The 115,343-nt window shown below is 26.5% G+C and carries 91 protein-coding genes and 2 tRNA genes (1 of these 93 only partly in view); 47 read left to right on the forward strand and 46 right to left on the reverse strand.

What is annotated here, in order from left to right:
- Positions 1-239 precede the first annotated feature (239 nt).
- Positions 240-2,855: a homocysteine S-methyltransferase family protein gene (locus T324_RS0100085; protein ID WP_028328403.1), complete on the forward strand. Its 2,616-nt coding sequence runs from the start codon at positions 240-242 to the stop codon at positions 2,853-2,855.
- 233 nt (positions 2,856-3,088) lie between these two features.
- Entirely contained in the window at positions 3,089-3,901 is an 813-nt protein-coding gene (locus T324_RS0100090) for a vitamin B12 dependent-methionine synthase activation domain-containing protein (protein ID WP_028328404.1), read from the forward strand.
- Here the strand turns inward: T324_RS0100090 and T324_RS0100095 are convergent.
- Complete coding sequence (locus T324_RS0100095; RefSeq protein WP_028328405.1) at positions 3,898-4,824, reverse strand: methylenetetrahydrofolate reductase; 927 nt, start codon at positions 4,822-4,824, stop codon at positions 3,898-3,900. The two genes, T324_RS0100090 and T324_RS0100095, sit on opposite strands and share 4 nt — an antisense overlap.
- Before the next feature lie 144 nt (positions 4,825-4,968).
- Between T324_RS0100095 and T324_RS0100100 the strand changes: the two genes are divergently transcribed.
- The 6 genes from T324_RS0100100 (at position 4,969) to T324_RS0100125 (ending at position 11,679) form a co-directional block, all read left to right on the forward strand.
- Positions 4,969-6,357 (forward strand): MATE family efflux transporter, encoded by a 1,389-nt coding sequence (locus T324_RS0100100; RefSeq protein WP_028328406.1) that lies wholly within the window; start codon positions 4,969-4,971, stop codon positions 6,355-6,357.
- A 115-nt stretch (positions 6,358-6,472) separates the two neighbouring features.
- Positions 6,473-6,976, forward strand: a complete 504-nt coding sequence (locus tag T324_RS0100105; RefSeq protein WP_028328407.1) for a hypothetical protein — start codon at positions 6,473-6,475, stop codon at positions 6,974-6,976.
- A gap of 33 nt (positions 6,977-7,009) precedes the next feature.
- Positions 7,010-8,545 carry an NTP transferase domain-containing protein gene (locus tag T324_RS0100110; RefSeq protein WP_028328408.1) on the forward strand — a complete coding sequence of 512 codons (1,536 nt, stop codon included), beginning with the start codon at positions 7,010-7,012 and terminating at the stop codon, positions 8,543-8,545.
- Positions 8,520-9,656 (forward strand): hypothetical protein, encoded by a 1,137-nt coding sequence (locus T324_RS0100115; protein WP_028328409.1) that lies wholly within the window; start codon positions 8,520-8,522, stop codon positions 9,654-9,656. The genes T324_RS0100110 and T324_RS0100115 overlap by 26 nt, the downstream gene beginning before the upstream one ends.
- 71 nt (positions 9,657-9,727) lie before the next feature.
- Positions 9,728-10,609: a DUF2225 domain-containing protein gene (locus tag T324_RS0100120; protein WP_028328410.1), complete on the forward strand. Its 882-nt coding sequence runs from the start codon at positions 9,728-9,730 to the stop codon at positions 10,607-10,609.
- Positions 10,609-11,679 (forward strand): LptF/LptG family permease, encoded by a 1,071-nt coding sequence (locus T324_RS0100125; RefSeq protein WP_028328411.1) that lies wholly within the window; start codon positions 10,609-10,611, stop codon positions 11,677-11,679. The genes T324_RS0100120 and T324_RS0100125 overlap by 1 nt, the downstream gene beginning before the upstream one ends.
- Here T324_RS0100125 and T324_RS0100130 read toward each other — a convergent pair.
- The 6 genes from T324_RS0100130 to dxr form a co-directional block, all read right to left on the reverse strand.
- Complete coding sequence (locus T324_RS0100130; RefSeq protein ID WP_028328412.1) at positions 11,663-12,121, reverse strand: GNAT family N-acetyltransferase; 459 nt, start codon at positions 12,119-12,121, stop codon at positions 11,663-11,665. The two genes, T324_RS0100125 and T324_RS0100130, sit on opposite strands and share 17 nt — an antisense overlap.
- 65 nt (positions 12,122-12,186) lie before the next feature.
- Complete coding sequence (locus T324_RS0100135) at positions 12,187-13,923, reverse strand: proline--tRNA ligase (protein WP_028328413.1); 1,737 nt, start codon at positions 13,921-13,923, stop codon at positions 12,187-12,189.
- A 124-nt stretch (positions 13,924-14,047) separates the two neighbouring features.
- Positions 14,048-16,105 carry a CocE/NonD family hydrolase gene (locus T324_RS0100140; RefSeq protein WP_028328414.1) on the reverse strand — a complete coding sequence of 686 codons (2,058 nt, stop codon included), beginning with the start codon at positions 16,103-16,105 and terminating at the stop codon, positions 14,048-14,050.
- Between the two features lie 23 nt (positions 16,106-16,128).
- Entirely contained in the window at positions 16,129-17,295 is a 1,167-nt protein-coding gene (locus tag T324_RS0100145; RefSeq protein ID WP_038374905.1) for a DUF819 family protein, read from the reverse strand.
- Positions 17,296-17,318: 23 nt separating this feature from the next.
- Entirely contained in the window at positions 17,319-18,386 is a 1,068-nt protein-coding gene (locus T324_RS0100150) for a mandelate racemase/muconate lactonizing enzyme family protein (RefSeq protein ID WP_028328416.1), read from the reverse strand.
- 117 nt (positions 18,387-18,503) lie between these two features.
- On the reverse strand, positions 18,504-19,652 hold the full coding sequence (gene dxr / locus T324_RS0100155; protein ID WP_028328417.1) for a 1-deoxy-D-xylulose-5-phosphate reductoisomerase: 1,149 nt from the start codon (positions 19,650-19,652) through the stop codon (positions 18,504-18,506).
- Between the two features lie 340 nt (positions 19,653-19,992).
- Between dxr and T324_RS0100160 the strand changes: the two genes are divergently transcribed.
- The 3 genes from T324_RS0100160 to T324_RS0100170 all read left to right on the forward strand — a co-directional run bounded on the left by T324_RS0100160 (position 19,993) and on the right by T324_RS0100170 (position 26,058).
- The gene (locus tag T324_RS0100160; protein ID WP_051436756.1) at positions 19,993-22,983 is read left to right on the forward strand and encodes a YidC/Oxa1 family membrane protein insertase; all 2,991 of its coding nucleotides are present in this window, start codon (positions 19,993-19,995) and stop codon (positions 22,981-22,983) included.
- 127 nt (positions 22,984-23,110) lie between these two features.
- Complete coding sequence (locus T324_RS0100165) at positions 23,111-24,739, forward strand: GldG family protein (RefSeq protein ID WP_028328419.1); 1,629 nt, start codon at positions 23,111-23,113, stop codon at positions 24,737-24,739.
- A 35-nt stretch (positions 24,740-24,774) separates the two neighbouring features.
- A complete protein-coding gene (locus tag T324_RS0100170; RefSeq protein ID WP_028328420.1) occupies positions 24,775-26,058 on the forward strand; it encodes a polysaccharide biosynthesis protein in 1,284 nt (427 codons plus the stop codon).
- Positions 26,059-26,095: 37 nt separating this feature from the next.
- On the opposite strand, the gene T324_RS0100175 is transcribed toward T324_RS0100170, so the two are convergent.
- The 5 genes from T324_RS0100175 to T324_RS0100195 all read right to left on the reverse strand — a co-directional run bounded on the left by T324_RS0100175 (position 26,096) and on the right by T324_RS0100195 (position 30,455).
- A complete protein-coding gene (locus tag T324_RS0100175) occupies positions 26,096-26,899 on the reverse strand; it encodes an ankyrin repeat domain-containing protein (RefSeq protein WP_028328421.1) in 804 nt (267 codons plus the stop codon).
- Positions 26,900-27,110: 211 nt separating this feature from the next.
- On the reverse strand, positions 27,111-27,809 hold the full coding sequence (locus T324_RS0100180; protein ID WP_028328422.1) for an ankyrin repeat domain-containing protein: 699 nt from the start codon (positions 27,807-27,809) through the stop codon (positions 27,111-27,113).
- A gap of 290 nt (positions 27,810-28,099) precedes the next feature.
- Positions 28,100-28,735: a Crp/Fnr family transcriptional regulator gene (locus tag T324_RS0100185; protein WP_028328423.1), complete on the reverse strand. Its 636-nt coding sequence runs from the start codon at positions 28,733-28,735 to the stop codon at positions 28,100-28,102.
- 21 nt (positions 28,736-28,756) lie between these two features.
- Positions 28,757-29,752 (reverse strand): cyclic nucleotide-binding domain-containing protein, encoded by a 996-nt coding sequence (locus T324_RS0100190; protein WP_028328424.1) that lies wholly within the window; start codon positions 29,750-29,752, stop codon positions 28,757-28,759.
- Between the two features lie 115 nt (positions 29,753-29,867).
- Entirely contained in the window at positions 29,868-30,455 is a 588-nt protein-coding gene (locus T324_RS0100195; protein ID WP_028328425.1) for a pyridoxamine 5'-phosphate oxidase family protein, read from the reverse strand.
- 132 nt (positions 30,456-30,587) lie between these two features.
- On the opposite strand from T324_RS0100195, the gene nadE reads away from it, so the two are divergent.
- The 11 genes from nadE (at position 30,588) to T324_RS0100250 (ending at position 43,690) form a co-directional block, all read left to right on the forward strand.
- On the forward strand, positions 30,588-32,486 hold the full coding sequence (gene nadE, locus T324_RS0100200; protein ID WP_028328426.1) for an NAD(+) synthase: 1,899 nt from the start codon (positions 30,588-30,590) through the stop codon (positions 32,484-32,486).
- A gap of 127 nt (positions 32,487-32,613) precedes the next feature.
- Positions 32,614-34,545 carry a hypothetical protein gene (locus T324_RS0100205; protein ID WP_028328427.1) on the forward strand — a complete coding sequence of 644 codons (1,932 nt, stop codon included), beginning with the start codon at positions 32,614-32,616 and terminating at the stop codon, positions 34,543-34,545.
- Between the two features lie 24 nt (positions 34,546-34,569).
- Positions 34,570-34,833 (forward strand): hypothetical protein, encoded by a 264-nt coding sequence (locus T324_RS0100210; RefSeq protein ID WP_028328428.1) that lies wholly within the window; start codon positions 34,570-34,572, stop codon positions 34,831-34,833.
- Positions 34,834-34,853: 20 nt separating this feature from the next.
- A complete protein-coding gene (locus T324_RS0100215; RefSeq protein WP_028328429.1) occupies positions 34,854-35,222 on the forward strand; it encodes a response regulator in 369 nt (122 codons plus the stop codon).
- 71 nt (positions 35,223-35,293) lie between these two features.
- Positions 35,294-37,471 (forward strand): chemotaxis protein CheA, encoded by a 2,178-nt coding sequence (locus T324_RS0100220; protein WP_028328430.1) that lies wholly within the window; start codon positions 35,294-35,296, stop codon positions 37,469-37,471.
- An 11-nt stretch (positions 37,472-37,482) separates the two neighbouring features.
- Positions 37,483-38,013: a chemotaxis protein CheW gene (locus tag T324_RS0100225; protein WP_028328431.1), complete on the forward strand. Its 531-nt coding sequence runs from the start codon at positions 37,483-37,485 to the stop codon at positions 38,011-38,013.
- Positions 38,014-38,032: 19 nt separating this feature from the next.
- Positions 38,033-38,884, forward strand: a complete 852-nt coding sequence (locus tag T324_RS0100230; RefSeq protein WP_028328432.1) for a CheR family methyltransferase — start codon at positions 38,033-38,035, stop codon at positions 38,882-38,884.
- A gap of 18 nt (positions 38,885-38,902) precedes the next feature.
- A complete protein-coding gene (locus T324_RS0100235; protein WP_028328433.1) occupies positions 38,903-39,496 on the forward strand; it encodes a chemotaxis protein CheD in 594 nt (197 codons plus the stop codon).
- Positions 39,497-39,522: 26 nt separating this feature from the next.
- Positions 39,523-40,659 (forward strand): protein-glutamate methylesterase/protein-glutamine glutaminase, encoded by a 1,137-nt coding sequence (locus T324_RS0100240; RefSeq protein ID WP_028328434.1) that lies wholly within the window; start codon positions 39,523-39,525, stop codon positions 40,657-40,659.
- A gap of 6 nt (positions 40,660-40,665) precedes the next feature.
- A complete protein-coding gene (locus tag T324_RS0100245) occupies positions 40,666-41,484 on the forward strand; it encodes a nucleotidyltransferase-like protein (RefSeq protein WP_028328435.1) in 819 nt (272 codons plus the stop codon).
- 118 nt (positions 41,485-41,602) lie between these two features.
- Positions 41,603-43,690 carry a glutamine synthetase III family protein gene (locus T324_RS0100250; protein WP_028328436.1) on the forward strand — a complete coding sequence of 696 codons (2,088 nt, stop codon included), beginning with the start codon at positions 41,603-41,605 and terminating at the stop codon, positions 43,688-43,690.
- A 41-nt stretch (positions 43,691-43,731) separates the two neighbouring features.
- Here the strand turns inward: T324_RS0100250 and T324_RS0100255 are convergent, their stop codons facing one another.
- The 3 genes from T324_RS0100255 to T324_RS0100265 are packed head-to-tail and all read right to left on the reverse strand — an operon-like array spanning position 43,732 to position 46,926.
- Positions 43,732-44,751: a WYL domain-containing protein gene (locus T324_RS0100255; protein ID WP_028328437.1), complete on the reverse strand. Its 1,020-nt coding sequence runs from the start codon at positions 44,749-44,751 to the stop codon at positions 43,732-43,734.
- 10 nt (positions 44,752-44,761) lie between these two features.
- Positions 44,762-45,889: a hypothetical protein gene (locus T324_RS0100260; RefSeq protein ID WP_028328438.1), complete on the reverse strand. Its 1,128-nt coding sequence runs from the start codon at positions 45,887-45,889 to the stop codon at positions 44,762-44,764.
- On the reverse strand, positions 45,880-46,926 hold the full coding sequence (locus T324_RS0100265; RefSeq protein WP_028328439.1) for a DUF1385 domain-containing protein: 1,047 nt from the start codon (positions 46,924-46,926) through the stop codon (positions 45,880-45,882). Before T324_RS0100265 ends, T324_RS0100260 begins: the two co-directional genes overlap by 10 nt.
- Before the next feature lie 126 nt (positions 46,927-47,052).
- Between T324_RS0100265 and T324_RS0100270 the strand changes: the two genes are divergently transcribed.
- Positions 47,053-47,463 (forward strand): hypothetical protein, encoded by a 411-nt coding sequence (locus tag T324_RS0100270; protein WP_028328440.1) that lies wholly within the window; start codon positions 47,053-47,055, stop codon positions 47,461-47,463.
- Between the two features lie 2 nt (positions 47,464-47,465).
- On the opposite strand, the gene T324_RS0100275 is transcribed toward T324_RS0100270, so the two are convergent.
- A complete protein-coding gene (locus T324_RS0100275; RefSeq protein ID WP_028328441.1) occupies positions 47,466-48,467 on the reverse strand; it encodes an NAD(P)H-dependent glycerol-3-phosphate dehydrogenase in 1,002 nt (333 codons plus the stop codon).
- Between the two features lie 107 nt (positions 48,468-48,574).
- Positions 48,575-49,135 carry a TetR/AcrR family transcriptional regulator gene (locus T324_RS0100280; protein WP_028328442.1) on the reverse strand — a complete coding sequence of 187 codons (561 nt, stop codon included), beginning with the start codon at positions 49,133-49,135 and terminating at the stop codon, positions 48,575-48,577.
- Between the two features lie 140 nt (positions 49,136-49,275).
- On the opposite strand from T324_RS0100280, the gene T324_RS0100285 reads away from it, so the two are divergent.
- The 4 genes from T324_RS0100285 to T324_RS0100300 all read left to right on the forward strand — a co-directional run bounded on the left by T324_RS0100285 (position 49,276) and on the right by T324_RS0100300 (position 55,455).
- The gene (locus tag T324_RS0100285) at positions 49,276-49,611 is read left to right on the forward strand and encodes a PadR family transcriptional regulator (RefSeq protein WP_245580590.1); all 336 of its coding nucleotides are present in this window, start codon (positions 49,276-49,278) and stop codon (positions 49,609-49,611) included.
- 16 nt (positions 49,612-49,627) lie between these two features.
- Positions 49,628-50,602 carry a hypothetical protein gene (locus T324_RS0100290; RefSeq protein ID WP_156920126.1) on the forward strand — a complete coding sequence of 325 codons (975 nt, stop codon included), beginning with the start codon at positions 49,628-49,630 and terminating at the stop codon, positions 50,600-50,602.
- Between the two features lie 139 nt (positions 50,603-50,741).
- Positions 50,742-52,253 carry a TolC family protein gene (locus T324_RS0100295; RefSeq protein ID WP_051436757.1) on the forward strand — a complete coding sequence of 504 codons (1,512 nt, stop codon included), beginning with the start codon at positions 50,742-50,744 and terminating at the stop codon, positions 52,251-52,253.
- Between the two features lie 28 nt (positions 52,254-52,281).
- Positions 52,282-55,455 (forward strand): efflux RND transporter permease subunit, encoded by a 3,174-nt coding sequence (locus T324_RS0100300; RefSeq protein ID WP_028328446.1) that lies wholly within the window; start codon positions 52,282-52,284, stop codon positions 55,453-55,455.
- Positions 55,456-55,473: 18 nt separating this feature from the next.
- Here the strand turns inward: T324_RS0100300 and T324_RS0100305 are convergent, their stop codons facing one another.
- Together T324_RS0100305 and T324_RS0100310 are read right to left on the reverse strand one after the other, a co-directional pair.
- Positions 55,474-56,433, reverse strand: a complete 960-nt coding sequence (locus T324_RS0100305; protein ID WP_028328447.1) for a DUF2156 domain-containing protein — start codon at positions 56,431-56,433, stop codon at positions 55,474-55,476.
- An 87-nt stretch (positions 56,434-56,520) separates the two neighbouring features.
- Positions 56,521-57,075, reverse strand: coding sequence for a flavodoxin family protein (locus T324_RS0100310; protein WP_028328448.1), 555 nt, complete (start codon positions 57,073-57,075; stop codon positions 56,521-56,523).
- 124 nt (positions 57,076-57,199) lie between these two features.
- Here T324_RS0100310 and T324_RS0100315 point away from each other — a divergent pair, with 124 nt between their 5' ends.
- Positions 57,200-57,532, forward strand: a complete 333-nt coding sequence (locus tag T324_RS0100315) for a winged helix-turn-helix transcriptional regulator (RefSeq protein WP_028328449.1) — start codon at positions 57,200-57,202, stop codon at positions 57,530-57,532.
- A gap of 33 nt (positions 57,533-57,565) precedes the next feature.
- Here T324_RS0100315 and T324_RS0100320 read toward each other — a convergent pair whose 3' ends face one another.
- Together T324_RS0100320 and T324_RS0100325 are read right to left on the reverse strand one after the other, a co-directional pair.
- Positions 57,566-58,096 (reverse strand): SRPBCC family protein, encoded by a 531-nt coding sequence (locus T324_RS0100320; protein WP_028328450.1) that lies wholly within the window; start codon positions 58,094-58,096, stop codon positions 57,566-57,568.
- A 2-nt stretch (positions 58,097-58,098) separates the two neighbouring features.
- Entirely contained in the window at positions 58,099-59,418 is a 1,320-nt protein-coding gene (locus T324_RS0100325) for an AI-2E family transporter (protein WP_028328451.1), read from the reverse strand.
- 169 nt (positions 59,419-59,587) lie between these two features.
- On the opposite strand from T324_RS0100325, the gene T324_RS0100330 reads away from it, so the two are divergent.
- The 3 genes from T324_RS0100330 to T324_RS0100340 all read left to right on the forward strand — a co-directional run bounded on the left by T324_RS0100330 (position 59,588) and on the right by T324_RS0100340 (position 60,184).
- Positions 59,588-59,661, forward strand: a tRNA-Ile gene (locus tag T324_RS0100330).
- Between the two features lie 28 nt (positions 59,662-59,689).
- Positions 59,690-59,763, forward strand: a tRNA-Ala gene (locus tag T324_RS0100335).
- Positions 59,764-59,839: 76 nt separating this feature from the next.
- Positions 59,840-60,184 carry an ankyrin repeat domain-containing protein gene (locus T324_RS0100340; protein WP_028328452.1) on the forward strand — a complete coding sequence of 115 codons (345 nt, stop codon included), beginning with the start codon at positions 59,840-59,842 and terminating at the stop codon, positions 60,182-60,184.
- Positions 60,185-60,188: 4 nt separating this feature from the next.
- Here the strand turns inward: T324_RS0100340 and T324_RS18335 are convergent, their stop codons facing one another.
- The 9 genes from T324_RS18335 to T324_RS0100380 all read right to left on the reverse strand — a co-directional run bounded on the left by T324_RS18335 (position 60,189) and on the right by T324_RS0100380 (position 70,971).
- Positions 60,189-60,374 carry a hypothetical protein gene (locus T324_RS18335; RefSeq protein ID WP_425387414.1) on the reverse strand — a complete coding sequence of 62 codons (186 nt, stop codon included), beginning with the start codon at positions 60,372-60,374 and terminating at the stop codon, positions 60,189-60,191.
- A gap of 23 nt (positions 60,375-60,397) precedes the next feature.
- Positions 60,398-61,945 (reverse strand): potassium channel family protein, encoded by a 1,548-nt coding sequence (locus T324_RS16370; RefSeq protein ID WP_245580593.1) that lies wholly within the window; start codon positions 61,943-61,945, stop codon positions 60,398-60,400.
- 15 nt (positions 61,946-61,960) lie between these two features.
- The gene (locus tag T324_RS18340; protein ID WP_245580594.1) at positions 61,961-62,932 is read right to left on the reverse strand and encodes a CASTOR/POLLUX-related putative ion channel; all 972 of its coding nucleotides are present in this window, start codon (positions 62,930-62,932) and stop codon (positions 61,961-61,963) included.
- A complete protein-coding gene (locus tag T324_RS18345; protein ID WP_245580595.1) occupies positions 62,916-63,710 on the reverse strand; it encodes a potassium channel family protein in 795 nt (264 codons plus the stop codon). The genes T324_RS18340 and T324_RS18345 overlap by 17 nt, the downstream gene beginning before the upstream one ends.
- Positions 63,700-65,469 carry a CASTOR/POLLUX-related putative ion channel gene (locus T324_RS0100355; RefSeq protein ID WP_028328453.1) on the reverse strand — a complete coding sequence of 590 codons (1,770 nt, stop codon included), beginning with the start codon at positions 65,467-65,469 and terminating at the stop codon, positions 63,700-63,702. Before T324_RS0100355 ends, T324_RS18345 begins: the two co-directional genes overlap by 11 nt.
- Before the next feature lie 44 nt (positions 65,470-65,513).
- Positions 65,514-67,025, reverse strand: coding sequence for an ArnT family glycosyltransferase (locus T324_RS0100360; RefSeq protein WP_038374908.1), 1,512 nt, complete (start codon positions 67,023-67,025; stop codon positions 65,514-65,516).
- Between the two features lie 449 nt (positions 67,026-67,474).
- Entirely contained in the window at positions 67,475-68,851 is a 1,377-nt protein-coding gene (locus T324_RS0100370; RefSeq protein ID WP_028328455.1) for a sodium ion-translocating decarboxylase subunit beta, read from the reverse strand.
- A gap of 30 nt (positions 68,852-68,881) precedes the next feature.
- Positions 68,882-70,684, reverse strand: coding sequence for a biotin/lipoyl-containing protein (locus T324_RS0100375; RefSeq protein ID WP_028328456.1), 1,803 nt, complete (start codon positions 70,682-70,684; stop codon positions 68,882-68,884).
- A gap of 35 nt (positions 70,685-70,719) precedes the next feature.
- Entirely contained in the window at positions 70,720-70,971 is a 252-nt protein-coding gene (locus tag T324_RS0100380; protein ID WP_028328457.1) for an OadG family protein, read from the reverse strand.
- A gap of 206 nt (positions 70,972-71,177) precedes the next feature.
- On the opposite strand from T324_RS0100380, the gene murI reads away from it, so the two are divergent.
- On the forward strand, positions 71,178-72,005 hold the full coding sequence (murI, locus tag T324_RS0100385) for a glutamate racemase (RefSeq protein ID WP_028328458.1): 828 nt from the start codon (positions 71,178-71,180) through the stop codon (positions 72,003-72,005).
- Between the two features lie 42 nt (positions 72,006-72,047).
- Here murI and T324_RS0100390 read toward each other — a convergent pair whose 3' ends face one another.
- Together T324_RS0100390 and T324_RS0100395 are read right to left on the reverse strand one after the other, a co-directional pair.
- Positions 72,048-73,460 (reverse strand): VWA domain-containing protein, encoded by a 1,413-nt coding sequence (locus T324_RS0100390; RefSeq protein WP_028328459.1) that lies wholly within the window; start codon positions 73,458-73,460, stop codon positions 72,048-72,050.
- A complete protein-coding gene (locus T324_RS0100395) occupies positions 73,447-75,033 on the reverse strand; it encodes an AAA family ATPase (protein ID WP_028328460.1) in 1,587 nt (528 codons plus the stop codon). Before T324_RS0100395 ends, T324_RS0100390 begins: the two co-directional genes overlap by 14 nt.
- A gap of 123 nt (positions 75,034-75,156) precedes the next feature.
- On the opposite strand from T324_RS0100395, the gene T324_RS0100400 reads away from it, so the two are divergent.
- Positions 75,157-75,771: an HAD family hydrolase gene (locus T324_RS0100400; protein ID WP_028328461.1), complete on the forward strand. Its 615-nt coding sequence runs from the start codon at positions 75,157-75,159 to the stop codon at positions 75,769-75,771.
- A gap of 62 nt (positions 75,772-75,833) precedes the next feature.
- On the opposite strand, the gene T324_RS0100405 is transcribed toward T324_RS0100400, so the two are convergent.
- Together T324_RS0100405 and T324_RS0100410 are read right to left on the reverse strand one after the other, a co-directional pair.
- A complete protein-coding gene (locus T324_RS0100405; protein ID WP_028328462.1) occupies positions 75,834-76,760 on the reverse strand; it encodes a hypothetical protein in 927 nt (308 codons plus the stop codon).
- 336 nt (positions 76,761-77,096) lie between these two features.
- On the reverse strand, positions 77,097-78,041 hold the full coding sequence (locus tag T324_RS0100410; protein WP_028328463.1) for an alpha/beta hydrolase: 945 nt from the start codon (positions 78,039-78,041) through the stop codon (positions 77,097-77,099).
- A gap of 103 nt (positions 78,042-78,144) precedes the next feature.
- Here T324_RS0100410 and T324_RS0100415 point away from each other — a divergent pair, with 103 nt between their 5' ends.
- The 5 genes from T324_RS0100415 to T324_RS0100435 all read left to right on the forward strand — a co-directional run bounded on the left by T324_RS0100415 (position 78,145) and on the right by T324_RS0100435 (position 83,316).
- Positions 78,145-79,290, forward strand: coding sequence for a glycosyltransferase family 4 protein (locus tag T324_RS0100415; RefSeq protein ID WP_028328464.1), 1,146 nt, complete (start codon positions 78,145-78,147; stop codon positions 79,288-79,290).
- 67 nt (positions 79,291-79,357) lie between these two features.
- Positions 79,358-81,229, forward strand: coding sequence for an AMP-dependent synthetase/ligase (locus T324_RS0100420; RefSeq protein ID WP_028328465.1), 1,872 nt, complete (start codon positions 79,358-79,360; stop codon positions 81,227-81,229).
- 20 nt (positions 81,230-81,249) lie between these two features.
- On the forward strand, positions 81,250-81,960 hold the full coding sequence (rlmB, locus tag T324_RS0100425) for a 23S rRNA (guanosine(2251)-2'-O)-methyltransferase RlmB (protein ID WP_028328466.1): 711 nt from the start codon (positions 81,250-81,252) through the stop codon (positions 81,958-81,960).
- Positions 81,961-82,110: 150 nt separating this feature from the next.
- Positions 82,111-82,482, forward strand: a complete 372-nt coding sequence (locus tag T324_RS0100430; RefSeq protein ID WP_028328467.1) for a hypothetical protein — start codon at positions 82,111-82,113, stop codon at positions 82,480-82,482.
- A gap of 21 nt (positions 82,483-82,503) precedes the next feature.
- Complete coding sequence (locus tag T324_RS0100435) at positions 82,504-83,316, forward strand: hypothetical protein (RefSeq protein ID WP_028328468.1); 813 nt, start codon at positions 82,504-82,506, stop codon at positions 83,314-83,316.
- A 57-nt stretch (positions 83,317-83,373) separates the two neighbouring features.
- On the opposite strand, the gene T324_RS0100440 is transcribed toward T324_RS0100435, so the two are convergent.
- Positions 83,374-84,579 carry a dicarboxylate/amino acid:cation symporter gene (locus tag T324_RS0100440; protein ID WP_028328469.1) on the reverse strand — a complete coding sequence of 402 codons (1,206 nt, stop codon included), beginning with the start codon at positions 84,577-84,579 and terminating at the stop codon, positions 83,374-83,376.
- A 329-nt stretch (positions 84,580-84,908) separates the two neighbouring features.
- Between T324_RS0100440 and T324_RS0100445 the strand changes: the two genes are divergently transcribed.
- Positions 84,909-86,531: a M20/M25/M40 family metallo-hydrolase gene (locus tag T324_RS0100445; protein ID WP_028328470.1), complete on the forward strand. Its 1,623-nt coding sequence runs from the start codon at positions 84,909-84,911 to the stop codon at positions 86,529-86,531.
- A gap of 4 nt (positions 86,532-86,535) precedes the next feature.
- On the opposite strand, the gene mscL is transcribed toward T324_RS0100445, so the two are convergent.
- Together mscL and T324_RS0100455 are read right to left on the reverse strand one after the other, a co-directional pair.
- Positions 86,536-86,997 (reverse strand): large conductance mechanosensitive channel protein MscL, encoded by a 462-nt coding sequence (mscL, locus tag T324_RS0100450; RefSeq protein ID WP_028328471.1) that lies wholly within the window; start codon positions 86,995-86,997, stop codon positions 86,536-86,538.
- 111 nt (positions 86,998-87,108) lie between these two features.
- On the reverse strand, positions 87,109-87,585 hold the full coding sequence (locus T324_RS0100455; protein WP_028328472.1) for a Spy/CpxP family protein refolding chaperone: 477 nt from the start codon (positions 87,583-87,585) through the stop codon (positions 87,109-87,111).
- A 174-nt stretch (positions 87,586-87,759) separates the two neighbouring features.
- Here T324_RS0100455 and T324_RS0100460 point away from each other — a divergent pair, with 174 nt between their 5' ends.
- The 3 genes from T324_RS0100460 (at position 87,760) to T324_RS0100470 (ending at position 92,918) form a co-directional block, all read left to right on the forward strand.
- Positions 87,760-90,015, forward strand: coding sequence for an aconitate hydratase (locus tag T324_RS0100460; protein WP_028328473.1), 2,256 nt, complete (start codon positions 87,760-87,762; stop codon positions 90,013-90,015).
- 239 nt (positions 90,016-90,254) lie between these two features.
- The gene (gene icd / locus T324_RS0100465) at positions 90,255-91,514 is read left to right on the forward strand and encodes an NADP-dependent isocitrate dehydrogenase (protein ID WP_028328474.1); all 1,260 of its coding nucleotides are present in this window, start codon (positions 90,255-90,257) and stop codon (positions 91,512-91,514) included.
- 60 nt (positions 91,515-91,574) lie between these two features.
- A complete protein-coding gene (locus tag T324_RS0100470) occupies positions 91,575-92,918 on the forward strand; it encodes a citrate/2-methylcitrate synthase (RefSeq protein WP_028328475.1) in 1,344 nt (447 codons plus the stop codon).
- Between the two features lie 84 nt (positions 92,919-93,002).
- Here T324_RS0100470 and T324_RS0100475 read toward each other — a convergent pair whose 3' ends face one another.
- Together T324_RS0100475 and T324_RS0100480 are read right to left on the reverse strand one after the other, a co-directional pair.
- Positions 93,003-93,428 carry a PepSY-like domain-containing protein gene (locus tag T324_RS0100475; protein ID WP_028328476.1) on the reverse strand — a complete coding sequence of 142 codons (426 nt, stop codon included), beginning with the start codon at positions 93,426-93,428 and terminating at the stop codon, positions 93,003-93,005.
- A gap of 163 nt (positions 93,429-93,591) precedes the next feature.
- Positions 93,592-96,156: a YfhO family protein gene (locus T324_RS0100480; protein ID WP_028328477.1), complete on the reverse strand. Its 2,565-nt coding sequence runs from the start codon at positions 96,154-96,156 to the stop codon at positions 93,592-93,594.
- Positions 96,157-96,419: 263 nt separating this feature from the next.
- Between T324_RS0100480 and T324_RS0100485 the strand changes: the two genes are divergently transcribed.
- The 3 genes from T324_RS0100485 to serB all read left to right on the forward strand — a co-directional run bounded on the left by T324_RS0100485 (position 96,420) and on the right by serB (position 100,053).
- Positions 96,420-97,565, forward strand: coding sequence for a pyridoxal-phosphate-dependent aminotransferase family protein (locus T324_RS0100485; RefSeq protein WP_028328478.1), 1,146 nt, complete (start codon positions 96,420-96,422; stop codon positions 97,563-97,565).
- A 245-nt stretch (positions 97,566-97,810) separates the two neighbouring features.
- Positions 97,811-99,415 carry a phosphoglycerate dehydrogenase gene (serA, locus tag T324_RS0100490; protein WP_028328479.1) on the forward strand — a complete coding sequence of 535 codons (1,605 nt, stop codon included), beginning with the start codon at positions 97,811-97,813 and terminating at the stop codon, positions 99,413-99,415.
- A gap of 17 nt (positions 99,416-99,432) precedes the next feature.
- Positions 99,433-100,053 carry a phosphoserine phosphatase SerB gene (gene serB, locus T324_RS0100495; protein ID WP_028328480.1) on the forward strand — a complete coding sequence of 207 codons (621 nt, stop codon included), beginning with the start codon at positions 99,433-99,435 and terminating at the stop codon, positions 100,051-100,053.
- Between the two features lie 13 nt (positions 100,054-100,066).
- Here the strand turns inward: serB and T324_RS0100500 are convergent, their stop codons facing one another.
- Complete coding sequence (locus T324_RS0100500; protein ID WP_028328481.1) at positions 100,067-102,328, reverse strand: lytic transglycosylase domain-containing protein; 2,262 nt, start codon at positions 102,326-102,328, stop codon at positions 100,067-100,069.
- A 121-nt stretch (positions 102,329-102,449) separates the two neighbouring features.
- Complete coding sequence (locus T324_RS0100505) at positions 102,450-104,711, reverse strand: lytic transglycosylase domain-containing protein (RefSeq protein WP_028328482.1); 2,262 nt, start codon at positions 104,709-104,711, stop codon at positions 102,450-102,452.
- Between the two features lie 159 nt (positions 104,712-104,870).
- Here T324_RS0100505 and T324_RS0100510 point away from each other — a divergent pair, with 159 nt between their 5' ends.
- Positions 104,871-106,241, forward strand: a complete 1,371-nt coding sequence (locus T324_RS0100510; RefSeq protein WP_028328483.1) for an aldehyde dehydrogenase family protein — start codon at positions 104,871-104,873, stop codon at positions 106,239-106,241.
- Positions 106,242-106,316: 75 nt separating this feature from the next.
- Here the strand turns inward: T324_RS0100510 and T324_RS0100515 are convergent, their stop codons facing one another.
- Both T324_RS0100515 and T324_RS0100520 read right to left on the reverse strand, forming a co-directional pair.
- On the reverse strand, positions 106,317-107,468 hold the full coding sequence (locus T324_RS0100515; protein WP_028328484.1) for a SpoIID/LytB domain-containing protein: 1,152 nt from the start codon (positions 107,466-107,468) through the stop codon (positions 106,317-106,319).
- A gap of 71 nt (positions 107,469-107,539) precedes the next feature.
- A complete protein-coding gene (locus T324_RS0100520) occupies positions 107,540-110,524 on the reverse strand; it encodes a YidC/Oxa1 family membrane protein insertase (RefSeq protein WP_051436758.1) in 2,985 nt (994 codons plus the stop codon).
- Positions 110,525-110,931: 407 nt separating this feature from the next.
- Here T324_RS0100520 and T324_RS0100530 point away from each other — a divergent pair, with 407 nt between their 5' ends.
- Positions 110,932-112,197, forward strand: coding sequence for an MFS transporter (locus tag T324_RS0100530; RefSeq protein ID WP_028328486.1), 1,266 nt, complete (start codon positions 110,932-110,934; stop codon positions 112,195-112,197).
- Here T324_RS0100530 and T324_RS0100535 read toward each other — a convergent pair.
- The 3 genes in view from T324_RS0100535 to aepX are tightly spaced (at most 18 nt apart) and all read right to left on the reverse strand, a layout consistent with a single transcriptional unit that may run on beyond the window.
- Positions 112,194-112,928, reverse strand: a complete 735-nt coding sequence (locus tag T324_RS0100535) for a sugar phosphate nucleotidyltransferase (protein WP_028328487.1) — start codon at positions 112,926-112,928, stop codon at positions 112,194-112,196. The genes T324_RS0100530 and T324_RS0100535 overlap by 4 nt on opposite strands.
- 14 nt (positions 112,929-112,942) lie before the next feature.
- A complete protein-coding gene (locus tag T324_RS0100540; protein ID WP_028328488.1) occupies positions 112,943-114,043 on the reverse strand; it encodes a 2-aminoethylphosphonate aminotransferase in 1,101 nt (366 codons plus the stop codon).
- A gap of 18 nt (positions 114,044-114,061) precedes the next feature.
- On the reverse strand, positions 114,062-115,343 hold the 3' portion of the coding sequence (gene aepX / locus T324_RS0100545; protein WP_211232571.1) for a phosphoenolpyruvate mutase. Its footprint extends 560 nt past the window's final position; only the last 1,282 of its 1,842 coding nucleotides appear in the window; its start codon lies beyond the right edge, outside the window — the gene reads right to left on this strand; it ends in the stop codon at positions 114,062-114,064.

The raw sequence follows: 115,343 nt of genomic DNA on the forward strand, positions 1-115,343 counted from the left end.
ATAGTCGATAGTCGATAGTCGATAGTCGATAGTCGATAGTTAGATTTATTACGCATGTTAATAGTATACTATAGTTAGTTTTTTTGTCAATATAAATATTTTGTTTGTATTTAATTTTTTAATATTATTATCACTATTTTTTCTGATGGATATAGATTAATAGATAAACTTGTTATATTTATGTTTTTATATTAGAATAGTAAAAATGCAGTTTTATATAAAAAATTGGAGCTTAAATAATGAACAATACTAAAGAAAAATTGAAAGAACTTATAAAAAAACAGTATTTAATAATAGATGGTGCCACAGGTACAGAACTTCAAAAGAAAGAAATAAAAAAAGAGTCTTGGATTATTAATGGAAATAATATAGAAGGCTGTAATGAAATACTTAATATAACCGCTCCAAATATAATGAAAGAAATACATATAGATTATTTAAATGCTAATGCTAATATAACAAAGACTAATAGTTTCGGTGCAATACCTTGGGTTTTGAGTGAATATGATATCGCAGATAAAACTTATGAACTAGCAAAAAGTGCAGCATTAATAGCCAATGAAGCAAGGGAAGAATATTTAAAAAATACTGATTCAAAAGGAGGTTTAAATAGAGATATATTTATTGCTGGAAGTTTAGGTCCTGGGGTAAAACTTCCAAGTTTGGGTCAAATTAGTTTTGATGAAATGTATAATGGGTATACAGAAGCTGCAAAAGGTTTAATAGATGGAGGAGTTGACATAATACTTCTTGAAACTGCTCAGGATGTTTTGCAATTAAAGGCAGCAATATTAGCCGTTAATGATACATCTAAAAAATTAAATAAAGAAATTCCAATAATGGTTTCTGTAACTATAGAAAAAGAAGGTACAATGCTTTTAGGTACAGATATAAAAACTGCCTATACAATACTTTCTAATTTAGATATATTTTCTATAGGTATGAATTGCGGTACAGGACCTGATATGGCAATGCGTCATATAAAAAAACTTTCAGAAATATCATGCCTTCCAATATCAATACATAGTAATGCTGGACTTCCAGAAAATAGAGGCGGAAAAGCATATTACAGTATGACGCCTGAAGAATTTGCTAATATTAATAGTGAGTTTTTTAATTTAGATGGACTTGCTTTTATAGGAGGATGCTGCGGCACTACCCCTCTTCATATAGAGGCGTTATCAAAAAAAGTTAAAGGAGTTATGCCTAAAAAAACTGCATTAGAAAAACCAAGACCTTATATAGCAAGTCTTTTTAATGTAGTTAGCATTAAACAAGAACCTGCCCCTTTAATGATCGGTGAAAGAAGTAATGCTACAGGAAGTAAGATATTTAGAGAGCTTATGATTGCTGGCGATATGGATGGCATGCTTGATGTTGGTATAAAACAGGTAAAAGCAGGAAGTCATGCGATAGATGTTAATGCTGCTTGGGCTGGACGTGATGAAATAGAAGATATTACAAAAATTATTGCTGCTTATGTTAAGCAAATTTCTTTACCTTTAGTTATTGATGCTATAAAACCAAATGTTATAGAGGCAGCTTTAAAAATATACGGAGGAAAACCAGTAATAAATTCTGCTAATATGGAACAAGGAGAAGAAAAATTCGATGCTATATGTTCTTTAGCTAAAAAATATGGTGCTTCTGTAATGCTTTTAACAATAGATGAAAAATCAATGGCATTAACTTGCGAAGATAAATTAAGAATGGCTGAAAGAATGTATGAAAGAGCTGTGAATACTCATAAAATACTTCCGCATGATATAATATTCGACCCTCTTACATTTACACTTGCAAGCGGAGATGAAAATAGTTTTATGGCAGGTGTTGAAACTTTAAATGCTATAAAAGAACTATCAAAAAGATATCCTGAAGCCTCTATAAGTTTAGGTGTATCAAATATATCTTTCGGACTTAAAGAAGAAGCAAGAAAAATAATGAATTCTGTATTCTTATATGAAGCTATTAACCATGGTCTTACTACTGCTATTGTTAATGTAGCTCAGATACTTCCTCTTTCAAAGATAGATGAAAAAGAAATAGAGTTAGCAAGAGAATTAATATATAACAAAAACAATACTAAAGAACCTCTTATAAATTATATAAATCATTTCTCTGACAAGAAAGAAAAAAAAGAATTAAGTAATGAAGAAAATATTAAAAAGCCTATAAGAGAAGCTATAAGGGATGCTATGATTGATGGCGAGTGGAAAGATATGCAAAAACTTCTAAATGAGGTAAAAGAAAATAGTGAAGAATTCGGCGGAGAAAAGAAATTTGCACAGGCTATAATTGATGAAATACTTCTTCCAACAATGGCGGATATTGGAGTGAAATTTGGAGAAGGTACAATACAGCTTCCTTTTGTTTTAGGTTCTGCTGAAGTAATGAAAAAGAGCGTTGATTTTTTATCTGAATTTTTAGAGAAAAAGAAACAGGAAAAAACTGCTAAAATAATACTTGGTACAGTTGCTGGCGATGTACATGATGTTGGTAAGAATTTAGTTGAAATTATAATAAAAAATAACGGATTTGAAACGGTTAATATTGGTACTAAAGTGCCTATAGAAAAATTTTTAGAAGCATATCATGAACATAATGCAGACTGTATAGGAATGTCAGGACTTTTGGTAAAGTCTACTGAGGTTATGAAAGAAAATCTAGCTTATATTAGAGATAAAGGATTAAAGATACCTATTCTTTTGGGAGGAGCTGCTTTAACAAAAGAATTTGTAGAAAATGATTGTAAAAAAGTTTATGGAGATAGTGGTAAAATTTTTTACTGTAAAGACGGATTCGATGATATTTTAGCAATAAAAGAAATAATAGCTGATAGAGATAAAGAAAAATAATAATTCTTATTAGCTAAACAAATTGCAGACTTATGCAAGCGAATAGTCACACTTATGCGTAACGTATCAATAAATAAAAGCTAGAACGAGATTTTAAGTAAATTTGTTTGCTTGAAACTATTTGGAGAGAATAACAATAATTAAAAAAGTGAACCGACCAAGTAGGTAGCAGCTAGTGAGTTTATTAGATAGCTTATTTTAGCCTGAAGCAACATAATAATAAAGGAATGAATATGCCGGAGATAAATCATAAAAATCATGAACATTATATAAATAAACCTCCATTCTATGGAAGGAAAGTTTTTGAGTTTAATAAGCAAATAGAAAAAGAAGCTTTTGATATGATTGACAAGGTTAGACTTTTCAGAGTTGGATTTGGTTATTCTACAAAGAATCAAGATATGGAAAAATATAATGAAATGATTAAAACTAAAGTTGAGCCTAAATACGAAGAAATGAAAAATAATATTATAGAAAATAATTTAATGGAACCTGTAATGATTTACGGATTTTATAAAACTATTACAGAAAATGATAAATTATATATATATGATGTTGATTTTAATACCAATGAATTAAAAGATGAAAAAATAGAACTTCCTTTAGAGCGTATGGAAAATGAACCTTATAATTCTATAGCTGATTTTTTTGATAAAGAAGAAGATACTATAGGCTTCACTCTTGTAAGTCTTGGAGTAAAATTTGCTGACTTTTTGAAAACTTTATATGATAATGATGATTATAAAGATTATTATTTCTATAATGCCATAGGAATACATATTATAGAAAATTATGTTGATATACTTCAAAGTCATATGGATAATTTACTAAAATTAAAAAATAATGGTAAAAGAAAGCATGTTGGATGCAGATATTCTTTTGGTTATAAAGCGCTTAAAAATATGTATGGAAATAGAATCATATTTGACAAATTAAAACCTGAAGAATTTAATGTTACGCTTACAGAAAGCTATATGATGTATCCTGAACTTAGTACTTGTGCGATAGTTTCATTCTGTGAGGATGCATATTATTTTGCCAATTAATTTATATTTTTTAATAAATTAACAACAAAGTCATAATTGTTCATACTCATTATATGCATCTTTTTATGAACTTTGATCATATCATTAAATAGATTAATAGATAATTCTTCGGCAATCTTTTTTTCTTCTTCTGGAGATTTATCGCTAGCCTCTTTTAATTTATTAAGCCATGTTTCCGGTATATAAGCTCCTGGTAATTTATAGTATATGAAATAAGCTGTTTTATAAGTTAGTATTGGGAAAAATCCTGGTATTAACATAGGTTTTTCTTTTAATGGAAGCTCATCTATCCATTTTAATAAAATCTCTAATCTTTCAACTTCATATATAGGCTGAGTAAATATAGCTTTAACTCCTGAATTTGCTTTTTTGGCTAGTCTTACTTTTAAACTTTCATTATTTTTTGCATAACTATTAATAACACAAAACGGATATATAGGTTTCAATGGTTCTTTAAAAGTGAAATCTCCTAAACTTTTTGAATTATTTAAATTATTAATTATTTTTATCAATAGTTCTGAATTTCCTTCAAATACACCTTTTGCTTGTTTTTGATTTCCATTGGCAACAGCATCTCCTGTAACAGCAAGCACCATTCTTATATCAAAATAATTTGCTCCTATTAAATCATTTTGTATAGCTATTGAATTTTTATCTCTCATAGTTTGTGTTGTTATAAAAGGTTTTACATTATTCAATCTTTGCTGTAGTTGCAATGCTGCAAGTATTGATGATATTTTTAAATTTGCAAATGGAGAATCAGTTACAACAAAAGCATTAATATATTCATCGATTTTTGATTGATTTATTTTGTCTTCAATATATCCTAAATCATATTTTGCCTGAGGAGATATTTCTAATGTAAAAGTATATTCATCTTTATTTAATAAAGTAGAAATAAAATTTTCTATGCTGTTATTCATTATTTTACCCGTATATTATTATGTTTACTTATATCGTACTAGAAAAATAAAAAAAGTCAAATAAAAAATAATATTGAAGTTATATAAAAAAGTTATATACTTTATATATCGCTTGGAATATATTTTTATTGATTGGTGTTTGATATGGGAGATGAAATAATTAATAATGATTCTAAAAGACAAGAATTGAAATATAAAGAATTAACAGAAAAACCAGTAGAGAAACTTGTAGCTAAAATGGCAGTTCCAACAATAATAAGTATGCTTACAACTTCATTTTATAATATGGCAGATACTTTTTTTGTGAGTAAAATAAATACTCAATCAACAGCAGCTGTAGGTATAGTATTTTCTATGATGGCAATAATACAGGCTGTAGGATTTTTCTTTGGACATGGTTCCGGAACATATATTTCTATAAAATTAGGTTCTAAGGATACTTCGGAAGCATCTAAAATGGCGGCCACAGGTTTTGTATCATCTATTATGATGGGTTTTCTTATACTAGTATTTGGGATAATATTTATAAAACCTCTTGCTTATATTCTAGGTTCAACGGAAACTATATTGCCCTATTCTATAGAGTATATGAAATATATTTTAATTGGGGCCCCGTATATGACAGCATCTTTAGTATTAAATAATCAATTGAGACTGCAGGGTAATGCTATTTTTGCTATGGTTGGACTTATAACAGGAGCCATAACCAATATAATATTAGATCCTATACTTATATTCACTTTTTCAATGGGTATAAAAGGAGCCGCAATAGGAACTATAATAAGCCAATTTATAGGTTTTTGCATACTTTTAGTTGGTACTAATGTTTGGGGTACTCTTCCTATAAAAATAAAAGATTTCTCCCCTAGTTTTCAAAAATATAAAGCTATTATAGCAGGAGGTCTTCCAAGTCTTTGCAGGCAGGGAATTGCAAGTGTATCAACTATGCTTTTAAATATAGCTGCCGGACCTTTTGGAGATGCTGCTATTGCGGCAATATCAATAGTTAACAGAGTTGCTATGTTTACAAATTCTGCTGTTATAGGTTTTGGTCAGGGATTTCAACCTGTATGTGGTTTTAATTATGGTGCTAAAAAGTATGATAGAGTAATTAGAGCATATTATTTCTGTATAAGAATATCAACGATTATACTTTTGATATTTTCTACTATCATATTTATAAATGCTTTTAACATATCTATGTCTTTTAATGAAAAAGATCCTGTACTTGTAGATATAGCAGAAAGAGCATTAAGATATCAAGCATTAACTATTCCATTATGGGGAGTGATAACATTATCAAGTATGATACTTCAAACAACAAGAAAAACATTTAGAGCTTCTTTACTTGCTATATCTAAACAAGGGTTGTTTTTAATCCCTGTAATATTTTTACTTCCTAAATTTTTTGGATTAACTGGCATAGAAACTGCACAGCCTGTTGCAGATATTCTTACTTTTTTGCTATCAATACCTCTTGGATATAGCATAATAAAAGAAATGAAATCAGACACTAAAAACTATATTAAATAGTTTAACATAATATATTATAAATTGTTATATTTATTGATATAGTTTGTTTTTTATTTAGGTCAATACTTTAAATTAATGCTTGAACTTTAATATTATAAGTATATAATAGAGAAATATGGAAATAAAAGATTCTACAAGAAGTGCTTTGATTAGAAAAGGAAATGAGCTTTTTAATCAAAAAGATATAGATGGAGCTTACCGTTGTTATTTGACAGCTTCATATTTTGGAGGTATCGAAAAGATAGCTGACTATTATAATTTTGAAAAGAAAAATGTTATAAAAGCCATGCAATTATATAAATTTATTCTAAAAGAAGACTCAAACTTAGGAGGTAATGTAAGAGCTAAACAAAAATTAGATAAATTATCAGAATCTGTAGTTAAAGTTTTGAGGAAGTGGCTAAAAGAAGATGAAACTTTTGAAGAAAAGAAGAGTGATAAATTAGAATTAGACAGTAAAAATGCGATACTTCCTGTTAATTATGAAAAAAATAGTTTAGAGGATATTTTAAAGGCAAAAGATAAAATAGAAGAAAAAACTGAAGAATATTATAAGGCACCCAATATTAAAAAACCTGTTTTTGAACAAATATACAAAAATAAACAAAATAAAAAATAAAAACTATTAAACACAAAATTAGGAGTTCTCTTTATGGAAAAAAATGTAGTAGAAATTGAAAATGCTCTCGCTTCATTATCATCAAAATTTTCAAAAAATGATACTTTGGTTATTATATTGGCTGCTGGTCATGGTAAAAGAATAAGAAGTTCCACTTCAAAGATGCTCCATACTATTTGGGGAGTACCTAGTATAGAAAGAGTTAGACTTGCAGTTAGAAATGGTATGCCTAAAAGTAATATTACTATAGTTGTTGGAATAAAAGCCTTAGATGTTGCAAATGCAGTTGGAAAACAAGCAAATACAAATTTTGCTTATCAGGAAGAGCAAAGAGGTACAGGACATGCTGTTAAAGTTGGGCTTGAAAAGAGTGATTTAAAAAATATTAAATATTGTTATGTAATATATGCTGATATGGGACTTATAGATTCTGAAACTATGAAAGAATTTCATGAAGAGTTTATTAAATCAAAAACTGATATGATAGTTATGACTGCTTTGTATGACGGACCTAAAGGAAGCAATTATTATGGAAGGATACTTAGAAGCAGAGGATTAACTTATGATCGTAAAGTAAGTAAATATAAGCAAAAATCTCAAGGCAATGTATTGGGAGTTATAGAATATAAAGATATACTTGCTATGAAAGATGATGAGAAATTATATAAAACTTATAAAGATGAGAAGTTCTCTTATGAAAAAGATGAACTTTTAGATAATTTTAATGAATATGTGGCAGGTATATATGGTTTCAAAATGAAGCCTTTAGAAGAGTTGATACAAACATTACAGGCAAATAATGCCCAAAATGAATTATATTTAACTGATTTAATAGAAATTTTCTTTAATAATAATTTATCAATTTCTACATATATGCCTAAAGACAGCAGAGTTGTTTTAGGATTTAATGATAAAACAGTTCTTAAAGAAATGGAATCTATTGCTAGATCTAATGTTTATGATAAATTGAAGAATATTATTACTATATATGATGGAGAAGATTTCTTTATAGATGACAGTGTTGTTGATCAAATATTAGAAATAGATAAAGATGAAAAACCATTAGATATATATGTTGGAAAAGGTGCATATATTGGTAAAGGTGTAAAAATAAATTATGGTGTTACTATATCGCATGGAGCTAAGTTAGAAGGAAATGTTTATCTTGGAGAGCATACCTATATAGGAGATAATGCACTTCTTTCATGTTTAGATAATCAAAAGCTTATAATTGATGATAATGTTCAAATATATTCTGGAAATCAGATTAAAGGAAATGTGTATATAGGTAAGAATACAATACTAGAAAGAGGCGTAAATGTTACAGGAAGTGATAATCACCCTGTAAATATAGGAAGTAATGTACTTATTAAAGGTGTTAGTTATTTATATGGTTCTATAGTTGATGATAATGCATATATAGAGCATTGTATATTCTATTATTCGCATATAAAGGCATTGCTTGATGATAAAGGAAATGTAATTAAATGCAGATTTATAAGACCTAAAGAGGAAGGTTTAGAATCTGTAAGTAAAATAGATGATGGTAAAAAAGCTAAGAAAAAATAGTATATTATTGATAATAGCAGTATTAATTATTTTTTTATGTGCTAGTTTAACTGCTCAGTATCAAAAAGATTTAAGAAACGATGCTCCTCCTATTACAGAGCATTATATTAGAATGAGCGGAGTTGAAACGCTTTTAACATGGTCTATTGCTTCTTTAAGGGAAGATCCTTATATTACTGATTTATATGTTGATGCTAAAAATAGCATACACTTTGCATATTATGATAACATATTAAATACTGCTGTTTATGTTACAGGAAAAGATGGAAAATTCAGCAGAACTTTGCTTGATGATAATAGAGATATAGGCGGATTTATTAGCCTAGCAACCAATGAGAATAATATTCATACAGCATATAACAGAGGTAATAGATTATTATACGCTAATAATAATGGCGGTTCTTTTAATAATTATGCTATGGATTTAACAGAAAATAAAAAAATAATAGATTTGAAATTGGTTATATCAGCATTCTATTATCCTACATTATTTTTTATAAATAGTAAAGGAGTTTTATCTGTATCAAGATTCTACAGAGATAATTTTTTTACTGATTTTGTATATACAAATAATATAGTTGATAGTGTTTATCCTGTAGCAGAAAAAGATGGATATGCTTTATTTATACGAGATTATCAAACAGGAAATATATTTTATGGTTCAAGGAAAACTAATACAGCCTTTAGATTCTTTGATGATAAAGCAATAGTAACTAATTCTGATATTTATAGTGTAATTCATGAAGAGCATAATAGATTTAATGTACTTTATACAACAAAAGATAATAAAAATACAATACGTTATATGAGATTCTATCATGGAAGTTTTAGTAATGGTATTCTAGTAGAAGATGATAAAAATATTATTTCTTTAGATGCCAAATTAAATTATGGTTTTGAGGTAACTGCTTTATATCTTAAAGAGGATGGAAATAAAAGTTTATTTATGGATGGCAGAATAATAGATTTATCGGTATTAGGAACTAGTAAAGGGAATGTAAAAGTTGCTGCGGCACAGTATCCTTATTTTTATCTTTTATATTATAATGATATATTTCAAGAATTGAGGGTAACTAAGATAAATATAAGTGATGTTGAAAAATTAAAATAAACCGATAATTTATTTGACGTTTTTATATTTAAAATGTTTAATTAAATAATTGTAAAAAATAGGATGTTTTTATGAGTGATGAACAACCAAAAGTGTCTTTTATAGAAAAAAATCCAAGAACATGTCCGGTATGCAAAGGAGAATTTTATCATGAGATGCTTCTTAGTGGCGGCGGAAGATTAATAGCAGGAAAATTAAGAGATGATTTAAGAAGGACTTATGAAAAGAGTAAGAGATATGGAACAGTATATCCATTAATATATGTGGTTGTAGTTTGTCCAAATTGCTTATATGCCGCTTTTCAGGAAGATTTTCAATTGATAGATCCTAAGAAAAAAAATATAGCATCTGATTCAGCTGCTCAAAGAGCTAGATATATGAAAGAGTTTTTTGGAGATGATGTAGATTTTACAAGAAATAGAACATTATTAGAGGGTGCGGCAAGTTATTTTTTAGCATTGGATGGTTATCATTATCATGGTAAGGATACAGCCCCTACTTTAAAAAAGGCATTATGTTCTTTAAGATTAAGCTGGACATTAGAAGATTTAGCTACAGCTTATCCTAATGAAAATTATGATAGACTTATACCATTTTTCCAATATAAAGCAAGTGAGTTATATTCTGCTTCTATAGAATGTATGCAAAATGGAAAAGAGAATTTTGAGAAATTAAAGTCTTTCGGACCTGATATAGATAATAATTTTGGCTATGAAGGTATGCTTTATATGGGGGCATTGCTTGGTATGGATGCTTCTAAATTTATACCGGATCCTAAAGTTAAAGCAGAAACTTTAGTTCAAGCTAAAAGAAAGATAAGTAAAGTATTCGGTTCTGGTAAAACAAGCAAATCTAAACCATCAGCATTGCTTGAAAAAATAAAAGAATTGCATAATAATATAACTGAAGAATTGAATCATCTTAATGAAGAATATGGTATAGATGTGAGTTAATGAAGAAGTTAAATCTGTATTTATTAAAAGAGTTCCTTTCTTTTTTCTTTGGATCATTATTTTTATTTGTTATTTTAGTTACAATAGCAGAAATAAGTGCAAGATTATCTCATTATACTCAGCATATAGAGTTGATGAAATATTTTATTACTTATCACACCTTTAGAATACCGCATAATATATATTATATTTTCCCTGTAGCATTGATGTTTTCTTCCACATATGTGTTAGGAACTTTTGTAAAAAATAAAGAAATGATTGCAGTAGAAAATTCGGGTATAAGTTTATTTCAATTTTCAAGCCCAATATTTGTAATAGTTATTTTTCTATGTTTATTTCTTGTATTTTTTTGGCAATTTGTGGCAGCCCCATTTAATAAAAAAGCTTTTATAGCCAATGATACAATAAATGGTTATGGACAGGCTACTGAAAGTGGACCTTGGCAATTGTTTGGAGGAAATAATTATATTTATTTTATAGATACTTATTTTTATGAAGAACAATATATGACAAATACAATAGTATTAAAATTGAATGATGATGGTTCTATAAAAATGAGAATATCAAGTCCTTATATTCAATGGAATAATAATGATAGAAAATGGTATGTATCCAGCGGTATATTAACTACATTTAGTGATAGTAAAGAAATAACTGTTCAAGAGATAACAAATTATAAATTGGACGTTTTAGAAAGGCCGGAACATTTTTACGGACGTCCTTTATTAGATTCTATGAGTCTAACTGAGGAAGTACGTATTATAAGATTACAAAAAGAAGTAAATATGAATACATCAAAATTAGAAACGGATTTGCATTATAGAATATCATACTGTTTTTCTGGATTTATTATAGTTTTATTAGCGTCTTTGTTTTCTAAATTTTCTACACAAAGTGTATTAGTTGTAAGTTTGGTATTAGTTATATTAGTTGCATTATTCTATTATTCTATTGTTATGATATTCAGATCTATGGGTGAAGCAGGAAATATGAATGCTTTTATTGCTGCTTGGATGCCTAATATAATATTTGGTATACTATGTATATTGGCTTTTAAGAAATTCCATTAATATTATCAATGCGTTTTTCCATTATAATAGCGTCAAATTGATTGTTATAATATTTGTTTCTAATTGATATTTTTTTAAAACCATTTTTTATATAGAAGTTTTTAGCAACAGTATTATTTTCATGCAAATCTAACTTTATGCTATTAATATTATTTTTTGCAGCGTCATCAAATAAATATGATAATAATTGTTTTCCGTATCCTTTATTATTAGGATATGAAGCTATAAATATTATATCTATTTCAGGAGATAATAAAAAATATATCAGAAATCCAACAATTTGTTCTTGAACTTTGATTATAATGACATTATGGAATTTATCTTCTATATAATGTTTTATATAATCTTTAGATAAAATTGTATATTCACTTTTAGAAGCTATAGAATAAATAGAATCTATTATATCGCTATTATAACTATTGATGATTTCTATATTTTTCATAATTGAAAATGTTAAAAATAAAAATGAATAAGAAAGATAAACTTCCCTATTCATTTTTTTATATATTATAATTTGCTGTTTATTGCAGCAAATAATTCCTGTTTTTTATTTTTTATAAAATCTACTATTTCTTCAACTTTTACTTCTATACTCTCAGATGAATTTCTTAGTTTAAATTCTACTACACCTCTTTGAAGAGATTTTTTTCCAACCATTATTCTCATAGGTATTCCTATTAAATCACAGTCATTAAGTTTTACTCCAAGTCTCTCTTCTCTATCATCAAAAATAGTTTCAATTCCAAGACTATTAAGAGACTTATATATTTCTTCAGCTTTTTTGAATGAGTCTTCAGTTTTTTTATCAATAGCAACTACAATAGCTTCATAAGGAGCTACACTTATAGGAAATATAATTCCTTTATCATCATAGTTTTGTTCTATAACAGAAGCAAAAGCCCTAGTAACTCCGATACCATAGCATCCCATTATAGGTATTATTTCTTTATTATTTTCATCTAAAACCTTAAAATTAAATGCTTCAGTATACTTATCTCCAAGTTTAAAAATATGTCCTAATTCTAATCCTTTCTTTTGATAAAGAACTTCACCGCATTCAGGACATCTATCCCCTTCTTTTGCTGCTCTAAAATCTCCCCAAACATCAATATTAAAATCTCTGTTTATATTAACATTTTTTATATGCGTATCATCTTTATTTCCACCTACTATAGCATCTGATACAGATTTTATTGTATGATCAGCAAAAATTCTAATTTTCTTTTTTAATCCTATTGGAGAAGCAAAACCTACTCTAGCTCCTGTAACTTCTTTTACAATATTTTCATCAGCAAGTTCTATTTCTAGTCCGCCTAAAGCATTGCATAGTTTAGTTTCATTAATTTCTAAATCACCTCTAATTACAACAAGTATAACTTCTCCCTCTTCTGTTTTGTATATTATACTTTTTATGAAATGATCGGCAGTTGTATTGAAAAACTTTTCCAAATCATTAATAGTTCTTATATCTGGAGTATGTATTTCTTCTAATGGTTTATCTGTGTATGTATTTGCAGGTTCTTCATTTTTTACATTTGCCTTTTCTACATTCGCTCTATAACTGCATTTAGAACAGAAAATTATTGTTTCCTCACCTACTTCGCTTAAAACCATAAACTCTTCACTGCCTTCTCCGCCCATGGCACCGCTGTCTGCTTTTACGCTTACAGTATCAAGTCCCATTCTTTTAAAGATTTTTGTATATACTCTGCTCATATCATTATAAGTTTTATCTAAACATTCTTTTGTTATGTGAAATGAATAAGCATCTTTCATTATAAACTCTTTTGAGCGTATAACTCCGAATCTTGGACGTATTTCATCTCTAAATTTTGTATGTATTTGATATAAAGTAAGCGGAAAATCTTTATATGATTGTATCTCATTTTGTGCTGTTATGGTGAAAGCCTCTTCATGTGTAGGTCCCATAGCCATATCAACATTATTTCTGTCTTTTAATCTGAATAGTTCTTTTTTAAATCTTTCCCATCTTCCTGACGGAGTTAATAATTCTTTTGAAACAAGTATCGGCATTATGCATTCATTTGAATCTATAGCATCCATTTCTTCACGTATTATATTTGATATTTTATTTAATACTCTAACACCAAGCGGCAAGTATGAATAAAGTCCATTAGATATTTTTCTTGCAAGTCCTGCTCTCAACATTAATTTATTTGAAGCTATTATAGCATCGCTAGGTGCTTCTTTTAATGTTGGAATAAACATTTTTGATAAACGCATAATATTTCCTTATAAAGATTTAAAATTTTATATAAATGATATACTATAAAAGTAAAATTATCAACTATATAAAAAAGACTTACTATATTTATTTTATATAGTAAGTCTTTTTTGTAATAATTAATTAAAAAGTATATAGTTCTACAAATGAAGGATATTCTTTAGAACTTATAATTGTTTGTTCAGCATTTATAAATTCTGTATCTTCAAAGATATTGTTTCCTGTATTTTGATTTGGGAATATATAATTTTTAGCTCCTGACATTACCTGCAATCTTAGTTTTGTTCCTTTTAAGAAAGTATTTGCTATTTTCGTGGTTACTATTTCGTATTTATATATTTTTCCAGGTTCTAAGAGAGATATTTTATCTACACCTTCTCTGAATTTTGCTCTTATGAAACCGTCACATAATCTCATAGATCTTCCTTTAGAATCTACTTCTGTTAATCTAACGACGAAATCTGTATCTTTAGCAGAACTTTTTGCATAAAATGTTATTTTAGCACTTCCAACTATTGTGGTTTCTTTTTCAAACTCTTCTGTTGTAAATATTATAACATCATCTCTTTTTTCTATTTCCTGATAATCTGCAGGAACACATATTTCATTTTGGGATATATCTATTAAATGTTCCGGAGCATCTTTAGGATTGAATATATATTTTTCTTCAACGTCAGTTTCAGGTACATTTAATGATAATTTGTTATTTGCTGATAGATAATAGTTTACAGGTTTTGAATATTCAGGATACCATTTATTTGCTTGTTTCCATTCATTTTTACCAACAGCATAATATTCAACATTAGGTCTATTTTCTATATCATTATTAATATTTTTTAGTTTCTTATCGAACCATTTTAAAAATATTAAATCTATATCATATCTTAATGCATTTGTTCCTAATTGCAAAGAATTTATATTTCTTGTAGAATTACCATCATGCATCCAAGCACCTAATATTATTTTTTTATCGCTGTCATTTTTATATTTACTTACTACATCAATAGCTAAACTTGTAGCATCTCCATTGTCATCATACCATCCGGATACTATTAATGCAGGAGTTTTTATATTATCTCTTTTTTCATACCAGTTACAATGAGCCCAAAATTCATCATATACTTCATGACTGCACCATTTATCCCAAAAACCTATATTATGTCCTAATGCTTTAATAGGTATGTCTTTAATAGGTCTTATATTTATTACTTCATCCCAATCCGTTCTTTGCATATTGTTTTTATCATGAACTTTATCTTTAACAGAAAAAGCCCAAGCTAATACTCCGGATGAAAAGGTACCATTTTTTCTAGGTAAATCTACAAATGGGTTTCCTGATGTAACTATACTTATTAATGCTTTTAAATGTTCATTGCCGCTTCCTGCAGCTGACCATTGTACACATCCCAAATATGAGCCGCCTATCATACCAACTGAACCATTACACCATTGTTCATTAGCTATAAAATTGATAGTATCATCACCGTCATCAACTTCATGATATTTTGGTATCCATTCTCCGTCAGAATCCCCTCTTCCTCTTACATCCTGAACGCATACTGCATATCCTCTTAAAACATATCTATAATAAGTTTCTATTTTATTTAATCTGTTATAAGGAGTTCTAACGAGTATAGTAGGTACTTTTTCTTTTACATTTGGAATTAAAACCTCTGTTGCAAGTTTTACTCCATCTCTCATTGGTATATAAACTGTTTTTTGCTCTTTTATACTGTTTAGTTTTTCATTAGGAATTTGTTTTTTCCATTCTTTTATAAAAGTATTATCTTCATAACCTTCTTCTATAAAAATAGAATTACTATCCCTAGATGCTATTATGAAACCTTTTACAGAATTTTCTGCAACAATTATATCAAGAGGATTTTTACCGCTCATAGCTGCATATATATTATTAAAGTCTGAATGTTTTTTATATAATATATTATTAATATTTATCTCATCTTTAGAAAAATCATTATCTTTAATATTCAAAATTTTATCAGCTAATTCCAAATCCATATAATATAGAAATATATATCTTTTTATGTCTTCTTTGTTTATTTCTCTTTTTTCTTTGAAAGATAAATTAAAAAAATCCAGCTCTTCTAAATATTTAAATGAATTATCAAAATGAAATTTAGATATTAATATGCCGGATTGATATAAATTAAATATTCTCATAATAATATTCTCCAGAATTTATATTAGTATTTAAATATAAATTTAATTAAATATGCCATGCCTATTCCAACGTAATTTCCTACAGCTCCGCCTAAAACACCAAGTATAACAGCTACACTTATTAAGCTTTCCCATCCAGCAGAAGCCGCCAATACTGTTGAGCTTGAAGATGAACCTATAGCTGATTGCACAGCAACTAATACATATTGATATTTTATTTTGAACAGTCTGCATAATATAGCATGTACTGTTAAAGTTATAAACATTACTGAAGCACAGAATAAACTTGATAATATAGCAGATTTTAAGAATTCCATTATATTTATTGTTAAACCTATTCTAGCTAAAAAGAATAATGATAAAAATAAACCTATATCCATAGTACCTTTTAAATCCTGTACTTTTTTAAATTGTGCAACAATTATAGATATAGTAGTTAATATAATAATTTTCATTGTGCTTTGTAATGAACTTGGAAATAAACCGGATATAAATCCGCTAGCAGCAACTATACAATACCCTAAAGTTAATATCCATGCTATATCATGTATACTCCATTCTTTTGGTTTTAAGAATGTGCTTCCGCCTTTTAAAAGCAATTCATCTTCTTCAAGTCTGTATGGCCATATTTTTTCAAACCATTTAAATCTTCTAAGATTTGAAGCTAAATACATTACTAAAACTATATAAAATGGATAAGCAGCATAGTCAGCAGCATTTGCAGCGGCTATTAAATCTTCAGATGCATTCAATCCAACAGCTATAGCATTTAAATTTGGACTTCCTCCTGTATATGTACCAACTAACATACCAGCTAATTTCCAACCTTCTGGAATTATAGGTACAAATATAAATGATAAAGCAAATACAACTACACATACAGTAATTACTGCTAATGCCATAGCCACAAGAGGTTCTTTAGATAATTTTATTAAACCTTTTAAATCAACGTTTAACAACATAACAGCAATACCTAACATGATTACTTCTCCAGATATATATGAATATACCGGTGAAGAAAAAGGCATAACACGTATATTTGATAATAATAAACCTGCTAATATACATATTAATGCCGGTCCTAAAGATTTAAAAAATCTGAATTTAATTAGATATAAACTCATTGTGGCAATTAAGATTATACCTGCGGTAACACCTGGGACAGATGTTATTAGAGATGTTTTTTCCATTACTTTCCCCCAAATTATTAAAATTAAAATTCTATATCTAAACCAAGTCCTGGTTTATCTAAAAGTGTTATAAGACCATTTTCTGCTGTAAAACCTCCGCTTACAAATGGCAATTCTTTTGTTAGAACATATCCGTCTAAATCAGCATCTAATATATTTGCTTTGCTTGCAGCAAAATGAGCACCAGCTGTTATTGCTACTCTGCTTTCAACCATACATCCAACCATACAATGTATGCCTGCAGCTTCGCATACAGCATTTATTTTTTCTGCTTTAAATATTCCTGAAGATTTTGTAAGTTTTATATTAACTTTATCACAAGCTCCTGCTCTGATAAATTTCATTGCATCATGATGATCTTTTACAGATTCATCAGCAACTATTTCCATAGATGTTTTTTTTCTTACTTCTGCCATATTATTTATATCCCAGTATGGAACCGGTTGCTCTATACCGTGAACATCATATTTCAATAGTTCATTGAAAACATTAACAGCTTCTGCAACTGTATAACCTTGATTGGCATCTGCTTTGATGATGATATCATTTCCAACGGCTTCTCTTATCATTTTTATAGTTTCTATATCTTTTTTTGGTTCAAGTCCTATTTTTACTTTTAATATTCTGAAACCTGCTTTTACATATTTAATAGCTGATTCAACCATTTCTTCTTTCTTATTTATAGACAATGTTACATCTGATTCTATTTGATTTGAGAAACCTCCTAGAACTTTGTATAATGGCTGATTCATTAATTTGCCTTTTATATCGTATAATGCTATATCAATACCTGCTTTTGCTCCATTATTTCCAACTATAAATTTATCCATAGTTCTATGTATTCTTTCAATATCTAAAGGGTTTTCACCTTTTATTTTATTTTCAATTTCTTTTATTATGATTTCTATAGAATCAGGTGATTCTCCAACTATATGTCTAGTTGGTACACTTTCACCGTATCCAATTATTCCTTCATCTGTTTCTATCTTTACTAATATAGTAGGCTGACTAGTTCTTGATAAAGCAGCTGTTACAAATGGTTCTTTTAATTCCAATTCTACTTTTTTAGTTTTAATGGATGTTATTTTCATGATACTGATCCTTATATTGAATTATAATTTTCATACAACAAATTCTACCATTATAAATATTTTTTATTATTTTTCAATATGTAGAAATTATATTGTGACAATAAATTAATATAATATTTAAATATTATTAATTATCCAAGCTGTTTCTTTTCTTATTTCGCTATCCATATTAATAATATTATCTATAGTTAATGGAATATTGATATTTCTATCACATATTTTTGATACTATATCAAATATATTTGTGAATTTTATTCTTTTTTCTAAAAATGAATAGACACATATTTCATTAGCGGCATTCAATACACAAGGATAAAGTCCTCCTTTCATACCGCATTCATATGCTAATCTAAGCATTATGAATTTATCTAAATCCATTTTGTAGAAATTTATTTCAGGATGTTCATATAATTTTAATTTTTCAAAAGGAGTACTTCTAATTTCTGGATAAGTTAAAGCATGCTGTATAGGAAGACGCATGTCATTTTTACCAATCTGTGCATAAATCTCTCCGTCATTCATTTCAATCATAGAGTGTATTAAACTTTGAGGGTGAATTATCGTTTCTATTTTATCATAATCCAAATTAAATAAATGATGTGCTTCTATAACTTCAAAGCCTTTATTCATCATAGTTGCACTATCTATTGTTATTTTGCTTCCCATAGACCAAGTAGGATGTTTCAATGCCATTTCTACTGTAACATTTTTTAATTCTTCTTTAGGTGTTCTAAAAAATGGTCCTCCTGATGCTGTTATTATAACTTTATGTAATGAAGTTTTTGGAAAATGCCTTAGCATTTGAAATATTGCAGAATGTTCACTATCTATAGGTATTAAGCTCGCATTATGTTCTTTTAATAATTGATTTATTATATCTCCGCCTACAACTAATGTCTCCTTATTTGCTAATGCGATGGTTTTTCCTTTTTTTATTGCCTCTATTGTAGGTAGAAATCCCGCATAACCCGTAAGGGCATTAACTAATATATCAAAGTCTGTATGCTTTACAAAATCTGCAATAGTTCCTTCATAAATATTTATATCTTTAGCGCAATCATAGTCTTTAAAAATATTCTCTGCATTCTTATCAGATATATTAACAATTCTAGGTTTGAACTCTGTACATAAAGTATTTAGTATATCTATTTTGCTATTTGTTGACATACCAACAATTTCAAAGTCATTATTAAACTCTCTTACAACAGAGCATGTATTTGTGCCTATAGAACCTGTAGCACCTAATAGAAGAATTCTTTTTTTCATGTTACAACTCAATAAAAAAATATTTGCTAAATGATAGATTTATTTTTAAATTATTTCAACATAAAAAATAATTATGGTTTATATAAATTTCAATAAATATAAATTTCACTAATTGCAATATTTATTAATTATTGTTATAATTTTTACGATAATTGATAGCTTAAGGGAACTCATGGTCAACAGTCAACAGTCAACAGTCAACAGTCAACAGTCAACAGTCAACAGTCAACAGTCAACAGTCAACAGTCCATAACTTTTATATTTTACTATATAGAAAAAACATATCATTTGTTTATCAAAAAAATCATAAACTCAAAGAATCTAATTTCTTGGGAGTATTATGATGTTTTTTGATATTCTCTATAATATTACAATATACCCAATAGAATTTATTATAGAAACATTGTTTTATTTATTTAATGTTGTATTTAAATCAAGTTATGGTGTAAGCTTATTTTTTCTTAGTTTATGTATAAATTTTTTATCTCTTCCATTATACAATATAGCTGAATCTTGGCAGGCTAAAGAAAGAGCTATTCAAGATAAAATGAAGCCGATGATAGATAATATAAAATCGGTATATAAAGGTGATCAAAGATATTTATTAATTAGAACTTGCCAGAGAATTAATGGTTACAAAACAATATATGCTTTTAGAGGTACTTTAGGTCTTTTGATACAGATACCATTTTTTATGGCAGCATATAATTTTGTTCATAATTTGTCAGGATTAAGCGGTGTTTCTTTTTTTATTATTAAGGATTTATCTAAACCAGATGCTTTAATTCATATTGGTAGTTTTAGTATAAATTTACTTCCATTTTTGATGACTTTATTTAGTTTATTAGCTGGTTTTGTTTATGCTAGAAAATTAAAATTTAAAGAGAGTTTGCCATTATATATAGTTTCATTAATATTTTTATTGATATTATATAATTCACCATCCGGACTTTTATTCTATTGGACTATTAATTGCTTATTTTCATTAATTAAAAACATTATAATAGAGTATAAACTTTATAATATATTTATTATAAATAAACATAAGCTATTAAAAATTTACAATATAGTTTTTATGGTTATTGCGGTATTATTTGTATTAATTATATTTTTATCAAATATAGAAAGAAAATGTTATTTGGATGATTTTAAATTATCTTATAAAGATGGTGAAGTATATGTATATGATGCTACTATAAAATATTATAGTAAAATATTTAAAAGTAGTGATATATTTGAAATAAAATTGAATACAGATATTTTTTTGTCAGATAGTATAAAGGGTTTATTATTCGTTGACAGTGGTATAAACACTAAATATGTAAAAATATCATTCGATAAAACTATAGAAAATATTGATGAAACTATAAATGTATATTATAGATTGTATTTAAAAGATTATGCTATAAATATTTTTTACTTGATATTAATTTTATTTATACTATTAAATATTGGAAAAATATTTAATTTAATTTTTAATAATAATACAGCATTGAATTTTTATTTGAAAAATAGATATAAATTGATGTTAATTAGCTGTTTTGTTATTACGATATTATCAGGAGCTTTTATACCTAGCTCATTAATAGGAGCATCTCCTCATGAATTTAAATATCCGTTTTATTTGATATTTAATGATTTATCAATGAGTATTGGGTTGTTTTTAATATATCCTCTTTTTATATATTTAATACTTCCTGAAAATATCAAAAACTATATTACATTGATATTTATTTTTCTTGTTTCTATAATATTAGTAAATACTTTTATTATGAAAGGTAGTTATTTAAATATAAATTCTGATTTTGTGTTTGATAATACTGATTTACTTAAAGCTTCATCTAAAGAAATAGTTATAAGTATAGTATTATTTTTATTGGTTATATTAATTCTAATTTTATTTTTTAGGAAAAATAAAATGAATTTAATAATAAATGTATATTTTGTAATAATTATTACTCTATTCTCTATTTCTATTTTCAATATTGTTAATATAGTTAAAGAGCATAATAAATTAATTAGTATATCTAGGAACAATGACCATAATAATATAAAAATATTTAATTTATCAAAAAAAGGTGATAATATTTTTGTTATTGTATTAGATAAAGCTTTGGGTTTATATTGGTTAGATGCCTTTGAGAGATTTCCTGAGTATAAAGAAAAATTAGATGGTTTTGTGTTTTTTAAAAATAATTCTTCTTTTGGTGTTAATACTATGACCATATCTTCTTTGTATGGTGGATATGAATATTTACCTTATGAATTAAGTATAAATGGTAACTATAATATAAAGGATAAACATAATGAATCTATACTAATGCTTCCTATGTCACTAGAAAAATATGGGTATAAATCTTCTATTTTTGAACCAGTTTATGTAAATTTAAAATCTTATACTGATTTAAGTATTTTTGAAGAATATACTAATATATCAGTATATGATTCCAGTCAATTATATATTTATTCTTTACAAAAATATCTTGGTGTTACAAATACAAATATAGATGATTATTCTTTGGAGTATCAAAAGAATAAAATGGTTAGATTTTCTATGTTTAGAATGATGCCGATAAATTTTAGATATAATTTTTATGATAATAAAAATTGGTTTATTTATTCTATTGCTGGAGTTAATTCTACAATTTATAATTATGCTATATTATCAAATTTAAAATATTTTATTAATATAAATGATAGTGATGATAATTACTATAATTTGTTTTATAACGGTACTACTCATGAACCATATTTTTTTAATTCTGATTATACTGCAGGTTATGAGGCTAAAGAAGTTGATAAAAGAGATTTAGATATATATAAAAGTGATTATTCGACAAGATTCTTTTATGCAAATGCAATATCTTTAAGAGAACTTACTCATTTTATAGAATTCTTAAAAGAAAATGAAATATATGATAATACTAAAATTATATTAGTATCTGATCATGGAGTTGAAATACAGTCTACATATCTTTACAAAAATTTAGATGGTATTGGGCAAATATCTCCATTTAATGCATTATTAATGTATAAAGATTTTAGTTCCAGAGGCAAATTAGAAATTAATACGAATCTTTCTACAATAGCAGATATGCCTTATTTAGCTACAAAGCATATTACAAATATTCAAAATTATTTTACGGGTAATTTGATAAGCAATAATTATACTAATGTAGTACATGCTATAGATATAAGAGATTTTATTAGAAATGATAATAGATATGGTTTTGATATATTTTATACAATACAAAATGATATATTTGATATAAATAATTGGAAAAAATTTGAAATTGATTGGAATACTAAGAATGCCCGAGAAATAAAATAAATAAAGTAAGTATATAAACTGTCGATAATTTGTGATAAATAAGTATAACTAAACATAACTATTGAAATTTATATTGGTTTATATATAATATTTATTCAAATTAATTTATAAAATGGATTATTAACTGATGTCAAATAAAAAATTTAATTTAAAAATTGCTACAATAGCATCTTGGGTATTATTATTTTTCGCTTGGATTTTCTTTTACGCTGTAACTCAAACACGTACCCCCGTTTTTTGGGTGGTACTTGCATTATCTTCTATTTTAACTATTACAACATTGATAATAGATAGAAAAAATATTATATCTCTATTAAAAATGAGATTTGTACATAAAGCATTTTTTGGAATATTATCTCTTGTTATAATATTAGCTATACTTGTAGGGCTTTATATAATAAGTATAAACTTCCCTATAAGATTCGATTTGACTCAAAATAAATCATATACTGTATCGCAGCAAACTATGGATGTACTTTCAAGAATAGATAGCCCTCTTTCTATAGTAGTATTAAGATCTCCTAGTACAGATCCTACTTCAGCAGACTGGAAAGCTGATTTGTTGTTAGAACAGTATGAAAGAATAAATAAACATATAACTGTTGAATATATAAACCCTATAGAAAAACCTTCTGCTAAAAGTAAATATCAAATGACTCAGGTTGGTGAAATAGTATTTACTTATGGACAAGGAAAACAAGTTAGAGTATATAGAAAAGATTTAACTACTCAATCTAAAGTAACTTCTGATCCTTTATTTGTTGGAGAAGAAAAATTTACTCAATCTATATATACATTACTTGATTCAGAATCTTATACTATATATTTCACAGTAGGACATGGTGAAAGACAAATACAAGACAGAGGCGGAGAAGGTTTATCTTATGTTAAAACTTATTTGGAAAATGAAAATTATAAAGTAAAAGAATTAAATATTATACTTGAAAATATACCTACTGATGCATCATTAATAGTAATAGCAGCTCCAGTTGAAACATTCAGTGATTTTGAAATAGATAAATTAAATAATTATGTAAAAACAGGCGGAAAACTTCTTGTTCTATATGATAGTTTCTTAGATAGAAGTAAATTTAATACTAATTTAGGTGATTTCTTATCAGCTTGGGGATTTAAAACTAAAAATGACTATATAATAGATACAGCTTCAAGTGTTGTTATACCAGTTAATATAGTTCCTCAATATACTTCTCATCCTATAACACAAACTCTTAAAGAAGGAAATGTATTTGCTTGTTTAGTTGTTGCAAGAAGTATATTAAGCGGAGAAAATCAATATAATGGCAGCTTTGAAAATATAATCACTACTACTCCTCAAGGATATGGAAAAGAAGAAGCTACTTTTGATTTGTCAAGAGCTAGATTTAATCCTAAAACAGATATTTCAGGTCCAGTGCCTCTAGCTATAAGCGGTACTTATGAAATAGAAGGAAGAAAAGAACCAGCAAGAATAGTAGTATTTGGAGATGCTACATTTGCTTTGAATGCATATATTAATCCAGAACAAGGTCAGTCTGTTGATATTGCTTTTGCTGGAAATAAAGATTTATTTATGAATACAGTTGCTTATCTTTTGGAAGCAAGACAAAAAATTACTATAAGACCAAAAGAAGCAAGCATTAAAAATCTTACTCTTACTACAACACAAACTAATTTTATTAGATATGTTGCTCAAATTGGATTGCCTTGTTTATTTGGTATATTAGGTATACTAATTTGGTTCTTAAGAAGAAGATAATATTACTATAATGAAGGTTATTAAGTTAATATAATATGAATAATATTAAAGAATTATATAAAAAATATTCATATTATATTAACTATGCTTCATTAGTATTTATCAATGGTATAGCAAGTGTATTAAATTATGTATCTTCTATTTATACTAATAGAAGTTTATCAATATCTGATTTTGCTCATTATAATGGTATAATTAATATATATTCCATAATAGTTTTAACAGTTTCTAGTTTTAGTTATTATATAATGCATCACTATAAAGATGATGAAGATGCAAAAGCTTATTGGGCTTATGGATATATAATTGCAATTATAATATTTATAGCATATATCTTATCAATACCGCTCATGGATATATTATTCAATATTAAAAGTTACAGTTCGCTTTTTATAATGTCCATTGGAATATTTGCTTCAATTTTGGTTATAGTTTCACAGTCTATATTAAAGATTAATAATTATATAGCTTATGATTATATGGCAAGTCTGACAGCAATATTCATAGCTAAAATATTACTCTTGGCATATTTTATTATAACAGGATTGACATTAGAAAAATCAATTATATCAGTATCATTATTTTGCGTTTTATATCTTATTATAAATTTGATAGAATTAAAGAAAGTTAATCTACCCTATTATACATCTTTTAAAAATATAAAAAAATATTTTACCTCTCCAAATTTATCTGTACTATTAAGATATATAATTAATATAGTTGTTATAAACTTTATATTTAATTGGATATCATTAAGCGATGTTTTAATGGCAAACAGATATTTGGATAAAACAAGTGCAGGCTACTACTCTACTATATCATTGATAATAAAAATGTTTTTCTATATTGGCACTCCTATAGCTTCAGTAATGTTTTCTTATATATTAATAGCTATGAGAGAAAATAATAAAAGCAAAGAAAAAAAGGTAGTTTATTATTCTATAGCTCTTTTGGTATTAGCTTCACTTTTTCTATCAATATTTTTAATTGTATTTGCTAAGCAGATAGTATTAATACAATTTACAAGCAGATATGAGGCTATCATCCCATTAATTCCGCAGGCTGTAATATTTGGTTTTTCTCTAGCTTTTACAGTACTTACATTTAATTATGGGCTTGCTTATAAACTATTTGCTCCATTTTACGGATACTTGATTATATTTGCTTATGTATATTTCTCATTAAGAAACGGACTTAGAAGCTTTGAAAATTTTATGTTCATAATGAAAATATTTTTTATAGCATTACTTATATATAATATTTTAATTATATTAATACATAGAATAATATTAAAAACTAATGAAAAACTAAAGTTATAATTTTTTAATATTATAAAGCTAGTTATAAAAATTACTTTTAGAATCTACCTCCTTTTTCAGAAATTAGCTTCGTTATTTTCCTATTATTTCTAGTAAATGCATAGTATAATGCTGTGTTTCCATCTTTATCTTTAGCATTAAGATCAGCTCCAGCTTCTATCAATAACTCAGCTAATTCTGTATTATAATCAAAAATTACCCACATTAAAGGAGTAATATTTTCTAATTGTATATCTCTTGAATCATCTTTTATAGATAATCTAGTATTAATTTTAGCTCCATGCTCTATTAATAATTTTGCTACTTCTTTATCTACATTAAATGTCAAAGGAGTAAAATCTTTTAAATATAATCCATCTGTCTTGAATGTGATTTTTGTATTTACATTAGCTTTTCTTTTTATAAGCATTTTTGATATGTCTGTTTTCTCACGTTGTATAGCATGTACTAAAGCTGTAAATCCTGCCTTATCTTTTATATTAACATTAGCCCCTTTTTCTATTAGAATTTTTGTTATTTCATATCGCTCATAGATAATAGATAAGATTAAAGGTGTAGCACCGCTTTCTTTCTCTTTTTTATTAAGATCAGCACCTTTTTCTATTAGAATCTTTGCTATTTCATCTTGCTTATAAATAATAGATAAGATTAAAGGGGTAATACCATCCATGAAATTTACATTTATATCAGCTTTTTTATTATTTAAATAATCCAAAACCTCTTCTTTATCACCATTCGCTATATACGATGCAAATTCTTTTTCATCTTTACTAGGCTCTGGATACAAAGCTTGAAAACTAAATAAAGCACACAATACTGCCATTAATACAATTTTTTTCATATAAACCTCTTCTTAAATATTCTATACAAAATATATACTGATTATATTGTTTTGTCAATTATGTACTTCATTAGAGTATACAATTTTATGATGTTCACATTTAATTACTTATGCTATTTTATGTATATTCGTAATATTTGCATATTTAACTTTTTATAGTTATTATAATTTTAAATATATAAACAATTAACTGAAAACTTTATATTTTTTATTATTTAGCACCTTTTGATATAAGCAGCTGTTCTATTTTAGTATTGTTTTTTTCTTTCGCATAATCTAATGCTGTTTTTCCGATTTTATCTTTAGTATTGATATCAGCTCCTGATTCTATTAATAACTGAGCTATTTCAGTATTATCATTCAAAATAAACCACATTAAAGGTGTAGCATTTTCTAATTTTATATTTCGTCCAGGATATTTTGCAGTAAATTTTATATTAATTTTAGCACCAGCATTTATTAATGATTGCGCTACTTCTTTATTTTCATTAACTATTAAAGGAGTAAAATTTTTTATATGTACTCCATTTTCATTTAATGATACTTTTGTATTTACATCAGCTTTTTTTTCTATAAGTAGTTTTGATACTTCTGTTCTATTATACATTATAGAATGTATTAAAGCTGTTAATCCTGCTTTGTCTTTTCTATTAAGATTTGCACCTTTTTCTATAAGCATTTTTGCTATTTCATCTTGCTTAAAAATAATAGAAAATATTAATGGGGTTGCACTATCTTCTATTATAGCATTTATATTAATTTTCTTATTATCTATAAAATTTGAAACTTCTTCAATATCACCAGATGCTATATACGATAAGAATAGTGCTTCATTTTCAGCTTTTTCTGGATACAGTGCATTAAAACTAAATAAAGTATACAATACTGCCATTAATACAATTTTTTTCATATAAACCTCTTTTTAAAAATATTTTACAAAAAAGATATATTAATTATATTATTTTGTCAATATGAATATTTTATTATCAACAATAAAATTCTGTATTATATATATTAATATTCTAATATTATGAATTATCATGTTATTAATATGTGTTTTTAAGTGAATATAGTTGAATAATTAATGAAAAATAAATATTTTTTACATGATTATAATGTTGTTAATAAAATAAAAGCTGATAACCGAAATAATCAGTCATCAGCTTTTTTATCAAGTTTATAGAAAGAAATAATTTTTTATTATGATTTCTTTCTTTTTAAGTCAATTTGTCTTTGAATTTCTTTTAAATTTTTTACATAAATTGTATTAGTTTTAATATCAATTTTACCTGTTTTTACCAAGTTATTTAATACTTTTTGAACATCAACTACTTTAACACCGCACCAGTTGGCAATATCATTTATAGTAGCATTTAATTCCTGAGGTTCATAATAATGATCTCTAGGAATGTTTTGAAGTTCAGCAAGTAAAAGCAAACAGTCATAAATTCTTAAATCTGTTTCATTTAACTGTAATATTAAAAGTCTTCTTTTGGCATCGAATATTCTTTTAGCAAACATTTTTGAAAGTTTAAGAGCCATTGCTGTATTATTTGCTAATATATTTTGGAAATTTTCCTTTCTTAATTCTAATAAAACAGTAGGTTCATTAGCTATTGCAGATGCACTTCTAGTAGTGTCTTCAAGTATGGCCATTTCACCAAAAAAATCACCTGGATAAACTATGTCTAATAATTTTTCAACATCTTTAATAACTTTAGTAATCTTTACAGAACCGCTTTGAACCATGTAGAATTTATCGCCTTTTTCATATTCCAAGAATATAACATCATCAGTATTGTATTTTTTTGTATGAGAAGATAAATTATTATCCATATCAATTTTCCTTAATTAAAATTATAACCTAGAAGCATTAGCATAAGCCTCTTTAGAGAAATTATCCATAGGAGGTATAGAAATAACTTTTTGATAATATGCTTTGGCTTTAGTTTTATCACCTTTAGCTTCACAAGTTTTAGCTAAAAAGAGTATAGCTTCTTTTACATTTGAAGATTTAGGATATTTCTTTATAGCAGAAAGAAGCACTGTAGAAGCATTATCATATTTATTTATATTGTAATAACATTTTCCCATATAGAAAATAGCATTCTCAGCTACAATAGCATTTGTACTCTTTAATAAACTATTAAATATTTTGATAGAATTAATATAATCATTATTATTATATAAATCTACTGCTTTATTGTAATTTGGATCATTAATAGTAACATTCTGAGATTTTGCATCAGGTTTAGCACTTGATGAAATAGGCGCAGAAGTAGGAGGAGCTATATCACTGTCATCAGTTATATCTAATTCTTCCTTACATTCTTCTATCTTTTCTTTAGCAGTATTATAGAATGATGAGTCTTCATCAGCATATTGTATGTATCTTTTATAGGCATATAAAGCATTTCTATATTTTTTATTTTTGAAATAAAACTCTCCAATACCATACAAACCTTCTAAAGTATCAATAGTATCTTCACTTGTATCGTTTTCAACTAATTCTCTAACTCTCTTATTTATCCTTCTAAGCTGGGTAGAAAAAACTTTTAACATTTTTATAATGATAGGTTTATTTTTTTCAATCAGACTTTCAAATTCTTCATAAGTAATAATAATAACAACACAATCTGTCAAACATTGAACAGTATCTTCTTGCGGATATGTTCCCAGTATACTTTTTACGCCAAAAAACTCACCAATATTTATAAGTTCTCTAGTTTCATAGCCTGTTTCTTCTGACAAAAATATGCTTTGAGCCTGACCTTGTTTTAATATGTAAACTCTATCAGAAGTATCCCCAGTAAAGTATACTATAGAGCCTGCTTTATATACTCTTGTTTGCATTTAATTTGTCCTCAATTAATATTTATTCTAATTAATATATTTTAGAATAAAAGAGATGGTTTTTTACCTTAACTTTTATTCTATCACTTATAATACTTTTTTCAAGTTATTTTTTCTATTTTCTTGTTTTATTTATCATGTCTACTGTTTCTATATCAAGTTTTGTTCCTCTTGTTTTTAGGTCATTAATTATAATTTTTATTTCATCATCAAACATATTTTGACCAAATTTAGCTTTTGCTGTGATGTTTTTTATATTTATAATACCTATTAACATGTTATTTTGAGCATAATTAAACATTTTATCGTCTATTGATAAATTATTATTATTGGGTTCATATTTTTTTACCAATTCGTACAAAATACTTCTTCTTTCTTCTGTATCTTGTATAGTTTCAAATTGACCTTCAATAAACACAGAAAAGAAAAATTGAGTAGGTATCATTTTATTGTTCATAAATGTAGATGGTATATATGAATATACTTTTGAAGCTGTGAAAGAAATATTAGGATTATTTTTTAAAATTTCGTATTTTCTTCCAGACTTAGCACCATGAAAATATATTTTATTATCTTTGTAACAAAAACTAATTGGTACAGCATAAGGTATAGTATCTGGTAAAGCCATAACGCCAAATTCTATATTATTTAGCATGGTTTCTATTTCATTCATATTTTCAAATATAAAATCTTTCCTTCTCATTCCATTTCCCTATTTATATTTGACATACAGTAATAAAAAATAATATATATTATATAACGGTTTATTGTGTTTTTTCTTTAATTATATTATTATAGTTATTGATTGTAATAAAACATATTTGGAGATTTTATTGTGAAAATAGCTATTGCTCAAATTGAAATAATACCATCAATACCTTGTGATAATACAGTTAGAATTATAAGTGCTATAAGTTCTGCTAAAAAAAATAATGCTGATATAGTAATATTTCCTGAATTAGCTGTATCTGGATATATGCTTGGAGATATGTGGGAAAGTGAAGGATTTATAAGAGAATGCGAGGAACTTGGTGAAGAAATTGTCAAGACTTCTAATGGTATATATGTTATTTTTGGAAATGTAGCATCAGATAGAACTAAGAAAAACTTTGATGGAAGAATAAGAAAATATAATGCCTTATTCGTAGCAAAAGATGGAAAGTTAATACATAATAATTCCACTTCCTACCCTTTTATAATAAAATCTTTACTTCCTAATTATAAGGAATTTGAAGATCCAAGGCATTTTTTCAGTTTAAAGGATTTGGCTTTTGAAAATAATGCTGATATAAAAGAATATTTGAAGCCATTAGAAATAGAATGCAATGGCGATAAAATTAAACTTGGTTTGACAATATGTGAAGATGCTTGGAGCAGTAACTATTCATTTTCTCCTATGGATATAATAAATAGCAATAAAGATGTTGATCTATTTGTTAATATATCAAGTTCTCCATATACTTTGGTAAAAGACACTAAGCGTCATAAAATGTATGGAGATATAGCAAGTAAACATAATATTCCTTTAATATACGTTAATAATGTAGGAATTCAAAATAATGGAAAAACAGTTTATACTTTTGATGGCGGAAGTTCTGTTTATAACAATAATGGCGAATTATTAATAAGTGCTGATAGATATGAAGATAATTTGTATTATGTAGATATAGATGTAAAAAATAAAATATTCCCAAATCCTATAGAAATAAAAGAGGAAAATGAATATAAATTAATATACGATACAGTTATTTATGGTATAAGAAAATTCATGAAGTCTATAGGGATCAGTAAAGTAGTTATAGGTGTATCAGGGGGGATTGATTCTGCATTATCATCAGCTATGTATGTAAATGCTATTGGTAAAGATAATGTTCTTTTGGTAAATATGCCAAGTAAATTTAATTCTAATACTACAAAAAATCTTGCCAAAACATTAGCTGATAATTTAGGCTGTGCATATATGGTAGCTCCTATACAGGAATCGGTAGATTATACGGTAAAACAATTAGAAACTTCCCCTATTATAAAAGACGGAAAAGAAAGTAATTTAACAGTATCATCTTTTGTTATAGAAAACATACAAGCAAGGGATAGATCTTCAAGAGTTTTAGCTTCTATTGCTGCAAGTTTTGGAGGTGTATTTACATGCAACGCTAATAAGACAGAAACTATGGTAGGATATTCTACTATGTATGGTGATGGAGCTGGATTCTTTGCATGTCTTGCTGATTTATGGAAGTATCAAATATACGGACTTTCTAATTATGTTAACAAAGAAGTATTTAAAAAGGAAATTATTCCTGAAGGTACTATAAATATTGTTCCAAGTGCAGAACTTTCAACTGCTCAGGCTGTAGATGAAGGTAAAGGTGATCCTATAAAGTATGATTATCATGATTATTTGTTTAAAACTTTAATTGAATCTTGGAACAGACCTATATTAGAGGATGTTTTAGGATGGTATATTGAAGGTGTTTTAGAAGAAAAAATCGGATGCAAAAAAGGTATAATAAAAGAATATTTTAAAACTGATATAGATTTTATAGATGATTTGGAGAAATGGTGGTGTCAATATATGGGTATGGCTATTTCAAAAAGAATACAGTCTCCTCCAATACTTGCTGTAAGTAGAAGAAGTTTCGGATTTGGAAACAGAGAGGCACAAAACAGAGTTTATTATACTTCAAATTATTTATATTTAAAAAGTGAAATACTGAACGGAAAACAAAAGTAATATTTATGTAAAAATTTATTATAAAACTACAAACTAATCAAATATTTTACTTGCAAAAAGCAATAATAAATGTTATATTTAGTTTGTAATTTATTTAAATACAATAAAATGTTAGGATAATATATAAGTGGGAATATCTACTGTTATAGATAACAACATACATCAAGACATACTTGATTATTCGGCAATACTTGAAACAACCGTAAAAGATATACATTCTTTTTTGGATGAGGTTGGAAGAGTATATAGCTTTATAGGTGAGAAGTTTCCTATTATTGAACAGGAAATGAAAAACGAAAATGAAAAAGCAAATGGTTTGTTGTCGTATTTTACAGATAAAGAAAAAGGTAATAAGAATTTCTCAAATGATTTAGAAGAAAATCAGGAAGACTTTTTTAGATCATTTGAAAGAATGCAAGGGTTTATTAATCAGGATAATGAACTTTCAGATTCTTTAGTAGAAGACGTTGGTAAAACAAGTAATATAATGGATTCCATTGAGCAAATAAGGATGCTTGCGGATCAAATTAAAGTTTATTCATTAAATGCTATCATTATATCTTCTAAATATGGTGCAGGCGGTAAGGCTTTCGGAGAAATATCTAAGAACATTATTAAAATGTCTGAGACTTCTAACGAACAGGCAGACCAAATGAATAGAATTGGTAAAGAGTTGTTTGTAAGATTTGAGTCATTTAAAACAGAAATCCTTAAGGCAAATGAACTTCAAAGACAGAATTTTACCATAATGAGAGAACAGCTTGATAAAGAGCATAACAATATGGTTAATTCTTTTGCTGTGTTTTCAAATATTATATCAGATATAATATCAAGAGTTGATAATACTTATGATTATATATTTGAAATAATGATGGTTCTTCCTAGAGAGGATATTGTAAGACAACAGACAGAACATATTATAGAATCTATTAATTCTATAGTTTATGAAAATAGAAACTTTATTAATTCTTATGGCAAAGAAGTTGATAATATGAATGCTGAAGATTTGGAAAAATCTGAAAATGAAAATTTGGAACATAAACTATTAGATTTATTAACATTTGATGATCTTGTTCTAACTCTTATTATTGAGAATTTTAAATCTATACATGAAGAAATTAGTTTAACAAATTCTGATATATATAAAAGTTTAAAGGGTTTGAAAGATGCACTATTTGATATTGCTTCTGATAGAACAACTATTGTAGAATATATGATAGGTGGTGAAAGCGGTAAATCAGAATTTCCATTTACTGTATCAGAATCTTTATTTAAAGAATATATGGGATTTATTAAACTTTATTTAGAGAATTTTAAATTATTTTTAACAAATAAATATAGAATATCAGATAGTAACATTGCTATAATTGACTCTATTGAAGAACTAGAAAGTATGTTTTTAGAGACAAAAAATATAGCTAAGACATTTAACTCAATTAACTTTTTGGCTAAAATAGAACTAGAGAAAAATAGTAATATATTTAATAATTCTCAGACTTTTTCTATTGAAAGTGTAGAAGCTATAGCTACAAATATTACTGATACAGTTGATGGATGTTTGGAGCAATTCCATAATATTAAATCTGCTATATTTAGTTCTATTAATAAATTTAAGTCAAATATTAATCATCAGTCAAGTGAACATACTTTTATAGAATCTATGACTGATAGTGTAAGTAAACGTTTAGATGAATCAAAATTTATTATTAATAACAACATAAAAAGATTAGAAAGTTATGCCAAGGAATTATTTGGACTTATAGATAAAACTTTAATAGATTTGAGTTCTTTGAGTACATTGCTTACAAAAATTAATGAGATTATAGAAATCTTTAACAGTATGAGAAATGTTATAAGAGATAAAAAGAATGAATATTATAGTTCATTAGGTATTGATAATTGGAAAATAGAAAGTAATAAATATTTAGAAATAGTTAATTCTTATACTATAAAGAAAGAAAGAGCTATTGCTAATAGTATTTTATCCGGCGAGGAAGCGCCAAATGTCGATATAAGTATAGATGTAGGTGCTGATAGCGGAGATTTTACTATGTTTTAATAAAAGTAATGGAGGTGTTATAGCATGGCAGTTTTAGAAATTAATGATAATCTTAATATAAGAACTATGAGTAAGTATTTTAAGAATGTCATAAAAAGTGCTGATTATAATGAGGATATGACAATCAAATTTAATACTGAAGGTGATGCACATGTTGATTTGGCAGGTTTACAAATTTTATATGCTATAAAAAAAGAGCTTGCTAAAAATCAAAAAAACCTTATAGTAGAAGGTATGGATAACTTGTTTGTAGAATATTTAAAAATAATTAATGATAAAAATAATTAATGATATAAGAGGTTAAATGTATGGCTAAAACAATACTAATTGTAGACGATTCAAATACAGCTAGAGCATCTGTTGAATATACCTTGAAGAAGGGCAGTTATAGTGTAGTATCTGCAGATGATGGTACTACAGGATTAGAGGTTCTAGGTAAAACTCCAAATGTTGATATGATAATAACTGACCTTAACATGCCTAAAATGGATGGTATAGAGTTTATTAAGCATGTAAGACAGGTAGATCAACATAAATATACCCCTATTCTTATGCTTACAACAGAATCTCAAGATGAGAAGAAGATGGAGGGTAAAGCTGCTGGAGCAAGCGGCTGGCTAGTAAAGCCATTTAACCCAACTCAGCTTTTAGATGTAGTAAAACGTTTTTTAAGTTGATGTTTTGTAGAAAAAACCTTATTATATTCATATATTAATAAGGATTTTATTAAAAGGTAGAGGTTTAATATATGTTTGATAGTGATGAATTTATTTCGATATTTTTAAGTGAAGCTAATGAGATAGTAGAAGGTCTGGAAAATGATTTAGTGCTTTTAGAGGATAATAAAAGTGATGAAGACCTTTTAAATAAAATATTTAGAAGTGCTCATACTTTAAAATCATCTGCTGGTACAGTTGGTTTTACAACTATGAGTGAATTAAATCACGTTGCAGAAAACTTATTAGAAAAGGTAAGAAGCGGTAAATTAGATGTTACTCCGCAAATGATTACCGTTCTTTTGGAGTTTTTAGATACTGTTAAATTAATGCTTCAAAATATTGTTGATGGTAAAAGTGAAACTGACGGTGTTACTAATATAGAATCTTTGAAAGCTAAAATTAAAGCTATAGCTGATGGAAATGATGTAAGTACTGCAGCACCTGCTCCATCAAAAGCAGCACCTGCTTCAGAGGCTAAAAAAGAAGAGCCTAAAGTTGAAAAAGCAGCAGATGAGGAAAAAAAGGAAGAGGTAAAAGAAGGTGCTGAATCCGGTTCTAATTCTTTTCATATTGAAATGGGATTCAAAGCTACTATTTTTGATAATGGTATAGACCCTCTTATGTTTTTAAATGACCTTAGGGCTATTGGTACTATTAGTAATTTGAAAATAGAATGTAATAGTTTGCCAAGTATTTTAAATCTTGAAGATCCTTATGTTTGTTATACACAATTTTCATTAGATTTTGATACTAATGCTCCTGAAGATCAAGTTCAAAATATTTTCTTATTTGTTATAGATGATAATGATATTAACATAATAAATACTAAAGCTGAAATAAAAGATGGTGAAGAACAAGCAAAAGAGGAAGAAAAAGCTCCTGAAGCAGCAGTAGCAGAAGAAGAAAATACTAAAGCTGATGCAAGCCAGAATGAAGCTTCACATCAGGATACTTCACATACTACAGAATCTTCAAAATCTCCAGCAGCAGCTCCTCAAAAAACTGCAGCAAAAGTTCAAGCTCCTTCTACAGTTAGGGTTGATACAAGGAAACTTGATAGTTTAATGAACCTTATAGGAGAGCTTGTAATTGCTCAATCAAGAATAATGCAGCTTACACAAAGTTTAGATATAGATAATGGTTTGAAAGAAGCTGTTAGTTCTATGGATAGAACTTCTAGACAAATACAAGAAGAAGTTATGAATATTAGGATGATGCCTATTGGCCCTATATTTAACCAATTCCATAGATATGTTAGAGACCTTAACTTGGAATTAAATAAAGAAGTTAAGTTGGTGTTGAAGGGAGAAACAACAGAAATAGATAAAAACATGTTGGAGCAATTATCTGACCCTCTAAAACACATGATAAGAAATTCTATGGACCATGGAATAGAAAAGACTAAAGAAGAAAGAATTGCTAGAGGTAAACCTGAATACGGTACAATAACAATGTCAGCAGCGCACCAAGAAGGACATGTTGTTATAGAAGTTGCAGATGATGGTAATGGATTAAATAAAGAAAAAATATTAAGTAAAGCTATTGAGAAAGGTTTGCTTTCAAAAGATGGCAAATACTCAGATGGAGAAATATACAGAACTATATTCTATCCTGGTGTTTCAACTGCTGAGAAAATTACTGATATCTCAGGAAGAGGTGTTGGTATGGACGTTGTTAGAGCTAATGTTGAAAAGATGAAAGGTAAAATAGAGATTAAATCTGTAGAAGGTCAAGGCAGTACATTCATAGTAAAACTTCCTTTAACATTAGCAATTATTGAAGGTATTACATTTGCTTTAGGAAAGCAAATATATATAATGCCTCTTATATCTATTATTGAACAAATAAAAGTAAAGAATGAACAAGTAAAACCTTTTGAAGGTAAAGGTGAAATGATAAAAATAAGAGATGAATATTTACCTTTAATTAGATTGCATAAGGTTTTTGAAATAGATACACAAGTTGAAAATATAGAAGATGGTATTGTTGTAGTGGTAGAAGCTGGATATAGAAGATGTGCTATATTTGTTGATGAGCTTTTAGATCAGCAGCAGGTAGTTATAAAATCTTTGGATTCTGCATTTAGTAAACATGCAGGAATAGCTGGTGGTACTATACTTGGAGATGGTAAGATAGCTCTTATCATTGATATACAAGGATTGGTTAATATGTCCTTACAAGGAAAAATAAACAACGGCGTAAAATAAAGGATTGAAATATGTTAGATAATCAAAAAATAAATGCTGATAGTATACCTCAAGTTGGAGGACCATCTTTAGATCATGAAGATAATATTTCTACAGAACCAAGTCAGCAGTTTTTAGTATTTAAAATTGATAATGAGGAATATGCCCTTGATGTTTTAAGTATAGATGGTATAGTTGGAGTTACTAATATAACTCCTGTACCAGGAAGTCCTAAATACATGAGAGGTTTAATGAATTTGAGAGGTAATATTCTTCATATCGTTGATATTAGAATAAGATTTGGATTAGCTAGAAGAGATGATCATTCTATAGAAGATGATGTTATTATTGTAATAGCAACTACAAATAGAAAATTTGGAATATTAGCTGATATGGTGAGTGATGTTATTACAGTTTATGAGAGTCAAATGACAGAAACTCCTATAGATAATATGAGAGGACTTCAAATTTCTAACGTTATTAGATTAGAAAATAAAATTATAATGGTTCTTCCTATAGAAGAAATTATTAAATCTGGTAACGAAGAAACTAAAAATTTATGATTTTATTTAAGGAATAACAATGGATGATTTAAATGCCAATATGCCAGCCTTAAGTGATTCTGAGTTTGCAGAATTAGTTAAGATTATTTATGATAAAACTCGTATACAGATGTCTAATCATAAAAGAGCTTTGGTTACATCTAGATTAAGTAAAAGGCTTAGAGCCTTACATATGGATTCTTTCAGAGAATACATAGATTTTGTAAAAAATGCTAAAGATGAAGAGTTAACAAATTTTGTAAATGCTGTAACTACTAATAAAACTGATTTCTTTAGAGAAAACAAACATTTTGAGTATATGAAAAGTACTTTTCTTCCAGATTGGGAGAAGAATTTTAAAGATGGAAAGGTTAAAAATCTTAGAATTTGGTCAGCGGCTTGTTCTACAGGTGAAGAACCTTACACCATACAGATGACATTGCATGAATATTTCGGAGCTAATTATGACAGATATGATATCAAAGTATTAGCTAGCGATATAGATACTAATGTGCTTGCTCATGGGAGAGCTGGTATTTATAGAGAAGAATCAGTTGAACCTATACAAGATAATATTTTAAGAAAATATTTTTTGAAAGGTACTGGCGATAAGGAAGGTCTTTATAAAGTAAAAGATATTTTGAAAAAGAATTTGTTTTTTAGACAGTTAAATTTTAAAGATGAAGATTTTGATATACATACTCAATTTGATTTAATATTTTGTAGAAATGTTATAATTTATTTTGATAAAGAATTCCAAAAAGAATTGTTTAATAAGTTTCATAGATATCTAAAGGAAGACAGTCTTGTATTTATTGGGCATTCTGAAACTTTATTTGGAGTATCAGATAAGTTTAAATATGTAACAAGCAATATTTATAAAAAGATTTAAAAATTAGGGGTAATAATAATGATTGATTTTCCAGCAGCAGCCAATAGTAATTTTAAGAGAATAACTATTTATATAGGCGGTTACTATGCCTCTAAAGAGCCAGCTGTTATTAAAACTGTTTTAGGTAGTTGTATATCAGTTTGTCTCTTTGAAAATAAGTTAAAATTTGGCGGTATGAACCATTTTATGCTTCCAGAAATGAGAGAATGGGAAAATCCTGCGGAAGACTATAATAATACAAGATATGGTGTTTTCGCTATGGAAGTTTTGATAAATGAAATTATAAAATTAGGCGGCAAAAAAGAAAATCTAACAGCTAAAATATTTGGAGGTGGACATGTTTTATCTGGTATGACAAGTAATATTCTTCAAGTTCCTGATAAAAATATTCAATTTGCTAAAAAATTTTTGGCTGATGAAAAAATACCCATAGTAAGTGAGGATATAGGTGGATCTTGGCCTAGAAAAGTTTTTTTCTTTAATACAGAAAATAGAGTTCTTATGAAAAAACTAGAAGGCAAAACTAAAGAATTCTCAGCTGAACAAGAGCTTAAATATTCTAAAAACTTGCAGCATAAACTTGAGGAAAAATCAGATATCACACTGTTTTAATATATTAATAATTAGGAAGGATTTTTATGGCTACAAAAATTAAAGTATTAGCTATTGATGATAGCGCATTAATTAGACAATTACTCACTAAAATAGTAAATTCAGATCCTGCATTGGAAATGGTTGGAACAGCAGCAAATCCTATTTTAGCAGAAAGTAAGGTTAAAAATCTTAAACCTGATATTATTACTTTGGATATAGAAATGCCAGAAATGGATGGAATTACCTACCTAAAAAAGCTTATGCTTAATAATCCTATTCCAGTAATAATGTTCAGTTCTTTATTGGATAAACATAGAGAATTAGCTCTTGATGCTTTGAATATAGGTGCTTTTGATTATGTTATAAAGCCATCTGCAAATGTTAGAGATGGTGTTGAGGAATTAGCTACAGATTTAGTGGAAAAAATAAAAAATGCTTATGCTAATAGAGCAAAATTCTATAGAAAACATGGAGTTAGTGTTCCAGCAGAATCTCCTGCATCTGCTACAGAAAGAACACCATTAAATTTAGAAGCTCCTAAGACTTCTGGATTTAAAGTGTATCAGAAAAATTCAGCAGATATTATACTTCCTCTTACTCCTTCTAGAGAAACACCTATGGATAAAATTATTCTAATAGGTTCTTCTACTGGAGGTACAGAGGCTTTGATAGAATGTTTAAAAAATGTTACACCTTCAGCGCCTCCTATTGTTATAACTCAGCACATGCCTGAACATTTCACCACTTCTTTTGCTAAAAGATTAAATAGTTTATTAAAAATAGAAGTATTTGAATCTGAAGATGGTATGTCTGTTGGAAGAGGACAGGCTATATTAGCACGTGGTGGTAAGCATACTATGATTAAAGTTAGAGGCGGTAAATATTATGTTGAAGTAAAAGATGGAGAACCTGTAACTAGGCATAAGCCTTCTGTAGATGTATTATTTAGAAGCGGTGCTGTTTATGCTAAGAATAAGGCTATAGGTATAATATTAACTGGTATGGGTGATGATGGTGCTAATGGTATGAAGGAAATGAAGGATGCAGGTGCATATAATATAGCCCAAAATGAAGAAACTTGTACTGTATTTGGTATGCCTAGAGAAGCAATAGCTAGAGGCGGAGTTGATGAAGTTTTACCATTAGATAAAATTCTTGCTGCTGCTTTAAAAAGAGTATAAGTCAAAATGGATTCAAATATAGATTTATATCAATATGTAAATAAATGGGTAGATGGTACTGCTATCTACCCATCATATAAAATTGATAAACAGCTTGATGCTGTATCACAATTAATATCTTCTCATAAATCTTTTAATAATATTTCTCTAATAGCTACAGGTGCAAAAAGAAATGGAACAAATATAAGTTATATGGAATATTTAAATATCTATATAATTTTAGATGATATTTCTAATGGAAATGATACTAGAAAATTTAAAAATTCTATACTTGAACTTATTAAGAAAAATGATAATTATTCTAATAAAATTATTGAAATATCAAATTCTTTAATACTTGATTATGACAATGAAAAGATAGCTTTGTTTCCATGTTTTAAGGTAGTTGAGGAAAATAAGGTTGAGGGTGTGCTGATTACATCTGTTGATGCTCTTAATGATATGGATTATCCTAAATTAGATAATAAAAATTTTGATAAGAAAGAACATGATTGCGGAAAGAATTTTATTAATTTAGTTAAAATCTTCAAGTATATATTTTCTACTTTTTCATCTGAAGTTAAAGCTATAAATGAACTTTCACCAAATATTATAGAGGCATTAATTTGGAATTTACCTGATGATTATTTTAAATTTAAAGATTATGATGAAGGAATAGTTAATGCTATAGATTATATATACGATGTTATAGCTAGTGATGATTATATGTCTCTTTCTGAAATTAATGATATTAAGGTTTTATTTTCAACAAGAAATAATCTTCATAGAAAAGAAATTCTAAAAGCTTTGTACGAAATTAAGGATTTTATTCATAAAAATATTTAAAAAATTTATTTTTTCTTAATTTTTTTCAATAACTACTAATAGTAATATTGCATTAATTCTAAGTAGTGATATAATAGAAAAATTTATATTATAATTTTTTTTAGGAGAAAATACTAAAATGAAAAAGATACCAGAAATTTTTGGTAGTATGGTTTTTAATGATAATGTTATGAAGGATAAACTTCCTAAAGACATTTATAAAAAATTAATAAAGACCATAAAAAATGGAGAGCGTTTAAATTTGGAAGTTGCCAATGTTGTTGCTCATGCTATGAAAGAATGGGCTATTGAAAAGGGAGCTACTCATTTTACTCATTGGTTTCAGCCTATGACAGGAATAACAGCAGAAAAACATACAAGCTTTATAACTCAAACTGATGATGGTTCTATACGTATGGAATTTACAGGTAAAGAACTAGTACAAGGCGAACCAGATGCATCCAGCTTTCCTTCTGGAGGTCTTAGAGCTACATTTGAAGCCAGAGGTTATACTGCTTGGGATCCTACTTCTTATGCTTTTATAAAAGATGATACTTTATGTATACCTAGTGCATTTTGTTCATACAGCGGGGAATCATTAGATAAGAAGACTCCCCTACTCCGCTCTATGGAGGTAATTGAAAAGGAAGCAAAAAGAATATTAAAGTTATTCGGACATACAAATATAAGCAGAGTATTTACAACTGTTGGAGCTGAACAAGAATATTTTTTAATAGATAGAGAACTATATTTGCAAAGAGCAGATTTAAGATATTGTAAAAGAACTCTTTTTGGTGCTTGTCCTCCTAAAGGTCAGGAATTAGAGGATCATTATTTTGGTGCAATAAAGCCTAGAGTACTTGCATTTATGAAAGAACTAGACAATGAGCTTTGGAAACTTGGAATAGTTGCTAAAACAGAACATAATGAAGCAGCACCTGGTCAGTATGAATTGGCTCCTGAGTTTACAGTTACTAATATGGCTACAGATCAAAATCAGCTTACTATGGAGCTTATGAAAGTAATTGCCGAGAAACATGATTTAGCTTGTATTTTACATGAAAAACCATTTACTGGTGTTAATGGAAGCGGAAAACATAATAACTGGTCTATGGCAACGGATACAGGTATGAATTTATTAGATCCTGGTGATAATCCTTCACAAAACAAACAATTTCTTTTATTTTTAATTGCTATAATAAAGGCCGTTGATGAATATCAAGATTTACTTAGAGTTACAACAGCAAGTGCAAGTAATGATCATAGACTTGGTGCTGCTGAAGCTCCTCCTGCTATTATCTCTATATTTTTAGGTGATGAATTAACTGACATACTAGAATCTATGGAAAATTCTAAAAATTATAAAGGTAAAGCAAAAGTTGAAATGGAAATGGGTGTTAATTCTTTGGCAAGACTTACTAAAGATACAACAGATAGAAATAGAACTTCTCCTCTAGCCTTTACAGGAAATAAATTTGAATTTAGAATGGTAGGTTCTAGCCTTTCAGTTTCTGGTCCTAATATAATAATGAATACTATAGTAGCTGAAGCATTATCACAATTTGCTGATATACTTGAGAAATCAACAAGTTTTGAAAAAGATTTAGATAATCTAATAATAGATACAATAAAAAAACATAAGAGAATAATTTATAATGGAAATAATTATTCTGAAGAATGGGTTAAAGAAGCAGCTAAAAGAGGATTATTTAATTTAAAAACTACTCCAGATGCTTTGCCTCATTTTATATCAAAAAAGAATATAGATGTTTTAACTAAGCATAAAGTATTAACAGAAACTGAAATACATTCAAGATATGAAATAAGTATGGAAGAATATGTTAAAGTAATTAATATAGAAGCTTTAACATTGATAGATATGGTGCATAAACAAATATTGCCTTATTCTATAGAATATACTGGTGAATTAGCTGATATAGCGGATAAGAAAAGAAATCTAAAACTTAAATTTGATGTTGAAAAAGATTTAATTACTAAACTTAATGAATTAATAAAATTATTAGACTACAAATTGAATAAATTAGAAGGTTATATAGTAGAGGGTAAAAAAATTAATGATATATCTAAATCAGCAAAATTTTATAGAGATAAAATTTTTACATGTTTAGAAGATATGAGAATTACAATAGATGAACTAGAAAAAACAGTATCCAAAAAGTATTGGAAACTTCCTACTTATGGAGATATGCTTTATAGTCTTTCATAAATTGTTTTAATGGGAATAGATATTTATTATATTTATTCCCATTATTTTTTATTCATAATATTTAATGCCTTATTAAGATAATCTATAAACTCTGTGCGGAATTCTTCTGGTGATATGATTCTAAAGTATCCAATCCAAGGACTTAAAAATATTCTAAGTTCTGTAAACGATGAAAAGTTAAATGAAACTTCAATAGAGCCATCATCTAATTCTTTTTTTACTTTTTGATTAAATCCATAGTATCTGTTTTTGAAGAAATGTGCAACATCAGAATTGAAATTAATTACTGTTTTTATTAATTTATCATCGCTCCAGTATATACTTCTTTTACTTTCTATTAAATCTATTAATTCTTCACGCTTCTTTAATCTTTTATTGTATTCATTATCATATTCTTCTTTTTCTTTTTGCGAATGAAATTTTAATTGTTTATGCATTTGTATATTAGATATATTACTTATTATATAGGTTTTAATCTTATTATGTTTATTATCATTTGCTACCAAATACCATATACCTTGAAAATAATATAATAAATACGCTACAGCATTGACTCTATAAACAACATCTTCACTTTGAAGATAATAATCAAAACTTATATCATTTAAATCTTTTATATAGCATATTAATTTATCCAAAATATCATTATCCATAGATATATTATTTATATCATTATTTGCTATTATAATAACGTCATAATATTCATTATCAACATTTTGAGGTAATAATTTAGATATTGTAGAATGAGGTATTAATGATAAATTACTGCTTATTTTTTTTATAAATACAGAAAATAATTTATCAAAATTTTCTTTTAAATTTTGATTGTCTAAATTAACTCCTTTTCTTAATTTTTTTAAATCTTCTTTTTCTACATAATATTTGTCATTATCTGAATTTAATTTTATTTTTAAATATTTTTGTATATCTTCAATATCGCGTTGAGCTGTCCTTGTTGACATATTATTTGAATTCATAATTTTGTTTTTAGGAATAAATCCATCAATTAGAAGCGAACTATAAAGTTCAAATAATCTTTCAAATTTTTTCTTTTCAGTCATATATAATCTCCTAAAAAACACTATGAATGAATTCTTTTACGGCATTTCCATTTATTTTAAATTGTTCATCGTTTATAGTAAAGTATCCATCTAATACCCCATTAACTATTTCAAGATCCATTTTTCTAAAATTGCCAAATGAATCATATAAATATCTTCCAGTAGCATTGAATACGAAACTAAATCCATCTTCTTTAGAATAATAATCTATCACATCTTTATATTCATGCGACTCAAAATTTTTATACATATACCATTTTCCTTTATATAAAAATTTTATAATTTTAGAATTCTGAGATTCAGGTTTTGGATCATAAATAAATACTGGTATAGGTTCTGTTGTATATGATGTATATACTAAAGCAGCTATAATATTATGAGTATATCTTGATGGAATTCTTCCTACTGTATTAATTGCCAAAATGGAACTTGTGTCGGATATAACATTCTCACTTCCTGGTACAACTAAATACCCTGCAGGAATTCCATAATAAAATGATGTATATAATGCTCTATTTCTTGCCCAGTTTACCATAGAAGCATTAAAGTTAGTAAATTTAAATGAAAATTCAGTATCTATTAAATTGGTTATTGATGTTTTTAAAGATATTTTAGTATTATAAAAATTTGGTATTTCTAAATTTAATTCTCCTACATTCTTTCTAAATTGAGAGCGTATAAAATTGTCATAAAAGTCTAAAAAATCTTTTTCATCTTCTTTTATAATAAAATTTTGAGAATCTCCATCTAATATATTAAATGCATTATATGAAAAATATCTTTTTAATCCTTTTTTGTATAATTTCCAAAATATTATATGATTATCATGAAATAAATATAAATATAAATTTTCAACCATATTATCATTTATTTGTATAGATTTAGGTACCTCAGAAAAAGTACCAGTATAATATATTCCTCTAGCATTTGTAATAGAAGTTATAGTACTATCCAAAGTTGGTAAATCATTTCTGCTGTATGATTTATTTGGTATAACTTTATAGTTAATATATATAAAAAGAAATATAGATATTGCTATAAGTAAAATTATAGATACTATTAGAATATACTTTTTTATATAACTAGCAGAATATTCATAATAATCATCTTTTTCTATAAGACGTTTTTTTATACGCATAACTTTTCTTCTAAATTTGATTGATTTTCAGCTTTTTTAATATCATTTTGCACATCTTCTTCCGTTCTATTTGCTACAGAACTATCTAACAGCTTACTTAATGCAAATAAAGCCACTTCTATTTCATCATCTTGAGGCCTTCTTGTAGTAATTTTCTGAAGCAATAAACCAGGTAATATAGCAAGTCTCATAAGAGGGAAATTATAAAACTTGAAACCTAATTTTAATATTTCATAAGAAATTCCAGAAACTATAGGAAATAGTATTATATTAATAGCAAGTACTGTTAAATTTCCAATTATTTTAGGAGGAGTATAAGAAGCATAAATATATGTATAAACAAAATAACTTGTAAACATATAAAGCAAAATAGAAACTGTTAATACTAAAAACATAAATGTAGTACCGCATCTTGGATGTATAGTAGTATAATCTCTTATATTTCCTGTATCCGGATCAAGTCCATGCTCATAAGCATTAACCACCATATGTTCTGCTCCATGATATTCAAATACTCTTTTTATATCTTTAAAAAATGATATAATAAGCAAATACAAAACAAATATTGCTAATTTAATACCACCTCTTGCTAAATTAAAAATAACAAAATTTTCTTTTTCATTTATACCTATGAGAGTTGTAATAAAATATGGCAATGCTATAAAAAGACCTACAGCAAAAGCTAATGATACTAACATGCTTAATGTCATAGCAATATTATCATTTTTTTCTGATTTTTCTTTAGTTTTTTTGGTATCCTTTTTTTCTTCTTCAATTCCAGCAGTATTAGCAGAAAATACTAAAGTTTTGTATCCTAATTTCATCATATCTATAAAATTAACAATACCTCTGAAAAAAGGCATTTTGCTTAATTTATTTTTATTCTCAGGTATGCTTTGTTTTATAAAATCAATCTGTTTATCAGGCTTTCTTATAGCAACTACATAATGACTTTTATTTCTAAGCATTATGCCTTCTATAACAGCCTGCCCTCCTACGCCTTCTTTTATTCTATTTTCATCTAGTTTTCTATTCATTCAATAAATATCCTTATATATTTAAATTTTAATATTAAAGTAGATATATAATATAATAAATATCATATTCTTTCAAGCATAAAAAAATCTTGAAATTGTCAAAAAAAAATCATATATTATATATGTATGAAATCTTTATTTATTATTTTATTTTTTATTAGCATTTCTTTTATATCATGTAAAAGCACAAATACACAGACAGTATCATCGCTAGAATATCATAATAAAGAAGAAGTAGTAACAGTTAAAGTGATTAAATTAAAAGACAGAGCTGGTTATTATAAGAGTAAAAGCCCTTATTTCACATTTAATATTGATTTGAAAGAAAATGGATATGCTAATGTTGTATTAAAGGGATGGATGGTTTATAGAGGAGTGGTAAAAGTAGGAGACCCTTCATCCGAAGCAACGAAATTTAGACTAGATATTGATAATGTTACTTATGTTATATTAGAGTTTAAAGATTTAAACAATGCTAAGGCTTCTATAATATTAAAAGATGTTGTTCAGCAGTCTTTAGATATGACAAAAATTTAATTTTAAAAGAATCCTTCACTTTTAGCATCTTTACTCATAAGTTCTGTTAAAGTATCTTGTATATTTGCATTATTAAAAAGTATATTATATATTGCTTCTGTTATAGGCATATAAATATTATTTTTTTGTGCATATTCATAAGCTGCAGTAGTAGCATATACCCCTTCTGCAACCTGACCGTGATTTTCAGCTATTACATCCTGATATTTTTTTCCTTTGGCAAGTTCTCTTCCAAGTCTATTATTTCTACTAAGTCCGCTAGAACATGTAACTATTAAATCTCCTATACCTGAAAGTCCGTACATTGTATCTATTCTTGCACCTTTGCTTAAGGCAAACCTTACTATTTCATGTAAACCTCTTGTTATTAGTGCAGCTTTTGTATTATCTCCAAGATGAAGACCATCAACTATACCGCCTGCAATGGCTATAATATTTTTTAATGCTCCTCCTATTTCAACACCTTTTTGATCTGTTGAATTGTATATTCTAAATTTTGGAGGAACAGTTAATGTATCTCTAACATATTCAGAAACGCCTTTTTCGCCACCTATTACAACTGCAGTAGGTGTTCCTCTAGCAACTTCCTCGGCATGAGAAGGACCGGAAAGAGTAAGTATTGATAAATCTCCTGATATTATACTTCTAGCAACTTCACTCATCGTTTTACCAGTTTTTCTATCAAGACCTTTTGTGGCCGATACAAGTATTTGTTCATTGCTTATATATGGTTCTATATTTTCGCAGGCTTGAGAAAATGCAAATGATGGAGTTACTATTATAACTATTTCTTTATCATTTACTGCTTCTCCAACTTCTGTTGTAAATTCTATATTTTCATTTAGTTTTATATTTTCTAAATAATTGTCATTTTCATGGGTTGTACTTAATAACTTATAGCTTTGTTCACTATGTACCCATACTTTTACATTATGCTTTTCTGAAAATATGTTTGCAAGAGCAAGACCCCATCCGCCAGCACCAATAATACCGATATTTGACATAAACCCCTCATTATATTTTTATAAATTATAGTATATATAAAAAATAACTATTATCAAGTCAGAATAGTAAAAATATTATGTAAACTTAAAAAATTAATGCATAATTTTTATTTTAATGATTTTTCTAATAAGATGCATATATTATTAAGTAAGTCTTCTTTTTTTATTTTATCATCATCTTTAACCCAGCAAAATATAACAGATACTAAGGCTCCAGAAAAAAATTGAGACATTATTTTAGTATTTTCAATATTATCGCATTTCATAGTTTCGTATAAATATTCTGTAAATATTTTATATAATGATGATACAAATAATGATGTATTGTTATAATCTATTAAAGAAACATTAAAATAGTGCTTGTTATCATTAAAATAGTTTATAACTTTCTCTAAAATCTTTCTGTAATTTTTTCTAAAATCATATATTGAATTATCTTTTTTTAATTCTTTTATAATATCCTGTTTTATATCTTCAATGATTGAATTTAATAATTCTTCTTTATTATTAAAATGATCATAAAATGTAACTCTATTTATCATAGCATTATCGCATATTTCTGTTACACTTATGTCTTTAAGAGAATTAGTTTTTAAAAGCCCAAGTAATGATTCTTTCAGCAGTTTTTCAGTTTTTAATATTCTTAAATCTTTTTTTTCTTTTTTCATAAATAAAAACATATTTTATCAAAAAATTATTTAAATAATATTACAACAAAAATAAAGTTTGTCAAAGAAAATTTATTTTAGATATTGATATATTGTGTATTACACAGTATAATGTATTATATAATATATTAAAGGAATTAATGTTGAATTATGATGATATAATATCAAATTTGATGCAGGAATTAAGAAGGGGAACATTGATAATAGTTGTGCTTAGTCAATTAAAAAAAGAAGAGTACGGATATAATTTGATAGCTAAATTAAAAGAACATGGTATTACTGTTGAAGCCAATACTTTATACCCTCTTTTGAGAAGATTGGAAAATCAAGGACTTTTAAAAAGTGAATGGAACACTAAAGAAGATAAGCCTAGAAAATATTATTTAATAACAGAAGATGGAAATAAATTTTTAAAAAAGGCTGTTAATCATTGGAAGGAATTTTCATCCAATATTAATAAAATTATTAATGAATAATATATTAGGAGTTTATATGAATGAAAATAAAAAAATAGAAGATATTATTGAAAGATATATTTATGCTGTTACAAAATCAATGCCTTATAAAATTAGAGAAGATGTTTCAAATGAAATAAGAACTTTAATTGATGATATAATCAAAGAAAGATTTTCTAACTCATCTTATGAAATAAAAGACATTAAAAATATATTAATGGAAATTGGAAACCCTTATGAACTTGCTCATAAATATGATACCGATTACAATAAATGCTTAATAGAATATCCGTATTACATATATTATAAACTTATATTAAAAATTGTATTATCTTCAACATTGCTAGGTGTAATAGTTTCATCAATAATTAATATATTTATAAATAATGAATATTTGAATTTGATTAATATAGTAAGCGATATTTGTACTTCAATGTTATTAGCATTCTCTTTTGTAACATTAATATTTTTATTTATTTCAAAGAGAAATATTAATATTTCTAATCTTATAGACTTTGATAATCTTCCAAAACCTCCTAATGAAAAAGCAAATATATATAAATCAATCATTACAATAGCAGCATCAATTATATTTTTATTACTTTTATTATTATCTCCTAAAATATTTTCATTTAAAATAAACAATGAATATTTGGAATTTTTTAATACTGATATTATAAATAAAAGTTTTTTATTTCCTGTAGTATTTATTTTAATGCTTGTATCAAGAGAAATTATCAAATTAATTGGAAATAGATATAATAGAAAAACTGTTAGCTTATTTATTGGAATTGATATAGTATCTGCTATTGCTGCTTCATTATGGCTTTTATTATATGATATAATTAATATTGATTTTACAAATGCATTAATCAAATTAGCGGCAGTAAATTCAATCTCTTTTAAAATATTTAATAATTTTCAACCATTTTGTTTAATTTGCATATTATTTGCTCTATTACTTGATAGTATATACATCATAATAAAATTAAATAGTACTAATAAAATATAATTTTATAAAAATTATAATATAAAAAATAATTTACAAAAATAAAAAAATGTAGCTTATCATACAATAGTAATTTTCTTGTACTTGATAAAAAATGCAAAAATAATAAAATACAAAAATATTTTTAATAGGGTGTTATAAAGTGTTTAAGAAATTTGCATATATTATTTTTTTACATTCAATTTTTTTAAGTATTTTTGTTTTTGCTCAAACTAACAACACAAATACGGTAGTGCTTCCATACACACAATATATGGAGAGAATAAAATTATTAATACCAGAAATGAAATTAACAGCATCTCAAGAAAGTAATGCTGCAAATAATTTAACAAAAGCAAAAAGTTCTGGAGATTTAAAATTTGATTTGCAGGCAGGTGCTATAGGAAAGCAAAGCCATTTTGATGAATACAATTTTTTACCAACATCAGACTTTAATTATAATGGTTTTAGAATAGGAGCAGGATTCAGCGGACTTGTACCCTACTCTGGAACCAGATGGTCTGTGGAAATAAAACATGACAGTTTTTTTGGTGATTTTAATACAGGAGATATTATACTTCCTGTAGATACTCCTATTGGTACAATAAATGGAAAACTTCCTAATTTAGGTACTAATAATTTTAAATACTATTATCCTAGTATTAAAATACAAATAGCTCAGCCTATACTTAGAGATTTTTTTGGTAAACTTGATAGATACCCAATAAAAGATGCAGAATATCAGCTTACTATAGCTAAATTAAAAAGAATAATAGATGATCAAAGTGTATTGATATCATATCAAAAAATGTACTATCAATGGATAATGTCAAGAAAATTAATAGCTTTATATAATGAAATGATAAGAGAAGCAAGAAGTTTTGAAAATCAAGTTTATAAAAGATATAAAAGCGGAGTGATAGATAATGATTCATATCAAAATGCTAGAAGACAAACATTAAAATATATAGAAGCTAGAGATAAATCAGAATTAATGCTTAAAAAAGTTATTAGAAATATACAATTTTTTATACCAGAAGAAAATATAATACCTAATGAAGATGATTGGAATCAGACATTAGAAACATCTATAAATGCAGAAATAAATATAGTACCATTTTTAGAAAGTGCTCAAGGACAAATGGCTTATCAATTAAAATTAAGAAGCGAATACGCTATTTCTATAATGAAAAATAATGCATTGCCTGATCTATCTATAGTAGGAAGCGTATCATTATCAAGTTTAGATGACAGCGGATATTTTAAATCTTTTTCTACTATGACTAATGTTGATTATTTTGTAGGGCTTATGTTTTCCTACCCTATAGGCGGAAGAGATGCTAAAGCTAAAATGGAAGATGCTTATGCTGCTTTAAATGCTGTTACTGCTGATTTTGACAGAGTTAATAGAGATTTCGATGTGCAGATAGGTACTTACTATGATGAGTTTGAGGCCTACAAAAAAATGCTTGAAAATAAAAAATTAGAAGTTAATGCTATAGTATCAAGGATAAATACACAAAATGCCAAATTCAGACAAGGAAGGCTACCTACAGATGAAATAATAAATGCAAGACTTGATTTAGCTCAGGCAAGGGCAGAACTTCTTAATTTACAGTATCTCATCATAACTACTGTTATGGATTATAATTCTCTGGTACTGCTTAATAATTAGAATTAATATTTTTATTGGAATTGAAAATATGGATAGAATAATAGAATTATTTGCCAAAAACAGATTATTAGTTAATGTTATTATTTTGGTTACTTTAGCTGTAGGAATATACTCTTATCTTAATATAAAAAAAGAAGCTTTCCCATCAACTAACTTTGATGTTATGATAGTTCAAGTTATATATCCAGGTGCTTCTCCTGAAGATGTTGAGCAGTATGCTATGATTCCAATAGAAGATGAACTCCAGACTATAGCAGGAATTGATGAGTTTTATTCTATAATAATAGAAAATGCAGGAATACTCACTATAAGAATAGATATGAATCTTAAGGATTCAAGACCTGTGAAAGATGAAATATTCAGACGACTTCAGAATGCTCCTAATGTATCAAAAGATGTTTCAGAAATAAAAATTTTTGAAGCTAATGCAAACAGACTTCCCATATACAATTTAGGCATAAGATTCAAAAAAGGAATGGAAGGAAGTGAAAAAGAACTTTATGATATATCCAAAAAATTTGAAAAAGAATTGAAATATGTAGACGGAGTTGCAAATATTGAAGTTTATGGAAGAACAGATCCAGAAATTCAAATACTGGCAGATCCTAATAAATTAAGCGAATACTATACTTCATTATCAGAAATTGTGCAGGCATTATCTTTAAGAAATATACGTTCTACAAGCGGAAGTATGAAGCCTGATGAAAATGCTGATTTAGAAGAAAAAAATAAACTTCTTGTAACTACAGGACAATTTCAAGATCCATTATCTATTACAAATGTTATTATACGTTCTATATTCAATGGTCAGCCAGTAAGAATCGGAGATGTGGCAAGAGTTGAAGAATTATTCGTTGATAAAAGCGTATATATGAGGGTTAATAGTCAGCATGGATATTCAATAAACATTATAAAAAAAGAAGATGCGGATATATTGAAAACTATAGACAATGTTAATAAATATTTTGAAAATAATAAAGCGTCCATACCAAATAATATAGAAATAGTACCTATGGCTGATAACTCAAGAACGATTAATGATTTACTTAATGCAGTTTCTTCAAATATTATTACAGGATTTATTATAATATTTATAATACTTATAATATTTTTAGATTTCAAAAGTGCAATATTTACTTCGCTTGGAATGCTTATAGTTATTTCTGTTTCTCTTATTTATATGACATATTCAGGAATAACTTTCAATATAATTTCTTTAGGAGGAATTATAACGGTTTTAGGTATGATAGTTGACAACTCAATAGTAGTTTCAGAAAATATTTTTAATTATCATCAAAGAGGAATCAAAGGACTTAATGCTACAAAAAGTGCTGTAGGCGAAGTATTTATGCCTATGCTTGTTTCTACTCTCACCACTGTTGCATCTTTTGCTCCTATAATATTTGTTACTGGAACTATGGGAAGATTAATCAATCAATATCCTAGAGTTGTAATTGTTGCCTTGATTGTAAGTATATTTCAGGCTGTTTTACTTCTTCCTAATAATTTAATAACTAAAGAAGAACTTACAGGAGAACATAAAAGAAAAAGATTTAATTTCAAAAATCCTCTTGATTTTGATAAAGATAAATTATTCAATAAATTAAAAATACCTTTTGTTAAATTTTTGAGATTTACATTAAGATTTAGATATATTGTATTTATCTTTTTTGTAATTACATTGCTCATCACTTTAGCAATAGCAAAAATAATATTTGCAAAGTTTACTTTAGTTTATGATACCAGTGCTGATGTTATAGTTGTTAATATAGATACAGGTGTTGGAAGCTCATTATATAAAACTGAAAAATATCTTCAGCAGGTAGAAAATATTATTTATAATACAATAGATACTAATGATATAATAGCAGTATACAGTTTATTAGGAAAGCAATTAGATAAAAATACTGTTGAAGTATCCGAAGAAATGGATAATCTTGCGGGTACTATGATATATTTAGTTCCTGCTAATAACAGAAAAAAAATTGCTTATGATATAGTTGATGATTTAAATTTAGCAATAGAAAAAAGCGGAATTAAAAATGAATTAGAATTAATAACAGTAAATACCAAACTTCCTATAAACCCTGGTAAAGCAGTTGATATAAAAATAATAGGAAATGATACTGCTATGGTTAAAGAAGTAAAAGATAAAATGAAAGAACATCTTTTAAGTTTAGATGGAATAATAAACTATGATGATGATGATAAAATCGGACAAGAAGAATTAAGAGTAATATTCGATTATGACAGAATGTCAGAACTTGGAGTGAATGTTGCTTATGCAGCAAGAGAATTAAGAGCAGCTTATGCTGGAATAGTAGCTACTTCAATTCAGCAATTTGAAAATAAATTAGACTTCAGAGTAAGATTAGATAAAAAATATACTTATGACACAAATGTGCTTAATAATCTTTATATACCAAATACATATTACAGACTAATACAATTAAAAGATATAGCAGACATATATATTACAAATAATCAATCAAGCATAAGACATTATAATGGTAAAAAATCTATAACTATGACAGCAGATATTGAACAAGGAAAAAATACTGCTATACAGGTAACCTATGCAATGCAGGATTATTTTAATTCAATATCAAAAGAATATCCAAATATAAGCGTAGAGTTTGCAGGAGAGGTAAAAGAAACTAGAGGATCTATAATCGGTATTGCTTGGGGATATGTTATTGCTTTAATTGCAATATATGTAATACTTCTTCTTCAATTTAATAAATTCGTTCAGCCTTTCATGATTTTAGGTATAATACCATTTGGAATAATAGGAGTTATACTTGGATTTGCTGCACACAGAATGCCTATGTCATTTGTTGGTGCTGTTGGTATAGTTGGGCTTGCAGGTGTAGTTGTAAATAATGGTATTATAATGGTAGACTTGATAAATAGAATACTTGAGCAAGGAAACATACATACAAAAGAAGATGTACTTAATGCAGTTGTAGAAGGTGCCGGAGACAGATTCAGAGCAATATTCTTAACAACAGTTACTACAATATTCGGACTTCTTCCTACAGTTTATGGTATAGGAGGACGTGCTGATTTGATAGTACCTATGGTTATGGCTATGGCTTATGGACTTTTATTTGCTGCCCTTTTGACATTAGTGCTTTTGCCTTGTCTATTTATGATATCAGCAGATTTGAAACTTATAAAAATAAATTATAAAAATAAGTGATTATTATAAAATGTATATTTAAAAATCTGTGCAAAAGCCTTGATATTTTTCAACATATCCTATAGGGTTATATGACATCTTAGCTTTTCTAAGTCCTAAATCTCCAACATCCTGTTCGCGGTTTACAAATTTAAATCTATTATCACTATCAATTAAATTTTCTAAAAATAATCTATTAATAGCCTGGTAGCTTCCTTTATAGTCCCTATCTCCTCTTTCTGAATGAACTACTATAGTATCTCTCATACTTAAATCAGCTATAGTATATGCAGCAATTTTTTTATTTATATATATAACACCTCCTGATATATGGTTTATATTATCCCAATTATCTAATAATGTTTTTATCATTGCAATATCCGCTTCGGCTCTTATTTCATGTGATATTAATTTTGATGTTTCAAAAGCTTCGCATGATTCTATAGCTTCATCATTATTATTGATATTCTCAGCATTATTATTTAATTCATCTATCTCCCATTTACTTTCAAAATCAAATATTTTATTTACCATAGAACTATCTATATGTTTGTATTCAAAATCATTTTTTATGAATTGATTATATAAATTTTTCTTTTTATGAAATTTTTTTCCTGATAAGTTTTTAAGTTCATCTAAATCATATATATATTCCCATTCATCTCTGGATTCTTTTACTTTTATTTTTGTTGTTTTTTCCCAGAATAATGCAAGTTCTTTAGGAATTCTTATTATGCTTTCTCCTGATATTTCACATGGGCTCATATCATTGCAAAAATTACTATTAAACCAATCACCAATAGGAGCCCAATAAATAGTATACGGGGATTTTTGCCTTATCCAAACCAATTTTTCAGTAAAAGCCCATTCAAGCATATAAATATCTTTAAGACCAAATAAGTTCATAAATGTATAATCTGCTGACTGCTGAGGTGTTATAGAAAAATATTTATGATAAAGTTCTTGTTTTTCTAATGTTATTGGTTCAAAATTTAGCATATAAAATCCTTAATTATATTTTAGATATCATATAATTTTATTAATTGTTGACCATATATTATATATTAAAAATAATTAATGTAAATATTACATTATAGATTTTCCCATTTCAAAAACATTTTTTAATTCTTCTTTGCCTTTTATATCTCCAATATTAAATACTCCACCTGCTATTAAATATCCTAAATCTTTCCATCCAAGATAATTTAATAAACATTGATAATATTCTATAACAGGCTTAGAATTATTTTCATCATTTCCTTCAGCAGCCATTAACATAAAACATTCTTTATAAGGTGTTTTATAATTAGGATCTATTTCAGTTACTGCAAATAACCTATCTATAGCCATTTTTAATTGAGCAGAAAAAGCCCAATAATACATAGGTGAAGCTAATACCAATATATCAGCTTCTTTATAATATGGATATATTTTTAACATATCATCTTTTTGAGAGCATGGACTTTCTTTATCTTTTCCTCCTTTCAAACATCCTTTACAGCAATGAATATTCATTTTATCTAAGTCAAATCTTATTACATTATGCCCTTTATCTCTTGCTCCTTTTGTGAATTCTTCTATTAATGCATAAGTATTTCCATTCATTCTAGGACTTCCATTTAATATTAATATTTTTTTCATTTTATTACTCCTATATTATAAATTATTATTGATATTATTATTATAGTATTATATATTATTAATAACAAGTACGTACAAAAATGTTATATACTAACTATAAGTAAAGTATTAGGAGTATAAAATTATGGAAAAAAATAAATTAAAAGAAAAATACATGGAAGATACAGGTTTTGCTTATACTATGTCATTAATATCAGGTAAATATAAGATGATAATATTATATATATTATCAGAATTAAAAGTTGTAAGATATAATGAATTAAAAAGAATAATATCAAATATATCTCATAAAACGTTGAGCTTATCTTTAAAAGAATTAGAGAAAGATGATTTAATAGTAAGAAAAGAATATCCTCAAATACCGCCAAAAGTTGAATACAGTTTATCGAAAAGAGGAAAATCTCTTATACCTATATTAGATGCTATATGTATTTGGGGTGAAAAAAATAAAAAATAATTTTATTAATCCAAACTATTAAATAATAAAAAATTATTTTTTGCTGTTTTTAATAAACTTTTTTATATTTTTTAAGAAGTCAGACTTTCCATTTTCATCTATAAGAATATATTTAAGCATAAATCTTAAATAAGGATGATAAACATATAAAGTTTCTTTTATAGTCATTTTTGTTTTATTATTATCTGCATCTTCTAGTATATAAGTCCATAAAACAGTAAATTCATTTTCCATTTTTACTATTGATATTTCACTATTTTCAACCCTTCTAACTTCTACGAATTCCTGATATGTTCTTCTATTAGTATAAGTTTGCATTACTTTTAATTTATCGCCTTCTAATCTCTGGGTATTAACTACAGATATATATTTTAGCCATATAGGATAATTATCATAATCCTTTAATAAACTATATAATTCATTTCTTGGTATATCCAATATTTCTGTTTTCTCTTTAGAAAAAGAAGGAGGCATTTTTTTACCTATTGATGTAGGAAGCAATATCATAATACCCATTAAAAATAAAGGTAAGATTATAAATACTGGAACTAAATAAAATAACATTTCTATTGTCCTTTTTTTATTAAAGTATAAAATTTAGAATGATAATATTTATTGAAAAAATTCCTAGATATAATGAGTATTATACCGCAAAAAGGAACTGCAAATAATACACCAAGTATACCAAATAATACCCCGCCTATTATAGTGCTGAACATTACTGCTATAGGATGTATCTGTACGGATTTTCCTAATATTTTAGGTGCCATTAAACCTGAATCTAGTATTTGTATAACTCCGTATATTATAATCATTTTTAAGGCACCATGCCACCATATAGGTTCGGTAATAACACCTACAAACATAGCTGCTAAAAATGCTATGAAAGGTCCTATAAATGGTATATAATTTAAAAGCCCTCTAAGTAATGCAAGCATAAATGCATATTTAGTAGATGTTATAGACAGCAGTATGTAGCTTATAATAAAAAATGATACAGCAAGTATAGTCATTCCTCTTATATAGCTGTTAATAATATCATTTGATTTAATTATTATATCACTGATTGATGTCTGCCATCTCATAGGAAGAAGTTTAATAATTTTAGATTTTATATTTTGAAAATCAAGCATCAAATAAAAAGTAACAAATGGCAATATAACAAAATATGAAAATATTATGCTGAATATTGTTGTAATACTATTGATATTCTGGAATTTTAAATCTGTAACTCTTTTATATAATAAAGTGAGCATACCATTGCTTCCAAATAGAAAATCTTTTATGGAATCAGAATCTATAGCCATATCTATATTAAAACTTTTTCCAACAGTTCTATTCAATCGTTCAGATATATATATAAGCAATGAAGAAATAGAATTATATATCTTATCAACATATTGAGGTAAATTTCTTAATATAACATCCATTTCTTCAATAGTCCTAGGCAGAATAAACATAAAAAATATTATGGCTAATATAACCAGTGGTATGAATATTAATAAAACTCCTATTATTCTAGGAATTTTTTTTTCCATTTTTGTAATCAAAGGATCAAACATATATGCTAAAAATATACCCCATAGAAAAGGAGCTACTAAATATCCAGCCTCTTTTATAACCCATAACATAAATAAAAAAGATACTAGGCATACCATAGTTTTAGCCCATATATATCTCCAAAATGGAATTATTGCAGATATTAAAATTATATATAATATAATTGGGTTAATAATATTTCTTATTAAGAAACAAAAATAAAAAAAAGCAGAAGATACACTTATAACTAATAATATTTCTCCGCCGTTTATTAATATTTTATTATGGTTTAATATATGTCCGTTTTTTTCTTTTTTGAAAAAACTATTTTTATTATTGTCCATCATATTATATTATCTTTATAAAGTTATTAATAGTTTTTAATAATATAGTAGAAACATATTTTTTACAATATCATAAAAGAAAAATTAGAAAAAATATTATTTTTAACCAAAAAAGACTTGATATTTTTTTTGTAGTATGATATACTCTAGTTCATATCGTTGATGATTAAAAGGGCCTGTAGCTCAGATGGCTAGAGCGTTCGACTGATAATCGAAAGGTCGGTGGTTCAATTCCTCCCAGGCCCACACGCTCAGGTTCTTTAATATATAATACGGGGGTTTAGCTCAGTTTGGGAGAGCGACTGCCTTGCACGCAGTAGGTCGTGGGTTCGATCCCCATAACCTCCACAGTTTTAATAAACGATTTCTAAATTATGATATTTGGGAATCGTTTTATTTTATTAACTTTTAAAGGAGATTCTTTATGATAAAAAAATCATTAATAGCATTAATTGTAATATCTTTAATATTAATTCCTTTAAATACCGCATACTCTCTTACTCAAGATGAAGAGACTTTTTTGGATGCTGCTATATTCGGCGATGAGGATGTTATAGAAAAAATACTTAAAAAAAATATTAATATAAATATTCAGGATGATGTTGGAAATACAGCATTAATATTAGCAAGTATGGAAGGACATATTAAAGTTGTTAAACTATTAGTTGAAGCCAATGCTGATAAATCAATAGTAAATAAATATGGAAATAATGCCCTATTTTATGCTAAACAAAAAAATTATCCTGATATAGTAAAGTTGATACAATAATATATTATTCATCTGTAATAATTATTATTTCATGAGAATTATTTATCTTTTTATTTGAATGAGGATTTAATATTACTGTTGACTGTTCTTTTAATCCTATTGCTATTTTCTTCTTATCTAATAAATAGTTATATATATCTAAAAAAGTTATTTCGCTATTTTTATCAAAGTATTTATTATAAGGTATCATTATAATATCGCTTACATTTTTAGTTAATAGATCATTAAATATATAAAGCAAATTAGAGTCTTTTGATGATGTTCCATTAGAGTACCTATTAATTTACCGCTTACTATAAAATCTCTAATATCATCTGAATATACTAAATTTCTATTTTCTATAGAATTTATTAATGATAATATTGGTATATTATATTTATCTTTCACTATACGTCTTATTATTACTAATAAATTAATAGCTTCAATATCTGTTTCCATAGTTTCTGATATTAATACAATTTTTGTTATTTTATTATCTTCTATTTTTTTCTCTATAAACTCTTTTTTGTATTCCTGTTCTATAATATCAGAATAATATATTTTTATTATATTTTTTTCTTCTACATATTCATGTATTTCTTTCATTATTTCATTTTCTTTATTTTTTTCTAGTATAAGCAAAACATTATGATTGTAAGATATATTATTATCAATATGATTAGTTATGTCTATAATATCATCATCATCACCATTTCTAAATAAAACAACAAGTTTATCCTCTTTTTTTATTCTATAGTCTACATCTGGTATATATAAACTTCTAAGTTCAGACTCTTTTTTTACTAATCCTAATAATATTTTATTTTTATCTATATACTTTAGAGAAAGTTCTTTAAAACTCATATTATCAATATTATGATTATAATTTATTTCTATATCTATACCTTTTATATCAAATAGTTCCTCATAAATACTACTTAAGCCTGTATAGATAATGCTTTGACCTATAAGTTTATATAGAATTTCATATTTATAAATTATATGTATATTAAAGAAATTAGTATCATTTATAGATGATATAATTTCTATGCTTTCTTTCTTATTTACTAATACACATATATCTATTTTTACTTTATGTTTATAATTACTATCTTCCATTATTCTTTTAAGAGAAAGAAGTATTTTTAATGATTCTGTATCATTATTATTAACTATAGAAATACTTGTAGCTTTTTCTATATTAAGCAGTAGTAAATTTTCATATATACTTGGATTTCCCTGTCTTATTATAATATTGCTTTTTTTATAGTTTTTTAAAAATGATATTCTTTTCTTTATTGTATTATGATCATATTCTGAAAGAAGAACTATTTTTTTAGCCCTTCCCTTTATAAACTCATCTATTATAGTTAAAACCTCTTCTCCGTAACCTAATATTATTGAGTGATTACGCTCCATTATAAAAGCATTGCCTTCTGTAAGATTTTTTATCCTTTCCTGCAATGAGTTATTTATCATTGCAATAAGTAAACCCCATCCGCAAACTCCAAAAAAAGTTACAGCTAAAAAAGTTATGACAACACCATTAAACCCTCTTTCTGATTCAGCTGCTGATATATTACCGGTATCTATAAACTGCATCAAACTGTCCCAGAATGCATCAAAAATAGGATAGTTAAATGCTAGATTCATAAACAATGATATAATAAAAAGTATTGATAATATTATAATGATTAATACTACTAATTGATGCAATAGCCCTTTATTAAATATTCTATCTATTCTGTATCTTATATATTTTAAAATTCTATAAAAAAACATAACATAATCTCCAAATTAATTATTTTTCATAAGATCGTAATTAGTAATAACAACTATTTCATCTGTAGTATTAATTATAACATTAGCCATAGGATTTAATACTATTTTAGAAATACTTTTAATTCCAATAACAATAATACCTTTTTTTAACAGTTCTAAATGTACATCCATAAATTCTTTAGGTTCATTGAAATGATCTGAATATTTTTGCATAATTATATCCTTACCATTTTTACTAAACAACCCATTAAATACAGACAATATATCAGGATTAAGTGAAGCATGTGCCATAAGCATCCCTATAAGTTTACCGCTTACTATAAAATCTCTAATATCATACGAATATATTAAATCTCTATTTTCTATAGAATTAATCAGTGATAATATAGGTATATGATAATCATTTTTTCTAATAATTTGTCTAATAATAAGAAGTATATTGATTGCTCTCACATCTGTATCTATATTTTCAGATATAATTATAATTTTAGTTATATGATTTTCATTTATATTTTTTAATAAATATTCATATTTAATTTTAACATTATCTATGTCGCTGTAATCTAATTGTATAATTTCACTATCATTATTATATATTGATATTATTTCCATGATTTCAGAACTTATAATATTATTACATATTAATAATACTTTATGTTTGTATTTAGGTTCTATGCCTACATGTGAACTAATATGTATATTTTCTTTTCCTTTATTTTTGTATAATATAATTAAATCATCTTTATTTTTAATTAGACTATTATATCCTGGACTAAATAAAGTTTTATCTTTGTTATCAATAAATCCTAATAATATTTCATTTTTATTTAACATTTTTCTGCTGGCATCTATAAATTTCATATTTTCAAGATTATAGTCTTTTTCTATTTTTATATCATTTCCATTATAAGAAAAAAGTTCTTCATAAACGCTGCTTAAACCAGTATATACTATACTTTGAACTATAAGTTTATAAAAGTATTTCATATTTGTACACAGCATGTATTTTAAATATTTTATCTTCTATAGATTTTATTATTTCTATACTTTCCATATTATTGAGGAGAACACAAATATTCATAGTATTATGTCTATTATCAGATTCATCTGAAATTTTTTTAAGAGATAATAATATTTTTAATGATTCTGTATCATTATCATTTATAATTGATATACTATGTGATTTTTCTATATTTAATAATTTGAGATTTTCTATTATGTTAGGATTGCCTTCTCTTATGATAATGTCAGCTTTACCATGTTTTTTTATAAATACTATTCTCTTTTTTATACTGTCAGCATCATGTTCAGATAGAAGAACTATCTTTTTAGCTCTTCCTATAATAAATTCTTCTATAATAGTTAAAGCCTCTTCACCATATCCTAATATAATAGAATGATTACGTTCCATTATAAAAGAATTTCCTTTACTTAAATTATATATTCTTAATTGCAATGAATTGTTAATCATTGCAATTAAAAGACCCCATACACATACACCAACGAAATTAATAATTAAAAATATTATTACAATACCAAAATGTCCATCAACTGCTGATATATTTCCAGTAGCAATAAATTGATTAACTACTTCCCAAAATGCTTTTTCTAATGGGTAGTTAAATAAAAAACGCATAAATATGGAAGTTACCAAAAGCATACATAAAATACCCAAAACTAATATGATTAATTGATATACTAAGCCCTTATTAAAAAGTCTGTCTATTCTGTATTTAATATATTTATGTATGCTTTTAAATATCATAAAATATTAACTCCTCGCTTTCTTCAGCTAAAATATAATTTGTTATAATTATAATTTCATCTTTATTATCTAATAAGCATTCATTATTAGGATTTAATATGACATCATTATATCTTTTTACCCCTATCAATATTATTTTTTTATTTAATAAAGATAAATAAACTTCTTTGAATGTCTTTGGTTCTTTAAAATAATCAGAATATGGAGACATTATTATATCTTTTCCGTTTTTGCTTAGAAGACCATAAAAAATATACAATATATTTGAACTTAGAGAAGCCTGTGCCATAAGCATTCCTATAAGTTTACCGCTTACTATAAAATCTCTCACATCATCTGAGTATATTAAGTTTCTTTTTTGTATTGAATTAAGTAATGATAATATTGCTATATTTAAATTTTCTTTTCTTATTATTTGTCTTATTATTAAAAGTATATTGATACTTTTTACATCTGTAATATTATCTTCCGATATCAAAACTATTTTTGTTATTTCTTCTTTTTTCAATTTTTCCAACATGAATTTATATTTATTTTTTTGAGATTTTATTAAGTCATAACTAAGCATTCTTATATTGTGATTTTCCATATATTCAGAAATTTCTTTTATTATTTCTTCATATCTTTTTTCTTCGCATATTAATAAAATATTATTTTTATATTTTATTATATTCGGTTTTATATCAGGATATTCTTTTATAGAATCATCATTGTTATTTCTAGATAGTACTACCAATCTGTTTTCTTTTTTTAAGATATTATCATGCTTTGGTATTAATAATTGACTTCTATCTTCTTTAGTTATTCCAAGAAGTATCATACCTTTATCAAGATACTTTAAAGCAGCATCTTCAAATGTATGATTATCAAAATCATGATCCGTTTCTATATAAAAAACATTACCATCATTAGAAAATAAATCTTCATATACATTACTTAAACCAGTATAAATAATGCTTTGCGCTATAAGTTTATAAAGGATTTCATATTTATAAATTATATGTATGACAAAGTTTTTATCCTCAATTGACTTTATAATTTCAATAGTATCCTCTTCATGTACAAGTACGCATATATTAATTTTATTCTCAAGTTCATATTCTGATATAATTTTTTTTAAAGCAAGAAGTATATTTAAAGATTCTGTATCATCATTATTTATGATTGATATACTGGATGATTTTGATATATTAAGCAGTTTAATATTCTCTATTCTGCTGCTGGTTCCCTCTCTTATTATAATATTAGTTTTTTTATAACCTTTTATAAAAGATATTCTTTTTCTTATGACATCAACATTATGTTCAGAAAGTATAATGATAGTTTTTACTTTAGCCATAATAAATTCTTCTACTATAGTTAAAGCCTCTTCTCCATACCCTAATATTATTGCATGATTTTTTTCCATTATGAAAGCATTACCTTTGCTGAGATTATTAATTCTATCTTGCAAAGCCTTATTAATCATAGCTATTAAAGAACCCCATCCGCAAACACCAATGAAAGTAACCATTAAAAAAGTTATAACAAGTCCAAAACTTCCTTCAACCGAAGATATATTTCCGGTATCTATAAACTGCATTAAACTATCCCAAAATGCTCGCTTTGCCGGATACTGAAATACTATAATTATGAAAATAGAAACTATTAAAAGCAAAATTATGATTGCAAAAACCAAAAGCATTAATTGATAGAATAAACCTTTATTGAGCATTCTATCTATTCTGTATTTTATATATTTGGGTATATCTTTAAGCATATTTAAATTATACTAAACTATATTAAAAATTTCAAAATAAATTTTTAAAATTTCATTTTATCGCTTTTATATATATAATCCATTTGCCTTCCTTTATAATTTTTGCATAAGAAAATATAAAAATTATCTAATTTTCTAATATTATTATTTAATAATTTTCTATATGATTGAAAGTTTGTAATATATTCAATACTATCAAAATATTTATAAAGTAAATTTGTATCTGAAGATGTGCTTATATGATAAAAATCATTAGATATAAAATCTTTATCATTATACCAAAAATCAAATACTGTAGGGTGATATGTTCCCCAATTTAAACAAACAGATTCTTTTTCGGGTTGTATGTAAAAATTAATCATTGAAGGTATTTGATAATTCAAGCCAAATATTCTTATATCTTTATCCATATGAGAATTATAATACTCTTTTAAATCATATCTTATGGCATTATATTTATAATATCTGTCGGTAGGATCTCCTTTTATTGGTATAATAGGAATAAAATATTGAAGTATTATTATAAATATAGCTGTATTACAAAATAAAATATTGGCAAAAAATAAATTTCTAATATATTTTTTATTCCAATTCTTTGATATATAGTATGATACTAAAAATAATCCTCCAGCATATACAAATAATCCCCAATTTGCTTCTAGTTTATTTTTGAAAGATTTAAACAGTATGTAAATAAATGGCAGTAATGATATGAAAGCAAAATAGAAATCTTTTTCTGTCTCTTTTTTTTTAAAAAAATCTATAAATACTTTTACAATTAAATAACAAAACAATATAAAAAATAATGGACTATATAATCCTATTTGTGCTCCCCAAAAATCTAAATTTCTATTAATACTTCCTGTTTTACCTAATCTAGTTATTATATATATAATTGGAGAAAAATCTGTTTGGAATACATAAATTACAAAAGGCAAATAAGTAATAAATACTATAATACCAAATATATAAAATTCTTTTGAATAAAAAAATTCTTTTTTATTTTTTATAAAAAAGAAGAATATTAATATTGTTATTATTATAATTAATGCATTAATTTTAGATAATAGAGCAAAACCAAATAAAAAACCAGATAAATAGAAATATTTTTTATCATAATATATAGACTTATAAAAATATATAATTGCAAGAATCATAAAATAAAACATTGGAGTATCTATAGTCACAATAAGAGAAAGACCTGCAAAAAATGGTATGGTATTAAAAAGTATAACAGATATTATAGCAGTATTTTCATCTTTTTCTTTTTTTAAAAAAATAAATAAAACAATAGAAACTAATATACTAAAAATTATACTTCCAATCCTCACTCCAAAACCGTTATAACCAAATACTAAAATACTAGCCTTCATAAAAAAAGCAATTCCGGCACCATGGTCAAAAAATCCAATTGGTAAATGTTTTGTCCATAAGGCATAATACGCTTCATCATCTATTAATGTAGTAAACGTTAATAATATTATTTTAAATATATATAATGTAATTATAAATATAAATGATATTAAAAAAAATTTGTTATCTAGAATTTTTTTCATTGTTAAATCCAATAAACTAAGATGTGTTTTTTATTTTTATGTGTTAGAAAATTAAAGTGATTTTATGAGGATGAAAACGTTTTTGATGATGTTTGTTTTTTTGATTTTATTATAGCAATAATGAGGTATTTTATATTGGAATTTAGATTTATAATTTTTTGCAACGAAAAAAGAAAAGGAATGTTAATTAAAAGATATGGGTATGATAGTTGATTATAGTTTATTAATTTAGAATTTTGCTGTTTGCTGTTTGCTGTTTGCTGTTTGCTGTTTGCTGTTTGCTGTTTGCTGTTTGCTGTTTGCTGTTTGACATTAAAATATCCTACTAATAATTTTATGATATTATAAACTATATATTTTAAATTTCAATATTAATAAAAAAGGAAGCTCATTTTTATTTGAACTTCCTTTTTTAATAATTGTTATTATTTATATATTAATTTTTTATATTATCCTAATATAGCAAGTAATACTCCTGCTGCAACTGCTGAACCAATAACTCCAGCAACATTAGGACCCATAGCATGCATTAATAAGAAGTTATGAGGGTTAGCCTCTTGTCCAACTTTATTAGCAACTCTTGCAGCCATAGGAACAGCAGATACTCCAGCAGCTCCTATAAGAGGATTAATTTTCTCTTTGCTAATAGCATTCATCAATTTAGCAAGAAGTACTCCGCCTGCAGTACCCATAGAAAATGCTACTAAACCTAAAACTAATATACCAATAGTTTCAAAACGTAAGAATTTATCAGCAGCTAATTTACTTCCAACAGATAATCCTAACATTATTGTAACAATATTAATTAACTCATTCTGAGCAGTTTTAGAAAGTCTGTCAGTAACTCCAGATTCTTTAATCAAATTACCAAACATTAAAGCACCAATAAGAGGAGCAGCATCTGGTAAAAGTAAAGCAACAAGAATTATAACGCTAAGAGGGAAAATAATTTTTTCTCTTTTGCTTACAGGACGAAGCTGTTTCATTTCAATTTTTCTTTCATTTTCAGTAGTAAGCAATTTCATAATAGGAGGCTGTATTATAGGTACTAAAGCCATATAAGAATAAGCAGCAACAGCAATAGCACCTAATAGATGAGGAGCTAATCTTGAAGCTGTAAATATAGCAGTAGGACCATCAGCACCGCCTATAATACCTATAGAAGCAGCATCTTTTAATGTGAATGAAATAACAGGTATATAAGTAGATATAAGCATAGCACCTAATAATGTACCAAATATACCTATTTGAGCTGCAGCACCTAATAAAGCAGTTTTAGGATTTGCTATAAGAGGTCCGAAATCGGTCATTGATCCAACGCCTATAAATATGAATAATGGGAATAAACCAGATTCTATACCGAAATTATATATCTGACCTAAAAATCCTCCGCTGCTTAATGTAACAGGTAAGCCATTAATAACTTCTACAACAGGTAATGCAGCAATATTAGCTATAGGGATATTAGCTAATATTCCTCCCATACCTATAGGAATAAGAAGTAAAGGTTCAAAACCTTTTGATATAGCAAGATAAATTAAAAGTAATCCAACACATATCATTATAGCATTCTGCCATAAAGGTACAGACTTAACTTTTATATCGTTTAATTTAGTTTGATATTTTTCCTGTTTATTTTTTTCAGCTTTAGCCTGAGCATCTGCTATTTCCTCTTCAGTTCTAGGAAACAATCCTCCGAAAGCTGTATTTCTTGCCAAAGAAATAAGCGAATCTTTTATATTAAGAGGTTTATCTGCACTTTCTTGTGGCATAACTACGGATGCTGTTATAAAGATAAGTGCAAATACTAAAAATATTTTTTTCATTCTTTTATCTCCTTAAAACCAGCATCACTATTAACCAATTATAGCTAGTTCCTGACCAGCAACAACAGCATCACCTGGTTTAACTTTAATTTCTTTTACTACTCCGTTAGAAGAAGATTTAATTTCAACTTCCATTTTCATAGCTTCTACTATTAGTATAGTAGTACCATCTTTAACTTGAGTACCAACAGGAGCAACTATTTTTAATACAGTTCCAGGCAAACCAGCAGTAACAGGTGTAGCAGAACCTGATGAAGCAGGAGCAGCAGCTTGAGAAGCACCAGCAACTATACCATCTTTAATAGTATAATCATAGCTTACACCATCAACTATAGCTTTTCCATTTTCTATTTTTATACCATAGCTTGAACCGCCTACAGTAACAGTTACTTCATTGCTTGTAGCTTTAACGCCTTCAGAAGCAGCACCTGCATTCTTTCTAATACCAAGTTTTGCTTCGCCTTTAAGGAATTGAATACCTTTTTCTTTACAAGCAGCAGCTATAAATACATTTTCATCCGAAAGATCTGTTATACCAGCATCTTTTAAAGCCTGTTCAGCAGCTTTTCTTCCTTTTTTAGGATTTTTATCATCTATATCCATAGGAAGTTCTGTTGTAGGCTGTAAATTCAATTGTTCGCTTGCTATTTTTACTATTTCTGGGTCTGGAGTAGAAGGAGTTTTACCAAAATAACCTAATACCATTTTACCATAACCATCAGCTATTTTCTTCCAATCACCTTGCATTACATTACTAAATGCTTGTTGGAAATAGAACTGAGATACAGGAGTTACAGAAGTACCGAAACCGCCTTTTTTAACAACTTCGGTCATAGCTCTGATAACTTCTGGGAATCTGTTCATAACATTAATATCTCTCATCATCTGAGTATTAGCTGTTAATGCACCACCAGGCATTGGAGCAAATGGAATCATAGGTTCTACAGTTCTACTTTCAGGTGGTAAGAAGTAATCTTTCATACATTCTTTAAATACTTCTTCTGCTTCTCTTATTTTGTCTATGTCAATATTCAATGCGTATTCAGTTCCTCTTAAAGCATGCCACATAACTATTACATCTGTTTGGCAAGTACCGCCTGATACAGGAGCAGCTGAAAGATCTATACAATCAGCACCAGCATCTAAAGCAGCTCTGTATTGAACAGCACCTATACCTGCAGTTTCATGGCTATGCATTTGTATATGTACATCTTTACCTAATATTTTTCTAGCTTCTTTAATAGTATCATAAACAACTTGAGGTGTTGCAGTACCTGAAGCATCTTTGAAACATACAGAATCAAAATCTACTTTATCTTTGATTTGAGTTAATACTTTTCCATAGAATGCAGCATCATGTGCACCTTCACATCCTGGAGGAAGTGCCATCATACTAACACATACTTGGTGTTTTAAACCAGCTTCTTTAATACATTTTCCGCTGAAAATAAGGTTATTAACATCGTTCAATGCATCAAAGTTTCTAATTGTTGTAATACCATGTTTTTTGAATAAATCAGCATGTAGTTTAATCATTTCTCTAGGCTGTGATTCCAAACCTACAACGTTAACTCCTCTTGCTAAAGTTTGTAAGTTTACATTTGGACCTACAGTTTTTCTAAAAGTATCCATTACATCAAAGGCATTTTCATTATTATAGAAGAATGCACTTTGGAATGTTGCACCGCCACCTGATTCAAAATATGTAACACCGGCATTAACGAATGCTTCTACAGCCGGCATAAAATCTTTAGATAATACTCTAGCACCATAAACAGATTGGAAACCGTCTCTGAATGCTGTTAGCATAAATTTTATTTCTTTTTTAGCCATTATTATTTCTCCTCTTAAATACAACTAATAATTATTTATTTTGACTTACTACTATGTACATGAGCTAAAGCTATTGCTATAGCTACCATTTTGTCGTTATTTGTTGACTGAACTGCCACAGCTGGAGAAGAAGCTATTTCTTCTTTAGGCGGAGGCATCAATTCATCTAGTTTAGCTACAACAGAGCTAACTAATTTCATAACAAAAACTAATATAATTAAAAACAATACAACTACGCCCATTCCTATGAGCATTATTTGTAAAGCTTCTATAATGCTGCTATTCATAAAATAACTCCTAGTTACATAAATTTTTGATAATATATTATACACTATTATTTTCTTAATACAAGCACATTTATTACAAAATAAAACATATATATCACAATATAATAAAGTATGTAGAAATACTATATATAGAATTATTTATAATGTTGACATTATATAAATTAGTATATATTATAAATTAATAACTATTTAGGACAATTATATTTATGAATATTAATTCAATGCCTATAGCAATTTTTGATTCCGGATTTGGCGGAATAACTGTATTGAAACAGTTGTTAAAAATATTGCCTAATGAAAATTACATATATGTTGGAGATAATGCAAATATTCCTTACGGTAGCAAATCTAAAGAAGAAATAATAAATCTTACATTAAAAATAGTTGATTTTTTGGTAGAAAAAAAATCAAAGATAATTATTATAGCATGCAATACAATAACTGCATGTACATATGATATATTAAAAGAAAAATATGATACACCTGTAATAGAAGTAATATCTAATGGTGTAAATGATGCAATTAATAAAACTAAAAATAATAATATATCAATAATGGCTACAGAATTTACTGTGCATTCTAATGCATATATAGAAAAAATAAATCAATATAATGAAAATATAAAAATAACCCAAATAGCATGCAGAGATTTATGCCCTATGATAGAAAGTGATTGGTACAGTCATAGTAATAGATTTGATGTTTTAAGAGGATATTTAGAAAAAATAGATTCTGATTCGGATACCCTCATATTAGGATGTACTCATTATCCTCTTATATTAGAAGATATAAAAAAAGTATTGAATGAAAAGAATAATAATTCTGTAAAAAATATAATAGATCCTGCATTAAATACTTCATCATCAATAAAAAAATATTTAGAAGAAAATAATTTATTAAATAAAGATAAATCGAATAAATCGGAGATAAATATATATTCAACAGGAAATATAGAAAAAGTTGAAGTATTAATTAATATGCTTCTTCCAAAAGAAATATATAATTCATATAATATCAAACATTTAAATTTGTAATTTAAATATTAAAGTATACAAATTAAATTTATGATTAATTGATTAATATACATATTTAATTCCATTATTAGTATCAAATATCCAATGTTTATTAAATACTTTTTTATATGAATATCCGAATGGGAATTTACCTATAGATACTGCAAAAAATTTATTCCCTTTATTTTTTTGATTATTGCACATTTTCACTAAATTATCAGGCATATCTTCCATTATAAAATCAGAAAGAACTAATACATCTGCATTCTTAAAGTCAGAAGTATGCATTATATTGCATGCTTCATAAAGTGCCTTATATATATCAGAACCTCCATGATAACTTAGCTTTAAAAATTTTATCAAATCTTGAATTCCTTCTTTTTTTGTAAATTTACAAGTATATATTTCTGTACTAAAATTAATGAGATAAGCATTCCTATTTTCAGATAAAGCTTGCATAACCATTTTTAGCATAATGGCTTTAGCAATATACTCATTTATACCTTTCATAGAACCGCTTGTATCTATGCATATAATCATATCACCTTTGCCGTCTTTATGACTTGCCATAGTTTTATTCTTTTCTATTTCATTGAATACATAAGCACTCTTATCGAAACACATAAGCCTATTCTCTATATATTTTAATTTAAATAGTTTTTCGCTATCTACATTGCATAATAAAGAAAGCTCCTCTGGAATAACATTTTCTATATCTTTAGAAAAATATATGCCTACAATTTCTTCTTTTGAACTTATCTTTTTATTCGTATATGAATAAGTATTTTTAAATTCAACATTTTTTATAGCTTTTTCTAAATCTATTCTTTTTCCCATAGAGTCACATATTATTTCTATATCTTTATATTGGCTTATAAAATCAACCCATCTATTTAAAAGTGATATATCATTTTCTTCAAGCTCCCCTACTCTAAAATCCCATAATACTCCGGTTTTTATTCTTAAAATATTTGACATATATTTTAGTTTCTTCAATGAACTTATCCAAGATTCTAAATCTGTAATAAACTTATCTCTTCTCTCTTTAACAGTTGATACAATCCAATCATTATTTTTTTTATTATACGTTTGATTCCATTTTGAAATTATATTATTTTTTATAATATTTAAATTACTGTAATCATTGCTTTCTAATTTTTCTCTCCAAAATTTTATATCAATATCATTTGATAAAATACTGAAACTATTTAAATCATTTATTATATCTTCTCTAGTTATTTTTTTATTTTTTATTTTTTTATAAGCAATATCTAATTCTGTTTTATTTTCATCATACGGATTATTTTCATTTATAAAAGTATTTAAATCTTTTTTCCATTTAGTTATTTTTACTTCAAGCTCCTCTTCCAATCTGCTGTCATTCATATTATTAAAAGAGCCATGAAAAACTCCTCTAGCCATTGATTCAGTTTTGGTAACTTCTTTTTTGTAAGAATTATTATCAAATTGTATCATGATTTTCTATTTCACTTTTTAATCTTTCTGCATCTAATTTTTCACTTTCAAGATTTTCTATATAAGAATTAAACATATCTATAAAAGTATTGAATTTATCTTCCGATATAAATACACTTTTGGAAATTTCTTTATTTTTATCAAAACCATTTTTTAAATCTATAATTATATTATCAATACTAGATACAAGAGAATTAATAAGTTTTATATATTCTTCTTTTTTTTCTTTTGATACTTTTTTAGCACTAACCTTATTCATATAAAATTCAGGTTCTGCTTCAATTAAAAAATCATAATTTTTAGAAAGCCTATTACACACTAAACCATTAACTGAAATAGCTGAATTTATTTCTATAGTATATTTATCCTCTCCATTAAAATTGCATCTGAATTTTTTTGTTTGATTTCTTCCAATATCTAAAGGATAAAAATACCCTTTTTTACCTAATTGTTTTAAAGGTATATAAATTATTGTCTCTCCGATATTTCCATATTCATCCATGTTTATAGTTAATGTTTTAGCTATATACTGCTTATCATCTATATTTTCTGTATCATAAGTTTTCTCTAAATTATAAAATTCATTATCAATTTTCTCTTGAAGATTTTTAAAGCTTAATCTCCATTCATTAATATTTTCATTATTAAAATTACAGGATGATTTAACAGCATTTTCTACAATTGTTTTTACAACGTCAATATGCTCTTCCAAACTCCATAAACAGTTATCAATTAAAAAAGTTTCATAAATATCAACTTCATCCTTATCATTTAAATACGATGACATTTTTAATAAGTAAGAAATATGCTGCCATCTTCTGTCAGATACATAAATAGCTATTTCTCTGTTATCTTCATTAAATTTTTCTATAGATAATTTTATATTATGAATTATATCAATAACAGTTTTTGAAAGTTTTATATTATTAGCCTCTTCCCGTATTTTTATCCATTCATCAGTAGAAATCTTTAGAGCATCATCAATTTTTATATATGAATCAAGCTCAGTATTTTGAAGTATCTTTTCAAAACTATCTCTGCTTTTCATTGGACTAACCGTTAAACGCATAATAAATCTGTCATATAATGCTTCAAGTCCTTGTCCTTCCGGAGGCGTTTCATTACTTGCAGAAATCAATGCCTTCAATGGCACTTTTATCTCTTTATAACCATTTTTAAAAACTCTTTCATTTATTATGGTTAAGAGTGTATTAAGTATTGCAGGAGTACTTTTCCAAATTTCATCTAAAAAAGCAAAATCGCAATCAGGCAAATAACCATTTATTTTTCTTACATATTTATCATTTTTTAATTCTTCCAAACTAATAGGACCGAATATATCTTCCGGAGTACTGAATCTTTGCATTAAATATCCAAAATATTTAGAATCCTTAAATGCTGATGAAATTCTTTTAGCTATGAAACTTTTTGCTGTACCAGGAGGACCATATAAGAATATAGGCTTTCCTGCTATTGCACTAAGCAGTGTTAATGATACTATATCTTCCCTTTCATAGAGTCCTTCTGAGAGTAAGTTAATTATTTTTTTCATTCTTGATTTAGTATTTTTCATAATATATTATCTCTCAATATTTACTTTTAATAGTAAGCTATAGTTATTATATCATTTTTAATATAAATTGGAATTCTTTATTTTTATATGATATAATTTTCAAAAATAGAAATGGAATAAAAAATGTTAAACTCTGATAAAATAAAACTTCTCATATTTGACATGGACGGAACCTTGATTGATAGTGCATATTTGAATTATTATTCATACTATAATGCATTCAAAGAATTTAATATAGAGCTTGATAAAGATTATTATTACAATAAATGCTTCGGACTTCATTATAAAATATTTGTAACTAATATATTAAAGTTAAATAACAAATATGTTAAATATGATGAGTTTAATGAAATTATAGAAAAAATACATAAAATAAAAGAAGAAATATATTTGAATAATCTAAATTTAATAAATGTACACCCATTTTTACTTGAAATTTTAACTGATAATTATAATAAAAAAGAAAATAAAAAATTTACAGCATTAGCTACAACAGCATCTCCAAACGGAGTTTATGGAATATTAAAAGAATTTAAATTAGAACCATTATTCGATTTAATTTTAACAGGAAATGATGTGGAAAATAAAAAACCTCATCCGGAAATATTTTTAAAATGTTTTAATCATTTCAATATAAAAGAAAAAGAAAGCATTATATTTGAAGACAGCGAAGTGGGACTTAAAGCTGATAATAAAACTAATGTTTGGGTTATAAAAATAGAAAAATGGATTAAATAAAATACAAAATAAAAAGTGCCAATATAGTTTTTATCAGCACTTTTTGTGTAAATAATTATTTTTTATCTTTTTAAAAATTTACTAAAAAACATAGTTATAAATCCATTAGCCCAACTGAATATTCCTATTTTTATAGAAATAATTAAATAATTAATAAAATTCATTTTTTTATAATTAGAAAAATTTATATCTATAAATTCATCATCTAAATTATTTTCAAAATATTTATTATAAAAATTGAATTTATGATAACCTGTTCCGTCAAATCCTATATTGTTCGTGAAAGATTTTTTTGAAGGCCAAACACATAATTTTTTTCTTTTGTACATATAAAATGAATAATAAATATCCCATAAATTATTTTTAATATAAAAATCATCTTTTACAGCTTTTCTAATAGCCAATAAATGAAACCATGAATATACCCCTCCTAATATTTGGTGTCTAATACTTTTATTATACCAAGAAGTATTGCAAGTATCCCAATTTATATCATTCCATTTATTTTTCCAAGTACCCCATCCCCAGCTATGAAAAGCATAACTAAATATAACATCATGCTTATGTCCTTTAGTTGCATGCTTATGTGAAAATGCAGTTACAGCAATAACATCTTCATCATTTTTATAATAATTTAAAGCATTATTCATAAACTCAAGAAAATATTTATTCGTTTCTATATCATCCTCTAAACCTATAAAATATTCATGATTTTCAAATATGGTATTTACTGCTTTTACAGTAGAATCTTTTATACCTAAATTTTGTTCAGCTTCATATATGTATACATTTTTAAAACCATCTTTTACAGTTTTAAGATACTCTCTAAGTTCAGAAACTGACTTTTCATCTTCTTCTTTACTCGGAGCATCTGAAAATATATATAAATCCGTATCAATTGCCAAAGTATTTTTTTTTAATGCTTCTATTACTTTTTTTGTATGTTCCATTCTATTATATACAACTAGTCCTACAGGTGCTAAGTTCATAAAAACTCCTTTAATTTTATATGATTTTATTTTTAATAATTAAATAATATATTGAATTAATAAGATATATTTTTATTATAAGACCAGATAGAAAAAAGTCTTGCAACGCCAATAGAGGCTTTGTATTATAAAAAACAGAATATATTTTATAGTAAATTAATGAGTTTTGAGTTTTGAGTTTTGAGTTTTGAGTTTTGAGTTTTGAGTTTTGAGTTTTGAGTTTTGAGTTTTTGTTTCATAATGATAGTATTATATTTTATTTATAAAATTTGTCAATATAATGTTAACTATACTGCAAAAATAATAAACTTGCAGTATAGTTAACATTATATGATATTACTTCTTATATTTGTTTATAAAATTCTCAACTAAATCAAACATATCTTTAGTCCAAAATTGCCAATCGCCATGATCAGCATCTTTTATAACGTAGAATTCATAAACTCTGTTTTCTTCTTTTAATTTATCAGCTAAAATCTTGCTTTGACTAAAAGGCACTACAGTATCAGCTGTTCCATGCGCTAAAAATATAGGAGGTAAATTAGCAGCTTTAGATATTTCATAATATGGGCTTATTCTTTTAGCTTCATCTGGAAAATCATAAACATTTTTTCTTCCAATTAAAATACCTTCAGGACTGTTAGCATCGCCTGTAGTTGAACCTAAAGGATCATTTCTCATTTCAAGTAAATCTGTAGGAGGATAATAAGATATTATTGCATTTATATTTGGTATTGTATTATCATTATCACTTAATGGTATAGCTGTAAATAATGAAGTATGTCCTCCTGAGGAATCACCCCATACAAATAAATTATTAGTGTCAGCATTATATTTATCAGCATTATCAAGCATAAATTTAATTGCATCTCTTGTATCCTCTATTTGTGCAGGAAAAACAGCAGTATCGCTTGGTCTGTATTCTACTATTGCAAGAACATATCCTCTTCTAGCAAAATCCCCAAGTGTTACTAAGTTCCTATATACATTCTGTTTCTTCCATGCAGAACCTTGTATATAAACAATTAATGGATATCTGGCATTAGTATCAGTTTGGATTAATCTTGGTACTAATATTTGAAGAGTTAAATCCATGCCATCTTTATTTTTATATACCACATTTGGAATATAATTTATACTGAAAACTGTATTGGTTTGTTCAAATTCTATACTTCCGTCTTCATTAGTTGCTATTGTAAAATTATTATCAGCGGGAATTTTAGCATTATTGCATGAAATAAATATAAATAAAAAACTTAATATAATTAATATGTTTCTCATTATAACTCCTTATATATATTGTATATATTTATAAAGCAAAAATATAAAAAATCAATATATAAAAATATTACTTGTAAGTTTAATTAAAATAAATTATTATAATATGATGAGTCATTTAAAAAATAAAAATATAAAGAAAATAGCTATACTGCATCCTACATTCGGATATAATGGCGGTGCAGAGAATGTAATATTGGCAACAATAGAAAGCTGGCATAAAATAGGAATAGAAACTAATATCTATACTTATAGACTAAGAGACAATATTCCAAGTTATATAAAGCAATTCAAAACAGATATAACATTAAATCCATTTTTATTTAATAAAGCAGCTAAATTCCTAGCTAATGAATTAAAAAATTATGATGCTGTTTTAATACATAATTTTCCTGCAACAATATTTTTCGGACTAGCATATAACTGTGCTGAAAAAAATAATATTAAACTTCCTAAAAGTTTTTGGTACTGCCACGAACCAAGCGTACGTCTTTACGGATATGATGACGAAAGTTATAAAAGACTTCAAAAAACTTGGGATATAATTGCAAGATATACAATGCATCTTGATAGACTTGGTGTAGGTAAAATAGATTATATAATGTCAAACAGTATTAGAACGAAAGAAAATGTTAAAAGAGTTTATAAAAGAGATGCTGAAGTTATATATCCTTGCATTACTCAGATAGATTCAAATAATATAATGCCTATAAGCAGTAGTGAACACTTTGTATATATAGGCAGAATAGAAAAACCTAAAAATTTAGAGAATGCTATATATGCCTTTAAAAATGCATTAGAACAAATAGATGATAAAGAATTAAAATTTATAATAGCAGGTAAAGGACGCCATGAAACTAAATTAAAAGAATTGGTTCATAGCATAAATATGGATAATAATATTATATTTAAAGGATTTATATCTGATGATGAAAAAAATGATTTGCTTAATAGAAGTTATGCACTTATAATGCCTGCTATAAATGAACCTTTTGGACTTACAGTAATAGAGGCTCTTTACTCTTCATGCATATCTATAATATCAAATAAGTCTGGAGTATATGAAACTGTTAAAGATTATTCTATAAGCTGCAATATGGATAATATTGAGGAAATAGCAGAAAAAATTATATATGTATATAATAATAATTTAAAAGAAAGTTTATTATATAAATCAAAATCTATACTAAAAACTTTTACAGTAGAAACATATACATCAGAAGTATTAAAATATATAGAAAACAACTTGTAATATATTATTTTTATGGTTATAATTAACTATCTTTTTAAATAGTAATAATTAATTATGTGAGGGATTTATGAAAAATTACACATCTATACCTAGTGCCTTTTTTCAAACAGTACAAAATATGCCTCAAAGTCCAGCATATAGATTTAGAGATAATGAAAACAATAAGCAAACATTAACATATAAAAAATTATACAATAAAGTAAATGCAATAGCTAAAGCATTTGAAACAAAAGGACTTAAAAGAAAAAATGTAGCAATATTTTCTGAAAATAGAATAGAATGGTTTATATCAGATATGGCATTGCTGACATTAGGTTCTCCAGATGTTCCAAGAGGAAATGATTCTACACCAGATGAATTGAATTATATAATAGAACATAGTGAAGCAAAAGCCGCTTTAGTTGAAAATGAATATGTTTTTAAAAAAATAGAAAAACATCATAAGGATTTATCATTAATAGTCCTTTTAGACAGTTCTATACATGATCCTGATAAAAATATTTTTGCTTTTGACAAACTTCTTGAAATTGGAGAGAAAGCATTAAATAATGATGAAAATTATGCTATAAATATGGCTGCAAAATTAAATAATGATACTGTAGCAACAATTATATACACTTCAGGTACAACAGGAAAACCTAAAGGAGTTGTACTTACTCATGGAAATATATTACATAATGTTAGAGTTTTACCAGATATAATAAAATTACAGCCTGGAGAAAAATTATTAACTATACTTCCTATATGGCATATATATGAAAGAACAATATCTTATGTAACAGCTATAATAGGATGTTTTACAGCTATTACAAATAAAAGAGATTTAAAAACAGATTTTACGGAAGAGGCTCCTAATATATTTATTTCAGTTCCTGCTATTTGGCTTAATATTTATAATACAGTAATGAAAAATATCGATAAAAAATGTGCTTTTGTAAGCAGTATAATAAAAGGAATGATAAAACGTTCTATGAGATATATAAGAAATCTAAGATATCAAAATGGACTTGTATATTTATTAGGAGACGAAAAAAAAGAGCATAAAAACACAGAATATCATATAGGAATATTTGATCCAATTTTTCATTCTATTGTGAAAAAAATAGTTTATAAAAAAATAATAGGATTAACAGGCGGTAAAATGCGTCTCACAATATCAGGAGGCGGAGCTTTACCTATGTATATAGAAGATTTTGTTGAGGCTGCTGGAATTAATTTAGTTGTAGGATGGGGAATAACAGAAACTTCTCCTGTTGTAACTTTAAGATCACCTTTTAAAAATTATAGAGGAACATGCGGTTCTCCTATACCTGAAGTAGAAATTGAAATTAGAGATCATGAAGGCAGAGTATGTAAAGACGGAGAGATGGGAGTTTGTTATATAAAAGGTCCAAACATATTTAAAGAATATTATAAAGATAAAGAATTAACAGCAAAAGCTAAAGTTGATGGATTTTTTGATTCAGGCGATTTGGGAACCTATACTCAGGAAGGAGAAATTGTATTAACAGGAAGAGCTAAAGAAACAATAGTTCTTTTAACTGGTGAAAATGTAGAGCCTCAGCCTATAGAAAATAAAGCATTAGAATCTAAATATATTTCTCAGATAATGCTTGTAGGACAGGATAAAAATGCAACTGGCGCCATTATAGTAATCGATAAAGAAAATGTTAAAGAATATCTTGCAAAGTATAAGTTGGATTCAGATGATTTAGTTAATTCAAAAGATGTATATAGATTAATAAAATCAGAATTAGATGATTTGATTAATTATCATAATGGATTCAGACCTTATGAAACTGTATCTAAAATAATAATTACAGACAGAGAATTTACTATAGAAAATGGACTTTTAACTCAATCATTAAAAATGAAAAGAGCAAATATTATGGAAGAATATAAAGATGATATAGAAAATCTTTATCAAAAACTTGGATAATTATTTTTTGGGATTAAGCGATGTTCATTACATCTAAAAATGCAATAGTTGAAGCTATATCAAAACAATTAGTTGAAACTTTATATATTAAGTTTCCAATATCAAAAAGAGAAAAAGAAATAATAAAATTAGCAGAAAAAAATAAAGTACCTATAAAAACTGTTGATAAAAAAGAAATGGAAAAAATAGTAGGGAAAATATATTCAATAGCTGCAGATATAAAGGGAAATGCAGAAATAGGCATAGAAAGTTTCTTAGAAAAAGCATTAGAAAAAAGACAAACCCCCTTAATATTTATATTAGATTCTATAACAGATGTACATAATTTAGGGGCTATAATTAGAAATGCTTACTTTTTTGATATAGCTGGAATAATAATTCCTAAAGATAATTCTGCCCCTATTAATGAAAAAGTATATGAAATATCATCAGGTGCTGCCTATCATATCCCTATATCTATAGAAACAAATCTTAATAGGGTTATAGAATTGATGAAAGATAAAGGATTTTGGATATACTATGCAAGTGAAAAAGGTGAAATATCTCTTGAAAATTTTAAGTTTGACTCCCCTACTGCAATTATACTTGGAAATGAACATAGCGGAGTTAGAGATATTTTGAAAAAAAATTCTGATGGAAGCATTATAATAAATTCCTGCACTAATTTTGATTCATTAAATGTATCTGCCGCTTCAGCAATAATATCATATGCATATTCAATTTATAAATAATAATATCATATAAAATTTTATCAAAAATGATTTAATATTGTTATATATAATGTATATATATTTATTTTTTAACTTGCAATAATGGAAAAAAAGTATATATTAATATATATAGGATATGAAATTTAAGGCATATTATATGGAGATAGAAAAATGCCTATAGCACCTTTGGATTTACAACAATTGTATATGCAGCAGTCGCATATAGGAAGGATGGAGCATACTAGAATGGCGGCTAAAACCATAGCTATGCAGTCCGAGGACAGAGATATACATAGAGATTCTTATATAAAAGACTCAACTGTTGTAAAATCTGAAAATGTATCTGATGAAACTAAAGTAAAAGAAAAAAAGGATGAACAGCAGCGTCAGAAAGATCAAGGTTATATGTCCTATAGAAAGAAAAATAAAAGAATAATTGCAAATGGAAATACAAATAATGATGAAAATAATTCTATTATAGGAGTAGAAGAAGTTTCATCAACTGAACAAACTAAAGGTTCTAAAATAGATACTTTGGGATAAGGTTTAATTAATAATTCTAATATGCAAATTTTAGTAAGCGTAATAATAAATATAGTTTTATTGGCAGTAGTTTTACCGCTTTTTTATGTTTATATAGTTTCTAAAGCTAGGGAAAGATTAGAAAAAGAAACTATGTCAAAAGCCAGAGAAGAAATAGAAGCCTTAGTAAAGGAATTTAATAATATAGCATTATCAAGAATATCAATATTAGAAGATGCTATAGTTAGAGCAAATAGACTTTCAAGCGAATTAAATGGTAAAAATTATAAAGAACCTATAAAAGAAAAATCAAACGAAGATAATCAAATTGATATTGTTCTTACAGAAAATGATAATAAAAATTCAGAATCAAAAAATCAAGGCAGTACATTAGACATAAGAATAGAAGATGAAAGTAATGAAAATAGTATAGACACTAAAATTTCTAATAAGGTTGAAAGTAATAATTTAGATAAAGATATAAAATTGGATAAAGATATAAAAAAAGAAAATAAAGAAGATAAGGTGAATAAAGAAGAGATAAAGGATACAAAAAAAGAGAAACCTAAAAAAAATAATATAGATACTGCTATAAAGGCTATTGATGATAAAGCTAAAAAAGAAGTTATTGAAAAATTGAGAAGTAAATTAGATAAAACTATAAAAAATAACATTCCTATGCCTGATAAAGATACTTCTAAAAAAACAAATAAAATACAAGATGAAGAAAGTTCTGATAGGAATCAAAATATTATATCTCTATATAAAGAAGGTTTAAGCAAAGAAGAAATTGCTAAAAAATTGAATTGCTCTATTACAGAAATTGATATAGTTATAGATTTGGAATTAGACTAAATAATAAAAAGCCGCCTAATAAATAGACGGCCGATATTTTAATATTATATTTTTTAATTATACTTCAGTTTTTACTATTTTTTTCTTATAAATTGTATCAACTATAACACCCAAAGCATTATCACCGGATACGTTACAAGCTGTACCGAATGAGTCTTGAGTGATGTATAAAGCAACCATTATAGCACTTAAAGGACTATCCGGACCGCCAAGACCAACCATGTAAAGGAATGGCAAAGCTGTCATTATTGAACCGCCAGGAGCACCAGGAGAAGCTATCATAGCTATACCAAGCATAGCAATGAATGGAAGTACTGTGCTGTAAGTTATAGGTATCTGATTCATTAAACATACTGCTGTAGCACAGGCAGTAATCGTTATCATAGAACCAGCCATGTGAATATTAGCACAAAGAGGCACTACGAAATTTCTTATCTGCTCAGATATACCATCTTTTTCTGCACATTGTAAATTAACTGGTATAGTAGCAGCTGATGACTGAGTACCTAAAGCAGTTGCATATCCTGCTATTTGGTTTTTCATAAGCATGAAAGGATTTTTCTTTCCTATTGTTCCGGATACAAAGAATGCTATTACCAAATATATTAAATGCATAATTATTACAACTATAAATACTTTCCATAATATTCCTAATATTACAAAAGTTTTTCCAGATCTAGTCATATCAACAAAAGTTCCACATATATATAAAGGCAAAAGAGGTATTATAGATACGCGTAAAACTTTGTCTATTATAGTTGATAATTCTTTGAAAACATTATATAAATACTCACCTATTTCTTTACCTCTCATAGTAGAAATTCCAAGTCCTATTATGAATGCAAATAAAACTGCAGCCAAAGTATCTAAAAGAGGTGTTACAGTTATTGATAAATAAGGGGAAACAGAATTTCCAGCAGCAGCAGCAATTTTTTGAATATCATCAGCACTCATAAAGCTAGGGAATAAATTGTATGCTACTAAGAATGATGCTGAACCTGCTATTAATGTAGAACCATAAGCAAGTATACAAGTAACTAACAGCAAGAATCCCGAGCCTTCTTTTAAATCAGCTATACCCATAGATACATAAGATACTATCATTAAAGGTATTACAAATTTTAGATAAGAACTGAATATTCCAGAAGCTGTAACAATAATTCTGGATATTACTTCTGGTATAAAATGCTGACCGAAAAATATACCAAGCAAAATTCCTATGATTAGTCTAGGTACTAATCCAAGTTTAAACTTTTTTTCCATGTATTCTCCTAATTTTTGTATATATAATATACTATATACAAAAATAACGATATGTAAATAGTAAAGGGTATTTTTAGAATATTACTTAATTATTAATTGTATTTATTTTTGTTTTTAAAAAAATTTACACTACAAATATAACAAGAATATAACTTTTAAATATTGTTTACAAATAATGTCTATATATAAAGAATATTTAATTAAATATTTATTTTTTACAAAATCTAAACATTTGTTTCTTGAAAAAGTATATTTATTATATATAATTTAATTGTATATAATAAATATATTATAACTCATATACAACATAAATTTAAAGAGAGCTGATTATGTACGATTTAAAAAATAAAATTTTATATATATTAGAAAATTTAATGAAAACAAGAAGTCTTTCATATTCTAAAGCAGAAAATGAAGCATCAGAATTTATATATGATTATTTAAGTAAAATAAAATATTTTCAAGATAATAAAGAATATTTAATAAGATATAAAATAGAAAATGATGTTTATAACAGAGAAATAATATGTGCTGTTGTAAAAGGAAATAGTGATAATACTTTAATATTAAGCGGTCATTTTGATGTTGTAGGAATAGAAGAATTTGGAGATTTTAAAGATAATGCTTTTGATATAAATAAAATAGAAGATAATTTAAAAACTTTAGATTTAAGCGAAAATAATAAAAAGGATTTATACTCCAAAGAATGGATATATGGAAGAGGAAGCTGCGATATGAAAGGCGGACTTTCTGCTTCAATGGCTATATTAGAGGAATATTCTAAACAAGAAAATAAAGATGGAAATTTAATATTTTTAGCAGTTCCGGAAGAGGAAACTTATTCTATAGGTATGAGAGAATCTGCTAAACTTCTTAGTAATTTAAAAAACAAATATAATTTAAATTATAAACTTATGATTATACCGGAGCCTAATGATAGAGAAAGCAATAAACATACTCTTCATATAGGAACAGTAGGAAAATGTATGCCTACTATAATGGTTCAGGGAGTAAAGGCTCATATAATGTCTTATTATAATGGTTTAAATCCATTGTCAATATTAAGCGGTATATTTGAAGAAACAGAAGGTTCATTAAAATTAGTAGATTCGTATAAAAATGAAAAAACTCCTCCTCCATTATGGTCATATTTTAAAGATTTAAAATATGAATATGATGTATCAATACCATTCAGAGCTGCCGGTTATTTTACAGTTTTACATTTCAGCAGAACACCTGAAGAAATAATAAATGAAGTAAAAAAAATAAGCGTAGAATCATTTAATAAATTTTTAAATAAATTTATTAAAGATTATAAAGAATACAATAATAAAGAATTAGAAGAAGATTATAAAGCTGAAGTATACACTTTATCTGAATTGATAGATAAATTAAAATCAAGAAAAGATTTTGAATCATTCTATCAAAATTTAAAGAAAGAAATATCTATAAAAATAAGAGAAGAAAAAGAAACCTATCCAAATACTACAATATTTGCAATGGAAAAAATACTTGATTATGCTAATTTTCAATATCCATTTGTTTTAATATCTTTTTCACCTCCTTATTATCCTGCAGTTCATAGTGATTTTATATGCGGTAAGGAAAAATATGGAAGTAAATATTTTAAAGTTATAGAAGAAGAATATAAAAAATTATATAACATAGATATAATATGTAATAATTATATGACTGGAATATCAGATGCAAGTTATAGTGCTGTAAATACAAAATATGACTATAAAATATTTTCAGAAAATATGATAGTTTGGGGTAATGAATACAGCATAGATTTTAATTCTATAGAAGATATAAATATACCTACTATAATTTTCGGACCTTGGGGAAAGGATTTGCATAGAGTAACAGAAAGAGTTAATAAAAAAAGTTTATTAGAAGAGTTTCCAAATATTATTGAATCTCTTATGAAAGATGTTTTCTCTAATAACTAAATACTCAGTTCAAATCAGATGTGCAATTAGGACATTTTACAGCATTTACATTTATTGATGAACAGCAGTAAGGACAAATTTTTTCACTTGCTGCTTTGTCTTCTTGTTCTTTTTTAACTATTTTTTCCTGCATTTTATTGAATAGTTTTATAATTATAAAAATAGAAAAAGCAGTTATGAGAAAACTAATTATGCTATTAATAAATGTCCCTATTCCAATAACTACAGCACCAGCTTGTTTAGCCGCTTCTATAGAATTATAATGTCCTATATTATCAGCACCATTTTTTATTACTATAAACATATTAGAAAAATCTATACCGCTGAGTATTAAACCTATAGGAGGCATTAAAATATCTTGAACAAATGAATTAACTATACTATTGAATGATGCTCCTATTATAATACCTATAGACATATCCAATATATTTCCGCGCATAATAAACTTTTTAAACTCATTAATCATAATAAAATCCCATTTTTATTTTTATTTAATTATATATTAAAAAATAAAAAAGAGGCAGTATTTTATACTACCTCTTTATAAGAAATCGTATATTTATTTTATAAATTTGCTTTATCTGTAATAATAATATCTCATTCTATAAGTATTTAACTGCTGTAATTGCTCATCTGTTAGAACACCTAATATAGATACATCTTTTTCTATTCTCAAATAATCAATTTCTTTTTCTAAATCTTTTTTCTGATTTATTAAATCTTTTAATAGATTCAAATCTATATCTATTTTTTCTCTTTCAATTTTAAATTTGTAATCTATATTTCTTTTTTGATATTCTAACTCATTAATTTTTAGTTCATATTCATAATCTATAGTACTCATTTCTGTAAGCTGTTCTTCTGATAAATATACGCCAGCATTTCTGCACATTCTGTATAAATCACCTTTTGGTCCTGGACGATGTCTAGGTTCTCTTGCTCTTGGAGGAACATCGTATGCAGGATCTGGCGGAGGAGGTGGAACCTGAGCAAAAACTGCTGAAGAAACTAATAATGATGCTATAAGTGTTGTTAATAATAATTTCATTTTCATTGATATATCTCCTATATTTTAATTATTAATTGTTTTTATTTTTATTCGCTATATTAGACGAATAATATAAATAAAAGTTCCTATAAAAATAAAAAAAATATAAAAGTATTGATAAAAAAATAATATTACTATATAGTAATACTTTATAGCAATATTTATAAAAGGTACTATTTTATGGAAATTTATGATATAGAAATGATAAGAAAATTTTATTCAAGCTATTCTGATAAGGTTAATAATATTAGAAAAAAGCTAAATAAAGCATTAACATTATCAGAAAAGATTTTATATTCTCATCTATACAATGAAAATGATATTAAAGATTTTAAAAGATCTGAAGATTATGCAGATTTTAGACCGGATAGAGTTGCCATGCAGGATGCTACAGCCCAAATGGCATTGCTTCAATTTATGAATGCCGGGAAAACTTCTTCTGCAGTACCTGCTACAATACACTGCGACCATTTAATAGAGGCTTGTAAAGGTGCCGAAGAAGATTTAAAAAATGCACTTAATACAAATAAAGAAGTTTATAATTTTTTAGAAAGTGTTGCTAAAAAATACGGACTTGGTTTTTGGGAAGCAGGTTCTGGAATAATTCACCAAATAGTATTAGAAAATTATGCTTTTCCTGCTGGAATGATGATAGGTACAGATTCTCATACACCTAATGCCGGAGGACTTGGAATGCTTGCTATAGGTGTAGGCGGAGCCGATGCAGTTGATGTTATGACTGGTATGGAATGGGAATTAAAAATACCTAATATAATAGGAGTAAAATTGACTGGTTCTTTAAATGGCTGGGCAAGTGCTAAAGATGTTATATTAAAATTAGCAGGCATTTTAACAGTTAAAGGCGGTACTAACTCTATTATAGAATATTTTGGAGAAGGTGCTTCTACCCTATCCGCTGCTGGTAAGGCTTCAATATGTAATATGGGTGCTGAAGTTGGAGCTACTACCTCAATATTCCCTTATGATAATAATATAAAAGAATATTTGATTTCTACAGGACGCGAAGAAATTGCTAAACTTGCTGATGAAAATATAAGTAATCTTAAAGCTGATGAGGAAGTATATAATAATCCTGAAAAATATTATGATAAAATAATAGAAATTAATTTGTCCGAATTAGAACCATACTTAAACGGACCATTCACTCCGGATGCTGCATGCACTATAAGTGAGTTTGCTAAAAAAGTAGAAGAAAATAAATATCCTACAGCTATGGAAGTTGGATTAATAGGTTCATGTACTAATTCTTCTTATCATGATTTAAGTAAGGCAGCATCTCTTGCACGTCAGGTTATAGAAAAAAAATTAAAAGTTAAAGCAAAAATAATAATTAATCCAGGTTCTGAGGCTTCATACAAGGCTGCTTTAAGAGATGGTATTATAGATGACTTCAAAAAAATCGGGGCTGTTATAATGACTAATGCATGCGGACCTTGTATAGGACAATGGAACAGACAAGAGCCTGATAATACAAGAGCAAATTCAATCGTAACATCTTTCAATAGAAACTTTGCTAAACGTGCAGACGGCAACCCTAATACTCATGCATTCGTTGCTTCTCCTGAAACTGTAATGGCTTTAAGTATAGCAGGAGATTTAAGATTCAATCCTCTTAAAGATACTCTTATAAATGAAGAAGGAAAAGAAGTAAAACTTGATGAACCTATTGGAATAGCTTTGCCTAAAGACGGATTAAGTACAGAAAATAAAAAGAGACAAAGCAGTCCTGATAGTACAGTTGAAATAATAATAGATAAAGATTCAAAACGCTTGCAATTATTGAAGCCTTTTGATAAATTTAATAATAATGATTTTAATAATATGCCTCTGCTTATAAAAGTTAAAGGTAAATGTACAACTGACCATATATCAATGGCTGGACCTTGGCTAAAGTTCAGAGGTCATTTGGAAAATATTTCAGACAATATGTTAATGGGTGCTGTTAATTTCTTTAATGATAAAACAAACTGTGTATTCAATCAATTAAATAACAATTATGAAGAAGTTTCAAAAACAGCAAAAGAATATAAAAATAAAAATATATCTTCTATAGTTGTAGCAGAAGAAAATTACGGTGAAGGTTCAAGCAGAGAGCATGCTGCAATGGAGCCAAGATTTTTGAATGTTAAAGCAGTACTAGCTAAAAGTTTTGCTAGGATACATGAAACTAATTTGAAAAAACAGGGTATGCTTGCTATAACATTTAAAGATAAAGAAGATTATAACAAAATACAAGAAAAAGATAAAATAACTATATTAGGACTTGATAATTTCAAACCTAAACAAAATCTTACAATTAAAGTTATTCATGAAAATGGAAGTGAAGATACATTTGAAGCGGTACATACTTATAATGAAGCACAAATTGAATGGTTTAAGAATGGCGGTGCTTTGAATACTTTAATGAAAAATTAATTTATATAAAAACTATTAATTAAAAATAAGCAAAGAAGCTAAACAATTTTTACTAGCAATAATAGAAAATTATCGGAAGCAGATTACAAGTCTAAGTTACTGGCTTATAATTACAAAGGCAACCGGGTAGACGCCTTTACGGGTGACATAGCAATAATACAAAGTGAGCCGAAGCAGCCGGTAACTTTAGTTATTGGCTTATAATTGCGAAGGCGAACATAGCAATAATAGGAGTTATTATGAGCAAAATAGAAATGAAAAATGGTAAATTATCGATACCTGATACAGTTACAATTCCTTTTATAGAAGGTGACGGAGTTGGTGCAGAGATTACACCAGTTTCACAAATGGTGGTAAATGAAGCTGTAAAAAAAGCATATAATGGAAAAAAATCTATTGAATGGAAAGAAGTTCTTGCAGGAGATAAAGCTCAAAAAGAATTAGGAACTCCTTTACCCGATGAAACTATAAAAATCTTTGAAGAATATTTAATAGGAATAAAAGGACCTTTAACTACTCCTGTTGGAGAAGGTATGCGTTCTCTTAATGTAACACTTAGACAAACTTTAGACCTTTATGTTTGTTTGAGACCTGTAAGATGGTTTAAAGGTACTTCTTCACCTATAAAAGAACCTAATAAAGTAAATATGGTAGTATTCAGAGAAAATACTGAAGATATATATGCAGGTATAGAATGGAAAACAGGATCTGAAGAAGCTAAAAAATTTTATAACTTCTTAAAAAATGAAATGGGAGTAAATAAAGTAAGATTTCCAGAAACTTCATCTTTTGGAGTAAAACCAGTATCTGAAGAAGGCTCTAAAAGATTAATAGCATCAGCCATTGAATATGCTATTGAAAATAAACTTCCTTCTGTTACATTAGTGCATAAAGGTAATATAATGAAATTCACAGAAGGCGGATTCAAAAAATACGGATATGAACTTGCTAGAAAAGAATTTGCCGATAAAACTTTCACTATGGAAGAATATGCTGAAATAAAAAAAGAGTTCGGTGAAGATAAAGCAAAAGCAAAATTAAAAGAATCTAAAGACAATGGTAAAATAATAATAAAAGATAATATAGCCGATGCATTCTTACAAAATACATTATTAAAACCTGAAGACTATTCTGTAATAGCTACTTTAAATTTAAATGGAGATTATATATCAGATCAATTGGCGGCTATGGTTGGAGGAATTGGAATAGCACCAGGAGGAAATATTAACTACAAAACAGGGCATGCAATTTTCGAGGCTACACATGGAACTGCACCTGATATAGCTAGAAAAAATAAGGCTAATCCATGTTCATTAATACTTTCTTCTGTTATGGCATTAGAATATTTAAATATGAATGAGGCTTCTAATTTAATAATCAATGTATTAGAAAGATCTTTTGAAAGCGGATATGCCACTGAAGACTTAGCTGTATTTATGAATGATGGTGTATCGCTTGGCACTAAAGAGTTTGGAGAAAAATTAGTTTCTCTATTATAATTATTAATTGAATAACATTATATTTTATAAACTAAAAAATAATTTTAAAGGAGTTTATTAATGAGAAAAGAATATTTACTTTATAAGCTGTACGATCATTCTAGTAAACGTATAAAGATAGATAGTGAGCTTTTTCAAAAATATAATGTAAAAAAAGGCCTAAGAAATGAAGATGGTAGCGGAGTATTAGTAGGGCTTACAAATGTTGGGGATGTTGTAGGATATGAAAAAGACCCTGAAGGTAATGTTCATCCTATAGACGGAAAATTGTATTACAGAGGATACAGTATAAACGATATAGCAGATGATATATTGAAAAATAAGCGTTTAGGCTATGAAGAGGTATGTTATCTTCTTCTTTCTGGAAAACTACCTGATGAGGAAAGACTTACTTCTTTTAAAGAACTTATATCAGATAATATGTATTTGGATAAAAAAACTATTATGAATATAATAGATTTAGAAGGTCAAAATATAATGAATATATTGTCAAGATGTGTACTTGAAATGTATATTCATGATCCTAATCCGGAAGATTTATCATTAGAAAACTTAATGCTTCAATCTATACAATTAATAGCGAGATTTCCTGCAGTTATTGCTTATGCTTATAATATGTACAAATATAGTGTATCACAAAAATATTTAACTATAACATTACCTAAACCAAAATATTCTATTGCAGAAAACTTTTTATATATGTTAAAACAAGAATTTACTCCATTAGAAGCTAGAATGCTTGACTTACTATTGATACTTCATGCAGACCATGGTGGTGGTAACAACTCTACATTTACAGTAAGAGTAACAAGTTCAGCAAGAACAGATACATATTCAAGTATATCTGCTGGTATAGGTTCTCTTAAAGGAGATTTACATGGAGGTGCCAATGCTAAAGTAATGGATATGTTTACTCATTTGAAAGAGGCAATAGATGATTGGGAAGATATAAATGAAATAGATGATTATTTAATCAAAATGCTTAATAAAGAAGCTTATGATAACAGCGGATTAATTTATGGTATGGGACATGCTGTTTATACACTATCAGATCCTAGAGCTGTTATATTAAAAGATTTAGCACGTCAGCTTGCTAAAGAAAAGAAAAAAGAGTGCGAACTTGAATTTTTAGAGCTTATAGAAGAGAGAGCTATAGAATGTTTCATTAGAGTTAAAGGTGATAAAAAGAGAGTTTGTGCTAATGTTGACCTTTATTCTGGCTTTATATATGATATGCTTGGAATACCTAAAGAAATTTATACTCCATTATTTGCAATGTCAAGAATTGTTGGATGGTGTGCACATAGAATAGAAGAACTTAACTTTGATGATAGAAGAATTATAAGACCTGCTTATAAAAATGTTATAGAACCTCAGGAATTTATAAGCATGTCAGACAGATAATAATTTATACTATTTTTATAAAAAATTACAGGATATTAAGAATCACCTTAATATCCTGCATTTGTATATGGGATGGAAAGTAAATCAATCGTCAAATTTCTGTCCTATTAATTGTCCGTCAGCTGATATATAAAGCTCCATCATATTATTTAGCTTTATTTCATAAGTACCCCATTTTTTTTCAGCACTAATAATAACAGTCTGTGGATAAGTATTTCTTATTGTGTTTGCCACATTAGGCGGAAATACATTATATGGTATTCCAACATATTCAGCATCTATTTCATTCCAATCGCCGTTGTATAAAAAATCTATTTTTATACCATTTGATAATTCCACTTCAAATTTTCCATCATCATTTTCAACATACCAAATCTGTGAATCTGAAAAATTCTGAGCAATGAATTGTCTTGCTTTTTCAGGCAATGATTCTGCAGGTACCACCCAATCTGCAAATAAATTACTACAGGAGATTATTGTTATTATAATTATGATTTTTAGTATTTTCATAAATAACCTCCCTTTCTCCTTATATTTATAGTATATCATATTTTATATTTTTTGTCAATATTTTTTACAAATATTTTACTTCTTATTTACAACCATAAATATAAAAAATCTCTAAATATATGAACATATTTAGAGATTTTTATGATAATCTTTATTAAAAGTATTATTTTGTATTTTTTCTTAAGTAAAGGATTGAATTAATAATAGATATTAATATAAATATAATCCAACATATGACAGTACTATATAAATATTTCATGTCAGGTGTGAACTCAAATACTACATTACTATCTCCAGCTTCAACATACACTCCCCTAAATAAAAGATTAGCATTTAGTAGCTCTTTCTTTTCACCATTAACAGTTACAGACCAATCTTTATTATATCTTTCTTTTGAAACAAGTACTCCAGAATCAGGAGTTTTGACATTGAATACTATTTTATTATCAGTTTCTTCAATAAGTTCTACACTATGTATTGAATCTGGATTATTTAAACTTATATTGTTATTAGAATTATTTAATAATACAACTTCATTTGCCAAATTAAAATTAGGCATTGTAAGTCTTCCTAAACCATCGTTAAAATCTCTGGCATTATAAGCATTATTAACAAATTCGTACTTATTTCTATAACCCTTAAGTTCATATAATACAGCAGCAGAAAATTGATCTTGATATTCAGTAATCTTTACAACATCATTAGAAAGAACAGATTGATCCAAATATGTAGGACTCAATATATATCTTACTCCAAGTAAATCCATAAGTCTAGGCTGATATCCCACATAATCGTTTATTCTAAAAGCAGAGAAAGTATCTGTTATATCTTTAGATAATCTGCTTGCAGCAGGAGGTTCTGTCAATGGTATATTATAATAAGGCATAGTATGAGTTGTATACCTATACAAATATGGAATTAATATAGGCATTGTTGTTTCATTATCACCTTCTTTTAATATATGATCAACTATAGGAGTGGAATTATACATCTGATTATAATTAGATTTTACTATAAATATATTTCCGCTTTGAGTTAAATCTAAAAATAATACGGCCATAAACATATAAGGCAGGCATTTATAAAATAAATTTTCTTTGTTTGCAATTATGATATAAAGAAATGCTGTTATACATCCTATTATAAGAAATCCTATATCTCCGGAATCATATACTGAAAATAATATAAACCCTATAAATGGAACTATTACAGCAAATTTATCTCTTATAGTTATTTCTTTTAGAGAAATAGCATTAGTAATTAAAAGTAAAGTAGTTGCAGACATAAGCATTAATCTTACAAATGACATAGAAATATTTTTAGCTATTAAAGAAGCATTTTGTTCTTTCCAATCTGCTACAAAACTGCTGTATATAACACCGTTTGCAAATATTGTTATTAAAGCACATATAACTGATGCAATAGCTATTATATACATTATCTTTTGGGCAATAGATATATACTTATATTCATCTTCTAAATACTCTAGTAACTTTTCATCTTTTCTTGCATCTATTGCCTTAAATATATAATCAGCAGCAAATGAAGATATAATTGCAAATGGAATAGGTATAATTTCTATAAATTTGTTCGGATTTCTAGCATCTCTAAATATTGGTATCTGAAATAAAGCTCCATATATAATAGGAAAATATCTTCCGAAACTTGCTATTAAAAAGAATAAAGCCGTACCAATCCAAAAATATTTTTCACTGTATTTTTTTCTACTTATAAATACTGCAAATATTATAAAAATAAAAGTTATGTATCCAATATTGGCAGAAGTTAGAGAAAAATTTGAAGTTTTAGGCTCTCCTTCCATATTTGCTATTCTTCCCCAATAAGGATGCGTTTCACTTCCAGAATAGTATCCGAAAAATCCAGGCATAAAAAATCCTAGTATTTCTTCTGGAGGATATGACCATCTTGTAGCCCATTGCCATAATTGATCTTTATTCTCAACTCCGGCAGCCCCCATATCTTGAGTATTTCTTGTGATCATTATTATCTGTATTGACATCAAAAATGAAAATACGGCAACCAATACAAATTTCAAACATAAAAGTATTATTCTTTTAAAATCATTTTTTATAAAATCTATTAATTTAAGTTCATTCTTTTTAGAATATAATAAATATAAGAAATAACATGACAAAAATAAAGCAAAATACATAGCGACATCTAAAGCACCGCCTAAAAAAGCTATACCTAAAAATGCTCCTGTAAAAAAGAAATGAATCCATTTTTCACTATTCATAGCTTTGGAAAGAAAATATAATACAAAAGGGAAATAACAGTAAGTTTCAAATTTACCTAAGTGTCCAGGAAGTATTAATGTTATCATTGCATTAGAAAACATCAAAGCAATAGCTCCAAATATAGATGCTTTTATAGATAGTTTTTTCTCTCTTAAGAATAAAAATAATCCGTATCCCATTATTGATATATGAAATATTATACTTACTTGCGGATATATATCATTAGGAAGTAATGCTATAAGTAATGATTTAGGGTGAATTGGAACTGCTGATGATGTTGCTATTGTGAAATACGCATTATTCCAAAAATATAAATTACCGCTGAATATTGCATCCTTAATATTCTTTATATCCCAAAGAATAACATCTCCCATTTGAAGATATGAAAATGTTAAATTGCTGTAGAAAAATAATATAGAAAGCAATATAAATATAATAGGATATATGATCTCTTTTTTTAATGATTTCATTATTTTATAATTCCTTTGATTAATATCTGATTTTGTTATCATAATTTTTTAGATAATAAATAATATATAAAAGATTATGTATTGTCAAGGAATTTTTTTATTAAAAAATTTTATGGATTATATATAAAAAATCAAACTTTTTGTATATAAATAAATAGTTTTATATTAATATTACTAAATATAGTATTGTTAAAAATGTATAAATATTATATAATAGTACAATCCGTTAAGCTGTATTTAAAATATTTAAGGAGAATTTTACGATGAAAGATAAAACATTTTTGATGATACCCGGACCTACACCTGTACCGGAATCGGCATTGATAGAAATGGCCAAACACCCTATGGCCCATAGAAGTAAAGAATTTTCAAATATATTAAAAGAAGTTTATGAAAATTTAAAATATGTATTTCAAACAAAAAATGATGTATTTTTATTTACGGCAAGCGGAACAGGGGCTATGTGTGCAGCTTTAGAAAATCTTATTAATGAAGGTGATAAAGTATTATGCCTATCTATTGGAAATTTTGGTTCAAGATGGGCTAAAATTGCTGCAAGCAGAGGGGCGGCAGTTACAAAAATTGAAGTTGAAGCTGGTAAGGTTATAAGTCCTGAAATGCTTGAAGAGGCTTTGAATAAATATAAAGAAATAAAAATAGTAACTCTTACACACAGTGAAACTTCGACAGGTGCTGCTAATGATATAAAAACATTATGTTCTATTATAAAAAAATATGGTGCTGTATCTGTTGTTGATGGTATAACAAGTTTATGTGCTATGGAGTTTAAAACAGATGAATGGGGAATAGATGTTGCAATATCGGGTTCTCAAAAAGGATTTATGATTGCTCCTGGTTTGTCATTTTTAACTGCTAGTGAAAATGCTTTTAAAATGCATGAAAAATGTAAGTATCCTAGTTTTTATTTTAACTGGACTGAACATAAAAAATCTTTAGCTAAGGACACTACTCCTTTCACACCTGCTGTTAATTTGATAACATCTCTTAATACTTCTTTAAAGATGATAAAAGAAGAAGGTATTGAAAATGTTAATTTAAGACATAGGAAACTAACTATGGCATTGAGAAGTGCTATTAGAAGCATTGGATTAAAATTACTTGTTGAAGATGATAAAAATGCTAGCCACGCAATAACTTCAATACTTCCTCCTGAAGGAATAACTGTACCTGATATAAGAAAAACTTTGAAAGAAGATTATGATATAATAGTAGCAAATGGTCAGGGATCTTTGGAAAATAAAATATTTAGAATTGGAACTCTTGGATTTGTTTGCGAACGTGATCTAATAATGGCAGTAGGAGCTTTGGAAGCTAGCCTTTTGAAGTTGGGATATAAATTTGAATTAGGAATAGGAGTAAAAAAAATAATAGAAGAATTAAATAAATAACAATTATATATATTTCTAAATATTCTAATATATTTATATTAGAATATTTTATTTTTTATTAGTAATAATAAAAAAGTAGTAGCTGTACAAATAAATTTATTTATTTGCTAATTATAGGAAAACCAATTAGCCACCTTTAAAGGTGGCTAACATAGCAATAAAAAAGCGAGAAAAAGCCTCCTCGATAATTCATTATCGAGGAACTTATAGGCTTTTTCGAGTATAGCAACAAAAGGAGATAAAAAATGAAAGTTTTAATAACTGATAATATAAATGAATGTGTTAAAGATATAATAACATCTGTTGCTGATGCAGTATTTCTTCCTACAATGAGCGAAGAAGAACTTATAAAAGTTATAGGTGAATATGATGCTTTAATGGTAAGAAGTCAGACTAAAGTTACAAAAAATATTATAGAAGCTGGTAAAAATTTAAAAATAGTAGGACGGGCAGGTGTTGGAGTTGATAATATTGATGTAGAAGCTGCTACAGAAAAAGGTGTAATAGTTGTAAATTCTCCAGACGGAAATACTATAGCGGCATCTGAACATACTATAGCTTTGATGCTTGCAGTATCAAGAAATATTGTACCTGCTGTTGTTTCTACTAAAGAAGCTAAATGGAACAGAGATAAATTTACCGGAAATGAGCTTTTAGGTAAAACTTTAGGAGTTATGGGATTTGGAAGAATAGGAAGAAAAGTTGTAAATATTGCTTTAGCTATTGGAATGAAAGTTATAGTTTATGATCCTTTTGCAACTGAAGAAATTGTACAAAAAAGCGGAGCTGTTTATGAAACTTCTTTAGATGAGTTTTTGCCTAAATTAGATTATTTATCTCTTCATATACCTAAAACTCCTGAAACTAATAATATTATAAATAAAGATAATTTATGTAAAATGAAAAATACAGCAATAATTATTAACTGTTCAAGAGGCGGACTTGTTAATGAAGAAGATTTAAAAAATGCATTGGAAAACGGAACTATAGCTGCTGCTGCTATAGATGTTTTTGTAAATGAACCTAAAATAGAAACTTGTCCATTAATAGAATATAAAAAAGATAATTTGATACTTACTCCTCATCTTGGCGCTAGTACAAAAGAAGCTCAAATTAATGTTGCAATAGATGTGGCAAAACAGATAAAACAGGTATTATCCGGAGGATACACAGAATCAGCTGTTAATATACCTTCTCTTAATCCGGAGAAATTAGAACCAGTTAAAGATTATATGAAAATAGCTGAAAATGCTGGAGAAATGATAATGCAGCTTGCCAATGGTAAAATAAAATCGCTTGAAATAACAGCACAAGGAGATTTAATTAATTTAGATATTCAGCCGCTTGAAGTTGCAATATTAAAAGGTGCATTATCATATATGTTCCAAGATGTTAATTATGTAAATGCTCCTTATTTAGCTAAGCAAAGAGGAATAGAAGTAAAAACTATAAAATCAGAAGCTCCTTCCACTTTTACAGGAATACTTAAAGTAAAATTGATAACAGATAAAGATACAACAAGCGTATCAGTATCTCTAATAGCAAAAAATATTGCAAGAATAGTTAAGCTTAATGATTATGATGTTATAATAAAACCTCAGCCTCATATATTAGTTGTACCTCATATAAACCAGCCTGCTATGGTGGCTAAAGTTGCAACAGTTCTTTCTACAGATTCTATAAATATTGGTTCAATGAGTGTATCAGAAAATATAAAAGGAAGCAATATGTCTATAATGGCTATTAACGTTGATAGAGTTATAGGAAATGATGTTATAACTAAGATTTCAAATATAGATGGAGTACATGATCCTAAATATGTAAGACTTACAGCAGAATATACTTTATAATTATAGGATAAATAAAAATGAAATTAGCAGTTTTTGATTTTGATTCCACATTAATGGATGGTGAAACTCTTGACATCATTGCCAAAGAAACTAATTTTGCCAAAGAAATTGCAGATATTACAGCAATGGGAATGAGAGGAGAATTAGATTTTTTTGAAAGTCTGCAAATGAGGGTATCGCTTCTTAAAGGAATAAAATTAAAAACTGTTAATGAAATTTGCAATTCTCTTCCTGTAATGAATGGTGCAAAAGAAACCATAGAAGAGCTTCACAAAAGAGGATATAAATGTGTATGCTTTTCTGGAGGATTCAAAAATGCTACCATTCTATTTACTGAAAAACTTAATTTGGATGCTGAGTTCTCAAATATATTTCATACAAAAGATGATATTTTAACAGGAAAAGTCGGAGGTGAAATGATGTTTTCTGACAGCAAAGGAAAAATGTTATTGACTCTTCAAAAACTTTTAAATATATCTTATGATGATACTCTTGTTGTCGGAGATGGTGCCAATGATTTAAGCATGTTTAAATATGCCAAAAATAAAGCTGCATTCTGTGCTAAAGAAATACTCAAAAAAGAAGCTAGTATTATAATAGATAAAAAAGATTTAACTCTTATATTAGATAATATATAATAACTTATAATGATCATTTATCTTTATAATATTTACTATAATATTCATAACTTTTGATAACACGCTCTACATAATATTCTGTCTCTTCAATATCAATGAATCTTCCTATACGGTACATATTATTAGTTCCATATTCTTTTTTCCATCTTCTTCCGCGTCCTGAACCTGCATTGTAGCTTGCAGCAACTAATATGTAATTACTTGCTTTTTGACTGCTGAACAACCAAGCTAAATGTGAAACACCTAAATTGATATTCTGTTTAGGGTCTGTTAAATTTAAAGGCTTATATCTATATCTTGCCTTTCTATTCTCGGCAGCAGCTGTTGCAGGCATTAACTGCATAAGTCCCATAGCTCCAACCCAAGATCTAGCCTTAGGATCGAATAAACTCTCCTCACGCATTATAGCATATACAAATGCTGGCTCTATTTTATAATATTTAGCTTCAGGAACAACATATTTATCAAAATATCTAGGATAAACTCTTTTTCTGAGTTCATCCGGAAGTAAGTCTACATTATCATTGTATGGATAACCAAAATATTTACCTATCTTAGATGATACCTGTATTAACCTTTTTGTATTTTGTGAATCTATAAATATTTTCTCAGCAAAATAGAATAAAGGATAAGTTACCTGAGTCTTTTTAAATATTTTATCAAACTCTGTATATGCATTATCATAATCACCATAATAATATAAAACTATTGATTTGTTAACTTCTCTTCTAGTTTGAAGCGATAATTCATTAAACAATTCACTTTCTGTTTTTCCAGCATACATCTCTTTAACGAATTTATTTCTCATAAGTATATCTTTCGCCATAGACCTTGCTTCTTTTGCAACATCATCTTCTTTTCCAGTAGCAGCATAAGTTAAGAACTGTATATTATTAAGCATTTTCATGGCTCTGTCAAAATTAGAATTGTCATAATACTTTTTAGCTTCATTTAAATAATAATCATTGCTAAGCTCAACATTATGAACCATTTCATCATTTGCAAGGCTCAATGCCCCTTTTAGAAAATAGTGACTTTTGCTTGTAAGAAGAGTTTTCATTATATATTCATCTCTTCTTTCAGTATCTCCAAATTCTTCAGCAGTCCACATATTCCAAGACAATGCAAAATCATGTCTGAAAGTTTGGTATTTATCTTCTAAAGCTTTAGTAGCAAAATATGTCTCTGTTTTATTTTCCAATTTGAATGCTGATCTTAAATATGATTTTAATGCCAATTCTGTTTGACGGCTTTTCGGAAATCTTTTCAAAATATTAGTTAAATAAGTTTTTGCCTGAACTAAATTATTATTATTCAAACTAACTTTAACAAAATTATTATATATTCTTGGAACATAATCATCTTTTGGATATTCTTTCAAAAATGTATTATAAAGCTGCATTGATTTTTCAGAATTTTTTAATCTATTATAATTATCAGCTGAATAATAAAGTCCTAATCTTCTATGAGTTTTATTATTGTTATTGGCTAAATATTCATCAAATAATTTTGAAGCCTCTGCCCTATTTCCAGAAAGCTGATTAATTCTTGCCATATAATATGTAGAATTTGCCTTATGAGAATTATTATTATACAAATTTTCAAAATATTTTAATGATGACTTTCTATAGCCTGCATTATAAAGTTCCTCAGCTATCTTAAATTTCATATTATTATCAAGTTGCATAATTTCATTCGGATAATTATTATTATAATAAATAGCTGCTTCTCTATTTAAAAATTTGGTAAGAAGTTCATAAGCTATCATTTTCTTTTTATTGGTATCATCAGTATTTCTTAAAGCTCTTATTCCAACAAACTCCTTAATCCATTTTTGAGTATTCCCATTAAAAAAATTGCTTACAGGATAATCATCTCTATAAAATTCTGCAAGTGCTTTATACTGCTCTGCATAAGAGTACAATGATGAACGAGGATATTCTTTTATAAGTAAATCATATAAGCTTATGGCTTCATCATACATCTCTATAAGAAATGCACTTTTTGCTCCGTAATATATTACATAATCTTTTATAAGCAGATCTTCTTCTGTGCTTATTATATTTGTAAATTGATTATAAGCCTCTAAATATTTTCCTCTATTATGGAGCTCTAATGCTGTACCATAGTTAATTGCATTTTTAGATATAATATTTTCTTTTAATGATATATCTTCAGCTCCAAGCATAGAAGTCATTATTATAATTATCATTTCAAAAGTAATAGCAAATAATAAAACTCTCTTATTAAATATTTTAAAAATTTTTTTCTTCATTTATTCTCATTCCAAAACAATTTTTATATAGTAATTATTATTGTATTACTTTTTTGATTTTTTGCAAATAAATTTTACATTTTATTTACATTTTAAATATAATTATAAAAATAACTATATTTTAATCTTTATAATATTTACTATAATGTTCATAACTATTAATAACTTTCTCTACATAATATTCAGTTTCTTCAATATCAATAAATCTTCCTGTACGATACATGTTATTAGTTCCATATTCCGATTTCCACCTTTTTCCACGGCCTGAACCAGCATTATAGCTTGCAGCTACTATTATATAGTTACTTGCATTTTCATTTTTAAATAACCAGCTTAAATGTCCAATACCTATATTAATGTTTTGTTTTGGATCGGTTAAATCTAAAGGATCATATCTATATCTAGGATTTCTATTTTGCTCTGCAGCTGTTGCCGGCATTAACTGCATGAGTCCCATAGCTCCAACCCAAGATTTAGCTTTTGGATCAAATGTACTTTCCTCACGCATTATAGCATATACAAATAAAGGATCTATCTTATAATGTTTTGCCTCTTGTAGAACATATTCATCAAAATATCTTGGATAAACTCTCTTTCTAAATTCATCCGGAAGCAAGTCTACATTATTATTATAAGGATAATCAAAATACTTCCCTATATTAACAGATATTTGCATAAGCCTTTTAGTATTGCCTGAATCTTTAAAAATCTTTTCAGCAAAATAAAACAATGGATATGTTACTTTTTCTGATTTCTTAAATATTTTATCATATTCTGTATATGCATTATCATAATCTCCATAACAATATAATAATATAGATCTATCAACTTCATTGGTAGTTTGCAATGATAATTCATTAAATAGATCATAATCACTTTTATTAGAATATAATTCTTTTACAAATTCATTTTGCATAAGAATATCTTTAGCCATATCTCTAACTGATTTCATAAAATCATCTTCTTTTCCAGTAGCGATATAATTTAAAAATTGCACCTTATCAAGCATCTGCATAGACTTAGTATAATTTGAATCAGTATAATATTTTTTAGCCTCATCAAAATAATAAGTATTGCTGATTTCAACATTTTTTATCATTTCATCATTTGCTAAACTCAAAGCCCCATTAACAAAATAATGATTTTTACTTGTAAGAAGAGTCTTCATTATATATTCATCTCTTTTTTCAGTATCTCCAAATTCTGAAGCAGTCCACATATTCCAAGATAATGGAAAATCATGTCTAAACGTGGTATATCTTTTTTCTAATGCTTTAGTAGCAAAATATGTTTCTGTTTTATTTTGTAATTTAAAAGCTTTTCTTAAATATGATTTTAACGCTAATTCAGTTTGCCAGCTATTTGGAAATTTTTTCATAACATTAGTTAAATAAGTTTTTGCCTGAACTAAATTATCTTTATTCAAACTTGTATTAACAAAATTATTATATATCCTTGGAACATAATCATCTTTTGGATATTCTTTCAAAAAAGTGTTATATAATTCCATTGATTTAGTATTATTTGTCAATTTAGCATAATTACCAGCAGAATAATAAAGACTCATTTTTCTGTATGCTTTATTATTTGCATTAGATAAATATTCATCATAGAATTTAGCTGCTTCTTCTCTATTTCCCTCTGATTCATTTATCCTAGCAATATAATAAGTAGAATTTCCCTTATAGGAATTATTAGAGTATAAATATTGAAAATGTTTTAATGAAGATTTTTTAAATCCAGCATTATATAATACAGAAGCTACCTTATATTTTAAATTATTATCAAATAAAGATATTTCATCTTCATAATTATCATTATAATAAATAATAGCTTCACTGTTTGATAATTTAGTTATAAGTTCATAAGCTATCATCTTAGCTTTATTAGTATCATCAGTATTTCTTAATGCTCTTATTCCTACAAATTCTTTAATCCAATTTTGTTTCTTACTATTAAAAAAGTTACTAATAGGATAATCATCTCTATAAAACTCTGCCAATGCTTTATACTGCTCAGCATAAGGATATAATGGAGAATTTGCATATTCTTTCATTAATAAAGTATATAAATCTATAGCTTCATCATACATATTAGCATTTAAAGCACTTTTAGCACCATAATATATAATATAATCTTTTATAATTGAGTCTTCATCCCTATTGATTATATTTGTAAATTGTTTATATGCTTCTAAATACTTTTCTCTATTATGTAATTCTAATGCAGTACCATAATTAACTTTATTCTTTGAAGTTATTTTTTTCTTTAATGAAATATCTTGTGCTGTCAACATAGAAGCGATCACAGCAGCAATAATAGCAAAAGAAAAAAACAAAAGTAAAAATCTTTTATTAAAAATATTAGTAACTTTATTTCCCATTTACACAAAATCCAAATATAATTTTTAATATATAAATTTTATTTTATTATTTTTATAATTTTTTGCAAATTAATTCAATATATTAATCATAAAAAATAATGGTAATTTATCAATATTTTTGTATATTAACAATAAACAAATTATGGAGAAATATATAAAATGAATTTAACAGAATTAAGAGATAAACAAAAAAAATTTTTTAAAACTTCAAAAACGTTATCATATAGTTTTAGAATAGAGCAATTAAAAAAATTAAAAGCAATGATAATAAAATATGAAAAAGATTTGGTAGATGCTTTATATAAAGATATGCAGAAATCAGAATTTGAGGCTATAGCAACTGAATTATATATGGTAATGGAAGAAATTAATTTATTTATCAAGAATCTAAAAAAATGGATGCATAATAAGAAAGTAAAAAGAAATATGATAACTATAGATTCTCAAACAAATATAATAAATAAACCATTTGGTGTATCATTAATAATATCTCCTTGGAACTACCCTATACAATTGACGTTTCTTCCTCTTGTAGGAGCAATAGGCGCAGGAAATACAGTTATAATAGCACCTTCTCAGCTGACTCCTACTGTTTATGATGTCATATCAAATTCTATAAAAAATACATTTGATGAAGAATACATTTCTGTTATAGATAAAAATATCCCTCCTGAAAGCATAACAAAAATAGAATATGATAAAATATTTTTTACAGGCTCTCCTAGAGTTGGAAAAATTATAATGTCTAATGCATCAGAATTCCTTACTTCGGTAACATTAGAACTTGGAGGAAAATCCCCCGTTATAATTGGTGATGTCAATAATAATAACTTTAATAAGGCTGTAAAAAGAATTATATGGGGTAAATTTATAAACTCGGGACAAACATGCGTATCTCCAGATTATATACTTATTAGGGAAGATTTGAAAGATAAATTCTTAAATGCATTTAATAAAGAGATAAAATTATTTAATGATGAAAAAAAACTTCATAGAATAATAAATCAAAATCATTATAATAGATTAAAATCATATTTAAATGATGGAAAAATTATTTACGGCGGGGAATACGATGATAATAACTTGCACATTTCAATAACTTTAATAGAGCCTAAAGATTTGGAAACTAATATAATAAAAGACGAAATATTTGGAAGCATATTCCCTATACTTTATTATAAAACAAAAGAAGAAGCAAAAGAAATAATAGAAAAAATATGTCCTAATCCTCTTGCTATGTATATATTTTCTGAAAACATTGATTTTAATTATTATTTTATAGAAAAAATAAGTTATGGTGGATGTTCTGTAAATGATACCATAAGTCATATATTAAACCCTAATGCACCATTTGGCGGTGTTGGAAATAGCGGAATAGGACAGTATCATGGATATTATAGTTTTGAATGCTTTTCAAAAAAGACAACTATTTTAAATAAAGGATATGGTTTTGAAGTTGATACTAGATATCCTCCTTATGAAAAAAATATAAAATCATTAAAATTTTTATACAACCTTACAAAGAAATAAATACAATATCCAATAATAAAAAAGGCTTATATTGAATATAAATATAAGCCTTTTATTTTTATTATAATTTAATTATTAATTGCCCCAAACATCTGGTTCAAACTCTTTATTAACTCTATTATAATCTACAATATCAACTCCATTATAATAGAATTTCAAAATCTCTTTATAATCTTTTTTAACCTGAGCCATACCATAAGCACCCCATTGGCACATACCTACACCATGTCCGCTTCCTTTACCAGTAATTATAATACCATTATCAACTTTTTTAATAGTGAAATTAAGTGAAGGTACTAATCTAGGAGAAAGTGTACTTCTAAAATCTCTTGATGTAATATCGCTATTATCTATTTTAATATTTGTAGCTTTACCTGATTTAGGGTCAGTACTTATTCCTATAGATGATTTCTCAGTTGCATGTACAGAGTAGTTTGCCAAATCATTATTAAGTTCATTATAGCTTAAAGCATTTGTCCAAGGTTTAATTTGAGCATTACAATATGGACAAGATACTCCTTCCAAATATGGAACAGAAACACCAAATACATTTTGAGCACTATCTGTATGTCCGCCGCATAAAGCACTAAAGTATGTAGCTATAACTTTACCTTTATAAACAGCTATTTCATATCTTGTTCTGTCAACTGCCTGTTCAACAGCCCAATTCATTTTTTCTTTACCATTATAAACTTGATATTTTGTAGTATTATCAACATCAAAAGGAAGTTTATTAGCATTTTTTAATACGTGGAACATAGCATAAGTTCTAGCAGCTACTGCCTGAGCTTTTAAAGCTTCCATAGGCCAATCTGGAGACATCTCATGAGGCAATACACCTTTTACATAGTCTTCGATATTAATCTCATTAACTACTATCATAGTATCATTATATGGAATGAACATTAAAGAACCATAATATTCAACTCCATTCAAAGTGAATCCATCCTCTGTTTCAAATACTATACCCTCTTTATAAACTCCAACATCATTAACTTTTAATCCTAATCTGTTTTCAACAACCATAACTTTTTCATTAGTGAGACCGGAAATAATTTCACTTTCATACTTATAGTTGTAAGCTTTATAAGGACCTTTAATATTAATAGTATATGGTGCCTTTACATCGGTTAATTGTACTCTAATTATATTTTGATTTGCAAATGCATTTATACTATTTACTACCAACAATGCTAGCAATAAAAATAAATACTTTTTGACTCCCATAATTATAATGCCTCCTTGCAATATATAAACTTGTTCGTCAAAATTATCGGTAGTTAAAACAATTACTTTATTTATTTTAATTCTATTTCTTTTGATTCTTTGGTTTTCCAATCTATTTCAAATTTTTTCCAATTGTTTATATCAAATATATTATCTTTAACATAATAGTAATTATTAAAATTAAATGAATTACTTAATTGTCTATCAACTTGCCAAGAATCTATGCTAACTATATTGACTCCATTATTTTTAATTATTTTATCATTAAATGTATTTGAAGCATCTTTTATATGTTTAATTGATAAATAAGGTGTATCTGCTATAGTCATAAAGTTAGTATCAATTTTGATATTTCCATTACTATTAAAGTCTTTAAGCATTAGTAAAGCATTAATACTGGTTACAAAAGATAAATTATTAGAATTAAAATAACGATTGTTTACAAATGCTCCATGATCTGAAACAACTATTATTTTTGTATTATCATAAACATTATTATCTTTTAAATATCTTATAATTTTTATTAAAGAATTAATAGCAGCAACATTAGCATAAAAGAATCTAGTACTCATTTCATTCCCATATATTTCTAAATCTTTAATATCAACATCTTCAAGAATTGTATGAGGTAAAAAATCTTTAGCAAAATAATATGGTTCATGTGTAGTTAGATTATATATCATGTTATAATAATTGCCGTTTTCTCTAATATTCATCAAAGAATATATAGAATCTAAAATACTATAATATCTTATACTTGAATTAAATCTCATAAAAGATGAACTTGTTAAAAACCATCCTGTATTAGCATAAAAATCATATCTTAGATTAATAGGCATCATTCTAAATAAAGAGAATCTTATAGCTTTATTTTTTTGATCTGTTTCCACCGTTTTTTCAAAATTATAATTTGTTCCTCCAAAATAAATATTTAAACCATAATTTTGAATAGAATCTGATAGATAAGCATGAATATTAGTATATTTTTCAAATATACTTAAATCTGGAGTATCTGAAAAATTAGCATAAGCAGGATCCAATAAAATAGATTCATATCCATATTTGTTTAATAATAATGGTACAGTAAGTAAAGCTTCATTTTGTTTTTCTTTTAAAAGATATTTTCCATTTGTACTTAATTCATAAGGAAGATAATCATATCCACCATATAAAGATGCTGAAGTTATAGTTGATTGGCTAAAAGAAACTGTGTTAGGATATATTGTAAATCCGTCTAATTCTTTTTTATACTCTGTAAATCTTTCAAAAGCATCCATCCAATATGATGGTATTGCTTTATCTAAAAACAAAACTATTATATTATTACCTGTCTTTGATAAATTAAATATTTTAATATTTGATAATTGTTTTGAATTTTTTTTAATATCTTTAAGTTTAATATGAGAGTTATATATATTTGAGATATTTAATAATGAAATTATAAGTAATACAGCCAATACAATACAATTTATATTAATAAGAAATATACTTTTATTAAATCTTAAAATAAAAATTAAAACTAAACTAAATATAATTGTCAATGAAAAATTTAAGAATAACTCTTTAAAAGAAAATTTTAATAAATCTGCATTATCAAACAAAAATTCATTAGTTATATTAATATAATTTCCAGTCATTATAAAAGTATTTATAATAACAAATATTGTAAAAAACAATGCTATTAATGTTAAATAATTTTTAATTTTTTCTGAAAATAAAATATAAATAAAAATAGGATAAAATAAAAACAATCCAACACTCATAGAAAAATTATTTATAATCAAATAAAAAGGTGATGAAAATTCTTGTGGAGAATCTGATATAATTGATGATAATATAAAAAGTCCTGATAGTACAGTAATAGCTAAACAAGAAGATATCATTAATTTATATCTATTCTTTTCAAAAGATTCTTTTAAATAAATTTTATTAAATATAAATTTATATATATATGGAATATTAACCATTATAGCTATAAACATTAAAAATAAATATATATTAATTGAGTAATTCCTAAGAGAAAGCTTATAATATATAATAATATCATCTCTTATATTATCTACTTTATCCTTTAAACTTAAAGTAGATGTTATTGTGCTATCTCCAAAATATTCAATATTAATTATATTATCATCTATTTTATTTTTATTTCCTACAAAAGAAAAAATATCACTAGTAATAAAAATCTTACTATAATATTTTACTTTAGCACTATAAAAATATCCATTCCTATCATTTATAAATTCAAAATCTGATAGATATCCTTTTCTTTCTATACCAGATAAAGAAATTAATAATATGAATAAAACTGAAACAATAATGAAAAATATATTATAACTTTTTAATAGTTTATATTTATTAACTACAAATACATTATAAAGTTTATATTCTATAACAATATTTTTAATTAATGAAAATAAGCAATTAATAGTCCAATAAAATAAAAGTCCAGATGGAGAATTATATAGTAATATCAAAAATATAAATGATACTATGTATAATGGCAAACTCTCTTTAAATTTTAATTTTTTTGCATAAACAAATCCAGCAAGCAAACTAAATAAAGTCATTAAAAACGGCAATAAATTTATACTAATATTTCCAATATGAATTAAAGCATCTGGTTTTGATAGATCTTTAATAAATAAAAAATTAATTCCATTTAATGATGATAAACTATGAATAAAATTATATGCAGCAATAAAAAAAGGTATCTGTATTAAAAGCCCTAAAGTACCTCTAAAAGCATATATTGTTTTATAACCATTAATTCTCTGACAAGTTCTAATTAATAAATATCTTTGATCGCCTTTATATACAGATTTGATATTATCTATCATAGGTTTCATCTTATCTTGAATAGCTCTTTCTTTAGCCTGCCAAGATTCAGCTATATTATATAATGGAAGAGATAAAAAATTTATACATAAACTGAGTAAAAATAAACTTACACCATAACTAGACTGAAATACACTATTAAATAAATAGAATAATATTTCTATTATAAATTCTATAGGATATATTAAAATATTATAGAGGATATCAAAAAACATCATAATACTCCCAAGAAATTAGATTCTTTAAGTTTATGATTTTTTTGATAAACAAATGATATGTTTTTTCTATATAGTAAAATATAAAAGTTATGGACTGTTGACTGTTGACTGTTGACTGTTGACTGTTGACTGTTGACTGTTGACTGTTGACTGTTGACCATATATTCTCCTACATTAAGTGTATTATATATTATAAAAATGTCAATAAAATAATTTTTAGTTTTAAATTTCTAAAATACTGATATAAACTAAAAATATTGATTTATCTTATGAGATATAATATTTTCATAATTGACAAAAATAAAATTACATATATACTTATTTTTAAATTAATTGAGAGTATTTATGCCTAGCACCACAAATTATTATGCTAAGAGAACTATATTAAATTTTATGGGTAAATTACATTGAAAAAATTTAATTTTAAAAAATGGATAACATTTTCTATATTAGTACTAGGTGCTGGTACATTTACTAAAACTGCTTATTTAAAAGATGCCTTTTACATTCCAATGCAAGAATATATGAATGTAACACATACCCAAATAGGTCTTGCAATGTCTGTATATGGTTTAGTACAAGCCTTTGGAAATTCATTATCAATTTATATATCGGATAGATTTTCAAAAAAAATTTTAGTACCATTTGGACTTTTAGGTGTAGCAATAACAGGCTTTTATCTTACAACATTTCCAAACTATTTAGGAATACTAATATCTTGGGGACTTTTTTCTTTATTTGCTGAAGTCATATCTTGGCCTGTAATCCTAAAATCTATTAGATTATTAGGAAGAGATAATGAGCAAGGAAGATTATTTAGCTTTTTAGAACTTGGAAGAGGAATAGTAGATGTTTCTGTGGCTTTTATAGGACTCAGAATATTTATATTTCTAGGTTCAAATGCATTGGCATTAAGAAGTACTATAATGTTTTTTTCAATAACAGTTATGATAGCTGGTATTGTTTCATATTTCCTATTAGAAAATGATACAATAAAACTTGAAGATGAACATGGTAATAAAATATCTAAAGATAGAGCCGTATTCAATGGCATTATAAAAGCATTAAAAAGCAAAGAAATATGGCTCGCTTCTTTAACTATATTCTCTGTATATTCTGTATATTGTGGTATAACATACTTTATACCATTTTTAAAAGATATATATGGAGTACCAGTAGAATTATTAGGTTATTATGGAATAATAAATCAATATGGATTAAAAATAATAGGAAGTCCTCTTGGAGGTATATGTTCTGATAAACTTTTTAAATCTCCAACTAAATATATAAGATTGGCATTTATACTATCTGCAATTACAATAATAATTTTTATTTTACTTCCTCATGAATATATGAATAAATACTTCTATGTAGGTATGATATTAACATTAAGTTATGGAATAATAATATTTTCAATGAGAGCTATATATTTTGCTCCAATAAATGAAATAAATGTACCAAAAGAAATAACAGGTACAGCCATGTCAATTGCATGTATGATAGGATATTTCCCAAGAAGTTTCATATATACTTTATATGGATATATACTAGATAAGAATCAGGGTATGAGAGGATATACTCTTATATTCGTAATAATGGCATGCTTTTCTATACTTGGAATAATAATATCAAATATTTTATTAAGACAAATAAAAAGAAATAATATGAATTAATATTTTAATACTTCTTCTATTTTTTCTAATAAATCACTATCATTATCACATAATTTAATTATGTCTTCTTTAGTCATTATACCTTCCAATATAGCATCTTTGGCAGAATCTATTTCTACTATTATATTAGGAATTTTAGTTAAATATAAAGGATAATCATCTATCAAACTATAAACTATATCCTCCCAAAATTCTTCATCTTTAGCAAATGGCAATTTTTCTGATACGGCTTTAGCCATATCTCCAACTAAATACATCATTCCTGTATCACCATATCCAGAAGTAGATTTTCTCAATATTTTTATAACTCTATCATCTGAATCTCTTGATAAATATCCGTCCTCCTCACCCTTTACAATTTGTTTTGACACTATCTGTGATACATTAGGTTTTATATATGGAAAAACATTTTCTCTTATATAAATATCTCCATTAATAATTAAGGCATCATCAAGTATATCTCTAACCAAATTGAGAGAACTGCTGCTATTCTTTTTATCATATACATCAGATACAACCTTTTTCAAATTATATTTTTCCACATACATATCAAAAGCTTCATTCATGTATCCCGTAACTATTGTAATATCATGTATATTATTTGAATGAAAAAATTCAATATTTCTTTCAAGAAGTGTTTTTCCATTTACTTTAAATAAAGGCTTTGGCTCTTTTAAAGTAAATGGATAAAGTCTAGTGCCTTTTCCGGCTGCAAGTATTATTCCTCTCATAACAAATTAATTTCCTATATATATTTAATGTTTTTCAAATATTCTTCCAAAACTGCTAAAAAATTAGATATATCATTCTTATCTATAGCTCCAATATTAGCTACCCTAAAAGTATTATAACTAGATACTTTTCCAGGATAAATTGTAAACCCTCTTTCATATAAATAATCATGCATAGCGTCAAAATTATATTCTTTGCATTCTGGTTCAAATATAGCTGTTATAATTTTTGACTGACATTCATAATCTAATAAAAGTTTTAAATTTAATTTTTTTAATCCTGATATCAATGTTTCAAAAGATTCTGTATATCTCTTATTTCTTCCTTCTATAGTTTCTTCTTTTGTTTCTATAATGGCCTGCTTCAATGCATACAATGTCTGTACTGGCGGAGTAAATCTAGTTTGTTTAGTTTTAATAAAATTAGCGTATTGTGCGTACAAATCTAAATAATAACTTTTTGATTTTATATTTTTTAATTTTTCTAATGAAACTTTATTGCATATTATAAAAACAACTCCAGCCATACCTTGAATATTTTTATTAGAACTAGCAATCAAAAAATGTATATTCATTTTTTCCATATCTATAGGTATAGCAGCATAAGAACTTATAGCATCAACAACAAATTCAATATTATATTTTTTAGCTAATAAACCAATACGTTCTATATCATTTATAAGTCCTGTACCTGTTTCATTATGAACCGCACATATATAATCAAATTTATTATTTTTAATAACCTCTTCCAATTTATTATAGTTTATAGGTTTTATTAAATCGCTTTCATAATTATAAAAGTCGGCATCGTAAGTAGATAATATTTCTATCATTCTCTTACTATAAGAACCATTATTTATTACTAGAATTTTTTTACCATTGCATATAGATGATAGAACTGCTTCAACTCCAGCTGTACCCGACCCCCCAAATAGAACTGTAGTATAATCTTTATTATTAGCCGCAAAGTTAGTAAGCTCTTCTGTAATGAACTCCATAACTTCACCGAATTCTTTTTCTCTAGGGCAAATATCACTTACAACTTGAGCCATTTTTACTGTGTCTGTAGTAGTGGCTGGACCTGGATTTAATAATATATTTCTTTTTATATTCATAATTCTATTCTCCAATAATTATTCTTCTGGTATTAAAGTAAGTATATCTTTTATAGACATACACATATCATCAGCTTCTTTTGCTCTTCTATTATAAAGAATAGTTTCTGCTGTTTTTTTCATAGCAGGAAAAGCACTCCTTGTAAGCTGATTAGCATATATAACTATATTAACGCCTATATCGGCAAATTCATCTTCAGTAACAGTATTAAAAGTAGTAGGTACAACAACTAAATAACTCTTCTCATTTTTTTCTCTAAATTTAGAACAAAATTCAAATATTTCATCAGGCTCTTTTCTCCTCGAATGAATCATTATTCCATCAGCACCAGCTTCTGAATAAGCAAATGCTCTTTTTAAAGCATCATCCATTCCCTGTTCTAATATAAGACTTTCAATTCTTGCAATTATCATAAAATCTTTTGTTTTAAGTACCTGTTTACCAGCACTAATCTTATTGCAAAAATTTTCTATAGTGTCCTGATGCTGCTCCACTTCTGTACCAAAAAGAGAATTTTTCTTTAACCCTATCTTATCCTCTATAATAACAGCAGAAACTCCTATACGTTCTAAAGTTTTAACATTGTATACAAAATGTTCTATAAGTCCGCCTGTGTCAGCATCCAATATTATAGGCTTAGTTGTAACTTCCATTATTTCATCAATAGTTTGAAGCCTCGAAGATAAATCAACTAATTCTATATCCGGTTTTCCTCTCGATGTAGAATCACATAAACTAGAAACCCACATTCCATCAAATTGATAGTACTTACCATCTTTTACAACTGTTGTTTTTTCTGCTATTAATCCTGTTAAACCATTATGAGCTTCTATAATTGAGACAACTGGTTTATAAGAAAGTATTTTTTTTAATCTTCCTCTTCTAACTTCAGGTATGGATAAATATTCTGCAGATTTAAACTCTAAAACACTAAATTCTCTATCTGTTGAAAAAGGATATTCTATCAATTTACCGCCAATCTTTTTTAAAGTTTTTAATGTATCTTCTCTAATATATTTTAAGCTATCATATCTCCACTCATCACCATGAACTACATAATCCGGCTTTATTTTTATTAAATTATCAGTATAGCTTAAAGTTTTCTGCTCTATAGTTTCATCAACATATTTTATATTCTTTATAATCTCATATCTATGCACATAATCAAGTACAGGATATCTCTTAAAACTTGCAACTGCCTGATCGCTCATTACACCAACTATAACTTTTCCTAATTCCTTTGCTCTTTTTAATATTCTTATATGTCCGCCATGTATTATATCTGTACTGAACGCTAAA

It is taken from the genome of Brachyspira alvinipulli ATCC 51933 (assembly GCF_000518245.1).
Lineage (GTDB): Bacteria > Spirochaetota > Brachyspiria > Brachyspirales > Brachyspiraceae > Brachyspira > Brachyspira alvinipulli.

Bases quoted from the DNA above. Each gene is read 5' to 3' on its own strand.
- T324_RS0100085 (WP_028328403.1), top strand. From the start codon at position 240: ATGAACAATACTAAAGAAAAATTGAAAGAACTTATAAAAAAACAGTAT.
- T324_RS0100090 (WP_028328404.1), top strand. From the start codon at position 3,089: ATGCCGGAGATAAATCATAAAAATCATGAACATTATATAAATAAACCT.
- T324_RS0100095 (WP_028328405.1), bottom strand. From the start codon at position 4,824: ATGAATAACAGCATAGAAAATTTTATTTCTACTTTATTAAATAAAGAT.
- T324_RS0100100 (WP_028328406.1), top strand. From the start codon at position 4,969: ATGGGAGATGAAATAATTAATAATGATTCTAAAAGACAAGAATTGAAA.
- T324_RS0100105 (WP_028328407.1), top strand. From the start codon at position 6,473: ATGGAAATAAAAGATTCTACAAGAAGTGCTTTGATTAGAAAAGGAAAT.
- T324_RS0100110 (WP_028328408.1), top strand. From the start codon at position 7,010: ATGGAAAAAAATGTAGTAGAAATTGAAAATGCTCTCGCTTCATTATCA.
- T324_RS0100115 (WP_028328409.1), top strand. From the start codon at position 8,520: ATGGTAAAAAAGCTAAGAAAAAATAGTATATTATTGATAATAGCAGTA.
- T324_RS0100120 (WP_028328410.1), top strand. From the start codon at position 9,728: ATGAGTGATGAACAACCAAAAGTGTCTTTTATAGAAAAAAATCCAAGA.
- T324_RS0100125 (WP_028328411.1), top strand. From the start codon at position 10,609: ATGAAGAAGTTAAATCTGTATTTATTAAAAGAGTTCCTTTCTTTTTTC.
- T324_RS0100130 (WP_028328412.1), bottom strand. From the start codon at position 12,121: ATGAAAAATATAGAAATCATCAATAGTTATAATAGCGATATAATAGAT.
- T324_RS0100135 (WP_028328413.1), bottom strand. From the start codon at position 13,923: ATGCGTTTATCAAAAATGTTTATTCCAACATTAAAAGAAGCACCTAGC.
- T324_RS0100140 (WP_028328414.1), bottom strand. From the start codon at position 16,105: ATGAGAATATTTAATTTATATCAATCCGGCATATTAATATCTAAATTT.
- T324_RS0100145 (WP_038374905.1), bottom strand. From the start codon at position 17,295: ATGGAAAAAACATCTCTAATAACATCTGTCCCAGGTGTTACCGCAGGT.
- T324_RS0100150 (WP_028328416.1), bottom strand. From the start codon at position 18,386: ATGAAAATAACATCCATTAAAACTAAAAAAGTAGAATTGGAATTAAAA.
- dxr (WP_028328417.1), bottom strand. From the start codon at position 19,652: ATGAAAAAAAGAATTCTTCTATTAGGTGCTACAGGTTCTATAGGCACA.
- T324_RS0100160 (WP_051436756.1), top strand. From the start codon at position 19,993: ATGATGTTTTTTGATATTCTCTATAATATTACAATATACCCAATAGAA.
- T324_RS0100165 (WP_028328419.1), top strand. From the start codon at position 23,111: ATGTCAAATAAAAAATTTAATTTAAAAATTGCTACAATAGCATCTTGG.
- T324_RS0100170 (WP_028328420.1), top strand. From the start codon at position 24,775: ATGAATAATATTAAAGAATTATATAAAAAATATTCATATTATATTAAC.
- T324_RS0100175 (WP_028328421.1), bottom strand. From the start codon at position 26,899: ATGAAAAAAATTGTATTAATGGCAGTATTGTGTGCTTTATTTAGTTTT.
- T324_RS0100180 (WP_028328422.1), bottom strand. From the start codon at position 27,809: ATGAAAAAAATTGTATTAATGGCAGTATTGTATACTTTATTTAGTTTT.
- T324_RS0100185 (WP_028328423.1), bottom strand. From the start codon at position 28,735: ATGGATAATAATTTATCTTCTCATACAAAAAAATACAATACTGATGAT.
- T324_RS0100190 (WP_028328424.1), bottom strand. From the start codon at position 29,752: ATGCAAACAAGAGTATATAAAGCAGGCTCTATAGTATACTTTACTGGG.
- T324_RS0100195 (WP_028328425.1), bottom strand. From the start codon at position 30,455: ATGAGAAGGAAAGATTTTATATTTGAAAATATGAATGAAATAGAAACC.
- T324_RS0100210 (WP_028328428.1), top strand. From the start codon at position 34,570: ATGGCAGTTTTAGAAATTAATGATAATCTTAATATAAGAACTATGAGT.
- T324_RS0100215 (WP_028328429.1), top strand. From the start codon at position 34,854: ATGGCTAAAACAATACTAATTGTAGACGATTCAAATACAGCTAGAGCA.
- T324_RS0100220 (WP_028328430.1), top strand. From the start codon at position 35,294: ATGTTTGATAGTGATGAATTTATTTCGATATTTTTAAGTGAAGCTAAT.
- T324_RS0100225 (WP_028328431.1), top strand. From the start codon at position 37,483: ATGTTAGATAATCAAAAAATAAATGCTGATAGTATACCTCAAGTTGGA.
- T324_RS0100230 (WP_028328432.1), top strand. From the start codon at position 38,033: ATGGATGATTTAAATGCCAATATGCCAGCCTTAAGTGATTCTGAGTTT.
- T324_RS0100235 (WP_028328433.1), top strand. From the start codon at position 38,903: ATGATTGATTTTCCAGCAGCAGCCAATAGTAATTTTAAGAGAATAACT.
- T324_RS0100240 (WP_028328434.1), top strand. From the start codon at position 39,523: ATGGCTACAAAAATTAAAGTATTAGCTATTGATGATAGCGCATTAATT.
- T324_RS0100245 (WP_028328435.1), top strand. From the start codon at position 40,666: ATGGATTCAAATATAGATTTATATCAATATGTAAATAAATGGGTAGAT.
- T324_RS0100250 (WP_028328436.1), top strand. From the start codon at position 41,603: ATGAAAAAGATACCAGAAATTTTTGGTAGTATGGTTTTTAATGATAAT.
- T324_RS0100255 (WP_028328437.1), bottom strand. From the start codon at position 44,751: ATGACTGAAAAGAAAAAATTTGAAAGATTATTTGAACTTTATAGTTCG.
- T324_RS0100260 (WP_028328438.1), bottom strand. From the start codon at position 45,889: ATGCGTATAAAAAAACGTCTTATAGAAAAAGATGATTATTATGAATAT.
- T324_RS0100265 (WP_028328439.1), bottom strand. From the start codon at position 46,926: ATGAATAGAAAACTAGATGAAAATAGAATAAAAGAAGGCGTAGGAGGG.
- T324_RS0100270 (WP_028328440.1), top strand. From the start codon at position 47,053: ATGAAATCTTTATTTATTATTTTATTTTTTATTAGCATTTCTTTTATA.
- T324_RS0100275 (WP_028328441.1), bottom strand. From the start codon at position 48,467: ATGTCAAATATCGGTATTATTGGTGCTGGCGGATGGGGTCTTGCTCTT.
- T324_RS0100280 (WP_028328442.1), bottom strand. From the start codon at position 49,135: ATGAAAAAAGAAAAAAAAGATTTAAGAATATTAAAAACTGAAAAACTG.
- T324_RS0100285 (WP_245580590.1), top strand. From the start codon at position 49,276: ATGTTGAATTATGATGATATAATATCAAATTTGATGCAGGAATTAAGA.
- T324_RS0100290 (WP_156920126.1), top strand. From the start codon at position 49,628: ATGAATGAAAATAAAAAAATAGAAGATATTATTGAAAGATATATTTAT.
- T324_RS0100300 (WP_028328446.1), top strand. From the start codon at position 52,282: ATGGATAGAATAATAGAATTATTTGCCAAAAACAGATTATTAGTTAAT.
- T324_RS0100305 (WP_028328447.1), bottom strand. From the start codon at position 56,433: ATGCTAAATTTTGAACCAATAACATTAGAAAAACAAGAACTTTATCAT.
- T324_RS0100310 (WP_028328448.1), bottom strand. From the start codon at position 57,075: ATGAAAAAAATATTAATATTAAATGGAAGTCCTAGAATGAATGGAAAT.
- T324_RS0100315 (WP_028328449.1), top strand. From the start codon at position 57,200: ATGGAAAAAAATAAATTAAAAGAAAAATACATGGAAGATACAGGTTTT.
- T324_RS0100320 (WP_028328450.1), bottom strand. From the start codon at position 58,096: ATGTTATTTTATTTAGTTCCAGTATTTATAATCTTACCTTTATTTTTA.
- T324_RS0100325 (WP_028328451.1), bottom strand. From the start codon at position 59,418: ATGATGGACAATAATAAAAATAGTTTTTTCAAAAAAGAAAAAAACGGA.
- T324_RS0100340 (WP_028328452.1), top strand. From the start codon at position 59,840: ATGATAAAAAAATCATTAATAGCATTAATTGTAATATCTTTAATATTA.
- T324_RS18335 (WP_425387414.1), bottom strand. From the start codon at position 60,374: ATGATACCTTATAATAAATACTTTGATAAAAATAGCGAAATAACTTTT.
- T324_RS16370 (WP_245580593.1), bottom strand. From the start codon at position 61,945: ATGTTTTTTTATAGAATTTTAAAATATATAAGATACAGAATAGATAGA.
- T324_RS18340 (WP_245580594.1), bottom strand. From the start codon at position 62,932: ATGAAATACTTTTATAAACTTATAGTTCAAAGTATAGTATATACTGGT.
- T324_RS18345 (WP_245580595.1), bottom strand. From the start codon at position 63,710: ATGATATTTAAAAGCATACATAAATATATTAAATACAGAATAGACAGA.
- T324_RS0100355 (WP_028328453.1), bottom strand. From the start codon at position 65,469: ATGCTTAAAGATATACCCAAATATATAAAATACAGAATAGATAGAATG.
- T324_RS0100360 (WP_038374908.1), bottom strand. From the start codon at position 67,025: ATGAAAAAAATTCTAGATAACAAATTTTTTTTAATATCATTTATATTT.
- T324_RS0100370 (WP_028328455.1), bottom strand. From the start codon at position 68,851: ATGAAAAAAATATTTTTAGTATTTGCACTTATCTTTATAACAGCATCC.
- T324_RS0100375 (WP_028328456.1), bottom strand. From the start codon at position 70,684: ATGGCTAAAAAAGAAATAAAATTTATGCTAACAGCATTCAGAGACGGT.
- T324_RS0100380 (WP_028328457.1), bottom strand. From the start codon at position 70,971: ATGAATAGCAGCATTATAGAAGCTTTACAAATAATGCTCATAGGAATG.
- murI (WP_028328458.1), top strand. From the start codon at position 71,178: ATGAATATTAATTCAATGCCTATAGCAATTTTTGATTCCGGATTTGGC.
- T324_RS0100390 (WP_028328459.1), bottom strand. From the start codon at position 73,460: ATGATACAATTTGATAATAATTCTTACAAAAAAGAAGTTACCAAAACT.
- T324_RS0100395 (WP_028328460.1), bottom strand. From the start codon at position 75,033: ATGAAAAATACTAAATCAAGAATGAAAAAAATAATTAACTTACTCTCA.
- T324_RS0100400 (WP_028328461.1), top strand. From the start codon at position 75,157: ATGTTAAACTCTGATAAAATAAAACTTCTCATATTTGACATGGACGGA.
- T324_RS0100405 (WP_028328462.1), bottom strand. From the start codon at position 76,760: ATGAACTTAGCACCTGTAGGACTAGTTGTATATAATAGAATGGAACAT.
- T324_RS0100410 (WP_028328463.1), bottom strand. From the start codon at position 78,041: ATGAGAAACATATTAATTATATTAAGTTTTTTATTTATATTTATTTCA.
- T324_RS0100415 (WP_028328464.1), top strand. From the start codon at position 78,145: ATGATGAGTCATTTAAAAAATAAAAATATAAAGAAAATAGCTATACTG.
- T324_RS0100420 (WP_028328465.1), top strand. From the start codon at position 79,358: ATGAAAAATTACACATCTATACCTAGTGCCTTTTTTCAAACAGTACAA.
- rlmB (WP_028328466.1), top strand. From the start codon at position 81,250: ATGTTCATTACATCTAAAAATGCAATAGTTGAAGCTATATCAAAACAA.
- T324_RS0100430 (WP_028328467.1), top strand. From the start codon at position 82,111: ATGCCTATAGCACCTTTGGATTTACAACAATTGTATATGCAGCAGTCG.
- T324_RS0100435 (WP_028328468.1), top strand. From the start codon at position 82,504: ATGCAAATTTTAGTAAGCGTAATAATAAATATAGTTTTATTGGCAGTA.
- T324_RS0100440 (WP_028328469.1), bottom strand. From the start codon at position 84,579: ATGGAAAAAAAGTTTAAACTTGGATTAGTACCTAGACTAATCATAGGA.
- T324_RS0100445 (WP_028328470.1), top strand. From the start codon at position 84,909: ATGTACGATTTAAAAAATAAAATTTTATATATATTAGAAAATTTAATG.
- mscL (WP_028328471.1), bottom strand. From the start codon at position 86,997: ATGATTAATGAGTTTAAAAAGTTTATTATGCGCGGAAATATATTGGAT.
- T324_RS0100455 (WP_028328472.1), bottom strand. From the start codon at position 87,585: ATGAAAATGAAATTATTATTAACAACACTTATAGCATCATTATTAGTT.
- T324_RS0100460 (WP_028328473.1), top strand. From the start codon at position 87,760: ATGGAAATTTATGATATAGAAATGATAAGAAAATTTTATTCAAGCTAT.
- icd (WP_028328474.1), top strand. From the start codon at position 90,255: ATGAGCAAAATAGAAATGAAAAATGGTAAATTATCGATACCTGATACA.
- T324_RS0100470 (WP_028328475.1), top strand. From the start codon at position 91,575: ATGAGAAAAGAATATTTACTTTATAAGCTGTACGATCATTCTAGTAAA.
- T324_RS0100475 (WP_028328476.1), bottom strand. From the start codon at position 93,428: ATGAAAATACTAAAAATCATAATTATAATAACAATAATCTCCTGTAGT.
- T324_RS0100480 (WP_028328477.1), bottom strand. From the start codon at position 96,156: ATGAAATCATTAAAAAAAGAGATCATATATCCTATTATATTTATATTG.
- T324_RS0100485 (WP_028328478.1), top strand. From the start codon at position 96,420: ATGAAAGATAAAACATTTTTGATGATACCCGGACCTACACCTGTACCG.
- serA (WP_028328479.1), top strand. From the start codon at position 97,811: ATGAAAGTTTTAATAACTGATAATATAAATGAATGTGTTAAAGATATA.
- serB (WP_028328480.1), top strand. From the start codon at position 99,433: ATGAAATTAGCAGTTTTTGATTTTGATTCCACATTAATGGATGGTGAA.
- T324_RS0100500 (WP_028328481.1), bottom strand. From the start codon at position 102,328: ATGAAGAAAAAAATTTTTAAAATATTTAATAAGAGAGTTTTATTATTT.
- T324_RS0100505 (WP_028328482.1), bottom strand. From the start codon at position 104,711: ATGGGAAATAAAGTTACTAATATTTTTAATAAAAGATTTTTACTTTTG.
- T324_RS0100510 (WP_028328483.1), top strand. From the start codon at position 104,871: ATGAATTTAACAGAATTAAGAGATAAACAAAAAAAATTTTTTAAAACT.
- T324_RS0100515 (WP_028328484.1), bottom strand. From the start codon at position 107,468: ATGGGAGTCAAAAAGTATTTATTTTTATTGCTAGCATTGTTGGTAGTA.
- T324_RS0100520 (WP_051436758.1), bottom strand. From the start codon at position 110,524: ATGATGTTTTTTGATATCCTCTATAATATTTTAATATATCCTATAGAA.
- T324_RS0100535 (WP_028328487.1), bottom strand. From the start codon at position 112,928: ATGAGAGGAATAATACTTGCAGCCGGAAAAGGCACTAGACTTTATCCA.
- T324_RS0100540 (WP_028328488.1), bottom strand. From the start codon at position 114,043: ATGAATATAAAAAGAAATATATTATTAAATCCAGGTCCAGCCACTACT.